Origin of the sequence: Streptomyces sp. NPDC048196 (genome assembly GCF_040652715.1) — a bacterium.
Taxonomy (GTDB): domain Bacteria; phylum Actinomycetota; class Actinomycetes; order Streptomycetales; family Streptomycetaceae; genus Streptomyces; species Streptomyces siderophoricus.
Window position 1 is genome coordinate 1 of the sequence record NZ_JBEZMM010000007.1, and the last position, 112,952, is coordinate 112,952.

Consider the following 112,952-nt stretch of genomic DNA (forward strand, 5'->3'; position numbering starts at 1 on the left):
GGTCGGACGAACTCCCACTCAGCATCGGATAGTTCATGGCGACGTATCACCCGACCATGGTCCACCACCCGAGATCATTTGAAGACACCCCCTAGGGGCAGGCCCGGGGACTGTCCGTGGGACCGGGCCGGTGGTTCGTCCGCGGGACCGGCCATGGGATCGACCGTGGGGTCGGCCGTGGGGTCGGCCGTGGGGTCGGTCATGGGGTCGGCCATGGGATCCGCCCGTGGACTGTCCGCGGGGCCGGGCTATGGGATCGGCCGTGGGACCGGCCGGTGGACTGTCGTGGGACCCGCCGTGGGCCCGGGCGGGGCGCCGGCTCGGTCACGGCTGAGGACCAGCCCGGAGGTCGGTACGCCGGTCCCCGCCGTGACCAGCACGTGGCTGGCGTCCGGGGTCTGGTTGGGGGAGGTGCCGCGGAGTTGGCGGACGGCCTCGGCGATGCCGTTCATGCCGTGCAGGTACGCCTCGCCGAGCTGGCCGCCGTGGGTGTTCAGCGGAAGGGCGTCCGCGGCGACAAAGCCGGCCGCCTCGCCCGGCGCGCAGAAGCCGAACTCCTCCAGCTGCATGAGGACGAAGGGGGTGAAGTGGTCGTAGAGGATGGCGACGTCGATGTCGGCGGGGGTCAGCCGTGCGGTGCGCCAGAGCTGGCGGGCCACCACGTTCATCTCCGGCAAGCCGGTCAGGTCGTCGCGGTAGAAGCTGGTCATCTGCTCCTGGGCGCGGCCGGCGCCCTGGGCCGCGGCCGTGATCAGTGCGGGCGGCCGGCGCAGGTCACGGGCGCGCTCGGGGGTCGTGACGACGAGGGCCTGGCCGCCGTCGGTCTCCTGGCAGCAGTCCAGCAGCCGCAGCGGCTCGGCGATCCAGCGGGAGGCCGCGTGATCGGCGAGGGTGATCGGCTTGCCGTAGAAGTACGCGGCCGGGTTGCGGGCGGCGTGCCGGCGATCCGTGACCGCGACATGACCGAAGGCCTCGGGGGTGAGGCCGTAGGTGTGGAGGTAGCGCTGGGCCGCCATCGCGACCCAGGAGGCGGGGGTGAGCAGACCGAAGGGGAGGTTCCAGCCGAGCGCCGCGCCCTCGGCGGAGGGCTGCCGTTCCTGGACGCCGGAACCGAAGCGGCGGCCCGAGCGCTCGTTGAACGCCCGGTAGCAGACGACGACTTCGGCGATCCCGGTGGCGACGGCGAGGGCCGCCTGCTGGACGGTGGCGCAGGCCGCGCCCCCGCCGTAGTGGACGCGCGAGAAGAAGGACAGCTCCCCGATGCCCGCTGCTTGCGCGAGCGTGATCTCGGGGGTGGTGTCCATGGTGAAGGTGACCAGGCCGTCGACGTCGGCCGGGCCCAGCCCGGCGTCGTCGAGCGCGGCGTGTACCGCCTCGACAGCGAGTTTGAGCTCGCTACGGCCGGAATCCTTGGAGAACTCCGTCGCGCCGATCCCGGCGATGGCGGCGCGCCCGGAGAGCGCGTCGGGGCGGTGCAGGCTCATACGGCGCCCTCCGGAGAACGGCGGGGCGAGGACGCGCAGGACGCCGCGACCCCACCCGGAGGGAGGTGGAGGGTCGCCGTGCCGGTGACGTGGTGACCGAGCGCGTTGGTACCGACGATGCGGACTTGGACGGTGGTCTTGGCGGGGGCGGGGGCGGGGACGGTGGCGGGGGTAGGGGCCGTGGCGGGGGCAGGGGCCGTGGCGGTGGCAGCGGCCGTGGCGGCGTCGACCTCGGTGATGGTTCCCGTCAACGTCATGGTGTCACCCGGGTAGTTGGGAGCGCCGAGCCGTATCGCGAGCTTCTGCAGCACGGCGGTGGGGCCGAAGTGGTCGGTGAGGTAGCGGCCCACCAGCCCGTTGGTGGTGAGGATGTTCATGAAGATGTCGGGGGAGCCCTTCGCCTGGGCGAGCTCGGCGTCATGGTGGACGTCCTGGTAGTCGCGGGAGGCGAGGGCGCCGGCGACGATCAGCGTGCGGGTGATCGGAATCTCCAGGGCGGGCAGTGCGTCACCGGCCCGGATGTCGGGCGTGCGCTGGTCAGACATGCGCTCGTCAGGTGCGCACTGTTGAGGTGTGCACTGTTGAGATCCGCCCTGTGGAGAGGCGCCCTGTTGAGATGCGCACACGTGAGATGCGCACTGTTCAGGCATCGTCATGCTGCTCCTCCTCCGTCACCAGCTCGGTCACCAGCTCGGTCACCGGATCGGTCACCGGCTTGGTCACCGGCTTGGTCACCGGCTTGGTCACCGGCTTGGTCACCGGATCGGTCACCGGCTTGGTCAGCAAGTGGCCGAGTTCTTCCAGGAGTTCGGCGCCACAGCCGAGATGGGCGTCGAGCTGGCGGCCCCAGAGGAAGTGCCGGTGGACGGGGTGGTCGAGGTCCGCGCCGATGCCGCCGTGCAGATGCTGGCCGGTGTGCACCACGCGCCTGCCCGCCTCGGAGGCCCACCAGGCGGCGGTCAGCGCTTGCCCGTCGTACGGCAGCCCCTCGTCGTGGCGCCAGGCCGCCTCGTAGGTGGTGACCCGGATGGCCTCGGTATCCATGTACGCGTCGGCCGTGCGGAGCAGGACCGCCTGGTTGGTGGAGAGCGGGCGGCCGAACTGTTCGCGGGTGGTGGTGTGGGCCACCGTACGCGCCAGCGCGCCGGCACAGACCCCGGCCTGCAGGGCGGCGAAGACGATGCGGGCGCCCGCCAGCACGTCGTCGTACGGCGTCGGGGGCAGGACCGCTGCCCCGTCCCCCCGCGGGCCGCCCAGCCGCCCTGTGCGCGTGCCGACGAGCCGCTCGGCCCGCGTCCCGCCCAGCCGCTCCGCCCGCGTTCCGTCGAGCGTGAGCCGTCCTGCCGCCCAGGGCGCGGTCATCTCCACCGGCTCGACCCGGGCATCCGCGACGCGCACCAGCCAGAGCGCCCGCTCCGCGTCCGGGACCAGTACGTGGGTGGCGTCCCGCAACCACGGCACAACGGGGACGACTCCACTCAGCCACCCGGTACCACCGTCCACGCTCGCCTGCCCGGAGCGGGACGCGGTGACGACGCCCGGAGTAGCTGGGCGTGCGTCCGCAGTCGCTGGGCGGACGCCCGTAGTGGCGGGGACGGCGCCCGTAGTCGCTGGGCGCGCGTCCGTAGTCGCTAGGCGGGCGTCCGCAGTCGCTGGGCGGGCGTCCGTAGACGTGGTGCGGGCGTCCGTAGACGTGGTGCGGGCGCCGGTAGTGGCGGTGACGGCACCCCGTGCCGGGAACGCGCCGGTCGCCACCGCCGTGCCGTCCCGCAGCGCCGGCAGCAGCCGTGCGCGCTGCTCCTCCGTGCCGTGCCGGGCGACGGCCAGCACGCCGTACGCGCAGGTCGCCGCGAGCGGTACCTGCGCGGTGGTGCGGCCCTGCTCCTCCAGGACCAGCGCCAGCCCCAGCAGCCCGATCTCCTCGACGGCCGCCGGCAGCCCGGCCGCGCACAACGCCTTCCAGAGCTCGGTGTCCGAGGCGGTACCGGCCGCCGCGAGCCGGTCATGCGTCGCGAGGTCGCCGAAGATGCGCGCCGCGAGCTGCTGGGCGGCGGACTGCTCCTCGGTGGGCGTGAAGTCCATCAGCCCTCGGCCCTCCCCGACCCCGCGGGAGACCGACCGCCGCACGCCTCGATCCCGCGGAAGACCGGCAGCTCCAACTCCTCGTCCACGGACAGGAATTCCAGCCGCACCGGCATCCCGATCCGCACCTTGTCGCAGGGCACGCCGATCACGTTGCTGACCATCCGCACACCCTCGGCGAGTTCGATGAGCCCCACCGCGTAAGGCGGGTCGAAGGCCGGGAAGGGCGGGTGGTGCATCACCACGTACGAGTAGACGGTGCCGGTGCCGCTCGCCTCGACCGGGTCCCACTCGGGGGAGCCACATGCCTGGCAACCGGGAAGCCAGGGGAAGCGCAGCGTCCGGCATCCGCCGCAGCGCTGTATCAGCAGCGTGTGCCGGCTCACGCCTTCCCAGAACCCCGCGTTGTCCCGGTTGATCACCGGCCGCGGCCGCCGCACCTTCGCCGGTGCCTGCGCTGGTGCCTGCGCCGGTGCCTCCGCCTTCGCCGGTGTCTGCGCCTTCGCCGGTGTCTGCGCCTTCGCCGGTGCCTGCGCCTTCACCAGTACCTGCGCCTTCGCCGGTGCCTGCGCCTTCGCCGGTGCCTGCGCCATGGGTGCCCGCGTCTGCGGTGACGATGGTGGGGCCGATGGTAGGGCGGATGGTGGTGCGGATGGTGGTGCCGCTGGCGGTGGTGCGCCCTTCCGACGTACCGGCGCCGGGGCGTACTTGAGGATCCGGAAGCGGTGCGTCCCCGCCAGTTCCCCCTCCGCCAGGATGTCCATCCGCGTCGTGACGAAGTGGCCGGCCCCCAGCTTGGTGACCTTGCGCTCCGACACGGACTCGATCACCGCGTGGAAGGTGATCCGGTCGCCCGGCCGCAGCGGGCGCAGATACTCCTGCTCGCAGTCGGTCGCCACCACAGCCGTGCAACCGGCGCCGTCGAGCAGCGCGGACAGCTCGTCGTACGCCCCCGAGCGGCCCTGATGGCCGGAGAGCCCGCCCATCGTCCAGGCCTGGAGCATCGTCGGCGGGGCGATCGCGTCGGGCCCCTCGTACGCCGGGTTGGCGTCCCCCATCGCCTCGCACCAGTGCCGGATCATCGCCGCGTTGACCGGGTCCTTACCGACGCCGGCGGTGGCCGCGGGCCGCCCCTCGTACGCCTTCAGCCGCTCGAACAGGTCCCCGGTGGCCGTCATCGCCGCCCCCTCCGCATCCCCAGCCGCATCGTCGCGACGATCTCCCGCTGGACCTCGCTCACACCGCCCCCGAACGTGTTGATCTGCGCCGCACGGTTCATCCGCTCCAGTTCGCCGTCCCCGTACGAGCCCGGCGAACCGGCCCGCACCAGGGCGGCCTCGCCGACCACCTCCTGGCACATCCGGTAGACCTCGACCGCACTCTCCGTCCCGGCGAACTTGACCCCGCTGGCATCGCCGGGGCTGAGCGTCCCGGCGCCCACCTCACCGACCAGCCGCCAGTTCAGCAGCCGGGTCGCGGCCAGCCGGGCGTGCACCTCGGCGAGCCGGGACCGGACCCACGGCCGGTCCGCCGGCCGCTCCCCGGTCCGCGGGTCGGCCGTCCGGGCGTGCTCCAGCGCCGCGCGGTACGCGTCCTCGGCCTGCATGCCGATCGCGGCCAACGCCACGCGCTCGTGGTTGAGTTGGTTGGTGATCAGCTGCCAGCCGGCGTTCTCCGCACCGACGAGGTGGCCGGCCGGGACGCGTACGTCGTCGTAGTACGTGGCGGTGGTCCGCAGCCCGCCGACCGTCTCGATCGGCGTCCAGGAGAAGCCCGGCGCATCGGTCGGCACCAGGATGATCGAGATGCCTTTGTGCTTGGGCGCGTCGGGATCGGTGCGGCAGGCCAGCCAGATCCAGTCGGCCTGATGGGCGTTACTGGTGAAGGTCTTGGCCCCGTTGATCAGCCAGTGCCCGTGGGCCTCACCACCGGCCTCATGATTGCCCTCACCGCCGGCCTCGCCACCCGCCTCATCACAGGCCCCGCCACCGGCCTCACGCCTGCCCTCACTACCGACCTCGCCACCGGTCCCGGAGCCGGCGGGACCACCAGCCTCGCCACCGCCCTCACCACCGGCGGGACCACCGCCCTCGCCACCGGCGGGACCATCCACCTCGCCACCGGCACCGCCCCCGTTTGCGCCTCCGGGAGGCCCCTGCCGCGCCTCCGTATCAGAGGCCGACTCGCGCACCGCACGAGTATGGAGCGCCGCGAGGTCGGTCCCGGCCTCCGGCTCCGTATAGCCGATCGCGAAGACGATCTCGCCCCGGAGGATCCGTGGCAGGAAGAACTCCTTCTGCCGCCGCGTGCCGTATTTCATCAGGGTCGGACCGACGGTGTTGAGGGTGACCATGGAGACCGGCACGCCGGCGCGGTACGCCTCGTCGAAGAAGACGAACTGCTCGTCGGGGCCGCGCCCCTGCCCGCCGTACTCCGTCGGCCAGCCGAGGCCGAGCATGCCGTCGGCACCGATCCGGCGCAGCACCGCACGCTGGGCGGCAGCACCCGCCGGCACTCCGTCCGGCATCACGTCCCTGAAGTACGTGCGGAGTTCGGCGCGCAGGCGTTCCTGGCGCGCGGTGGGGGCGAGGTGCACGTCGACGGCCTCCCCTTCTGTGGCCCGATACCCGGCGATCCCGGACGGCCCGATGTCCCCATGGGCCGATGGCCCCATGGCCCCATGGGCCGATGGCCCGAGGGACCCCTGAGACCCCCTGCCTCCTGGTCCCCTGACCCCTGATCCTCTGGTCCCCTGACCCGGCGGTCCGGTGACCCGTGACGGTCCCACTCCGGCACGCACAAGTGAGCGGATTTCTGACTGTCCGTCAGAAACCCGCTCACTGTCAAGGCCGGCGCGGTGAACCCCGGGCAGCCCATGCCCTCGGTACCGGCCTCGACGTATCACCCCTCGGTCAGCCGCCACTCCCCATACGGCGGCCCCGGGTCAGCCGATGTTGTTCCCGAAGCTGACGGTGGTGTTGGCCTGGTCGATGTCCGTGAAACCGGAGCCGTTGACGCTCGCGGTGTTGTTCTGGTTGGAGGCGCCGGCACCGTTGGCAACCTGCTGGCCGTTGGTCGCATTGCCGTGGTTGTCGTCGCCGATGAGGACGCCCCCCTGGCTCGTCGACGCCGCATTCGACCCGTTGTTCGCAAAGCCGCCGTTGTCAGCCTGCGCCACGCCGGAAAGGACCGCGGCCGCGAAGGGCAGCGCGGCGGCCACAGCGAGGACGCGGGCAGTACGGGTGCTTGCCATGTCAATTCCTCCTACGGAACACAACTTCTGGATCCGACCTGCCGGACCGGGCCCGCGGGGCCTGATCACGCCTGGTCAAGTGCGGTAACTCCGCTGTTCCATCGGGCAGTTGGCCGGCCACCACGATGCTTGCCGCGACGTCGCGAACTCAGGCTTGCCCACGAATCCCCGGCGAACCCGCCGCGAAGGCCCGATTCCCCCGCAAGCATGAGGAACCCCGGGTAAACCCCCGCCGCCTCACGTCGCCCCACCCCCACCCCACGACGCGGACACAGCCCACCGACACCCCCTGCCCCCGCCGCGATGAGCGCCCCCCACCCGCCCCGCCAAGCCACCCGGCGCACGAACCCTCCCCCGCGCGCCCCCTTCCCTTACTCGAACGTTCGTACGAAAATAACGTCATGGCACCCCTGCACCTACGCCATACCGAGCCACCGGCCGACGGACGAAGGCAAGAGTCGCCGGCCGACGGACGGAGGCAAGCACCGCCGGTCGACGGGCGCTGGCAAGCGTCACCGGTCGACAGGCGGTGGCAGGAGACATCGGCCGACGGACGGCGGCAGGAGACACAGACCAACGGGCAGTGGCAGGAGACACCAGCCGACGGGCGCTGGCAGGAGTCACTGACCAACGGACGATGGCAGGAGTCACCGGCCGACGCGCGGCGGCAAGCGTCACCGACCGCTGCCCCGTCGCGCCCACCCGCCGACAAACAGTGGTCACCACCGACCGCGTCCTCCTCGCGCCCACCTACCACCGCGCCCACCCACCCACCGGCCGACCACCCCACCACCGACCACCCCACAGCCGGTGAGCAAACGGCGGGCGATCCGACGGCCGGCGAACCCAGGGCCGGCGATCCGACGCCCAGCGAACCCACGGCCAACGAGCCCACACCCAGCGAGCCGACGACCGACAAGCCCCCGGCCAACGAGCCCCCAGCCAGCAAGCCCACGGCCAACGAGCCGACGACCAGCGAGCAAACGGCCGGCAAGGCCCCGGTCAGCGATCCGCCGCCCGGCGAACCCACGGCCAACGAGCCCACGGCTATCGCCCCGACGGCGAGCGAGTCCACACCCGCCGAGCCGACACCCGGCCACAGCACTCCCATCCACCCCCCGCCCCCCTCCGACAGGAATGACGGGAGAGCCGCCCCCACCCTGGCCCCACCCCCCGACGCCCACACCGCCGCCTTGGCCGAAGCGCTGGCGGCCGCCGAGCGCGGTTATCCCGTCATCCCGCTCACCCGCGCCAAGCTGCCCGCCCTGCGGTCCCCGCACCGTGGCCACCCCGAGGTCCCGCCCTGCCACGGCGGCTGCGGCCGCCTCGGGCACGGTGTGCACGACGCAAGCACCGACCCGTTCACCATCCGCCGCATGTTCGCCGCCGCCCCTTGGGCCACCGGCTATGGCATCGCCTGCGGGCTGCCGCCGCACCACCTCATAGGTCTCGACCTCGACACCAAAAACGGCGCCGACGGCCTGACCGCCCTGCTGTTCCTCGCCGAGGCGCACGACTTCCCGGTCCCGCCAACGATCATGGTCCGCACCCCCAGCGGCGGCCGGCACGTCTGGTTCACCGGCCCGCCGTCCCCGCCCGTCCCGAACTCGGTCGGCCGCCTCGCCCCCGGTATAGACATCCGCGGCGCAGGCGGCTATCTGGTCGGCCCCGGCTCACTCACCGCCCACGGCCGCTACGTCCTCGCACCGAACGCCCCGGCCCGCCCGGCCCCCGTCCCCGGTGCCCTGCTCACGCTGCTCACGGACCCGCCCACACCCACCCGGCGCGCCTCCCCGCAGCACGCCGGTGCCGGAGACGAGCCACCGCCCGGCGTCCCGTCCCAGCCAGCCGCGGCGCTCGTACGCTTCGTGCGCTCCTCCCCGGTCGGTCAGCGCAACGCCCGGCTCTTCTGGGCCGCCTGCCGCGCCTACGAGGACGGCCTCGGCCCGGAGCTCGCCGCCCGCCTGACCGAGGCCGCCTGCCACACCGGCCTCCCCGAACACGAGGCCCGCGCAACCATCACCTCAGCATCCCGCCAGCACTGACAGACCCCTCCCACGCCCCACTCCTCCCCACCAACACACCACCCTCCTCACCAACACACACTGCTCCCCCAACACACCCCCCTCCCCAACAACACACACCCTGCTAAATCCCGCGGTGAATGCCGCGCTGAATCCCGCGCTAAATCCCGCGGTCCGACTTCCTCCCCTCGATCAAAAAGCGCGTCGTATGTGCCACGAAAGGGCCCTCCCGCCGGATCTCCTCATCCAACTCCCGCAGCCGGTCCCGGTATTGCTCCACGCTGAACCCGGGCACCATCCACACCACCTTCCGCAGGAAATAAACAACCGCCCCGATGTCGAAGAACTCGGTCCGCAACGACTCGGCCCGTAGATCGACCACCTCCAGCCCGGCCGCCTCCGCCGCCCGCCGCGCATCCTCGGGATGCCGCGCCCGCCGTACGTCCTCAGGCTGCGGTCCGAGGAAGTACTCCACCAGCTCGAACACACTGGCCGGCCCCACCTGTTGGGAGAAATACATTCCCCCGGGCCGCAGCACCCGGGCGATCTCCTCCCACCACACGGTCACCGGATGACGGCTCGTCACAAGATCGAAGGCCGCATCGGCGAACGGCAGCGGCGGCTCGTCCGCATCGGCCACCACGACCGCACCGAGCGGATGCAGCAGCGCGGTGGCCTTCGCGACGTTCGGCGGCCAGGACTCCGTGGCCGCCATCACCGGCGGCAACTTCGGCACCCCGGCCAGCACCTCCCCACCCCCCGTCTGGATGTCCAGCGCCGCCCCCACCCGCGCCAACCGCTCCCCCATCGCCCGCTGATACCCCCAAGAGGGCCGCTCCTCCGTAGCCCTCCCCTCCAACCACGAAAAATCCCACCCCTCCACCGAAACGACCTCCGCCTCGGCAACCAATTCCTCAAACTCCCGCATACAACTCATAACCCCACACTCACCCGACGCCCCCCACCACGCCACCCATTTATCTCTGGCCCCAGCACATCCCCCTTCCGACTGCTCTCCTACAGCAGCCGGTGCCGCACTCTCCACGGGGCCGCACAGCAGATGACGAGTTAGGGGAACGACTCAACCCCTCAATCCCCCAAGGCAATTGATGCCGCTCGGGGCGTCCGCACGATGGCTAAGGATTGGACCCACGAGCGCAGAGGGAACTGCAGAGGGAACTGGAGCGACAAGGACATCCGGGAAGCGCGCAAGCTGGACGCGCTGCGATCGCAGAACGATGTCTTGCCCCTGTGGTTGCGTGAGCAGCACTCTCGGTTCTCGACACGGGTGCGGGAGGTCAGCGGTCTGTGGGACCTCTCCCCCGAGCCATTGGGTCTCCTGGAGGAGGCAGTGCGAGAGAGGTTCCCTCGGAGGAAGCGTTCCGGGAGCAGGACAGCGAGGCGTTCCTGCAGGTCGCTGCCTGGTATCTCGAAGAGGTGCACAACTCACACCGAGGCACGCACTGGCAGACCCCCTGCCGTAAAAGGCCACTTCCGGTGGAAGTCGTCCCCCTTCGCCATCCCCCGTGGGGCCGGCTTGACGACTACGAGGACGAGGACAGCGTCGAGTACGACGCCCGCCCCACGGTGGCCCCGCTCAGCAGCCTCCGGAAGGTGCTGCTGAAGCCGCACGAGCGGCCGTATCCGAGCCAGACGCTACGCAGCGAACTCGACGCCTACCAGTCAAAGGCAGAGTCAAAGACAAGGCTGACGCCCTTCCGATCCACGTTGGTCCACGCCTCGCCCCCACAAGCTGATCCCCACCGGGACGGACGCGCTGCAGAGCGCGACACCTGAAACCCCGAAGGGGCACCCGATCTACACGGGCACCCCTTCTGACCAGCTAAGACGCTGACCTCGGCGGAGGCTGTGGGATTTGAACCCACGGTGACGTTGCCGCCACGACAGTTTTCAAGACTGTTCCCTTAGGCCGCTCGGGCAAGCCTCCCCGCGGCGCCGGCGCGTGGGAGCGCGGGTGCCGCGGGATCAGATTAGCGCGTCACTTGTCGCCCGTGCGCTGCCCCAGGGTGACTTTGGCCGTGTGCTCCTTGCCGGCGCGCTTGTAGGTCAGGGTGACCTGGTCGCCGGGCTTGTGCTGCCAGATCTCGCTGATGAGGGTGGGGCCGCTGTCGATGACCGTGTCGTCGAGCTTGGTGATCGTGTCGCCGGGCTGCAGGCCGGCCTTGTCGGCCGGGCCGTTCGGGGTGACCGCGTCGGAGCCGTTGTTGCCCGTCTGGGCGATGGTCGCGCCGTCGCCGGTGTCCCGCATGCCGACCTGGACGCCGATCTGCGGATAGACCGGCTTGCCGGTCTTGATCAGGTCCTGGGCCACCCGCTTGGCCTGGTCGATGGGGATCGCGAAGCCCAGCCCGATGCTGCCGGACTGGCCGGACTCGCCGCCCAGGCCGCCGCCGTTGCCGGCCGACTGGATCGCGGAGTTGATGCCGATGACGTTGCCGCCGGCGTCCATCAGGGGGCCGCCGGAGTTACCCGGGTTTATCGACGCGTCCGTCTGGAGGGCGCTCATGTACGACGCCTGGCTGCCGCCGCCGTCGCTGGACGCCACCGGCCGGTCCTTGGCGCTGATGATGCCGGTGGTGACCGTGCCGGACAGGCCGAAGGGCGCACCGATCGCGATCGTGGCATCGCCGACCTGCACGTTGGACGACTTGCCCAGTGGGAGCGGGTTGAGGGTGGCGTCACCCGGGTTCTTGAGCTTGATCACGGCGACGTCGTAGCCCTGGGCGTGGCCGACGACCTCGGCGTCGTACTTCTTGCCGTTGGAGAACGTCGCGGTGAGCTTGCCACCGTCGGCCGCACTGGCGACCACGTGGTTGTTGGTGAGGATGTGGCCCTGCTTGTCGTAGACGAAGCCGGTGCCGGTGCCGCCCTCACCGGTGGCACCCTGCGCCTCGATCGTGACGACGCTCGGCAGCGCGCGCTGCGCTATCCCGGAGACCGAGGTGGGCTTGCGGTTCAGCGCGCCGGCGTCACCGGGCGCGGAGACCGTCGTCGAGGCGGCGTCGTCGCGGCCCGCGGCCCAGTAGCCGATGCCGCCGCCGACTCCGCCGGCGACCAGCGCGGCCACCAGGACCGCGGCGATCAGCCCGCCGGTGCGCCGCTTGGGAGCCGGGGTACCGGTACCGGCCCCTCCCCACGGGTCGCCCCCACCGCCGTACGGGGGCCCGCCCCAGCCGCCGCCGGCGGAACCGTGTCCGGCCGCGGCATACGGGGGGAGCTGCGCGGTGGGCTCGCCACCCGGATATCCGGATCCGGACGCGGTGGGCTCATCACCCGGGTACCCGGGCCCCGCGGGCTCACCACCTGGGTATCCCGACTGGGACGCCTGGTGTGGCTGGGATGCCTGGGGCGACTCGTAGGGCTGCTGCGGGTGGCCGGGGCCGCCCGCAGCGGCGACGGTCGGCGCGAAGTCCGGCGGCGGGGGTGCCGCGGGGGGAGTCGCGGGCGCGGGCGGCGGGGCGTCGGGAGTCTGGGCGCCGGAGGCGGACGCGGCAGCGCTGTCCGGCTGCGCCCCGGTCGGCGGCCTGGCCTCCGACGGGACGGCTCCCTCGTTCTCGGTGCTCACAGCTCTCTCCTCAGCTTCACGGCCTTACGGTCCCGGCCGGGCCCGGCGGCCCGTATGGGGGTCTTACGGTCCGGTCGGGCCTCACGGTCCGACCGGGTGGTGATGAGTCTTGACAGTGACACGAAGTGCGTCCCCGCGGCGCCCGGGAGTGCGTACCGGACGGCGTCTCCGAGTGCGACTGCCACTCCTGCCTGCTCCTGCCTACTACTGCCTCCGGTTGGTGGCTCGGCTACCCACTTCGCGGCTCGCCAGTACGGCCGGCGCGCCGTTCCGTGCTCCAGTACTCCCAGCGCTCCTGGTAGTCCCAGCACTCCCAGTACACCCAGCACTCCCGGTTCTCCGCTGCTCCCGTCCTCCCGGACTCCAGTCCTCAAGTACTTCAGTTCTCGGCTGCTCCAGTGCTCCGGCAGTCCGAGACCCCAGGATTCAGGATCCCGGCGGTCTCGGCGAGTCCCGGGCCGCCGGACCGGGCCGTCGGCCGAGGCCGCGCGGTGGGTCCGCGGGTCCCTGGCCGACGGTACGGGCCGGGCGATACGGGCGAAGCTCCGTCCCAGCCTTTCCCACCGCGCGTCAGAGCGCCGTAAGCCGAGGCTGTGACTGTGCTCTCATCCTTTATGCCGGACAAAACGGGCGCATCCGCTGTTCCGCATGTTGGGGTACGACCGTCCCATGCGCCGGGGCCCGCGGCGGGGCCCACAGCGGGCTCCCGCGACGAAGACGGTAGCGAAGAGCGCGACGAAGGCCATGACGAAGGCCGTGACGAGGACCACAGCAGAGACCGCGGCGAAGGCCCCGAGCAAGGCGCCGGCCAAGGCCCTCACGGAGACCGCGACAAAGACCCCGACAAAGACCGCGACAAAGACCGCCACGATGACCGCGACGAAGACCGATGGGGACCCGGTCCCGCAGCCCCCGGGGTCCGCCCGGTCCGCCCGGCACCGGCGAGTGGCACGATAACGCGGTGAGCTATGCACGCCCCGCCCAGGACCGCCACCCGGATCGCCCCGCCATGTCCGTAGTGGCCCATCGAGGCGCCTCGGAGGACGCCCCGGAGCACACCCTGGCCGCGTACCGCAAGGCGATCGAGGACGGGGCGGACGCCCTGGAGTGCGATGTCCGGCTGACCGCGGACGGCCATCTGGTCTGCGTGCACGACCGGCGGGTGAACCGCACCTCCAACGGGCGCGGCGCGGTCTCCGCCCTCGAACTCGCCGATCTCGCCTCCCTCGACTTCGGCTCCTGGAAGGAGGAGTCGCTCGGCAGTGGGGCGCTCGGCAGTGGGGCGCTCGGCAGCGGAGCGTTCGGGGCCGAGGCGCCGGGCCGCCAGGGCGGGGTGTTCGGGGGCGAGGCGCCGGACCGGCAGAACGAGGATCCCGAGCGGACGTCCGTACTGACGCTGGAGCGGCTGCTGGAGCTGGTGGCCGACGCGGACCGCCGGGTCGAGCTGGCCATCGAGACCAAACATCCGACGCGTTGGGCCGGACAGGTGGAAGAGCGACTGGTCGAGCTGCTGGGCCGGTTCGGCTACACGAAACCGGCCATGAGCGCCGACCAGCCGTCTCCGGTGCGGGTGATGAGTTTCTCCGCCCGTTCGCTGCACCGCGTCCGGACCGCGGCACCCGCCATCCCCGTCGTCTACCTGATGCAATTCCTCACCCCCCGCTACCGCGACGGCCGGTTGCCGGCGGGCGTGGACATCGCGGGGCCCGGTATCCGGATCCTCCGGGCACATCCCGAATACGTCGCGAAGGCGCATCGAGCGGGCAATCAGGTGCATGTGTGGACGGTCAACGAACCCGATGATGTCGTGCTGTGCCAGGAATTGGGAGTCGATGCGGTGATCACAAATCGCCCCAAGCAGGTACGAATGCAACTCGGCCTTGGCTAAAGCCCCTCACAGGGTGTGCACCGGCGCATTCGGCCGGTATCCGATGCCGGTTTGTGCGTCACTGCGTGCCGCGTGGCCGGTTTCCGGTCCAGTCCATTGGGGCATTCATCCCGTGGCGTGGGGCAAAGGAGGTCTCGGGGGTGGCGTTGGTGGTGGCACAAGAGGTGCCGACGTCGTCGATCATGGCCGTACCCCATGGCCCGGTGGGCGTGGGCATGGCCAGGCGGCGCATGCGTGAAGAGCTGTTGGCAAGCGGAGTTCAGGACACGGTCGTCGATGACGCGGTCCTGGTCCTTTCGGAGTTGCTGAGCAATTCCTGCCGGCATGCCCGTCCGATCGACGAACCCGGCCCGGCGGGCCCGGTGACGGCTCGGAACGGCTCGCGAGTGGGGGCCACGGCGTCCGTGCGGGCTTCCTGGCAGATCGACGGGCAGGGCCGGCTGACGGTTGCGGTCACGGACGGCGGCGGGCCGACCCGACCGCGCCCGGCGACCCCTTCCGTCACGGCGCACGGCGGCCGGGGACTGGCGATCATCCGCTCGCTCGCCAAGGACTGGGGCGTACGCGACAGCGCCCCCGGGGAGGTCACGGTCTGGGCAGTGCTCTCTCTTCAGGGCGCGTTCGCTACGCGCGTGGATCTGATGCCCCATCCGACCGGCGCCGCGATGTCCGACCCGGTCGCCGGTCTGCCGTCCTCACTCGCACCCACCGGCCTGCCGCTGAACCCGGCCGCCTTCCTGGACATCGAGGACTTGGCGTAGGGGCCGAGGTCTCGACGTACTCGCACACGGCTTGGCGTCGGGGTCGAGGACTTGGCGTACTCGCACACCGCTTGACGTCGGGGTCGAGATCTCGGCGTACTCGCACACCGCTTGGCGTCGGGGCCAAGGACTTGGCGTACTCGCACACCGCTTGGCATCGGGACCGAGGACATGGCGTAGAGGCACAGGACTCGGCCTGAGGGTCGAGAGCGCAAGACACCCGCGACGGCCCCCCGCTCGGTCAGGGCGCCCCGGTACGCGATGGCCTAGGCTCGCGCCGAAACGCGTACGACCGGGACCGACCAGGAGAAGCCGTCGCATGGCCAAGAAGCGCCGCCCCCAGCCCCAGTCCGCAGCACCGCAGATCAAGGACGGGGAGGTGCCGGTCGTCGGCGCTCGTGAGCCCTGCCCGTGTGGTTCCGGCCGCCGGTACAAGGCGTGTCACGGGCGGCGCGCGGCGCACGCCGTCACCGAGTTGGTGCAGCGCCCCTTCGAGGGCCTGCCCGGCGAGTGCGACTGGGTGGCGATGCGCGAGCTGGTGCCCGCCGCCACCGCCGAGTTGACGCTGAAGGGCGGGCTGCCCGAGGGCGTGCCCTCCGTGACGCTGGCGACGGTGCTGCCGATGGCCTGGCCCGCGCTGCGCCGCGACAACGGGGCGATCCTGCTCGGGCTGCAGAACGACACCGCCTCCGGTGACATCAGCCGCGACCTCGCGGACACCCTGCAGCGCGCACTGGCCGCGGAACCGGGCAATCCGGTCGCCGCCGCACGCTCCTCCGCCGAGGGTCCGCGCCTGCAGGACCTGCTCGACCTGAACGCTCCTTTTGAGCCGACCGTCCACACGGGCTTCGAGTTCTGGGTGGAGAACGCCGAGAACGCCACCGGTGAGGTCGCCGCCTCTCTGGAGCGGGCCAACGCGGCCGCCATCCCGACCGCCCGGATTCCCGGCCTGGAGGGCGCGTACTGGTGCGAGGCGCCCGAGAAGAACCACCTGCGCTGGGTCACCGCCCACCCCGAGGAGCAGCTGCTGGACGCGCTCGCCCGGCTGCACGCGGCGGGCGCGTCCTCGCTCGGCGAGGGCACCCGTCTGGTCGGTTCGTTCCGCGCCCACGGGCTGGTCGTACCGGTGTGGGACCTGCCCTCCGCGATGGGGGCGGACGAGGTCACCAAGCCGGCCGTGGAGTTCGCCGAGCGGCTGACCGAGGCGCTCGCGGCGAAGACCCCGCTGACCGCCGACGAACGCCGGGCGCGCGGCGGCCTCACCAACCGTCAGATCACGCTGAGCTGACCGTTGAACTGACCGTCCCGGCGGCGCTCGTGCGCACCGTACGCATCGGGGGACCCTTGCGTGACGCCAGTCACAACTCCCCCTACCTGACGGTAAATAAGCGTCCGGAATTCCACGATCGAATTTGCGAACCGCCGATCTCTTGTTACGGTTCTAAAAGCCCGGTCGCTGGTGCATCCCCCGTCGCCAGCGACCGGGCGCTTCCATGTCCGGAGCCAGGTATTCCGGAACCAGGCATTCCGATCGGGCCGGACGATCAGCGCGCACGGACGAGCACGCCGGGGCACGAGCACGCGCGGCGATCAGCGCGGACGAGCAGCACGGACGAGCAGTACGAACGGCCGCGCGCGGCGATCAGCCCGAGTCGCTGCCGTCCGCCTCCCGGCCCTCCGCCGCCGGCCCCTCCGCCTCCCGGCCACCCGCCGCCCGGCTTCCTTGGTCCGCCGCCGAGTTGCTGCCGGAGCGCAACAGCAGCCGTTCCCCCGCCGCGTCCGTGAACTCCGCGACCGCCGCGTATCCGGTGCGGTCCCCGCGCACGGTCCGGCCGGCCGGCGTCTCACACACGCCCGGCACATCGGCCGCCGGTACCTCGCAGTTCACCTGGATGCTCCGGCCGTCCGGGCGCAGCAGGGTCAGGACGGCCCGCAGCGCGCCGCCGGTGACATTGCGGTAGTACGTCCGCGCCCAGGTCCGGCCGCGCTCGGTGAGCACACAGGTCTGCGCCTCGGTGCCCCGCCCGGAGGCGAGTTCGGGGCCGCAGTGGGTGATCCGGCCGGAGAGGAGCGGCAGCCCGAGGGCGTCGAGCGGGCCGTCGAGGGCGCCGTCGGGGGATCCGGCCCGGGCCCCGGTGGCCGCCCGCGATCCGGCGGGACGGTGGGAGGCGGCGGCACCGGCACTCTTGCCCGCCCCGGCGCCGCGTCCCCCGGTCTTGGCATCGCGTTCGCCCGCCTTGGCGCCGATTTCCCCCGGCTTGGCGCCGTTTCTCCGTGCCTCGGTGCCGCTTTTCCCCGCCATGTCCCCTGCGAGCAGGGGGTGGTTTTCGGCCGTGCGTGTTCCTTGTCCGGCGCGGGGGGCCGCGGCCCGGCGGTGCGGGAGGAGTGGGGCGGCCGGGCCGGCCGTCGCGGCGCCGAGCGGGACGGCGACGGCGAGCGTCGCCACACCGGCGAGCCCGGTCATGCGGAGTTTCTGCGCACGCTGCATGGGCCCCACCTGCGATTGAGATGCCGTCGTCGACGCCGACGGCTTGACGGTGTGCCGAACCTATCGGCCGCGGGCGGTGCGTCCGGTCGTCCGGACACCCATTTCCCGTAGTGATCGGGCCCGTCACACCCGTACGGGTGAACCGCCCGCGGTTCCTTCGAGGTCGCCCGTGCCGCGCCCGTCAGTACGCGAGCCGGCTGCCGCCGTCCGGAGTGCTGGTGCTGGCCGTCACCAGGGCGTCGACGATGGTGGCCACCTTCGGCAGCCAGGGGGCGGCGGGGGATGGGGGTCCCCCCTGCGCATGGGGGTCCCCCCGCTCGAACGAAGGTGAGAGTGGGGGAGCAGTCGAGGGCTTGGGGGCCGCCGGCGGCCGCTCCCAGCGCACCCGGCCGGCGCCGATCTGGGAGGGCGGGAGCACCACATAGCCGCCCTCGCCGTGGAACCGCAGCGAGCTGGGCACCCAGTCCTGCGAGTGCAGCAGCTCCCCCAACTCCGCGAGGCCGTACGGCGATACGAGCAGTGACCAGCGGGTGGGCGTGGCGACCACGGGGCCGACGCGGACGCCGAAGTGGTCCAGGGCGGCCAGCGCGCGGGCACCGGCGACCGCCGGCAGGCTCACCGCGCAGGGTGCGCGGCCGCCGGTGGCCAGCACGATCGGGGCGGACGGGCGGTTGGTCCACCACCAGCGCACCATTCGGGCGTCGGTGGTCGCCGCGAGCAGACCGGGGTCGAAGGGGTGCGCGCCGGGCACCACACAGTCCGGGTCGGGGCAGCTGCAGCGGCGGGCGGGCCGCTCGCCGAGGCCGAGCCGGGCACCGGCGGGCTGCCGGCCGGCGGGGCCGAGCGCCACGCCGGGAAGTACGGGCCACTGCCACTCGGTGGCGCAGTGAAGCGCCGCACCGAGCAGCGCCGACCTCCCCGTGCGCCGGAACAGGTTCTTGCGTCGCCTTCCGAGGATCTCGCGCATGAGCGCTCGTTCCTTTCCGTTAACGCCAAGGGCTTGCCGAGGGCTTCGTCCATCGCTCTTCATGGCACTTCAAGGCACTGCTTGCCCGGTCCGCATGGTCCCGCACGGGCCGCTCGATGCCGTGGTGGCGTTCTTGCGGCCCGGTCATGCACGCCGGGGTCGATCGCGCGTCGATCACGCCACGTGGATCTCTGGTCACCGCGTGTACAAGGCAGCGCATCACGTCGTACGCCGAGCGGGGAACGTGGCGAGGGGTGGCGCGCGCATGGCGCTTGCGCTTCCGGTGGTTCAGTCCCCGCCACTTGGGAGTGCGTGCGGTCGTCGCCGTATGAGACGCCGGTGCCCGCCGGAGAGTTCCCGGTGCGAGCTCAACTGACCCCGCACCTTTCCGAGTACGTACCCGCCATGGTGGTGATGACGCGCTGTCGATCGGCGCCAGTCGACCTCAAATTGACGCTCGTGGGGCTTTTTTCAGGCCAATCTACAGACCTCACGGACACCACAAACCCCACGGGGACAGTGCTGGACATCCCCTCTCTGGTGCGTGTACATCTGGAGCATTGATAGCGGAGCAGCATGACATGGGGGTTTGCGATGCTATTGAGGAAATTGAGCGCCCGAACGGATCGCACAACGTCACTCAACAAAAAGCCGCACTCCCTCACAAACAGCGGCCTGAACTGGAGCAATGCCTGGCGCGACGATAGCCGCCGGCCATGACTGCCCCTCACGTACCGAAAGTGGCTGGAATCGAACCAGCTCTGCCCGCTCCCACGCACACTGTCGGCCCGCATGTGGCGAAGACCCCCGCGGACCCCGCCTCCGGCAGCCCGTCCGACCCTTCCGACGACGCGTCCGACACCGCCACCGACGGAGCCGGGAACGCCGCTCCCGACCCCCCGCCCGGCTCCGCCCCCGCCACCCCCGACGTCTCCGCCCTCGACCAACTCGCCGCCGTCCAGGACCGGCTGGCCGGCTGGATCTCCGACCTCAGCACCCTGCACGACCTGACCGAACGGCTCGCCCGCACGCGGACGTTGGACGATGCGCTGCACGAGCTGCTGCGCGCCGGCGCCTCGCTGGTCGGCGCCCGCCGCGGTCTGGTCGTCCTGGCGCCGGCCGACGGACTCGGCCCGGAGACCACCGTCGGCCTCGGCCTCGGTCACGCCGAGATCGGTCACATCGAGACCGTGCCGCGCCGCGCCCTGTCGTACGCGCGGATACTGGACGGCCTTCCGGAGCCGGGCATCTGCGGCGCCGGCGACGACCCTCCCGAGGGCAAGGGCGGGCCCGAGGACCGCACGGAGATCAGCGAGCCCGACATCCCCGGGGAGAAGGACCTCGACCCGCGCCTGCGCGAGGTCGCCGCCCGCCTCGGGTACGCCGCCAGCTACGCCGTGCCGCTCACCGCCGATCCCGTCGGCCGGACCGGCGCCGCGGTCTGGCTCTACGACGAACCGGCCGCCCCCACCGAACGCCAGCGCCACCTCGTCGGCCTCTACCGCAGCCACGCCGCCGAACACCTCGCCCGCCTCCTCGAACTCCACCGCAGCCGGCAGGCCGCCGCCACGCTCCGCGACGAGCTGCTGCCGCACCGGCTGCCGCGGGTCCCGGGCGTCCGCCTCGCGGTGCGGCACGCCACCGGCCCGCGCGGCGGCGGCGACTGGTACGACGCGCTGCCGCTGCCGGACGGCGCGCTGGGCCTGGCCGTCGGCTCGGTGACCGGGTCCGGGCCGAGCGCGGTGGCCGCCATGGGACGGCTGCGGGCGTCGCTGCGCGCGTACGCGGTCATGGAGGGAGAGGACCCGGTCGCGGTCCTCTCCGACCTGGAGCTGCTGCTGCGGCTGACCGAGCCGGCGCGCAGCGCGACCGCGCTGTTCGCGTTCACCGAGCCGCCGCCGGGCGCGCCCGGCGGCCCGCCCGCGCCGCCGGTGCCGGGCGTGCTGCCGCGGAAGCTGGTGCTGGCCGGGGCCGGGCACTGCCCGCCGCTGATCCTCGGGGATCTGCGGACGGAGTTCGTGGAGACCACGCTGTCCGCGCCACTGGGCATGCTGGCCTGCTGGGAAGCGCCCAGCGTGGAGATCGAACCGGCCGGCGGCGAGACCCTGCTCCTCTACAGCGACGGGCTGCTGCACCGCACCGGGGAGCCGATGGACCGCGCCTTCGCCCGGTTGCACACCGCCGCCGCGGGCGTCCCCCGGGCGATCCGCCAGGATCCGGAGGCGGTGGCCGACCACGTGCTGCGCACGATGCTGCCGCGGGGGCTGGACGACCCGTCGTCGGAGGAGGACGTGGTGCTGCTGGTGGCGTACTTCGAGGAGTAGGGCCCGCGATTTCGCAGGTCAGACGGGTGAGCGGCGGTGCCCCCGGAAAGGGGCGCGGCCGCTGCCCGACAGGTCACACCTTCTTGCCCCCTGGACCGCATTCCATCGGCACATACGATGGAATGCGGTTCACTCTTAAAAGGAGGCATTGTGACCGACGAGCTCACGCCGGAGACCCCGGACGAGGACGAGCAGCCGATCAAGCAGCGCAAGAACGGCCTTTACCCGGGCGTCTCGGACGAGCTCGCGGAGAACATGAAGAGCGGCTGGGCCGACACCGAGCTGCGCGACCTGCAGCCGATCGAGCAGGCCCCGAACGCCGCCCGCCGCCGCGCCGCGCTGTCCGCGCGCTTCCCCGGTGAGCGCCTGGTGATCCCGGCGGGCAACCTCAAGACCCGCTCCAACGACACCGAGTACTCCTTCCGCGCCTCGACCGAGTACGTCTACCTCACCGGCGACCAGACCGACGACAGCGTCCTGGTCCTGGAGCCCACCAAGGACGGCCACGAGGCGACGCTCTACCGCCTGCCCCGTTCCGACCGTGAGAACGGCGAGTTCTGGCTCAACGGCATGGGCGAGCTGTGGGTGGGCCGCCGCCACAGCCTCACCGAGTCCGAGGCGCTGCTGGGCGTGCCCTGCAAGGACGTACGGGAGCTGGCCGAGGCACTCAAGGAGGCCACCGGCCCGGTCCGCGTCGTCCGCGGGCACGACGCCGGCATCGAGGCGGCGCTGACCGACAAGGTCACCGCCGAGCGCGACGAGGAGCTGCGGGTCCACCTCTCCGAGGCCCGGGTGATCAAGGACGAGTTCGAGATCGGCCAGCTGCAGAAGGCCGTCGACTCCACCGTCCGCGGGTTCGAGGACGTCGTGAAGGTCCTGGACAAGGCCGAGGCGACCTCCGAGCGCTACATCGAAGGAACGTTCTTCCTGCGCGCCCGCGTCGAGGGCAACGACGTCGGCTACGGCTCGATCTGCGCCGCCGGCCCGCACGCCACCACCCTGCACTGGGTCCGCAACGACGGCCCGGTCCGCTCCGGCGACCTGCTGCTGCTGGACGCCGGCGTGGAGACCGACACCCTCTACACCGCGGACGTCACCCGCACCCTGCCGATCAACGGCCGCTTCTCCGAGCTCCAGCGCAAGATCTACGACGCGGTCTTCGAGGCCCAGGAGGCGGGCATCGCGGCGGTCAAGCCGGGCGCCGCCTACCGCGACTTCCACGACGCGGCCCAGCAGGTGCTCGCCGAGAAGCTGGTCGAGTGGGGCCTGGTCGAGGGCCCGGCCGAGCGGGTGCTGGAGCTCGGCCTGCAGCGCCGCTGGACCCTGCACGGCACCGGCCACATGCTCGGCCTGGACGTCCACGACTGCGCCGCGGCCCGCACCGAGACGTACGTCAACGGCACGCTGGAGCCCGGCATGGTCCTCACCGTCGAGCCCGGTCTGTACTTCCAGGCGGACGACCTGACGGTCCCCGAGGAGTACCGCGGCATCGGCGTCCGCATCGAGGACGACATCCTCGTCACGGAGGACGGCAACCGGAACCTCTCGGCCGCGCTGCCGCGCCGGTCCGACGAGGTCGAGGCCTGGATGGCCGGGCTGAAGAAGTAGCCCTGGTTCACGGAGCAGCAGCTTCGGTTCACGGGCCGGTGGTGTCGTCCACCGGCCCGTGGTCTGCCCGCCGGTACGCGCCGGCGCGGGCCGCGGCCCACACGGCGGTGGCCGCGGATTCCGCCAGCGCCGGGTCGACCGGGCGGCGGGCGATCAGGATCCGGTAGTAGAAGGGCGCGCCGAGCGCCGACATCACCTGTTCGGGATCGGTGTCCGCGGGCAGTTCGCCGCGCGCGACGGCCCGCTCCACCATCTGGCCGGCCAGCGCCAGCCGTTCGCCGAAGAACGACCGCAGCACGCCGGCCACCTGCGGATCGCGGGCCGCCGCGGACACCACCGCCTCGATGAGCCGCCGCATCCGCGGCTCGCCGTAGAACGCGCTTATCGAGCGGGCCAGCGCATGCAGGTCGCCCGGGAGCGTGCCGGTGTCCGGCAGCGGCACGTCGGAGCTCAGTTCGGTCAGCAAGTCGCAGACCAGGCCCTCGATGCTGCGCCAGCGCCGGTAGAGCGTCGCGACGTGGATCCCTGAGCGGTGGGCGACCTTCTCCATGGTGAGCGCGGCGAACCCGCCATCGCCCAACTCCTCGAAGACCGCGGCCAGTACGGCCTCGCGGGTACGCGCCGTGCGCCCGCCGGGACGGGTCTCGCCCGGGGCGCCCCGGGGCTGGTGCGCTGTCGTCACGCCGGCTCCGTATTGCAGTGCGGGATCACGCCAAGTATTGTCCGGGAAAGACTAACGCGAGCATCTTCGCGTTAGATTTGGTGTGCGCCGGTCTCGCAGGGACAGGGGACGCCGCGGGGGAGGTCCTCCCACCGCGAGACCGCCGCCACCACCCCTCCCGAGCAGGCACTTTCCGGCCAGCCCGCGGCCTCACGAGGCACTTCCGCCCTTACACTCCGCGCGCCGCTGCGTCCGATCCCCCACGGCCCCCGCCGCACCTCACGACGCCATCGGCAGCGCCGCGCCCTCTCGCCATTTGAGGATCTTGTCGAAGCTGACCACCGCGCCCGGGCGGCCGGTGCGGTTGCGGTAGCGGACGTGGTCGGTGAGGGCCTCGATCAGAAAGAGCCCCCGGCCGGCCTCCGCGAACGCGGGGGCCTGGGCGGGGGCGGGGACGGCGGCCGGCAGGGGGCGGTCCGCGGGGCTATGGGGCGGGGCGGCGGGTGCGCCGCGGAAACCGGGGCCCGAGTCGGTGACTTCGATGCGGCAGGTGTCACCGTCGATGAAGACCGTCACGCGGTAGTCCTCGGGGGCTCCGCCACCGCCGTGCTCGACGGCGTTCGCACATGCCTCGGACAGTGCGACCGACAGGTCGTAACAGATGTCCGGGTCCACGCCTGCTGTTTCCATCGTGCCCAGCAGCAGACGCCGGGCGAGCGGCACGCTCGCAGCCTCGCGCCGCAAATGGAGTGACCACCAGATGCTCATCGCTCCAGCCTCCTGGCCGCGGCTCGACATATCGATACGTATTGCCGTGCCCCAAGGTCCGTAAGCATGTCCGGGACGTGATACCGCTCATTCGGCGGATGCGAAGAGTGAGCGCATCGGTGTAGGCGCAGCGCCGCGCATGCGCCTCCGCGCGCCCTCCCGGACGCCCTGGACGCCCCCGGGAGGCGCCGCCTCGGGCCGCCCTGCCGTAGGACACGGGTGCGGGCAGTGGGATGATGGCGCGGCCATGATTGCCCCGCCCGCCTCCCCAGCGCGCGCGGCCGCGGACCTGCGGCTGCTGAGGGCCGCGGTCTTCACCGCGGTCTGTGTCGCGCTGTCCGCGGCCGGGCACATGATCGCTTCCTGTGCCGCCGTCCCGCTGTGGACGCTGGGCGTCGCCGCCGCCGTGGTGTTCGCGGTCGCGGCGCCGCTGGCCGGCCGGGAGCGGTCGCTGCCGGGCATCGCCGCGGGACTCGCCGTGGGCCAGCTGGCACTGCACTCGCTGTTCGTGTGGGGGCAGGTGTGCGGCCTGACGACCGCCGAGCGGATGGCGCGGCAGCGGATGCCGATGGCGGGGACGGCGGCCGGCTCCGGGGGTCCCGGGCACGGCGCGCTGTCCGACGCGACGGCCGTGGACCTGGCCCGGCACCTGATGTGCGGGCTCGGCACGGGCCGGCTGGACGGTGCGCGGGCGCGGCGGCTCCTCGACGGGGGCGGCTACGACATGGCCTCCGCGGCCGGTCTGAACACGCCCGGCGGACCGGGGGCGGCCGGTGGTGCCGTCACCGACCCGGCGATGACGCACGGTCTGCTGCCGTCGCTGCCCATGCTGCTGGGCCACCTGCTGGCCGCGCTCGCGGTCGGCTGGCTGCTGCGGCGGGGCGAGGTGGCGCTGTGGCGGCTGGTCCGGCTGTCGGCCCCGGCGGCGTACGAGCTGACCGTCCGCGCCCTGCTCGGTGCGGTGCGCGGGGTGCTCGCGCTCGTCGGCGCCCTGCTCGCGGGCCTCGGCGCGGCGCACGAGGCGCTGCTGCGCGCCCTCGTTTCGTACGGGGATGACAAACCCGGCCCGCAGGGCGCCGCGCTCGACCACAGTGTGATCCGGCGAGGGCCGCCTGCCGTGACCGCCCTGGCCCTCGCGGCCTGACATCACGCGACGCACGCTCCCCCAGGACGGGGTACGGGCTCGCGCGGCGTCGCCGTGGGCGTGCCACCGATCACCGTCACCCGTATCTCTCTCCTTCCTGTGGAGTGCTTTCCATGCCGAACGCGTCGACCATGCCCAGCGAGCCCACGTTGTCCGGACTTTCCGGAACTTCCGTTACTTCTCAGTCCTCCGGAAGGGCCGGATTCCTCAAGACCCGACTGCCCCTGGTGGGCGGGATCGCGGCCGGCAGTGTGCTGCTGCTCGCCGGGCCGGCCTTCGCGCACGTCAGCGTGCAGCCCGGCCAGGCCCCCAAGGGCGGCTTCGCCACGGTCAACTTCAAGGTCCCCAACGAGCGGGACAACGCCTCGACGGTGAAGCTCGAAGTGACCCTGCCGACCGACCACCCGCTGGCGTCCGTCATGCCGCAGCCGGTGCCCGGCTGGAAGGTGTCGGTCACCAAGACCAAGCTCGCCAAGCCGATCGAGATGGAGGGCGAGAAGGTCACCGAGGCGCCCTCGAAGGTCACCTGGACCGCCGACGGCAAGGGCGTCGAGCCCGGCCAGTTCCAGCAGTTCCCGCTCTCCATCGGCCAGCTGCCCGAGGACGCCGACCAGCTCGTCTTCAAGGCCCTCCAGACGTACGACAACAAGCAGGTCGTGCGCTGGATCGAGCCGACGAAGGAGGGCGGCCCGGAGCCGGAGAACCCGGCGCCGGTGCTCAAGCTCACCGCGGCCGAGGACGACGCGCACGGCGCGGCCGCCGACGCCAAGGGCGGGGACAAGGGCGGGGGCGCGAAGACCGTCGCGGCCGCCGACACCAGCGACAACACCGCTCGGCTGCTGGGCGCCGCGGGCATCGTCGTCGGCGTCATCGGCGTCGGCTTCGGCGTGTTCGCCGGCCGGCGGCGCAACGCCTGATCGCCACCACGGGCCGGCGGCGCCCCACCGCGCCGCCGGCCCGTCGCCCCGTTCCCCATGAGCGGGGCACCGGACCACACCACACAAACGGGATACATCTGCAATGCACAGCGCAATGCGTAGAAGGGCCCTGCTCGCCTCCGCCGTCGCGGCGGTCACGGCACTCGGCCTGACCGCCTGCGACCAGGGAAGCGACCGCGACCAGCCGGCCGCCCAGGTCTCCGGAGGCACGGCCGCCAAGCCCCTCGTCACGCTCGACACCCCGATGGAGAAGCCGGACCTGGTCCTGACCGACTCCCAGGGCGCCAAGTACGACCTGCTGGAGAAGACCAAGGGCCACCCGACACTGATCTACTTCGGCTACACCCACTGCCCGGACGTCTGCCCGCTGACCATGGCCAACATCGCGGTCGCGGTGAAGCAGCTGCCCAAGGCCGAGCAGAAGGACCTGCGGGTCGTCTTCGTCACCTCCGACCCGGAGCGCGACACCCCCGCCGCCCTCAAGAAGTGGCTCGGCGGCATCAACAAGGACTTCATCGGTCTGACGGGCCGCTTCGACACCATCCAGGCGGGCGCGCGCAGCGTCAACATCGGGATCGAGAAGCCGGTCAAGAAGAAGAACGGCGATGTGGTCTCCACCCACGGCGCGCAGGTCCTGCTGAGCTCCCCCAAGGACGACAAGATCCACTGGCTGGGCATGCAGGAGGCGACCGCCGACAACTACACCACCGCACTTCCGAAGATCATCAAGGGGCAGAACCCGTGAACCGCCGCACCACCCTCGCCGCCGCCCTCGCCCTCACCGCCGGACTCGCCCTCTCGGCCTGCGGCGCCGGGGACGCCGGCCCGCACTTCCAGGTCGACGGCGCCTACATGCCGCAGCCGGTCACCCAGGACATGGCCGGCGCGTTCTTCACGGTCAAGAACAACGGCGCCGCCGACAAGATCGTCTCGGTCACCAGCGACCTGGCCAAGGACGTCTCGATGCACAAGACGGTCGGCAACAAGATGGAGCAGGTCACCTCGCTGCCGATATCCGCGGGCGGGGAGCTCCGGTTCGAACGAGGCGGCATGCACCTGATGTTCATGGGCCTCAAGTACAAGCCGGCCAAGGGGGACTCGATCGGCGTCACGCTGCAGTTCGCCCACGCCGAGCCCGTCAAGGTGGCCGTCCCGGTCCGGGCCGTCAACTACCAGCCGAAGAAGTAGCGGGCGGTCCGGTACGTCACAGCACAGGCACTCACACGGCAGTTGAGGGAGCGATCCATGGTCACCACCGGCCTCCGGCCGCGACGGTCCGCCGCGCTGCGTCTGCTCGTCGTCGCGGTGGCGCTGGCGGGCGCGCTGTTCGGCGGGCTGCTCGGCGGTGCCGCCCCGGCCTCGGCGCACGCCGCGCTGACCGGCAGCACCCCCGCCGAGGGCTCGGTGGTGGACCAGGCGCCCGAGCAGGTGGCGCTCACCTTCTCCGAGGGCGTCGCGATGGGCGACGACTCCATCCGGGTGCTGGACCCGAAGGGCAAGCGGGTGGACCGCGGCAAACTGCGCAACCTGTGCAGCGCCAGCACCGTCAAGTACGGCACGGGCCTGCCGCCGGGCCTGGGCAACGGTACGTACACCGTCGCCTGGCAGGCGGTCTCCGCCGACAGCCACCCGGTCTCCGGCGCCTTCACCTTCTCGATCGGTGCGCCCTCGAAGACCACCGCGCCGGTGGCCCAGCAGGAGGCCGGCGGGGGGCTCGTCGGGGCGCTCTACGGCATCGCCCGTGCGCTGGCGTACGCGGGCTTCGTCCTGCTGGCCGGCGGTGCCGCCTTCGTGGTGGCCTGCCGGCCGGCCGCCGCCCGGGTGCGGTCCGTCCAGCGCCTGGTCGTCCAGGGATGGGCGGTGCTGACCGGCACCACCGTGGCGATGCTGCTGCTGCGCACGCCGTACACCGGCTCCGGCGATCTCTCGGACGTCTTCGACCTCGGCGGGCTGCAGCAGGTACTGGTCACCAAGCCGGGCGCGGCGCTGGTCTCCCGGCTGTTGCTGCTCGCGGCGGCGGCGCTGTTCGTGGCGGTGCTGTTCGGGGCGTACGCGCGGGCGCAGGCACCCCGGGAGGACGCCCCCGAGGGCCCCGACGCCCCCGGGGACCCCGCCGAGGAGGCCCGGCGGCGCAAGGACCTGTCGTTCGGGCTCGGCATCGGTGGGGTGATCGTCGCCACCGGTCTCGCGGCGACCTGGGCGATGGCCGAACACGCCTCGACCGGGCTGCAGCCCGCGATCGCGATGCCGGTCGACGTGCTGCACCTGCTCGCCGTCGCCACCTGGCTCGGCGGGCTGGCCGCGCTGGTGGTGTCCCTGTACTGGGGGCCGCCGGTCGAGCGGACCGCCGTCCGGCGCTTCTCCCGGATCGCGTTCGGCTCCGTCCTGGTGCTGGTGGCCACCGGCCTCTACCAGTCCTGGCGGCAGGTCGGCACCTGGACCGCGCTGACCGGCACCACCTACGGGCGGCTGCTGCTGCTCAAGGTGGGCCTGGTGGCGGTGCTCGTGGGCATCGCCTGGTTCTCACGGCGCTGGACGGCGCGGCTGACGGAGGTACGGACGCCGGAAGCGGCGTACGCGGCGGAAGCGGCGGTCGCGGCCCCCGACGACGAGGAGGCCGACGAGCCCTCCGAGAAGGCCGTGACCGTCCCGGCGGCCGGCACGCCGACCGGGAAGACGGCTCGGAACGACGAGGAACCGGCGGCCGGACCAGCAGCCGGACCAGCGGCCGGACCAGCGGCCGAACCGACGGCGGCACCGGCAACGCACTCGGCGGCCGAACCGGCGACGGAACCGGCGACGGAACCGGCCGCGGCGGCCACGGCAGAACCGGACGACCCCGCCCGCGCCGCCCAACTCGCCCGTCAGCAGGCCGCGTTGCGCACCGCCCGCAGCAAGCGGCTGCGGGACGCCGATCCCGAGCGGCTGGGGCTGCGCCGGTCCGTGCTGGCCGAGGCGTCGGTGGCGGTGGTCCTGCTGGTGGTGACGACGGTGCTCACCGCCACCGAGCCGGCCCGTACCGAGGAGGCGGTCAAGGCCGTGTCGGGCGGGCAGTCGGCCACGGCCAACCAGCCGCAGGTCCTCACCGTCCCGTTCGACACCGGCGGTCCGGGCGGCAAGGGCACCGCCCGCATCGACCTCGACCCCGGCCGCAGCGGCAACGCCAACGAGCTGCGGCTGCGGATCTCCGACCCGAACGGCCGGGCCAAGGACGTCCCCGAGGTGAAGATCGAGTTCACCCTCAAGGCCAAGAAGCTCGGGCCGCTGACGGTGGTGCCCCGGCACACCGGCAAGGGACACTGGCGCGCCAGCGGCGTCCTGCTGCCGGTCCCCGGACGGTGGCAGCTCTCGCTGCTCGTACGGACCTCCGACATCGACCAGGTGACCGAGTTCAGGAACGTGAAGATCGGCTGATGAGCAAGCGAACCGCGCAGGCCCCCGAACCCCGGGCCCCCGAACCGCAGGCCCCGGCACCCGAGCCGGCCGGCCCGCGGACCGCCCTGACGCTCTCCCGCCGCCGGCTGCTCGGCACCGTCGGCGCGGCGGGCGCCGCCGGGCTGGTCGTCGGCGGCGCCGGCGGCGCCCTGAGCACGGCCGCTGCCCATGAGGACGGGCCCGCCGCGGCCCTGAGCTCCGTGGGCTCGACCGAGGTGCCGTTCCGGGACGACCGGGCGAAGCAACAGGCCGGGATCACCACCCCGCTGCAGGCCAGCGGGCACCTCGTCGCCTTCGACCTGGCACCGGGCAGCGACCGCAAGGCCGCCGCCGCGCTGCTGCGCCGCTGGTCGCGGACGGCCGAGCAGCTGATGGCCGGCCGGGCGCCGGACGCCGACACCGGCGTCGCGCTGGACGCCGGCCCGTCCTCGCTGACCGTCACCTTCGGCCTCGGCCACAGCTTCTTCGACCGTACGGGCCTGACGAAGCACCGCCCCGGGCAGCTCGATCCGCTGCCGGACTTCTCCGCCGACGCGCTGGACCCGAAGCGCAGCAACGGCGACCTGTGGATCCAGATCGGCGCCGACGACGCGCTGGTCGCCTTCCACGCGCTGCGGGCGCTGCAGAAGGACGCGGCCGGCACCGCCCGGCTCCGCTGGCAGATGAACGGCTTCAACCGCACCCCGGGCGCCACCGCGCACCCGATGACCGCCCGCAACCTGATGGGCCAGGTCGACGGCACCAACAACCCCAAGCCGGCCGACCCGGACTTCGACGAGCGGATCTTCGTCGGGCGGGACGCCGCACAGGAGTGGATGCGCGGCGGTTCGTACGCCGTGGTCCGCCGGATCCGGATGCTGCTGGACGACTGGGAGAAGCGCTCCCGGCACGAGCAGGAGCGGGTCATCGGGCGCCGCAAGGACAACGGGGCGCCGCTGACCGGCGGTTCCGAGACCACGCCCATGAAGCTGGACGCCACCGGTGCGGACGGGCTGCCGGTCATCCCGGCCAACGCGCACGCCCGGGTCGCGGCGCCGGAGTCCAACCAGGGCGCGGCGATGCTGCGCCGCCCGTTCTCGTACCACGACGGCTTCCGGGAGGACGGCGCGCCGGACGCCGGGCTGCTGTTCGTCTGCTGGCAGGCCGATCCGCTGCGGGCCTTCACCCAGGTCCAGCGGAAGCTGGACCGCGGGGACGCGCTCTCGCCGTTCCTGCGGCACGAGGCGAGCGGCCTGTACGCGGTGCCGCCGGCCGCGGCGCCGGGCGGGTACGTGGGGCAGCCGCTGCTGGAGGGCTGAGGCCCCCGCGGGGCCGTGCCGGCCTGTCCGGCCTGCGGAAGCCCGGTCCGGGGGCCGCGACGGCTCGGTATCGTGGCAGGACAGGGAGACGATCGGCGGGGTGCCCCCGCAGTCACGCGAGGGAGTCCTCAAGGATGTCGGCCAGCCGCTATACGTATCTCGGACCCGCGGGCACGTTCACCGAGGCCGCGCTGCGCAGCCTGCCCGAGGCGGCGACCCGCGAGCTGGTGCCGATGGTGTCGGTGCCGGCCGCCCTGGACGCGGTGCGGGCGGGGGAGGCGGCGGCCGCCCTGGTGCCGATCGAGAACTCCGTCGAGGGCGGGGTGACCACCACCCTCGACGAACTCGCCTCCGGCGAGCCGCTGATGATCTACCGCGAGGTGCTGCTGCCGATCGCCTTCGCGCTGCTGGTGCGCCCCGGTACGACGCTCGACGGGGTCAAGACGGTGACCGGGCACCCGGTCGCCCAGCCGCAGGTCCGCAAGTGGCTGGCGGCCCAACTCCCCGAGGCGGTATGGGAGTCGGCGGCCTCGAACGCGGACGGTGCGCGGCTGGTGCAGGAGGGCCGCTACGACGGTGCGTTCGCCGGTGAGTTCGCGGCGGCGACGTACGGCCTGACGCCGCTGGTCACCGACATCCACGACGCGCAGAACGCGGCCACCCGCTTCGTGCTGGTGGGCCGTCCGGCCCGGCCGGCGGCGCCCACCGGCGCGGACAAGACGTCGGTGGTGCTGTGGCTGGCCGAGGACCACCCGGGTGCGCTGCTCGAACTGCTGCAGGAGTACGCGGTGCGCGGGGTCAGCATGATGCGCATCGAGTCCCGGCCGACCGGCGAGGGCATCGGGCGCTACTGCTTCTCGGTGGACTGCGAGGGGCACATCACCGACCGCCGGGTCAGCGAGGTCCTGATGGGCCTCAAGCGGGTCTGCCGCGAGGTGCGGTTCCTCGGTTCGTATCCGCGCGCGGACGAGACCACGCCGAGCGTGCGGCGGCAGATGACCGACTCGGCGTTCACCGAGGCCGCGGACTGGCTCGCGCGCTGCCTGGACGGCCGGGGCTGACCTCCCGGCGGGTGGCGGACCCGGTGGCGCGGGAGGTACTGCGTCCGGGGGTGCGGGAGACGCGTCGTGGGGTGGCACGGGTGGCGGGCCCGGTGGCTGGAAAGTGCGCCACGACCTGCGGCTTTGAGCGGCCTGTGGGTTGTCCACAAAGTTATCCACAGGCCCGGTTCTCGACCTGTGGGTAAGTCGACATGACAGTCGGACACAGTCGACAAATCGCCCTACCGACCCCAGATCCCTCCACAGCACCCCACCTCGGACCCCGTCAGCATAATTCCTGCAGTCCATCCTTTAGAGCGAGGCAATCCCACACGAAAGAGTGCGTGAACGGGGTTTGGACAGAGAATCCATAGGCGAGCAATTCGGAAACGGAATGATCGCCACCGACTTCCACAGATTCCACGCACAGCCTGTGGATAAAATTCCGGGAACCCCTCCCCCCTGTGGACAACCCCACCACCCGAGGGTCACGAAGGCCGCCCCAACTCCCCGATCCCGCCCAGTGGATCACCGATCGCCGACGCGCGCGAACGCCCGCATACCGGACGGCTCCACAACTACCCCCAGAAGATCACGACGACAGCGAAGGGGTGCGAATGGGCAGGAATTCCCCGGCGGATTTACCGCACTCCACCAACGGAATAAACCTCTCAAACCGGACAAACTGCAATGCCGGGGAATATCGCGTCGAAGCGCGGGGCGTGGCCCCGGTAGCCTGGGGGTGTGATTGACCTTCGCCTGCTCCGTGAGGACCCCGACCGTGTGCGCGCGTCCCAGCGCGCCCGTGGAGAGGACGTCGCGCTCGTCGACGCACTGCTCTCCGCCGACGAGCGGCGCAGGTCGTCCAGCGTCCGCTTCGACGAGCTGCGCGCCGAGCAGAAGTCGCTCGGCAAGCTCATCCCCAAGGCCACCGGCGACGAGAAGGCCGAGCTGCTGAAGAAGGCCGGCGAACTGTCCGCCGCCGTCAAGGCCGCCGACGCCGCGCAGGACGAGGCCAAGGAAGAGACCCAGCAGCTGCTGCTCAAGCTCGGCAACCTCGTCCACCCCGACGTCCCCGTGGGCGGCGAGGAGGACTTCGCGGTCCTGGAGACGCACGGCACCATCCGTGACTTCGCCGCCGAGGGCTTCGAGCCCAAGGACCACCTGGAGATCGGCCAGGCACTCGGCGCCATCGACGTGGAGCGGGCCGCCAAGGTCTCCGGCTCGCGCTTCTACTACCTGACGGGCATCGGCGCGCTCCTGGAACTCGCGCTGGTCAACGCCGCCATCGCGCAGGCCACCGAGGCCGGCTTCATCCCGATGCTGACCCCGGCGCTGGTCCGCCCGCACGCCATGGAGGGCACCGGCTTCCTCGGCCAGGCCGCCGAGAACGTCTACCACCTCGAAAAGGACGACTACTACCTCGTCGGCACCTCCGAGGTCCCGCTCGCCGCCTACCACATGGACGAGATCGTCGACGCCGGCCAGCTGCCGCTGCGCTACGCCGGCTTCTCGCCCTGCTTCCGCCGCGAGGCCGGCACGTACGGCAAGGACACCCGCGGCATCTTCCGGGTCCACCAGTTCGACAAGGTGGAGATGTTCTCCTACGTCGCGCCGGAGGACGCGCAGGCCGAGCACCAGCGCCTGCTGGAGTGGGAGAAGCAGTGGCTGAACGGCCTGGAGCTGCCGTTCCAGGTGATCGACGTCGCCACCGGTGACCTCGGCGCCTCGGCCTCCCGCAAGTTCGACTGCGAGGCGTGGATCCCGACCCAGGGCAAGTACCGCGAGCTGACCTCGGCCTCCAACTGCGACGAGTTCCAGGCCCGCCGGCTCTCCGTCCGCATGCGCGAGAACGCCGACGGCAAGCAGAAGGTCCGCCCGCTGGCCACTCTCAACGGCACGCTCTGCGCCGTCCCGCGCACCATCGTGGCGATCTTCGAGAACCACCAGCAGGCGGACGGCTCGGTGCGCGTCCCCGAGATGCTGCGCCCCTACCTCGGCGGCCGTACCGTGCTGGAGCCCGTCGCCGGTCGCCCGGAGTCCGGCGCCAAGTGAGCGGATCAGCTCCGGCGGACGTCCCGCCGCTGCCTTACACGCTCATCGCGACCGACCTCGACGGGACGCTGCTGCGCCCGGACGAGACCGTCTCGGAGCGCACCCGCCAGGCGCTCGCCGCGGCCACCGCGGCGGGCGCGGCGCACATCGTCGTCACCGGCCGTGCGGTGCCCTGGACCCGGCACATCCTCGACGCCCTGGACTACAACGGGCTCGCGGTGTGCGGCCAGGGCGGGCAGGTCTACCACGCCGGCGAGCACCGGCTGCTGACCTCGGTGACGCTGGACCGCCAGCTGGCCGGACTCGCGCTGTCCAAGATCGAGGCGGAGGTCGGCCCGCTGTATCTGGCGGCGAGCCGGGACGGCCTGGAGGGCGAGGTGCTGGTCGGCCCCGGCTACCGCGTCCAGGCGGGCCCGCTGCCGAACGTCATGCTCGACGACCCCGGCGAGCTCTGGACGGCCCCGATCAACAAGGTCTACCTCCAGCACCCGACGCTGGACGACGACGCACTGGCCGCGGCCGCCCGCCAGGTCGCCGGTGACCTGGTCGGCATCATGGTGGCCGGCCCCGGCGTCGTCGAACTGCTGCCGCTGGGCCTGACCAAGGCCACCGGGCTGTCCCTGGCCGCCCGCCGCCTGGGCCGCACCGCCAAGGAGACGCTGGCGTTCGGCGACATGCCCAACGACATCCCGATGTTCGCCTGGGCCGCCCACGGCGTGGCCATGGCCAACGCCCACCCCGAACTGAAGGCGGTCGCCGACGAGGTGACCACCTCCCACGAGGCCGACGGCATCGCGGTGGTCCTGGAGCGGCTGTACGGGATTTGAGGGGTGGGGTGGGAGCAGGGGAGCAGGGGTGCGAGCGGGGAGCCCCCGGAATACCGCTTCCCACCGTCGCGTTGAGGCCCCGAGGGGGCGCTCGCATCCCCTACGGGATCTGTTCGAACCACCCGTAGGGGTTCCGAAGGCCCCTTGAACCCCTAACGCCCGCCCCCGCCGCCTTCTTCCCCACCGCCGCCCGCTTCCCCCGCATCGGCTGCCTCCCCCGCGTCCGCTCCCGCGTCCCGCGTGTCGGCTCCCGCTTTCCGCGCTGGCCCTGCTTCCCTCGCCTCGGCTTCGGCCCCCGCCTGCCCCGCGTCGGCTTCGGCCCCCGCCTGCCTCGCGTCGGCTCCCTCCCCTTCCCCCGCCACCGCCGCCGGGGTCAACGGCCATGCCGCGAAGCCCATGGTCAGGGCGATGGCGTGGCCGAAGTCGGTGAAGGTGGCGCCGGTCGTCAGGGGGATGGCGAAGAAGGCCAGTACGCCGACGAGATAGCCGTAGCGCCAGGGGGACCGCAGCCGGTACGTCAGCGCGCCGGCGGCGGCCGCCAGGCCGTACGAGACGCCGATGTCGACGACGTGCGTCATCGAGCGCGGCAGCTGGTGTCCCTCGATGGCGAGCAGGACGAGTTCCTGGCTGGCCAGGGTCGCGGCGACGTGTGCCCCGCCGACGATCAGCAGCCAGCGCCAACTGCCCGTCCAGCGCTCGACGTTGGCGTGCACCAGCTCGAACATCACGACGTACAGCAGGAACGATCCGGGGTTCTCGATCCAGAAGCCGCTGATCAGCAGCGACGGCAGCGGATGCTCATTCAGCTCGTGGATGTTGCTGCTGGTGCGGTGGATGAGGAACTGGCCCAGTCCCTCCGAGGCGGAGGCGATCACGAGGCTGGTGACGCCGATGATCAGCAGCCAGATGTGGGTCCCGGGGGACGACCTGACCCAGTCCTTCACCCAGGCCACGGGGTTGCCCGCGCGGCGCGCCCAGGGGTCGCGCGGCGGCTCCAGCAGGATCCTCGCCGGCGCCCTCACCGGCGGCGCCCCCGGGCCGCGGGCGAACCGGCGACCAGCGGGCCCGGCCCCTTGATCTGCCGGATGCGGGGCGCGCTCTCCATCGTCCGTACGCCGGGCAACGCCGCGACCCGGGTCGTCAGGTACGTGTAGAGGGCCCGGACGTCCCGGCAGAGCACCGACGCGAACAGGTTGTTCGGGCCGGTGGTGGCACCGGCGAAGGCGACCTCCGGGTGTTCCGCCAACGCGGCCCCGGCCGCGGCGAGTTCGGCGGGGGCGACGGACATCCAGAGGGCGGCCATCACGCCGTACCCGAACTTCCGCAGGTCGGTCCCAGCGCCTTGAGCGCACCGCTGGTGCGGTGTCGCCCGTGCGAGCTGCAGCGCATGGGCCAGCCGACGGTCGGGGGCGTCGAAACCGCCACCGCCCGCGCCGGGCTTCTCGTCGGCTTTCACCGTCCGAGGCTAGCGCGGGTCGGATTGCGCCGCCGGGAGCGCGGTGGCTGCAAGACCGACGGGTGCGGAACTGACCGCGGGGTCACAATCGAAGCGACGGAGGAAAGAGGAAAAGCAGGCATGGAGGGCTCGGCTGCTACTGGCGGCGCTCGGCGCGGCACCACCGTGGCGGTGACGCATCGCCGGTGGCCGCCCGGCCGGGTGGTGCGGTGCTGGGTCGGCACCCGGAACCGTACGGCCGTACGCGGTTCCGGGTTGCCGCCCGGGGCCCGGGACGATCGTCGCGTCGCCGCAGCTCCAAGTCAATCCTCTGGTTTCCTTCCAAATTCCTTAGCCGAGGCTTGGGTTGGGGGCATGGCGCGGCGTAGCGTACCCGGGTGACTCTCGACGATCTGCGCGCCTTCGTGGCGGTCTGCGAGGCGGGCAATCTCAGCGCCGTCGCCCGTGACCTGGGCTGCACCCAGTCGGCCGTCAGCCAGCGCATCAAGCGCCTGGAACGCGAGACGGGCATCGGGCTCCTGGAACGCCGGCCGCGCGGGGTCGCCCCCACCCAGGCCGGCCGGATCCTCCAGCGCGCCGCGGCGGACGGCCTGAGCGGGCTGGACCTGGCGCTACGGCAACTCGACGATCTGCGGGCGGGCGACGGCGGCACCGTACGCGTCACCACCGGCGCGACGACCGTACGGCACTTCATGTCCGAGGCCGTGGTCGCCTTCCGCGGCCGCCATCCGCACGTCAATCTGGAGTTCCGGACGGAGAGTTCGAGCCGCCGTTGCTTCGAGGCGGTGGCGGACGGCGACTCCGAACTGGCCTGGATCACCATCGGCCCAGCGGTGCGCGGCATCGAGCAGCATGCGGTGATCGGGCTGCCGTGGGTGCTCGCCGTACGCAGCGATGATCCACTCGCCGCCCGGGAGCGGATCGAGCCGGAGGAACTCGCCGGCATCCGGCACATACGGCTGCCGGAGAACTCCACCTCCCGGATGAGGCTCGACGGACACCTCAGCCACCGACTCGACGAGCACCACAGCCATCGGCTCGACGGACACCACAGCCATCGCTCCGCCGGAGGCCTCAGCCATCGCTCCGATGAACACCCCCACCACCAGCTCGATGGAGACCACAACCGTCGCTCCGACGAACAACACAACCATCACTCCGACGAGCACCACGACCGTCGCTCCGACGGGCACCCCAGCCATCGGGAGTCGCCTCACGGGGAGGGCTCCGGTGCCGTGCCGCCGCCGAGCACCACCAGCGTCGCCGACTGGGACACCGCGCTGCTGCTGGCCGAACTCGGCGTCGGCCCCGCGGTCGTCCCCCGGCTCCCGGGCCTCCGGGCCACCGCCCACCCGTCCCTGCGGCTGGTCCCGATCCCCGCGTTGCCACCGCTCGCCACGGGGTGGGCGGTGCGTCAGTGGGACGCCCTGAGCCCGGCGGCGGTGGCGTTCGCGGAGACCGTCACGGCTTCTCTGGGGCGGCCCGCACCACCGGTTCCTGGATCTCCGTGACCCACTTCTCCTGGTCCGGCGGGCACTCCAGGTAGAGCTCGCGGGCGTATCCGGCGGAGCGGTAGCCGTTCGCGTCGATCCAGTGCGCCAGGTTCTGCGCGGTGGGCAGGATGCGGCTCATCGGTCCGCGGTGCACCACCGTGGCGGCGCACTCCAGCCCGGGCAGCGCCACCACGTCGAAGCCGAGGCCGGTCGCGGTGGGGGTGCCGGTGGCCGGCGCGCCCGTCCCGCCGCAACGGGCTCCGGCCCTGGTCAGCGCCTCCGCGGTGACCGTCAGCCCGGCGTGCACGACGACGGCACCGGGCCCCGGCTCGTACCCCGACTCGTACCCAGGCTCGTCCCCCACCGCGGCCGCTACGGCCGCCGCGGCCGCCGCGCTCCCCTGTACGTCCGCGTGGCCTGCCGGTACGTCCGTGCGGCCTGCCGGTACGTCTGTGCGGCCGCCGGGTTCGCCGCCGTGGCCTCCGCTTGCGCCGCGGTCGCCGGGCACGTCCTCGTAGTCGCCCTCGTAGTCGCCCGGTACGGCCTCGTAAACGGCCTCGTAATAGGCGAGACCCGGTCCCGCGGGGGTGACGCCGGCCGCCTCCAGGCGTGCGCACAGCTCCGCGTAGAGCGGCTGGATCACCGGGCCGATGTCCTCGGGCCCGTAACTGGCGGCGATCCCGCTCAGTTCCGCGAGCAGTACCGTCCCGGTCGGCTTGACCACCACATCGTCGGCAGACATGTGTCCCTCACTCTCGATGGAGCGGAGCCTCGCCTCGACCTGCGCCAGCCGTTCGCCGGCCGCGGTCAGCGTCGCCTCCAGCTCCGCCCGGCGCAGCCGCAGCATGCCGCGCAGTTCCGGCACGCTCACCTCCTCGGCCAGGATCGCCCCCACCTGCTGGAGGCTGAATCCGAGGTCCTTGAGGGCGATGATCCGGTTGAGCCGGGCGAGCTGGGCCGCTTCGTAGAAGCGGTAACCGGTGACCGGGTCGGTACGGGCCGGGCACAGCAGCCCGATCGCGTCGTAGTGGCGCAGCATGCGCGCCGATACGCGGCCGTACTGGGCGAAATCTCCGATGCTGAACATGACGCCTTCCAGTGGAGTGCTTTCCACAGTGTCAAGGTCAAGAGCGGGGGTCCACCCGATGGGGGACGGCGGTGACCTGCCTTGCCTTGCCTTGCCGCACGAACGAGCCGGCGCGGCAGGGCGGGGCGTTCCGGTACTCAGCCCGGAACGTGCCGGCAGTCAGCCCGGAAAGAGCGGCGGTTCGGCCGGAACGATCAGCAGTGTGCCCGGAACGATCAGCGGTGCGCCCGGAACGGGCGGGGGTGGGTCCGCAACGGGCGGCGGTGCGCCCGGAACGGGCGGCGGTTGGTCCGGATCCACCGCGTCACTCCCGTCCCACAATCGGCCACCGGGCAGCAGCATCGCGTCAAGTAGGGTCCACAACTCGTCAATGACGCGTCAGCATCCGGCGGAGGGGCCCGTTCCCCGGGCATAGCGTCGGCAGAGCCGAGCCCCGGCATACGCATCGTCATCCACCGGTCCGGGGCCGCCGATGTCCTGTTCGAGGAGCAACGCCGTGTCCCACCATCTCTACGCGGAAGATCCCGAGCCCTCCGATCGCATCCCGGCCGGGCCTCTGTTCGTCCCCGTCCGGTCGGGCCCCGCGGGCTGTACGGCCCGCCTGTTCCGCACCCCGCTCGGCGGGCGTACCGCCGTCGGCTTCACCTCGGCCCAACGCCTCGCCGCGGCCCTCGGCGGCGGCCAGCCGTGGGTCAGGCTCTCCGAGCCGGCCCTGCGGGCGCTGGCCGAGCCCCTCGGGGCGACGGCCCTGACCGTCGATCCCCGTCTCACTCCGGAGGCCTCCCACACCACCCGCGCCCCGGGCGCACCACGCGTGCCCCAGGCGGCCCGGACAGCGGGCGCCTCGCACCTGGCCCAGGCGTCCCGTACGCCGCACCTGCGGGCCGTCTGAGAGGGGCGAACAACACCATGAGCCACAGCACCCTGCCCCGCCCCGCCCAGGAGCCCGGCACCCCAGCACCGCCCGCGGCCCCCGGGCCTCTGACCGCCCCGGCACCGCCTGCGACCGCCGGCCCCCTCACCGCCCCGGCACCAGCGGCCGCACCTGCGCCGGCGCCAGCACCGGCACCGGCACCGGCACCGGCACCGGCATCCACCGACCACCTGAGGGCCCCGCTGCCTGATCCACTGCCCGATGCACTGCCCGACGCGCTGCCCGATCCGCTGCCTGATGCGCTGCCTGATGCGCTGCCCGACCAACTCCCCACCCCGCCGCCCGACCCGCTCTCCGTCTGGCCCGCCTCCACATTGCCGCACGGCCCCGGTGACCTCACCCTCGGCGGCGTCCCGCTGACCGAACTGGCCGACCGCTTCGGTACCCCCGCCTACGTGGTGGACGAGGACGAGGTGCGCCACCGCTGCCGCGCCTACCTCCGGGCCTTCCCCGACGCCGATGTCTTCTACGCGGCCAAGGCGTTCCTCTGCCGCGCCATGGTCCACTGGGTGCACGAAGAGGGCCTCGGCCTGGACGTCTGCTCTGCGGGTGAACTGGAACTCGCCGTCACCACCGGCTTCCCGCCCGAGCGGATCGTGCTGCACGGCAACGCCAAGAGCCCCGCGGACCTGCGGGCCGCGCTCCGGCTCGGCGTCGGGCGGATCGTCATCGACTCCACCTCCGAGATCGCCCGGCTGGCCGCCGCGGTCCCGGCCGGTACGCGCCAGAAGGTGCTGATCCGGGTCGTTCCGGGAATCGCCGCGGGCGGTCACGCCAAGGTCCGCACCGGGACCGACGACCAGAAGTTCGGACTGTCGATCGCGGACGGTTCCGCACAGCACGCCATCACCCGGGTCTTCGGCCAGCCGCGCCTCGAACTCACCGGTCTGCACTGCCACTTGGGCTCCCAGATCACCACCGTCAAGCCGTATCTGTCGGCCGTACGGCGACTGGTCGGCCTGCTGGCACGGATCCGCGAACAGCACGGTGTCACCCTGCCCGAGCTGGACCTCGGCGGCGGGCACGGCGTCGCGTACCGGCCCGGCGAGCCCGCGCTCGACATCGCCGCGCTCGGCGCCCGGATCCGCGCCGAGCTGGCACGCGGCTGTGCGGCGGCCGGCCTGCCGGTGCCCCGGCTCGCCGTCGAACCCGGCCGCGCGATCGCCGGCCCGTCCGGAGTCGTCCTCTACCGGGTGCTGTCCGTCAAGCGCACCGGGACGCACCTCTTCGTGGCGGTGGACGGCGGGATGAGCGACAACCCGCGGCCCGCGCTGTACGGGGTGCGCTACGCGCCCCGACTGGTCGGCCGGTCCTCGTCGGCCGCCCCGGAACGGGTCACCGTCGTCGGCCGGCACTGCGAGGCCGGCGACGTACTGGCCGCCGACGCCCGACTGCCCGGCGACCTCCGCCCCGGCGACCTGCTCGCCGTGCCCGTGGCCGGCGCGTACCACCTCTCCATGGCCTCCGGCTACAACCTCGTCGGCCGCCCTCCGGTCGTCGCGGTCACCTCGGGCACCGCCCGCCTCCTCGTCCGCCGCGAATCCCTGGCGGACATCCAGGAACGCGATATCGGTCTGTGAGGTCTGGGCGGGGTTGGGATCGCTCCCCGAACGCCGCCCATCCTCGGCCCGTTGCCGGCCGCTCTCCGCCTCTGCTCTCTGCTCTCCGCCGTCCGCCTCCGCCGTCCGCTGTTTGCTGTCTGCTGTCTGCTATCTGATCGACGGTCTCTGCTTCTCTGGTCGTCGCTGAGTCGGGCCCCGGGCGAGACTGCCCCGGGGCCCAGGACCGCCCCGGGGCCCAGGAAAGTCAGGCCGTGGCAGCACGCCCGCAGCTTCCGTGTACGATGAACTCATATTTGTAGGATGACTGGGCAACTGGCGACCGACTGAGCGGGGGCGGGCAACCGCGCCTCCGCCAAGCAACAGGAAAAGGCACGGGCAAACGGAGATGGCACTGCAGGCGGCGGGGCGGCAATCCCTCGTGGACACCGTGGTCGACACGCTGCGGGCCCAGCTGACGGCCGGGGAGTGGCCGGTCGGCTCGCGGATCCCCACCGAGCACGCGCTCGCCGAGCAGTTGCAGGTGGGCCGCAACACCGTGCGCGAGGCCGTCCGGGTCCTCGTGCACGCCGGAATGCTGCGCTCGCGGCAGGGCGAGGGAACCTTCGTCGTCTCCACCGCGGACCCGGGCGACATCCTGCGCGGGGTCCGGCGGGCCGGTATCCGCGACGTGCTGGAGCTGCGGATCGCACTGGAGGCGGAGGCCGCCCGGCTGGCCGCGCTCCGGCACCGCCCGGACGACCTGGAGCGGATGCGCGCGGCCCTGGACGCCCAGGCCGAGTTGGCGGACGCGTCCGGGCAGCCCGGCTCCGGCAGCCTGGAGCTGTACGCCGATCACGACATCGCCTTCCACCAGGCCGTCGTCGACGCCGCCCACAACACCGCGCTGACCGCGACCTACGGCTGGTTCAGCAGCTCCGTACGGGAGGCGCTGGTCAGCGCGCTGGACGACCAGGCGATGCCGAAGATCGTGCACGGCGACCACCGCGCCGTTCTGGACGCGATCGCCGCGGGCGACCCGGACGCCGCGGAGCGGGCCACCCGCGACCTGCTGGAGAAACCGAAACGGGCCGTGGAAGCCCTGCTCGGCGAACCACCCGCACCCGCCCCGCACGCCTGAACCCCCAGCTCCGGCTCCCCCTCCCCGGTCGCCCCACGCCCGGTCTCCCCCACTTCCCCCTTTCTCTCCGTTCCCGTAACGCTTGGCGAGGTACGTACGCATGTCAGGACCCCGACCCGCTGCTCCGTCGAGCCCGGACGCTCGGCTGATCGACGCCGAGGAGGATCTCGTCGCGGCACCGGCGGTCGCCGCGGCCCGGCGCCGGCTGCGGACCGTTCATCCGGCGCTCGTGCTGGCCGGGATCGTCCTCGCCGCGCTCAACATGCGGGCGGCGCTCGCCGGGGTGTCGCCGCTGCTCGGGGAGATCGGCACGCACTTCCATCTGCCCGCCACCCTCAGCAGCCTGGTGACCACCATCCCGCTGGTCTTCATGGGACTGGGCTCGGTCGTCGCACCCGCACTGGCCCGGCGCTGGGGCACCGAGACCGTGCTCTGCGGGGCGCTGGTGACGCTGTGCGGCGGCATCGTGCTGCGGATCGCGCCGCCGGTGGTCGCGCTGTTCGCCGGCTGCGCGGTGGTCGGTGCGGCCATCGCCCTGCTGAACGTGCTGATGCCCGGCCTGATCAAGCGGGACTTCCCGGACCGGGCCGCCGGGATGACGGCGCTGTACTCGACCGCGATGATCCTCGGCGCGACGGTCTCCGCCGCCACGGCCGTACCGCTGGAGAGCGCGCTCGGCGGCTGGCAGGGGTCGCTGGTCTCCTGGGCGCTGCTGGCCGCCGTCGCCGCGGTGGTGTGGGTTCCGCAGGCGGTGCTGGCGCGGCGCGGCACCCGGCACGGCGCCGCCGCGGCCACGCCCGCGCACCCGGCCGGGCGCGGCCCGAAGCTCGCCCGCTCGCCGCTCGCCTGGCAGGTCACCCTGTTCATGGGCTCGCAGTCGCTGGTCGCCTACGTGGTCATCGCCTGGATGCCGACGATCTTCACCGACCACGGGATGGGCAAGGGCGAAGCGGGGCTGGTCTTCGCGTTCAGCACGCTGCTGCAGATGGCCGGTTCGTTCGTGGTGCCGGTGCTGGCGGGGCGGATGCGACGGCAGCGGCTGCTGGGAGTGACGGTGTCCGCGCTGATGGCCTGCGGCGTCGTCGGACTGCTCATGGCGCCGGTGGCGGGCGCCTGGTGGTGGGCGGCGCTGCTCGGGGTCGGGCAGGGCGGCGCGCTGGGGCTGGCCCTGACGATGATGGTGCTGCGCTCCGGCGACGCGCATACGGCCGCCCGCCTCTCCGGTATGGCGCAGACCGGTGGCTACCTCCTCGCCGCCGTCGGCCCCCTCGCCCTCGGCGCCGTCCACCAGATGACCAACGGCTGGACCGTCCCCCTCCTCCTCCTGCTCACCGTCTGCGCCGGCCTGGCCCTGCTCGCCATGGGCGCCGGCCGCAACCGCCGCATCGGGGAGCCGGCACCGTACACGCCCTGACGACGTCCACCGACCCGCCCTGCCGACCACGGCGCCGCCCTGGCGGGCGCGCTCCTGGCCTATGGCGTGACGGTCAGACGCGCCCCGCCGCCTGCGGACACCCGCATGCGGCCTGACGGGGGGCGCCCCGCGTACGGCATGACGGGCGGGCGCCCGCGTACGGCCCGACGGCCGGGCGCTCCTGTACCCCGACGGCTCGCGACGGGCCCGCCGGTCAGGGGCCCGCGTACGACAGCAGGCACCCGCGCCCAGCCTGACGGCCAGCGATGGGCACGCCTGGCAGGGGCCCTCGTACGGCTGGCGGGCGCTCGCATCCGGCCCGACGGCATGCGACGGGCATCCCTGACAGGGACCCGCATACGACAGGCAGGCACCCACGTCGGGGCCGCCGGCACACGACGGGTGACGGGCGCCAGGTAGCCACCGAGCCGAGGGCAGGCGGGGAGCGGCGGTGGCGAGCGGAGAGCGACGGCGGCGGCTGGCGACCGGCAATTCACAGGCGGCAGCCAGCGGACGGCACGCAGCCACCGCGCTGACGACAACAGACAGGCAGCGGACGGCACCCACCCACCAAGCCGACGGCAATGGCCAGGCACCGGGCCACCACCACTACGGAACAGCCCGGCGGTGACGCCTCGTGTGGGCGGGGGATGGCGGGCCGGTGAACGATCTCCGTCGTTGGCAACGATCCGGGGGTGGCCGCCCGGGGGCCCGGGGGGCGTGGCTTACCGTGCCCCCATGAGCGATGTTCAGCACATCGATCGCCGGCCGGGCCCGCGGTTCTCCCGCACCGGCCGGCTCATCGTGGTGGCCGTGCTGGCCGTCCTGGTCGTCCTCGCCGTGGTCCTGGTGACCCGGCTGCTGCGGGAACGGGCGAACGAGGAGACCTTGACCGTCCCCGAGGGCCGGCGGGCCGCGCAGATCTACGCCGCCGCGGACAAGGCCCTCCACCTGCCCGGCGGGTCCACGGCGAAGGCCGCCAAGACGGCGCACCTCCCGCTGCCGGCCGAGGCGAAGGGCAACCCGGAGGGCTACCTCTTCCCGGCAACGTATCCGATCCGCTCGGACACCACCCCGGCGTCACTGCTCTCGTACATGGTCAAGACCGGCAACCAGCGGCTCGCCGAGGACCACATCACCTCCTACCGGACGGTGGTGATCGCCAGCATCGTGCAGGCGGAGGCGGACCGGCCCGCCGACATGGGCAAGGTCGCGCGGGTGATCAACAACCGGCTGGCCCGGCACATGCCGCTGCAGATGGACTCGACGATCAATTACGCGCTGGGCCGCAGCACGCTCCGCACCAGCCATGCCGACACCCGCACCGAGAGCCCGTACAACACCTACCGCTACGAGGGCCTGCCGCCCACCCCGATCGACAACCCCGGAGCGGACGCCCTCAAGGCGGCCGGCGCGCCGCCCGCGGGTGACTGGCTGTACTTCGTCACCGTCAAACCGGGCGACACCCGCTTCACCGCCGACTACCAGGAGCACCTGAAGAACGTGCAGGAGTTCAACGACCGGCAGAAGAACGGCGGCGGCGCCTAGGAGGAGCCCGGTAGGAGGAGCCCGGTGGGGCAGCCGGCACCGGATCGGCGTCCTACTCCTCGCCCGCCAGGGTGAGTGCCTTCAGCCGGCGGCCGGCGTACCAGGTCGCGGCGGTAGTGAGGGCAACCAACATCCCTATCGCAAGCGGCAGTTGGACGGCCGAGGTGATCGCTCCTTCGGCGGCGGTCTGCTGGCCGATGGCGAGGGCCCACTGCTGGATGCTGAGGGTCCGCGCACCGGGAACGAGGTTGCCGACCAGCGCCTCCCAGACCAGGGCGTAGACCAGTCCGAAGACCACGGCGTGCCGGGTGATCGTGCCGAAGAGGAGGAAGAGCGCGCTGTAGGCGACCGCGGCGACGGCCGCGGACACTGCGTACCCGACCGCTATCTGCTGGCTGTTGCCGTTCAGCAGGAAGCCGGCGAGCAGCACCGGGAGGGCGGAGAAGGCGACCGTGACGCCGATCGCGACCAGCAGTTTGGTGAAGATGATCGTCGGCCGGGGAACCGGCTTGGACAGGAGATAGACCACCGATCCGTCGTCGATCTCCGGTCCGATCGCGCCGGTGCCGGCGATGACGCCGATCAGCGGCACCATCGTGCCCAGGGCGAAGCCGCCCAGGATGCCGCCGGCGGTGGCGTCATCGGCGCCGGCCAGGACACGGACGGCCACCGCGATGACGATGAGCAGGGCGGGCAGCACGAAGAGGATCAGGGCCCGCCGCCGGCCGAGCAGGGCACGGTAGGTGAGCCGGGCGACGGTCGGGTGGAACAGCGAGGCCCGGGGCGCGGCGGCCGGTGCCGGCGGGGCGGTCGGGGTGGTCGTGCTCGTGGACATGCGTCAGGGCTCCTTTCAGCCTCAGGCCGCTACGAGGTAGGAGAAGACGGATTCCAGCGATTCGTCGGAGGGCGAGACGGTCAGCAGTCGAATGCCGTGGTCGCGGGCGACCCGCGGCAGGAGTTCGGTGAAGCGGCCGAAGTCGACCGCCTGGATGCGCAGTCCGCCCTCGACGAGATCGACCTCGATGCCGGACGTCGAGGGGTCGGTGATCAGCGCGCCCGCCAGCGCCCGGTCGTCGTCGGACCGGACGAGGTAGCGGTGCGGGCGGTCGGTCATCAGCCGGCGGATCTTGCGGAAGTCGCCGGACGCGGCGTGCCGGCCGGCGACCACCACCTCGATGTGCGAGGCGAGTTGCTCGACCTCCTCCAGGATGTGTGAGGAGAACAGGACCGTGCGCCCCTCGTCGCCCATCCGGCGCAGCAGTTCCATCAGCTGCATCCGCTGGCGCGGGTCCATGCCGTTGAAAGGCTCGTCGAGCAGCAGCACGGACGGGTCGTGGACCAGCGCGGAGGCCATCTTCACGCGCTGCCGCATGCCCTTGCTGTACGTGGCGATCTTGCGGTCCTGGGCGTACTCCATCTCCACGGTGGCCAGCGCCCGGGCCGCCTCCCGCCGTCCGAGGCCGTGCAACTCGGCGTTGGCCACGACGAATTCGCGCCCGGTGAGGAAGTCGTACATCGCCTCGCGCTCCGGGACGATGCCGATGTGGCGGTAGATGCCGGCGTTGCGCCAGATCGTGGCCCCGTCGAGGGTGACCGAGCCGTTGGAGGGGGCGAGGAAGCCGCCCATCATGTTGATCAGCGTGGACTTGCCGGCGCCGTTGGGGCCGAGCAGGCCGGTCACGCCGGGGCCGATGGTCATCGTGATGTCGTTGACGGCCACGACATTGCCGAACCAGCGCGAGGCGTGGTCGATGTGGAGGGTGCTCATAGACCGGCCTTCCGGTAGCGGCGCATCAGCAGGGCATAGCAGCCGGCGATGGCGATCAGGGTGACGAGGAGGTAGACGAACCCGGCGCCGGTCGACGGCGCGAGCCCGTTGGGGAAGGAGCTGCTCCCGCCGAGGAACGTGGCCTGCACCCCGTCGATGAGCGTGATGGGGGAGAACAGTCCGAGCCAGCCGACGGCGGCCTCGTTGCCCTGGACGAAGGCGATGCCCTGGACCGCGCTCACCGCGCCGTACGGGATGGTGAGGACGGCGATCACGGCGGCGACGCCGAAGCCGCGGCGCGGGGTGAGTGCGGAGACGACCAGCCCTATCCCGGCGAACAGCAGCGACAGCAGCACCACGGAGACCAGCCCTTGGGCGAAGCCCTTGGTCTGGTCGAGGAAGTCCATCTTCGCCAGCAGTGCGCCGACGTAGAGGACGAGCAGCGGGGCGGCGGTGAGGACGAACAGGGCGCTCGCCATCGCCGCGAACTTCGAGGCCACGTAGTCGCCGCGCTCGATGGGGCGGGAGAAATACAGCGGCACGGTCTTGAAGCGCAGGTCCCGGGAGACCGACTGCGGGGCCTGGGCGGCCAGATAGAGGCCGATGACGGCCTGGAGGTAGATGGCGTAGCGGGTGTAGCCGACCGGGAGGCTGCCGGCCTTGGTGAACACCGCGACCGCGACCATGATCGCGGCGGGCAGGCACATCACCGCGAAGAGCAGCATCGGCAGCACCTTGCTCTTGGCCGAGCGGCCGAGGCCGTAGGCGCCGCGCAGGCTCTGCGAGAAGAGCGACCGGCGGGCATAGGCGCGGCCCAGCCGCGGGCCGTCGTAATGGCGGTAGCCGATGTTGTGGATGGAGGCGCCGGGTGGGGCGGTGGATGCCGGGGTCATGGGCTCAGGCGACATCGTGGGCGCCTCCTTCCTGGGTGGCGTACGGGGCGCCCGGGGCGCCTGCGGGGGTGGGGGTGGATTGGGCCCGGTCCGCGTCGCGGAAGACCTCGGCGATCTGGTGGCGGCGCTGTTCCATCCGGATCAGGCCGAGCCCGAGTCCGGCGACGGTGTCCCGCACCAGGTCGTAGGTCTGCTCACCGGCCGCCTCGACGAACAGGAGGTGCCCGGAGGAGGGGAGGCCGCCGGCACCCTGAGCGCCGGTCGTCACCGCGACGCCGGCGGCGGCCAGGGCCGCGCGCAGCGCCTCGGTGCCGTCCGGGTGGGCCTCGGTGTCCGTGACCTCCACCGCGAGGGAGGTCGTGACCTGCGTGAACTCATCGGTGGCGGAGGACCGCAGCAGCTTGCCGCCGTCGATGACGACGACGTGGTCGCAGGTGCGCTCCAGCTCGCCGAGGAGGTGCGAGGTCACGAGGACGGAGATGCCGAAGTCGGTGTGGACCCGCCGGATCAGGCCGAGCATCTCGTCCCGGCCGGCCGGGTCGAGGCCGTTGGTGGGCTCGTCGAGGAAGACCAGCTGCGGGTCGTGGACCAGCGCCTGGGCTAGCTTCACCCGCTGCTTCATGCCCGTCGAATAGCCGCCGATGGGGCGGTAGCGCTCCTCGTAGAGGCCGACGTGGCGCAGGGTGTCGGCGGTGCGCTCGCGGGCGGCGGTCGGCGGCAGCCCCGACATCCGGGCCATGTGCACGACGAACTCGGTGGCCGAGACGTCCGGCGGCAGGCAGTCGTGCTCGGGCATGTAGCCGACCCGCTCGCGGATGGCGTTGCCGTCCTTGGCCACGTCCAGGCCGAGGACGCGCGCCGATCCCTCGCTGGCCGGGGCCAGGCCGAGCAGGATCTTGATCAGGGTGGACTTTCCGGCGCCGTTGGCACCCACCAGGCCCGTCACGCCGGGGGCGATGTCAACGGAGAGCCGGTCCAAAGCGGTCACCCGCGGGTACCGCTTGCTCAGGCTTTCGGTCACGATCACAGTCACGTCTTCGACGGTAGTGGCGCCCGCCACACCGGTCGTCAACCCACAAGTTGGTATCCGCATCCCCCTGCGGTATTACGAGCCCGTAGGGGTCTCCTGCTTTGAGCGGCCCTCGTCTCAGGGTCGGGGTCGTAGGGGCGGGCCGTCCGGCTTCCGCCCGCCGGGTGCGTCGGACCCCTTGACGCCGCCGCCGGTCATTGTCACATTCATCAGTGTCAAGTTACGGGCGCGTACCGCGATGAACGGCTCACGGACGGACGGTTGGCGATGGCCCCAGTCACCACAGCGACCTCAGCAGCAGCCGGCGAACTCACCGCAGAACTAAGGGGGTTCAGAGAGGTCCAGCGTCTCGCCTACGCCTGCGCGGAGGCCGTGGCCGCCCAGCTCAAGCCCGGGATCACCGAGCGCGCGGCGGCGCGGATGCAGCGCGAGTGGCTGCGCGAGCGCGGGGTGCGGGACTGGTTCCACCTGCCGTTCGCCTGGTTCGGCGACCGCACCGCGTTCGTCAACTTCCGGATACCGCTGCAGTTCTTCCCCACCAACCGCGAGCTGGAACCGGGGATGCCCTTCATCCTCGACATGGCCCCCGTCCACCAGGGCTTCACCGCCGACATCGGCTACTCCGGCTGCCTCGGCCTCAACCCCGTGCACGACAAGCTGCTCGCCGACCTGGAGGCGCACCGCGAACTCATCCTGAGCGAGGTACGCGAACGCCGCCCGCTGCGAGAGATCTACCGGGACGTCGACCGGCTCATGGTGCGGCAGGGCTACGCCAACCGCCATCGCGCCTACCCCTTCGGCGTCATCGCGCACAAGATCGACCGGGTCCGGCAGCGCCGCTGGTCCCCCACCCTCTTCGGGTTCGGCACCCAGTCCCTCAAGGGCCTTGCCTCCGATGCGCTGCACGGCCACCGGGACGGCTGGTCCCCGCTGTGGAGCCCGTACGCCTTCTCCGACCATCCGCCGCAGCCGGGGCTGTGGGCGGTCGAACCCCACCTCGGGTTCCGGGGCACCGGCGCGAAGTTCGAGGAGATCCTGGTCGTGACGGACTCCAAGGACCCCCAGGAAAGCGCCTTTTGGCTGGACGACGATCTGCCGCATGTGCGGCGCTGGCAGGAGGAGAAGGCCGCGTGAAGAGGGGACGTGGACGGGGACGGGACGCGGCTGCGGGCCGCGGCCAGGAGCCGGGCCGGACGCAGGGCGGGGCACCGGGCCGGGCATCGGGCGGGGGTCCGGGGCTCGCCGGGGCGACGGAGCGCTGGGTGCACACCGGCGGCGTGGAGTTGTGCGTCGCCGAGCTGGGCGACCCGGAGCACCCCACGGTGGTGCTGGTGCACGGCTACCCGGACAGCAAGGAGGTGTGGTCCGAGGTGGCCCGGGGGCTGGCCGACCGCTTCCATGTGGTGCTCTACGACGTCCGGGGCTGCGGCCGGTCCACCGCCCCGCGGCCGCTGCGCGGTGGCTTCACCCTGGAGAAGCTGACCGACGACTTCCTGGCCGTCGCCGACGCCGTCAGCCCCGACCGCCCGGTGCACGTCGTGGGCCACGACTGGGGCTCGGTACAGGCCTGGGAGTTCGCCACCGTGCGCCGCACGGAGGGCCGGATCGCCTCCTTCACGTCCATGTCGGGGCCGTCGCTGGACCACTTCGGCCACTGGATCAAGAAGCGGATGGTGCGGCCCACCCCGCGCCGTGCCGCCCAGCTCCTCAACCAGGGCGCCAAGTCCTGGTACGTCTACCTGCTGCACACGCCCGTGCTGCCCGAACTGGCCTGGAAGGGTCCGCTCGGCAAGCGCTGGCCGGGCATCCTGCAGCGGGTGGAGAAGGTGCCTGCCGGGGACTACCCGACCGCCTCGCTGCCGACCGACGCGGCCCACGGCGCCTGGCTCTACCGCGACAACGTCCGCGCCCGGCTCCGCCGCCCGCGCGCGGATGCCTACGCACACTGCCCGGTCCAGCTGATCACCCCCACCGGGGACGCCTTCCTCTCCCAGCGGCTCTACGACGACCTGGAGCAGTGGGCGCCGCAGCTCGTCCGCCGCACCCTCCCGGCCAAGCACTGGGTCCCCCGCACCCGCCCCGACCAACTGGTCTCTTGGATCACCGAGTTCGTCACCGCCAAGGAGGAGGGCGACCCGGCGAAGCAGGGCGCGGCCCGCGGGCCGTACGCCGACCGGTTCGGCGGCCAGCTGGTGCTGGTGACCGGCGCGGCCAGCGGCATCGGCCGAGCCACCGCGTTCGCCTTCGCGGAAGCCGGCGCCCGGATCGTCGCCGTCGACCGGGACGCGGACGGCGCGGCGCGGACCGCCGAGCTGGCCCGTCTGATCGGCGCCCCGCAGGCCTGGCCGGAGGTCGTCGACGTCGCGGACGAGGCCGCCATGGAGAAGCTCGCCGACAAGATCGACGCCGAGTACGGCCCCGTGGACGTGCTGGTGAACAACGCCGGGATCGGCCTGTCCGGCTCCTTCCTGCAGACCACCACCGACGACTGGAAGAAGGTGCTGGACGTCAACCTGTGGGGGGTCATCCACGGCTGCCGGATCTTCGGCAAGCGGATGGCCGACCGCGGTCAGGGCGGCCACATCGTCAACACCGCCTCGGCGGCCGCCTTCCAGCCGTCGAAGGTGCTGCCCGCCTACAGCACCTCCAAGGCCGCGGTCCTGATGCTCAGCGAGTGTCTGCGCGCCGAACTGGCCGGGCAGGGCATCGGCGTCTCGGCCATCTGCCCCGGGCTGGTCAACACCTCCATCACCAGCACCGCCCGCTTCGCCGGGGTGTCGGCCGAGGAGGAGAAGCGCCGCCAGGCCAAGGCCGCGCGGATGTACGGGCTGCGCAACTACCCGCCGGAGAAGGTCGCCGACGCTGTTCTGCGGGCGGTGGTCCGCAACCAGGCGGTGGTGCCCGTCACCCCCGAGGCCCGCGGCGCCCATCTGCTGTCACGCTTCGCCCCGCGGGCCCTGCGCGCCCTCGCCCGGATCGAGCCGCGGCTGTAGTCCGCACCCGACCAGCAGGAGCCCCCAGCGACCGGAGATTGCCGAGAGCCGGACCACTGCGCATGTCAGGAGCCGCGCATGAGTACCTCCTCCCTCCAGGAGCAGCACCACCCGATCACCCCGCGCCGGGTCTCGTTCGACTGGCGTGCGACACCGCTGCTGTGGATACCCGACGAGCCCACCGCGACCCATGTCATCAACGTGCTGCACCTGCTGCTGCCGGCCGGGGAGCGGTGGTTCGTCAAGGTCTTCAAGGAGGCCCTGCCGCTGGTCCGGGACGAGCAGCTCCTCAAGGACGTCAAGGGCTTCATGGGCCAGGAGGCCACCCACAGCGTCCAGCACTCCTACGTCCTCGACCATCTGGCCCACCAGGGCCTGGACACCGGCCCCTACACCCGGCACATCGACTTCCTCTTCGAGCGTCTGCTGGGCGACCGGCCGCCACTCGGCGTCCCCGTCCCGGAACGGGAGTGGCTACGCTTCCGGCTCTCCCTGATCGCCGCCATCGAGCAGTTCACCGCGGTGCTCGGGAACTGGGTACTGGCCGCCGACGGCCTCGACCGGGCCGGGCCCGACCCGGTCATGCTCGACCTGCTGCGCTGGCACGGCGCGGAGGAGGTCGAGCACCGGGCGGTCGCCTTCGACATGTACCAGCACACCGGCGGCGAGGACCCCGGCCGGTACGCCCGCCGGGTGCTGGGCATGGCCGTCACCGCCCCGGTGCTGCTCCACCTCTGGGCCTGGGGCGCGGCCTACCTCCTCCGGCACGACCCGCAGCTCGCCGGCCGCTCCCGCTACTCGCTGCGGGAGCACAACCGGGCCGTCCGCAAGGGTCTGCTCCCCACCTGGCGTGAGCTGGGGACGGCGATACCGCGCTATCTGCGGCGGTCGTACCATCCCTCGCAGGAAGGGTCGCTGCGCGCGGCCGTCGCCTATCTGGCGTCCTCGCCGGCCGCCCGGGCCGCGGCGGGCGCGGTGGGCCGCGCGGCCGTCTCGTAGCGCGCGGCCGACGGAGGAGGAGCACCGCAGTGACCGAGGAGCCGCCGGCGGCCGCAGCCCGCCCGGCCGAGTACCGCATCGACGACCTGGCCCACCTCAGCGGCGCCACGGTCCGGACGATCCGCGCCTATCAGGACCGCGGGCTGCTCCCCCGCCCGGAACGCCGCGGCCGCGCCAACGTCTACGGCAGTGCCCATCTGGCCCGACTGCGCCAGATCGCCGATCTGCTGGACCGCGGCTACACCCTCGCCAGCATCAAGGAACTCCTCCAGGCCTGGGACGCCGGTCTCGACCTCGGCGGGGTGCTGGGGCTGGTCGCCGAGATCGACGGGCCGTGGACCGACGAACAGGCGTCCCGGATCAGCCGCACCGACCTGGACGCGGCCTTCGGGGGCGCCTCCGACGAGGCGGCGGTCGCCGAGGCGGTCGAGCTGGGTGTCCTGGAACGGCTTCCGGGGCGGGACGACGAGTTCCTGGTGCCCAGCCCGCAGGAGCTCGCCGTCGCCGCCGAGCTGCACTCCGCGGGTGTCCCCCTGCCGGCGATCTCCGCCCATCTCCGTGAGCTGCGCGGCCAGGTGGAACACATCGCCTCGCGCTTCCTGGACTTCACCACCGAGCACGTCTTCCGGCAGTTCCTGGACCATCCGCCCACCGACGCCGAGGCGGCCGAGGCCGCCGCCCTCGTCCGCCGGCTGCGGCCACTGGCCCAGCAGACCGTCGATGCCGAACTCGCCCGCGCCATGCGGTCCCTGGCCACCCGCTACCTCCGCCGGCACCTCAGCGAGGCGCTGCCCGCGGAGATCCACGGGCCGAGGGCCACCGCCCCACCGGCAGGCTCCGGGCCGGTCACGGACCCCCGTACCGCGACCGACCCGAGCCCTGCTCCCGGCCCCTCCCCTGAGGCCCCGGCGGGCCCCGGGACGCAGCCCGCCGCGTCGGCCGGGTTCGGGGCCGACGCCGAGGCGGTGGCGCTGCCCGCCGACGCCGTGGCGGCCGTACGGGCCCTGGTGGGCCCCGAGCACACCGCGGCGTTCATCGCGGCCGCCGCCCGGCGCGAGGTGCAGGCCCGCACCATGGACGCCTTGGTCCCGAACGACCCCTATGCCCCGTCCGGGGGCGCCACGGACACCGACCCGTGCGTCGAGCCTCCGCCCGGCGCCTGAGCCGACACCCCGACAGGCGTGCCACTTCGCGCTCTTCAGTTCTCAAGTAGCGTGCGATCGCGGTTATTCCGCCCCGGATGCACAACCTGGCGGGACATCTCGACGACTCGCCGGCTCAACGTGCCGGGTCCGGCAGCCAGTTGCCGTGGAAGCCGTACGGCACCCGCTGCGGCAGAGGGACCGTGGCCACCGGGGCGGCGGATATGTCCTCGGCGTCGAGGACGACCAGATCGCTGGTGTCGGTGGTCGCGTCGTAGACGTAGGTCAGCAGCCAGCCCGGGCCGCCCGGACGGTCGTCCGCCGGGGCGAAGACCGCCTCGCCCGGGGTGCGGCCCGGACCGAAGTCATGGCGGACCACCGCTCCGGTCTCCAGGTCGTAGCGGAGCAGGGCGCCGGGTATGTGGCCCGTACCGGGGGCCTCGGCGACGGTGGCATGGCCGAAGCGGGCCCGCTGCCCCACGAGGCGGTCGTCCACCCGCGGGAACTCGCAGTACTGGTCGTCGAGCTGCTCCTCGGCGACCGTGCCGGAGGTCAGGTCGATCGTCCAGCGCCACAGGCAGGACGGCTTTCTGCCGGTGAAGTCGGGATAGCGGGAGACATGGAGGACGATCCGCCGGTCGCCGTCGTCATGGGCGTTCAGCGCATGGAAGACGTAGCAGGGGTCGATGGGCAGCCAGCGGACCTCGCCGTACGGGTCGTCCCGGCGCAGCACGCCCAGCCGCGCGCCGTACTCCGGATCCCAGCGGTAGGGCATTCCGGGGCGGCGGTGGGCGTCGAAGACCATCGGGAGGTCCATGAAGATGACATGGCGCTCGGTCAGGTGGAAGTCGTGCATCATCGTGTGCGCCGCGACGTCGATGGGGCGGCTGATCGCCAACTCCCCGTCCGCATCGGCCCGGTGGTAGGTCAGATAGGGCGGTCTGGCCCCGCCGTATCCGAAGAAGTGCAGCTCGCCGGTGGTCGGGCAGGTTTTGGGGTGCGCGGTCATCGCGGTGGTGAGCCGTCCGCCGAAGTCATGGACGCCCAGGGTCTCCAGCTCGTGGCCGGGGCGGCAGTCGATTTCGTACGGGAACGACGACTCGACGAGCGCGAGGGTACGGCCCGCGTGCCGGACGACATGGGTGTTGGCCACGCCCGCCGCCAGATTGCGGCGGCCCTGGGCATCGTGGGGCGACGCCCCGTCGGTGAAGGTCGAGGTGCGGACCCAGCGGTTGCGGTAGGAGACGGCCCGGCCGCCCTCCAGGCGGAGCCCGTGGACCATGCCGTCACCGAAGAACCAGTGCGGTGTGGCGGCGTCCCGCGGGTTGGGGCCGTTGCGCAGGAACCAGCCGCTGAGCTCGGGCGGCAGGGTGCCGGTGACCGGGAGATCGTAGGCGGTCAGCTCCTCGGCGACCGGGGCGAAGTTGCCGGCCAGGTGCGGAGCGGGGGCGTCCGAGGCGGACGGGGTGGTCGGGGAAGTGGTGGTCATGACGCCAGACCTTCCTGGATGCCGGCCTGCGCGGCGGCCTGCTGCTCGAAGCGGGCCCGGGCCCGGTCGGGGTAGCTGGAGGTGAAGCGGACGGGGAGGACGAAGCCGGCGACCTGGATGAGGACCGAGTAGACCGTGTCCAGCTCGTAGGCGGAGACCAAGGCCTGGGCGGCCGCGGTAAGGGTGAAGGAAAGCGCCCAGGCGGCCGTGAGCACGACGTTGATACGGCGGAACAGCGGGGTGTGCCAGACCTCCGGCGGAGCCATCCGGCGTGCGATGCCCATCGTGAAGGGCCGCCGGACCGCTATCGACACCCAGGCGATGAGTGCCAGCCAGCCCATCGGGAGCGCGCTGCCGTACAACCGGAGGCCGCTGTCGGGGCGGGCGAAGGCCAGCCCCGACAGGGCGGCGAAGAAGACGATCGTGCCGTACTCCAGCACCCGGTGGTCCAGTGCAAGGCCCGCCGCCCGGTCGGCGACGAGCAGCGCGGCGGCCGCCAGCAGACCGGCGAGAGCACCCCACTGCCAGCCGATCGTGGACACCCCCGCGAAGACCAGCCACGGCACGAAGCCCCGCAGATAGTTCATGTCTCCCCCTCTTCGTCCGCGGCCGCACGACCGGCGCCCTTCGCCGTCCGCACCCCCGCCGCACATTCCAACTTCGACATGTCGAATGTAGAAGGTCTCCCTTTGACATGTCAACAGTGGAAGGTAATGTGCCGGTCATGAGCCTGAGACATGCCGTGCTGGGCCTGCTGTCCGAAGCCCCGGCAAGCGGCTACGACCTGATGAAGCTGTTCAACGCCACGCTCTCGATGGTCTGGCCCGCCACACAGAGCCAGGTGTACGGCGAGCTCGGCAAGCTCACCACCGCCGGCATGGTCGAGGTCACCGCCCACGGCCCCCGCGGCCGCAAGGAATACGCGATCACCGACGAGGGGCTGACGGAGCTGCGCCACTGGCTCACCCAGGTCGAGCCGAGCGGCCCGCAGCGTGATGACGGCCTGCTGCGCGTCTTCTTCCTCGGCATCGTCACGCCGCTCGAAGCCCAGGCCTTCCTCCTCCACCAGGCCGAACTCGCCGCGCGCACCCGTGCCATGTGCGAGCAGGTCGACGAGAACGCCCAGTGGGACGACGAGATGATTTCGGTCTACGGACGGATCGCCCTCGAATACGGGCTGCGGATGTCGGCGGCCCAGGAGGAGTGGGCCCGCTGGGCGGCCGAGCAGGTGACCACCGCCAAGGCACGGCGGGCCAGCGAGCTCGCGCACGCCCAGCACGAAGGACACGGCCGAAGCCACGAAGCACACGGAGAAAACGCCGAGGGCCCGCAGGGGGAGGAGACCGACGGGACGTGAATTCGGATGCCTCCGGGGCGCCCGCCGCGGCACCCTGGAGGCATGAACACCCAGCGCTCCGTGCGTCTCTCGAAGTACCTGTCGAAGCATTTGCGCCATGCACCGGAGCGGATCGGCCTCACCCTCGACGCCCAGGGCTGGGTGCCCGTCGACGACCTCATGGCGGCGGCCGCGGCCCACGGATTCCGGTTCTCGCGGGACGAATTGGCGGCCGTGGTGGCCGGCAACGACAAACAGCGCTTCACCATCGAGGACGGCCGCATACGTGCCAACCAGGGCCATTCCCTACGGGTGGACCTCGGACTGCCGCCGGCCGAACCTCCCGCACATCTCTTCCACGGAACGGTGGCGCGCAATGTGGCCGCCATCCGTGCGGAGGGGCTCCTGCCGATGGGGCGGCACGCGGTCCATCTCTCGCCGGACCGGGACACCGCGACCCGGGTGGGTGCCCGGCGCGGCAAACCGGTGGTTCTGGTCGTGGACGCCGCGGCGATGCACCGGGCCGGGCACGTCTTCCGGGTCAGCGCGAACGGCGTCTGGCTCACCGACCGGGTGCCCGCCCCCTTCCTGCGCTTCCCCGGGTGAGCCGTACCGCCCGGTCGTTCACCACCCCACCCGAGGGATCACAGCCCCGGCGCACCCCACACGGGGAACCACCGCGCCAGGTCCTTCTCGACCGTCAGATCGTCCCCGAGCAGTGCCCTGACCTGCAGTTCGAGCGGATTCTCGCGCTTCTCCCCACCGCCCGGCTTGGGTGCGAAGGGGTAGAACGTGCCCCTCTTGTAGAGGTAGACCAGCGCGAGCGACCGCTGCCGGTCGTCACGGAAGCCGACCAGCGAGCACAGTAGTTGCGGCCCAAAGCCCGCCTCCTCCAGAGACGTGTTGACCGCGTGCAGGTCGTTGACCAGGCCCGCCACGTCCTCCGGCGGATGCCGTACGAGCAGCCAGGTGTAGCCGTACGCGTCCCGGGTGAACTCCACCGGCCCGTCCAACAGGGACCGGGCCTCCTCCTGGATGCGGGAGAACGCGCCGCCCTCCACACTGGCGAAGCACACCGAGCCGAGGCCGGTGGGTGTGAAGCCGGCCGCGGCTTCGAGGGTGACGGCGGCGGACGGCAGCGCGAAGAGCTGGTCCAGATCAGGGCGTACCGGCTTGCTGCGGCCGAGGAGGGCGTCCAGAAATCCCATGCGCGGGGTACTCCTTGCTCCTGAGGGGCCGGCCCGCACCGTCAGGCCGGGCCGGTGATCGTCACCAGCGCCTCACGTCCCGAGCTGCGCCGCGATCCGGCCCAGCTGGTCCAGGCGCTGTTCCAGCGTCGGGTGCGAGGACAGCATCCGGTGGAAGCTTTCCTTGTTGAACGCCGGGGCGAAGAAGAAGGCGTTGTAGGGCTGGGCCTTGCGCAGGTCTTCCGTCGGGATGCGGGCGATCTGCCCGGTGACCTTGGTCAGTGCGGCGGCCAGCGCCGAGGGGCGGCCGGTCAGCAGCGCGGCGGCGCGGTCGGCGGCCAGTTCGCGGTAACGGGACAGCAGCCGGGTCAGCAGGAAGCTGATCGCGTAGACGACCGCGCTGACGGCGGTGACGATCAGCACGGCGATGGCCGCGTTCTGGTCCCGGTTGTTGCGCCCGACGCCGCTCCACAGGGCGGCCCGGGTGATGATCCCCGCCAGGACGCCGAGGAACGACGCGATGGTCATCACCGCGACATCGCGGTGCGCGACATGCGAGAGCTCATGGGCCAGCACGCCCTCCAGCTCCTCCGGCTCCAGCCGTCGGAGCAGGCCCGTGGTGGCGCACACCATCGAGTTCTTCTGGTTGCGGCCGGTGGCGAAGGCGTTCGGCACGTCCGACTCGGCGATCGCGACCCGCGGCTTGGGCATGTCGGCCAGGGCACACAGCCGGTCCACGGCGCCGTGCAGTACGGGCGCCTGTTCCGGTGTGACCTCGTGCGCGCCCATGCTGAAGGCCGCGATCCGGTCGCTGAACCAGAACTGCGCGACGAACAGGGCTCCCGCGATCAGCAGCACCACCACCCAGGCGCCCTTCAGCAGGACCACCAGCACGCCGACGACCACGACGTACAGCAGCCCGATGAAGAACATCGTCGTGACCATCCGCGAGGTCAGCCCGCGGTCCGGGGCGAATCGGGTCTGTGCCATGGCTCCTCCACGAACACCGCACTTCGCGCAGTGCGCCGGCCCGCTCGCATCGCCGGTCCCGCCCGGCGCGCCGCGTCCGCCACACTGCGCCGCTGTCCCGATTCTCCCTCTTCCGGGCTATATACGGGGTAAAGCGGAGGTGAGCGAACAACCGGGGGCGTCGGGGCGGGCCGGGCGGCGTGTTTCACGTGAAACCAGCCGCAGCCCGGCCCCGCCGGAAGCCCGGCCCGCCGAGCCGGCCCGCGCCCGGAAGCCCACCCGGAGGCCACTCTCCGGGCCCTTCCGGAAGCCCGCTCTCCTGCCCCTACGATCCCTACGAGGTGCCGAGCTGCGCCAGCCCCTCCGTGGCGATCCGCTCGAAGACGTCGAGGTCCGCCGCGAAGAGCGAATCGGCGATCGGCCAGTGGACGACCAGCTCGTCGAAGCCCAGCGCGGCGTGGTTCCCGGCGAAGTCCACGAACGCGTCGACGGAGTCCAGCGGCCGGTCCGGGGTGAAGCCGGAGAGCATGATCTTCTCCAGCTCGCCGGCATCGCGGCCGATTTCGGCGCAGGCCTTGCCGAGCCGTTCGCACTGCCCGCGCACCGCCTCCAGGGAGTCGGCCGAGCTACCGCCGCCGTTGGAGACCTTGGGGTCACCGGTCGTCACCCACGCCTGGCCGTACTTGGCCGCGAGCTTCAGACCGCGCGGCCCGGTGGCGGCCACCGCGAACGGCAGCCGCGGCCGCTGCACACAGCCGGGGATGTTGCGGACCTCGTGCGCGGAGTAGTGCTCGCCCTCGTACGAGACCACGTCCTCGGTCAGCAGCCGGTCGAGCAGCGGCACGAACTCGCCGAAGCGGTCCGCCCGCTCCCGCGGCGACCAGGGCTCCTGGCCGAGGGCGGTGGCGTCGAAGCCGTTGCCGCCGGCGCCGATGCCCAGCGTGAACCGGCCGCCGCTGAGGTCGTCGAGGGAGATCAGTTCCTTGGCGAGGGTGACCGGATGCCGGAAGTTCGGTGAGGTCACGAGGGTGCCCAGGCGCAGCCGGGAGGTCGCGGCCGCGGCGGCGGTCAGGGTCGGCAGGGCCCCGAACCAGGTCTGGTCGCGGAAGCTCCGCCAGGACAGGTGGTCGTAGGTGTAGGCGGCGTGGAAGCCCAGCTCCTCGGCGCGCTGCCACACCTCCCGCCCACCTTCGGACCAGCGGCGGACGGGGAGTATCACGGTGCTCAGTCGCATGCCCCCGAGCGTACGGCCGTCCGGGTGCTCCCCACGATCGCCTCCGGCCACCGCACGGAGCCGGCAGTCGTGGGCCCGTACAGCGCCCTGGCCCGTGAGCGGCCTGGCATCCCGCCCGCCGCCCGGCCCCCTCACCGGCTCATCCGCGCGACCCACCGCACGCCTGTGCGCACCGGTGCGGGAAGATGGGCCCGTGACTGATGCCTCCGCCACGCCACCCCGGGCGCCCGAACCGGCCGTTGCCCCCGGGCCGGCCGTGCTGCCCGAACCGGCCGTCGTGCCCCGGCTGATCGCCACCGACCTCGACGGCACGCTGCTGCACGACGACAAGACGGTGTCCGAGCGGACCATCGCCGCGCTCGCCGCCGCCGAGCGGGCCGGCATCGAGGTGTTCTTCGTCACCGGGCGCCCGGCCCGCTGGATGGACGTGGTCAGCGACCATGTGCACGGCCACGGCCTGGCGATCTGCGCGAACGGCGCGGCCGTCGTCGATCTGCACCGCGGCGGCCGGATCGTCGAGGTCAGCCCGCTGGACCAGGCGCTCGCGCGGGAGGTCGTGGACGCGCTGCGCAGCGCCGCGCCCGGCACCTCGTTCGCCGTCGAGCGCACCAGCGGCATCCATTACGAACCGCAGTACCCGCCGCTCCTGCTGGACCCGGCCGCGGTCGTGGCACCGGTCGAGAAGCTGCTGGCCGACGATTTCGTGGCGCCGCTGGGCCCCGACGGCCCGGCAGCCGGCGCGGAGCCGCCCGCCTTCCCCGACCAGCCGGTCATCAAGCTGCTCGCGCACCACCCCGACCTGGAACCGGACACCTTCCTCGCGCTGGCCCGGTCGGCCGCCGGCGATCTGGCGTCCTTCACCCGCTCCAGCCCCACCGCCCTCCTGGAGATCAGCGGCCCGGGCGTCAGCAAGGCCGGCACCCTGGCCCACTGCTGTACCGAACGCGGGATCTCCCGGGAGGAGGTCGTGGCCTTCGGGGACATGCCGAACGACATCGAGATGCTGAGCTGGGCCGGCACCTCGTACGCCATGGCCAACGCCCATCCGGAGGTGCTGGCCGCCACCACCGGCCGTACCGCGTCCAACAACGAGGACGGCGTCGCGCTGGTCATCGAGCAGATTCTGCGGCGGTGTGCCGAGCGGGGTGCCGCGCGCCCCTGAGCGGCAGCAGGTCGGCGCGGCGGCTCACAGCGGCGCCTCCCAGACCACCGTCGTGCCCGCGCCGTCCTCGCCCACCCCGGGCCCGTACGTGCTGGAGCCGCCCAGCGACTCCGCGCGCTTGGTGAGGTTCCTCAGACCGCTGCGGCGGCCGCCGGACGGTATGCCGATGCCGTCGTCGGCGACGGTCAGCCGGACCCCTTCGGTGCCGTCCGGCAGCCGGACCGTCGCATCGACGACGACGTCGATCCGGGAGGCGTGGGCGTGCCGAAAGGCGTTGGACAGCGCCTCGCGCAGCGCGGCGATCAGGTTCTTGCCGGTCAGCTCGCCGATCCGGGAGTCGACCGGGCCGACGAAGTGGGCCGACGGCTGGAAGCCGAGCGGTACGGCGGCGGTGCCGATCTCGCGCAGCACCCGGGTGCGCAGGCCCGACGGCGCCTCCACCGGGCCCTGCTGGAGCGCGAAGATCGCGGTCCGGATCTCCTGGATGGTGACGTCCAGTTCGTCGACGGCCTTGCCGATGCCCGCCGCCACCTCCGGGACGACGGACCTGCGCTGGGCGCCCTCCAGCATCATGCCGGTCGCGAAGAGCCGCTGGATGACGAGGTCGTGCAGGTCACGGGCGATCCGGTCGCGGTCCTCGTAGACCGCCAGCCGCTCCCGGTCGCGCTGGGCGTCGGCCAGTACCAGTGCCAGCGCGGCCTGCGCGGCGAACTGGGTGGCCAGCGTCCGCTCGGCGGCGGAGAACGGCCGGGCGCCCCGGGACCGCGGGGTGGCGAGGGTGCCCAGGACCCGGCCGCCGCTCTTGAGCGGCAGCAGCATGCTGGGCCCGAAGCGGGCCGCGATGTCGGTGACCATCCGGGGGTCGCTGGCCGAGTCGTCGACGAACACCGGCTCGCCGTCGAGGAGTTGGCGGGCCACCGGGCTGTCGGGCGGGATGTGCGTCCCCAGGATGCCGGTGGGGTCGTCGGCCGATACGGCGACGATCTCCAGCCCGCCCTCGTCGTCGGGCAGCAGCACGATGCCCGCCGCCGAATCCGCCAGCTTTCTGGCCTGTTCGGCAACCACGGCGAGCGCGTCGTCGACGTCGCTGCCCGCCAGGAGTTCGGTCGTCACCGCCACCGAACCGTCGATCCACCGTTCCCGCTGGCGGGTCGCCGCGTACATCCGGGCGTTGCCGATCGCGATGCCCGCCTCCGTGGCGAGCACCCGGACCATGTGCAGGTCCCCCTCGCTGAACTCCCCGCCGCCGCGCTTCTCGGTCAGGTAGAGGTTGCCGAAGATCTCGCCCTGGACGCGGATCGGCACCCCCAGGAAGGTGCGCATCGGCGGGTGCTCCGGGGGAAAACCGGCCGAGCGCGGGTCCTGGGTGAGGTCGGCGAGGCGCAGCGGTTGGGGGTCATGGACGAGCGCGCCGAGCAGCCCCTTGTGGCCGTCCGGGAGCGCGCCGAGCAGCCCCTTGTGGCCGTCCGGGAGCGCGCCGATCCGCTCGTGCTCCTGTGCGCCGACTCCGTACGTGACGAAGTCCGAGAGCCCCTCGCGGGCGTCGTCGATGATCCCGATGGCGGCGTAGCGCGCGTCGGCGAGTTCGGCCGCGGTCTGCACGATCCGGTCGAGCGTGATGTGCAGATCGAGCCCCGCGCCGACCGTGCGCATCGCCTCCAGGAGCTGCGGTACCCGGGCGGTCAGCTCGGAGGACAGGCCCTGGAGGCTGCGGGTGGCCTCGGTGGCGGCGTGCATGGGGTCGGGGCTGGGCGGGTCCGTGCGGGCGGCGCGATCCATGCCCCTGAGCCTAACGAGACGCCATATAAGCGGCCATTCACCTGCAAAACCGTCAGAGCGCCGGTGCCATGCCGTAGGCCGCGTCCACCGCCCGTTCGCGCTCCAGCATCCGCCGGAACGGGCCGTCGGCCGCGGCCAGCTCGGCCGGGCCGCCACGCTGCACGACCCGTCCGCCGTCCAGCACCAGCACCTCGTCGACGGCGTCGAGCCCGGTGAGGCGATGGGTGATCAGAAGTGTCGTCCGGCCCTCGGTCGCGGCCAGCAGATCGGCGGTCAGCGCGTCGGCGGTGGCCAGGTCGAGGTGCTCGGCCGGCTCGTCCAGGACGAGTACCGGGAAGTCCGCGAGCAGCGCACGGGCCAGCGCCAGCCGCTGCCGCTGGCCGCCGGAGAGCCGGGCACCGTGCTCGCCGACCATGGTGTCCAGGCCGTCGGGCAGCCCGCGCACCCAGTCGGAGAGCCGGGCCCGGCCGAGTGCGTCCCACAACACCCGGTCCCCGTCCTCGCCCGGAGCGGTGCTCCGGTCGCGGAGCGCCAGCCGGAGGTTCTCCCGCAGCGAGCTGTCGAAGAGGTGCGCGTCCTGCGCGCACAGCCCGACCAGCCGCCGGACCGCATCACCGTCCAGCGCCTGGGCGTCCGTGCCGCCCAGCGTGTACGTGCCCGCCTCTCGGTCCAGGAAGCGCAGCAGCACCTGCGCCAGGGTGGTCTTGCCGGACCCGGACGGGCCGACCACGGCGATCCGCCGCCCGGCCGCCAGCGTGAGGTCCAGCCCGTCCAGGGCGGGCCGGTCCTGCCCGGCGTGGCGGGCGGTCAGACCGCGCACGACCAGCGGGAACGGCGTCCCGGGGGCCGTCGCGGGGGCGGCCGGTTCGCGCACCGGTGCGGGCGCGTCCAGCACCTCGAAGACCCGCTCGGCCGCGCGCCGGGTCCGCTGCCGGTACTGCACGGCGAGCGGCAGCCCGGTCACCGCCTCGAACGCGGCGAGCGGGGTGAGCACGACGACCGCCAGCGCCACCCCGTCCAGCCGCCCGGTGTGCACCGCCTGGACGCCGGCGAGCGCGGCGGCGACGACGGTCAGCCCGCACAGCAGCGCCGAGAGCCCGGCGCCGGTGCCCGCCACGGTCGCCGACCGGGCCGCGATCCGGGTCAGCTCGCGGTCCGCCCGCCGCACCGCTTCCGTACGGGCCGGCAGCGCGCCGGCCACCGTCAACTCGGCGGTCCCGGTGAGCAGATCGACGACGCGGGTGGCGAGCTTGCCGCGGGCCGGGGCCAGCTGCCGCTCCGCCCGCCGGGCCAGCGCGGCCGAGAGCAGCGGCACCCCGGCGCCCGCGAGCAGCAGCCCGGCGGCCAGGATCGCGCCGGCCTCGGGCAGCAGCCAGCCGGTGAAGCCGACCGCGCCCGCGCCGACCAGCGCCGCCGCCCCGGCGGGCAGCAGCCAGCGCAGGAAGTGGTCCTGCACCGCATCGACGTCCGCGACCAGCCGCGACAGCAGGTCGCCGCGCCGGCGCCCGGCGAGCCCGGCCGGCGCCAGCCGCTCCAGCCGGCGGAAGACGGCGACCCGGACGTCCGCGAGCATGCGGAAGACCGCGTCGTGGGAGACCAGCCGCTCGGCGTACCGGAAGACCGCGCGCCCGATGCCGAACGCCCTGGTCGCGGTCACCGCCACCATCAGGTAGAGCACCGGCGGCTGCTGCGCGGCCCGCGAGATCAGCCAGCCGGACGTGGCCATCAGGCCCACCGCGCTGCCCAGGGCGAGGCTGCCGAGCAGCAGCGCCAGCGCGAACCGCGCCCGCCGGGCCCGCGCCATCCGCCGCAGGCGGGCCGGGGCCGAGGCACGGGCGGGGGCGAGGTCGAGCCCATCGCCGGGATCGGCGGTGGGATGGGCGGTGGGGGCGGGACCGGGTTCGGTGGGGGCGTCCGGGGCCGCGCCCCGGCCGGCTCGTACGCCCGCGTCCACAGCCGGTTCCCGCACGTCGGAAGGGGTGTCGGCGCCTGGCAGCCGCACCACCCGGTCGGCCACCGCCAGCAGCGCCGGGCGGTGGACGACGAGCAGCACGGTCCGGCCCGCGGCGAGCCGGCCGACCGCGGCGACGATCGCCTCCTCGGTCTCGCCGTCCAGACTCGCGGTCGGCTCGTCCAGCAGCAGGATCGGGCGGTCGGCGAGGAAGGCCCGGGCCAGCGCCAGCCGCTGCCGCTGGCCGGCGGAGAGCCCGGCACCGGATTCGCCGAGCCGGGTCGCCAGGCCGTCGGGGAGCGCCTCGACGAAGTCCAGCGCGCCGGCGTCCGCGAGCGCGGTGCGTACGGCCGCGTCGTCCGCGTCCGGCCGCGCCAGCCGGACGTTCTCGGCGACGGTCCCGGCGAACAGCTGCGGACGCTGGGGCACCCAGGCGATCCGCTGCCGCCAGCTGTCGGGGGAGAGCTCGGCGATGTCGCGGCCGTCGACCAGGGCCCGGCCACCGGTCGGCGCGGTGAGGCCGAGGAGCACGCCGAGCAGCGTGGACTTGCCCGCGCCCGAGGGGCCGACCAGGGCGACGGTCTCGCCCGGGCGCACCTCGAACGAGGTCGCCGGCAGCGAGTCCGCGGTCCGTCCCGGGTGGCGGACCACGAGGTCCTCGACGGTCAGCGCGGTGCCCTCGGGTGCCGGTGCGGTACCGGGCGTGGGCAGCGGCGCTTCCAGCACGGCGAAGATCTCCTGCGCCGCGGCGAGCCCCTCGGCCGCCGCGTGGTACTGCGCCCCCACCTGCCGCAGCGGCAGATACGCCTCGGGCGCGAGCACCAGCACCATCAGCCCGGTGTACAGATCGAGTTCGCCGTTCACCAGCCGCATGCCGATACCGACCGCGACCAGCGCGACGGAGATCGTGGCGAGCAGTTCCAGGGCGAACGAGGAGAGGAAGGCGATCCGCAGGGTGCGCAGCGTCGCGCGCCGGTATTCGCCGGTGATGGTGCGGATCGCGGCGGCCTGGGCCTTGGCCCGGCCGAAGACCTTGAGGGTGGGCAGGCCCTCGACGACGTCGAGGAAGTGCCCGGACAGCCGGGCCAGCAGCCGCCACTGGCGGTCCATCCGCGACTGGGTGGCCCAGCCGATGAGGATCATGAACAGCGGGATCAGCGGCAGCGTGAGGACGATCGTCAGCGCGGAGATCCAGTCGCCGGTGACGATCCGGGCCAGGACCGCGACCGGGACGACGACCGCCAGCCCCAGCTGCGGCAGATAGCGGGAGAAGTAGTCGTCGAGGGCGTCGATACCGCGGGTGGCGAGCGTGGTCAGCTCACCGGTGGCCCGCTCCGGACGCTGCCGCGCCGCCCGCTCGACCAGCCGCATCCGCAGCTCGGACTTGACCGCCGCGCCCGCGCGGTGCGCGGCCAACTCGGTGAGCCAGGAGACCAGTCCGCGCCCCACCGAAACGGCCGCGAGCAGCGCAAGAGGAGTGGCCAGACCGCCGGGACCGAGGCCGTGCCGGAAGGCACCGACCACGATCTCGGCGATCAGCATCGCCTGGCCGACGACCAAGCCCGCTCCGGCCAGCCCGAGGACCACCACCGCGATGAGGAAGCCGCGGGTGGCGTGGGCGTAACGGAGCAGGCGCGGGTCGACGGGTTTCACGTGAAACATTCCATCCTGCCGGGCCGCCCCGAGGGGCGGCGTATCGGCTAGTGGGATTCGGCGATGTGCTGGGTGCCGATGCGCTTACGGAACACCCAGTACGTCCAGCCCTGGTAGAGCATCACGAGGGGCGCGGCGATCCCCGCACACCAGGTCAAGATCTTCAGGGTGTAGGGGCTGGACGAGGCGTTGCTGACCGTGAGGCTCCAGCTCTCGTTCAGCGTGGACGGCATGACGTTCGGGAAGAGCGTCAGGAACAGCATGGCGACCGCCGCCGCGATGGTGATCCCGGAGAAGGCGAACGCCCATCCCTCGCGCCCGATCCTGTTGGCACCCAGCGCCGCGACCAGCGCGACCACCGCGACGATCATGGCGATCAGGCTGCCGCCGTCGCCCTTGTCCGCCTGGGTCCAGCCCAGGAAGCCGAGCGCGAGCACGGCGGCGATCAGTCCGACGACACCCGCCATCCTGCGCGCCCGTTCCCGGATGTCCCCCACCGTCTTGAGCGAGGCGAACACCGCGCCGTGGAAGGTGAACAGCGTGAGCGTGACCAGGCCGCCCAGGATCGCGTACGGGTTGAGCAGGTCGAACAGGCCGCCGACGTACTCCTTGTGCGCGTCGATCTTCACCCCGTGCACGATGTTGCCGAACGCCACGCCCCAGAGCACCGCGGGCAGCAGCGAGGTCCAGAAGATCGCGTGCTCCCAGTTGCGCTGCCAGCGCTCCTCGGGCCGCTTGGCGCGGTACTCGAAGGCCACACCGCGCACGATCAGGCAGACCAGGATGAGCAGCAGCGGCAGGTAGAAGCCGGAAAAGAGGGTGGCGTACCACTCGGGGAAGGCGGCGAAGGTCGCCCCGCCCGCGCTGAGCAGCCAGACCTCGTTGCCGTCCCAGACCGGGCCGATGGTGTTGATCAGTACCCGCTTCTCGCTGCGATCGCGGGCGAGGAGCTTGGTGAGGACGCCGATCCCGAAGTCGAATCCTTCGAGGAAGAAGTATCCGGTCCACAGGACGGCGATGAGAACGAACCAGACGTCGTGGAGTTGCACGGTCGCCTCCTAGTACGAGAAGGCCATCGGCCGGTCGGCGTCGGCGCTGTCTCCGCCGATCTTGGTGGGCGGGTTGAGGTCGTCGTCGGTGAGCTCCGGGGGGCCGGCCTTGATGTACTTCACCAGCAGCTTGACCTCGACCACGGCGAGGATCGCGTAGAGCGTGGTGAAGACGATCATCGAGGTGAGCACCTCGCCCTGCGAGACGCCGGGGGAGACCGCGTCGGAGGTGCGCAGCACGCCGTAGACGACCCAGGGCTGCCGGCCCGTCTCGGTGAAGATCCAGCCCCACGAGTTCGCGATCAGCGGGAAGCCGAGGGTGACGAAGGCGAGCGACCAGTACCACTTGCTGAGGCGGGCGCCGAGCACTTTGTTCTTGGTGAGCGCGAGCTTCGGTGGTTCCTCGTCGCCGGTGCGCAGTCCGGGCGACAGCCAGAACTTCTTGCGGGTGAGCCAGAGCCCGGCGAGCCCGATGGCGAACGACGACATGCCGAAGCCGATCATCCAGCGGAAGCCCCAGTAGGCGACGGGGATGTTGGGCCGGTAGTCGCCGGGGCCGAACTTCTGCTGCTCGGACCTGTTGACGTCGTTGATGCCGGGGACCGGCGAGGAGAAGTCGTCATGGGCCAGGAACGAGAGCAGTCCGGGTATCTCGATGGCCACCTTGTTGTGGCCCTTCTCCACGTCCCCGTAGGCGAAGACCGAGAACGGCGCCGGCGCCTCCTTGTCCCAGAGCGCCTCGGCGGCGGCCATCTTCATCGGCTGCTGCTTGAACATGACCTTGCCGAGCGTGTCACCGCTGACCGCGGTGAGGATGCCGGCGATGACCAGGGTGATCAGCCCGAGCCGCAGCGAGGTCCGCATGACCTTGATGTGCTTCTTGCGCATCAGGTGGAAGGCGGAGATGCCGACCATGAACGCGGCGCCCGTCAGGAAGGCGGCGGTCAGCGTGTGGAAGACGACGACCAGGGTGGTGTCCTGGGTCAGCACCTTCCAGAAGTCGGTGAGCTCGGCGCGTCGGGTGGTGGCGTTGTACCTGTAGCCGACCGGGTGCTGCATCCAGGAGTTCGCGGCCAGGATGAAGTACGCCGACAGGATCGTGCCTATGGAGACCATCCACATGCAGAAGCAGTGGATCTTCTTGGGCAGCTTGTCCCAGCCGAAGATCCACAGGCCGATGAAGGTCGACTCGAAGAAGAACGCGATGAGCGCCTCGAAGGCCAGCGGGGCACCGAAGACGTCACCGACGAACCGCGAGTAGTCGGACCAGTTCATGCCGAACTGGAACTCCTGCACGATGCCGGTGACGACACCCATCGCGATGTTGATCAGAAACAGCTTGCCCCAGAACTTCGTGGCCTTGAGGTACTGCTGCTTGCCCGTGCGCACCCATGCGGTCTCGAGTCCGGCCACCAGAGCGGCGAGGGAGATCGTCAGGGGGACGAAGAGGAAGTGGTAGACGGTGGTGATGCCGAATTGCCATCGCGCCAGAGTCTCCGGCGCCAAGGCCAGTTCCATGCCGTGCTCCTTACCTCGCCGCTTGCCAGCGGCAATGTCCCTTTTGCGTCACACAAAGCGGTAAATACCGGGACGGGCTTGTGAACGCGTTCACATTCACAAGCAATTATCTCCCATGCCCCCTCGCCCTTGGGTAAGGGGGGTACGTGACTGCGGTCACGCTCGAATCCATGGCGCATGAATACGTCCGCCGAGGTTGCGGGGGCCCTTCTCCGAGTGTGGACGCCCTCTTCCGCACGGCTTCAACACATTGTTGAATTCATCGCCATGAAGATCCGTATCAGCTGGCCCGCCGGGCAATTGACCGCGACCCTCGACGACACCCCGACCGCGGCGGCGCTCATGGCCGCCCTCCCGGTCGACGCCACCGCCCACACCTGGGGCGAGGAGGTCTACTTCGACACCGGGCTCTCGCCCGCCCTGGAACCCGACGCCCGCCAGGTCGTCGAGGCCGGCACCGTCGCTTTCTGGCCACCGGGCAACGCCCTCGCGCTCCCCTACGGCCCCACGCCGATCTCCGAGGGCGACGAACCCCGGCTGGCCTCCCCCTGCAACGTGCTGGGCCGCATCGACGGCGATCCGCGGGTCCTGGCCACCGTCCGCAGCGGCGACCCCATTCACGTACAGCAGGCGTGAGCAGCCCCGCCCACCACGGCAAAGGCCGCGGGTCGACGGACCCGCGGCCTTTGCCGTGCCACTCCTCTGCAACGCCTTGCAGCGCCTTCCGGTGCGCATGCCGGCGCCTTTCGGCGGCTTACAGCGCCTTGCGGAAATCCTCCGCCGCCTGCAGGAACAGATCCATCGCCGCGGTCTCCCCGATCGTGACTCGGACGCCCTCACCGGCGAACGGCCGCACCACCACGCCGGCCCGCTCACAGGCCGCCGCGAAGTCGGTCGTCCGGTCCCCCAGCCGCAGCCAGACGAAGTTGGCCTGGGTCTCCGGCACCGTCCAGCCCTGCCCGAGCAGCCCGTCGACCACCCGCGCCCGCTCGGCCACCAGGGCGTCCACCCGCTCCAGCAGGGCCTGCTCGCTGCGCAGCGACGCCACCGCCGCCTCCTGCGCGAGCTGGCTCACCCCGAACGGCACCGCCGTCTTGCGCAGCGCGGCGGCCACCGGCTCGTGCGCCACCGCGAAGCCCACCCGCAGCCCCGCCAGGCCGTACGCCTTCGAGAAGGTCCGCAGCACGCAGACGTTGGGACGGTCGCGGTAGATCTCGATCCCGTCCGGCACCTCGGCGTCGCGGATGAACTCGCGGTACGCCTCGTCCAGCACCACCAGCACGTCCCCCGGCACCCGGTCCAGGAACGACTCCAGCTCCGCGCGGCGGACGACGGTCCCGGTGGGGTTGTTGGGATTGCAGACGAAGATCAGCCGGGTCCGGTCGGTGATCGCGGCGAGCATCGCGTCGAGGTCGTGCACCTCACCGGAGGTCAGCGGGACCTGCACGGAGGTGGCCCCGGACACCTGGGTGATGATCGGGTACGCCTCGAACGACCGCCAGGCGTAGATCACTTCGTCACCCGGCCCGGCCGTCGACTGGATCAGCTGCTGGGCCACGCCCACCGAGCCGGTGCCGGTCGCCAGATGCTCCACCGGCACCGAGAACCGGTCGGCCAGCTCCGCCATCAGGCCCGTGCAGGCCATGTCCGGGTAACGGTTGAAGGACCCCGCGGCGGTCACCGCGCTCTCCAGGACGCCCGGCAGCGGCGGATAGGGATTCTCGTTGGAGGACAGCTTGTAGGTGACGGGACCGTCGGCCGGCGCCGGCCGCCCCGGCTTGTAGGTGGGGATGCCGTCCAGCGCCGCACGCAGCTTCGGGGTCTTCTCGCTCACCGCAGGTCCTCCTCGACCGTCCCGTCCATCTCCAATACTGCACACCTTAAGAGGATTGACCCGTTCGGCGGCAGCCCCGGCAGGGATCGGGCGCCCGGCACATCCCTCCGCACCCGTGCACCAAGATCACCCGGACGGGGCCAGCGTGAGACCTTCGGGGCGCGCCCCGCTCGCAGTCGCGCGCCGGTGGCCTACGCCGTGGCGCGCATCCCTCGTCAAGGTGACTTGAGACCTCTTCGAGACCTGAACCGATCGACAGGTCGAGCCAGCAATTCTCCCCTCAAATAGCCAGCACAACCCCCAACTTCCCTCGCTTGTACGGCATCTGACGTTAGATCACCTTGCAGAAACGTGCCTTTCCATCGGCGCAGTCAAGGCCCCGCGAATGGCCCTATCGAGCCCTACTATCGGCTCGCCATGACAGCAGCAGGGAAGCACCAGGTGAGCCGGGCGACCGGTCGCCGGCTGGGGCGGGCGGGCATCCGCGATGTGGCCGCCGCAGCCGGTGTGTCGATCACGACCGTCTCCGACGCGCTCAACGGCAAGGGCCGGCTTCCGGATGCCACCCGTAGCCACGTCCGCGAGGTGGCCGACCGGCTGGGCTACCGCCCGTCCGCAGCCGCCCGCACCCTCCGTACCGGCAAGTCGGGGCTCCTCGGCCTGACCGTGACCACGTACGGGGATGAACCTTTCACCTTCACCGAGTTCGCCTACTTCGCCGAGATGGCCAGAGCGGCCACCTCCGCGGCCCTGGCCCGCGGCTACGCGCTGGTCATCCTCCCCGCGACCTCCCGGCACGACGTGTGGTCCAACGTCGCCCTGGACGGCACGGTCGTCATCGACCCCGCCGACGGCGACCCGGTCGTGACCGAGCTCGTCCGGCACGGGATCCCGGTGGTCTCCGACGGCCGCCCCGGCGGGGCCCTGCCGGTCACCGGATGGGTCGACAACGACCACGAGGCCGCCGTCCTCGGCCTGCTCGACCACCTCGCCGACGCCGGCGCCCGCCGCATCGGCCTGCTCACCGGCACCACCACCGACACCTACACCCGCCTTTCGACCACGGCGTACCTGCACTGGTGCGAGCGGGTCGGGCAGGATCCGGTCTACGAGTCGTACCCGGCCCACGACCCGTGTGCGGGCGCGGTGGCCGCCGACCGGCTGCTGGCCCGCCCGGACCGGCCGGACGCCGTCTACGGCCTCTTCGACCCCAACGGCACCGATCTGCTCGCCGCCGCCCGGCGCTACGGCCTGCGCGTCCCGGAGGACCTGCTGCTGGTCTGCTGCAGCGAATCCACCGTCTACGCCACGACCGAACCGCCGATCACCACGCTCTCCCTCAAGCCGCGCCGGATCGGCACCGCCGTCGTGCAGATCCTCATCGACGCCATCGAGGGGCTCGACACCGGACGCCCGATCGAGCAGGTGATACCGACCGATCTGATCGTGCGCACCTCCTCCCAGCGGCGGTCCCCACGCACGACCATCAGCCCGCCACGAGGTCCCGCCGGCGACTGAACGCGCCGCCGAACACGAACGAGCGGGCGCGCCGGACGACGCCGGAGCGCCCGCATTGACGCGAGGGCGCCCGCGTTGACGCAGAAAAAACAGGGCGATCCCGGGAGAAATCAGCCGCGAATGCCAGGCTCCAGCGGATTGACCACCCCCGGGTGCGTCACAACCCGCGACCGGCATTCCTATGATGGGCGCACGACACCGCGGACCGCCGTCGACCAGGCAAGGTCCGAGAGGTGCACGGCGGCGCAACGGTGGAGGGGTCGATGACTCAGGGGGCCAGTCAGGAACCCATGGTGTGGACCATGGGTGGACAAGCTCCGGCGTCCGCTCCGCCGCCCGAAATGTCTGCCGGATCCCCCGTGCCGCCGGCCGGCCCGCCGGTCCATCTGCCCGCCGGTCCCCCGGTCGCACCGCCCACCGCGCCCCCTGCACCCCCCGCGGTGCCGCCGGCCTCGCCGCCGGTCGAGCTGCCCGAGGACTACACCCCTACCGCCCGCGACCTGCCGGTCGTCACCCCGGGCCGGACGGACACGCTCATCGACCGGCCGTCCGTCGCGCCGGTCCCCGACCCGGCCATGAGCTCCGACGCGCCCGAGGGCATGGGCCCCCTCTACGTCGTCGGCGATGTGCACGGCTACTACGACGAGCTGCGCGAGGCGCTGGCCGCCGAAGGCCTGATCGACGCCGACGGCAGCTGGGCGGCCGGCAACGCCCGGCTGTGGTTCCTCGGCGACTTCACCGACCGCGGCCCGGACGGCATCGGCGTGATCGACCTGGTCATGCAGCTGTCCGCGGAGGCCGCGGCGGCCGGCGGCTACTGCAAGGCCCTGATGGGCAATCACGAGCTGCTGCTGCTGGGCGCCAAGCGGTTCGGCGACACCCCTGTGCAGTCCGGCGCCGGCACCGCCTCGTTCCAGGCCGCCTGGCTCCTCAACGGCGGCCAGAAGACCGACATGGACCGCCTGGAGGACCACCACCTGCAGTGGATGGCCCGGCTGGACGCCGTGATGGAGGAGGACGGGCATCTGCTCGTGCACTCCGACACCACCGCCTACCTCGAATACGGCGACTCCATCGAGGCCGTCAACGACACCGTCCACGAGGTCCTCACCCGCAGCGACGCCGACGAAGTCTGGGACCTCTTCCGGAAGTTCACCAAGCGCTTCGCCTTCCGCGACGAGTCCGGCTCGCAGGCCGTACGCGAACTCCTGGACGCCTACGGCGGTGACCGCGTCGTGCACGGCCACAGCCCGATCCCGTACCTCCTGGGCGAGGTCGGCACGGAGGACGGCGAGGGCGACGGCATCGCGGTCGACGGTCCGCACGTCTACGCCGACGGTCTGGCCATCGCCATGGACGGCGGCATCACGATGGCCGGAAAGCTGCTGGTCGTCCAACTCCCCCTGACTGGCTGAGCGTTCCCGGGGCAGGTATCCCCCGGACCGGCGGGACGACCGGTGCGGGCAGGGACGAGGGGAGACACCGGCGGGATCCGGTCGGGCGGTTACTCAATTTCCGCAAACTCTCTGTCACCCCGGACCGGAGTCGCTCTACCATCGGTCTATCCGTAGCAGGCTCTCCTCCGTTTCCGCCCACTGCCCGGCCCACGCCGGCCGTACGGCCCTACGGAGCATCGGGGGATGCACATGAACAGCGCTCCGCACCTGCTGAACGAGGACCGCGCGGAATTCGCGCGGCTCCTTGATGAGGCGCTGCGTACCGCGGAATACCGCCCGGACGACCTCACCGCCGCCACGGGAAAGCATCTGAACAACGAGCAGTTGCGCACGATGGCGCTCAGCGCGACCACCGCCATCGCCGCCTGCGCAACGGCCGAATACCAACGCTATGTCCAGCTCCGTGCCGAGCTGCGGGCACCGGCACCGGCCGTCTCCGGCCCGGCGTCCGGCCCCGTGGTGCCCGCCGGGGAGCACGAGGAGGACGCCGAGGAGGGGCCGGGACCGGCCACCGACCCGGCCGGGGACGAGGCCGGAAACACCGGTGCCGGGCTGGCGGCGGTGGTCACCGTGCTCGCCCCGGTCCTCGCCGGTATCGCCGCCGTGCTCTTTCTCGTCATCGGCTACGTCCTGCGCGCGGTCAGCCCCGACAAGTCGCTGGCGCAGCCACTGATCAGCGTCGGCTGGGTGTTCGCGGCGCTCACCGCGGCCGGCTCCCTGGTCGCGATGACCTGCCTGGTCGTCACCGCACTGCGCAACGGCCCGTCCGCCGAGTCCGCCAGAGTCGACGAGCTGTACGAGTCCCTGGAGCAGGCCCGGGAGGCGTGGCGGCGCGCCCTGCTGGAGCGCGGGCTGCTGCCCTTTCTGCGCGAGGCGCTCGCCGACCCCACGGCCACTCCGGACGACGACCCGGTCCGCTACGTCCCGCGCCGCACCCCGGTCTCCGAGAGCCGCATCCCGACGCTCGGTTACACCCGCCCGGAGTTCTCCAGCCCCGAAACCGGCTCCTCGGCCTCCCGGCCGCGCTACTCCAGCCCGGACTTCACCAGCCCGGATCACGGGGGGCCGGACGAGGGGGCGGACTAGGAGCCGGGCGGCGCGAGGAACCGGGCGGCGCTCGGACCGGGCGGCGCCAGGAACCGGGCGGCGCTCGGACCGGGCGGCGCCAGGAACCCGACGGCGCTCGGGACCAGGCGGCGCCAGGAACCGGATGGGGGAGGCGGCGGTGGAGGCCCTGTTGGGGCCCAGCCCTGTCGGGGCCCCCACACGCCGTCAGCCGATCAGTCCGCCAGCGGCAGGTACACCCGGTTCCCCGCTGCCGCGAACTCCTTCGACTTCTCCAGCATCCCGGCCTCGACCTCCTCGGGCGTGGCGTCCGCGTCGCCGCCGAACTGCTCCGTGATGCTCCTGCTGATCTTCATGGAGCAGAACTTCGGCCCGCACATCGAGCAGAAGTGCGCCGTCTTGGCCGGCTCGGCGGGCAGCGTCTCGTCGTGGAAGGCGCGTGCCGTGTCCGGGTCGAGAGCCAGGTTGAACTGGTCCTCCCAGCGGAACTCGAAGCGCGCGTCGGAGAGCGCGTCGTCCCATTCCTGGGCGCCCGGGTGCCCCTTGGCCAGATCCGCCGCATGGGCCGCGATCTTGTAGGTGATCACGCCGGTCTTGACGTCATCGCGGTCCGGCAGGCCCAGGTGCTCCTTGGGCGTGACGTAGCAGAGCATCGCGGTGCCCCACCAGGCGATCATCGCCGCGCCGATACCGGAGGTGATGTGGTCGTAGGCGGGCGCGATGTCGGTGGTCAGCGGCCCGAGCGTGTAGAACGGGGCCTCCTCGCAGATCTCCTGCTGGAGGTCGATGTTCTCCTTGATCTTGTGCATCGGGACATGTCCCGGGCCCTCGATCATCGTCTGCACGCCGTGCCGCTTGGCGATGGTGTTGAGCTCGCCAAGCGTCTTCAGCTCCGCGAACTGCGCCTCGTCGTTGGCGTCCGCGATGGAGCCGGGGCGCAGGCCGTCACCGAGCGAGTAGGTCACGTCGTAGGAGGCGAGGATCTCGCAGAGCTCCTCGAAGTGCGTGTAGAGGAACGACTCCTTGTGGTGCGCCAGACACCACGCGGCCATGATCGAGCCGCCGCGCGAGACGATGCCGGTCTTGCGGCGGGCGGTGAGCGGGACGTAGCGGAGCAGCACACCGGCGTGCACCGTCATGTAGTCCACGCCCTGTTCGGCCTGCTCGATGACGGTGTCCTTGTAGATCTCCCAGGTCAGCTCCTCCGCCTTGCCGTCGACCTTCTCCAGCGCCTGGTAGAGCGGGACGGTGCCGATCGGGACGGGGGAGTTGCGCAGCACCCACTCGCGGGTGGTGTGGATGTTGCGGCCGGTGGAGAGGTCCATGACCGTGTCCGCGCCCCAGCGCGTCGCCCACGTCATCTTCTCCACCTCCTCCTCGATGGAGGAAGTGACCGCCGAATTACCGATGTTGGCGTTCACCTTCACCAGGAAGTTCTTGCCGATGATCATCGGCTCGATCTCCGGGTGGTTGACGTTGGCCGGCAGCACCGCGCGGCCGGCCGCGATCTCGTCCCGTACGAACTCCGGCGCGACGTTCTCGCGGAGTGCGACGTACTCCATCTCCGCGGTGACCTCGCCGCGCCGGGCGTAGGCGAGCTGGGTGACCGCGGCGCCGTCACGGCCGCGGCGCGGCTGGCGCGGGCGGCCGGGGAAGACCGCGTCGAGGTTCTTGAGGCCGCCGCGCGGCGAGGTGTGCTTGAGGCCGTCGTCCTCCGGGCGCAGAGGCCGGCCCGCGTACTCCTCGGTGTCGCCGCGGCCGATGATCCAGTTCTCCCGCAGCGGCGCCAGGCCACGGCGGACGTCGGTTTCGATGTTCGGGTCGGTATATGGCCCTGACGTGTCGTAGAGCGTCACGTCCTTGCCGTTGGTGAGGTGCACTCGCCGGACCGGTACCCGCAGGTCCGGGCGCGATCCGGAGACATAGCCCTTGTGCCAGCCGATCTCCTTCGGCTCGCCGCTGGCACCGCTTCCGCTTTCGGGCGTGCGTGCATCCTGCAGAGTCATAAGACCCAACTCCCTACGCCGGCATTACCCGGTAACAGGTTCGGCGGTCGACGCAGCGGTACCCGTCCGCCGGTGTTTCACGTGAAACACCGCTGGGACGAAGGTCAGCGCCCTCTCAGCCCGGTGCTCCGAGCTCCCGCGATTGCAAAGGTGGCACCACGGTAGCGGCCGATGCCGCGGAGTGAACAGGGGGCCCGTCGGAACGGAGCACCGACAGCAGCCGCACGTCTTGCGAGGGCAGCCGGACATCTTGCAATGATCGGGCGGTGAGCACTCACGAGCCCCACCTTCCGCCCGGCCGCCCGCAGCCCGGCCGTCCGTATACCGGTCGTCAGCAGTCCGGTCGGCAGCAGTCCGGCGCGCAGGGGGGTCCACCGACGGGTCCGCTGGCTGGTCCGCAGGCCGGCCAACTGGCTGGTCCACTGGCTGGTCAGCAGGCCGGCCCGCAGGGGGGTGGACACGGGGATGGGCACGGGCATGAGCAGGCGCACGCCCACGGCCATGGCTCCGGGCACGGGCACGGGCACAGTCATGGCCACGGGCACAGTCATGGCCACGGACCTGCCGCGCCCGTTTCCCGGCATCTGCGCAAGGTGATCGCGGCGGTCCTGATCCCGTTCGCGGCCGCGGTGGCGGTCGGCCTGGTCGTGCTCTGGCCGGGCGGTGCACCACCGCACAAACCGTCCGGTGTGGGCTTCGACCAGCCCACGGAACGTGCCCGCGTGATCAAGGTCGCGGAGGTCAACTGCGCCGACGTACATGCCGAGCAGCAGCCCCAGCCACCGTCGCCGACCGGGCAACAGCCGACCGGGGGAGCGGCGAAGGGAAAGCCCTGCCAGCAGGCGACGATCAAGGTCACCACGGGCGAGAACACCGGACGCACCTTCCAGACGGTGGTGACGCCGGACGCGCTCCGGCACTACTCCACCGGACAGGACGTCGTGGTGGCGTACTCCCCCAAGGCGCCCAAGGAGCTCCAGTACTCGGTCAGCGATGTCGACCGGTCGGTGCCGATGTGGATCCTGGCGGGAATCTTCGCCCTGGCGGTCGTCGTCGTAGGACGGCTGCGCGGGGTGCTGGCGCTGGTGGCACTGGCGGCCAGCTTCGTCGTCCTGACGCTGTTCATCCTGCCGGCGATCCTCCAGGGCTCCGATCCGCTGGTGGTGGCCGTGGTCGGAGGCAGCGCGATCATGCTGATCGCCCTGTACATGTGCCACGGCCTGACGGCGCGCACCTCGGTCGCGGTGCTCGGCACCCTCGCGTCGCTGCTGCTGATCGGGCTGCTGGGGTCCGTGTTCATCAACTGGGCGCTGCTGACCGGCAATACGGACGACACCACGGGTCTGGTGCACGGCCTCTATCCGAACATCGAGATCCGCGGTCTGCTGCTGGCCGGGATCATCATCGGGTCCCTGGGCGTGCTCGACGATGTGACGGTCACCCAGACCGCGGCGATCTGGGAGCTACGGGAGGCGGACCCGTCGGCCGGCTGGCGCAAGCTGTACGGCGCGGCAATGCGGATCGGCCGGGATCACATCGCCTCCGTCGTCAACACCCTCGTACTGGCCTACGCGGGCGCCGCCCTGCCGTTGCTTTTGCTGTTCTCCATCGCACAGAGCAGCGTCGGCACGGTCGCCACGAGCGAGGTGGTGGCCGAGGAAATCGTCCGCACCCTGGTGGGCAGCATCGGCCTGGTGGCCTCGGTACCCCTGACGACGCTACTGGCAGCCCTGGTCGTCGCAGCAGACCGCAAAAAGCCCAGCCCCCGAGGCAGAGGCACCCGCCCAAATATCTCCGAGGCCGAGAGCGCCACGTCCCCACCGGACACCCTCGGCACGCGCGGCGCAGCCGCCCCATCGGACATCCCCGGCACACGGAGTGCAGTGGCCCCGCCGGGTAACTACGGCACGCAGGGTGCGACCGCCCCACCGGACACCCACGGGACGCAGCAGACGGCCGGGTCATCAGAGCAATCAGCAGCCACCCCCCGCCCGAGCTCCAGCCACCGCGGAGGCCGCGGCAGGCGCCGTCGGCGGTGAGGAGGGGAAGCAGGGGGCTAGGGAGCGGTTCGGTTCGGAGATCGCATCGTGCGAGGTCTATGGCTCGACACCGGCTGGAGGCGCGGAGGCCAGGCCCACGCGAGCCGTAGGCGCGGGGCACCCGGAACGCGAGGACGCGACACCCTGGGACGCGGGGACGGGGGCCGCGCGAACGCGGGGACACGGGGCGCCACCCCCGGGACGCGGAACGCGAGGACACGGGACGCGGTCACGATGGGGTGGCCGGCCGGGCGCGGACGCGCGAGCGCGGATCGAGGTTCTCCCCGCAGACGGGCACGCACCCGGGCGACACCAGAAGGCCACGAACCGGGCCGCAGCCAGACCGGCACGGACGTCGCAACCAGGCCGGCACGACCCCGGCCGCAAGAGATAGGCGCGGCCGCGGGTCGCAGCCAGGTGGGCGACGCGGCCAGGGGACAGGGTCGAGTGGGCTGGGCCGGTGGGGCGCGGGCGGGTCAGCCGGCGGGGGCCTCCGTGAGGATCTGGTCCAGGACCGCTTCCAGGGTGTCGCAGACCTCTTCCTTGCCAAGCGGGACGAGCCGGTCCGTACGGTCCAGGAAGGCGACCAGAGGCGCCGCGCTGACCCGGAACAGGGCGCGCTCGATGCCCACTTGAAGGCTGATGAAGACGTCGCTGAGGTGCGCGGTCGAGGCCGGTTCGATCCGCACATCACCCTCACCGGACGGCCGACTCAGCCCGTCCAGCAGCAGCTCACGACCGAACGCCCAGGTCACGGGCGCATCGCCGGGCAGGTCGAAGGTGAGACGGACGGCATACGGATCGGCGCTGTCGAAGTCGAGATCCACCGGGATCCGGAACGAAAGCTCCTCGGAGACGACGAAGCTCATGATCACTTCTGCCTGAACTGTGTCGGTCATCAACCACTGCCCCGCACTTGATCGGAGATAGCCGGGAAACATCCCCCATAGCCCTATTGACGCCATCGTCGGCCAGGTGCAGGCAGATCACAAGGAGTGAGTTTTCAGATACTGATAGAGAAGGCGAGTGTCGTTAGTGTCGCCTCCGCCATTTTTCGTAGTCGATCCGTAACGGACCGCAATCGATGCAGTTCTTCCGCGGGCAGCGAGACCGCCAAGGCCGCCGCGGCCGCACCGACCTGGATGGGAATGGCCGCACAGACCGTGCCGAGGGCATATTCGTGGCGTTCGTAGGCGGCCTGACCGCGACGCACCGTATCCAGACGGCGCAGCAGATCGTCCTCGGTGTCCAGGGAGAACGGGGTTATGGACTGCACGGGATAGCGGGCCAGATGCTCCTTCCTTGTCGCGTCGTCAAGCTGAGCGAGCAGACATTGCCCGATCGCGTGGGCGTGGGCGGTGCTTCGGAAGTCGACCCACTCCTCCACCGGCGGCCGTTCCGGGTCGTCGGTCACCGCCACGACCTCCACTTCACCCTCGCGGTAGACGGCGAAGTAGACGGCGGCTCCCAACTCCCGGCCCGCGAGCGCCAGCGCCTCCGAGATCTGGGACCGCTGCCGGCGCCTGGCCCCGGCCCGGCCGATGGCTTCGGCCGCCTCCCCGAAGACGAACACGCCGTTCTCCCGGCGCAGATAGCCCTCGTGGGTCAGGGTCCGCAGCAGGTGGTACGTCGTCGGCAGCGGCAGTCCGGTCTCTCTGGCGAGTTGTTTGGCGGGCGCCCCGTCCTCGTGCGCCCCCACCGCCTCCAGCAACCGGAGCGCCCGCTGCACCGATCCGATCAGGGTGGGGTGAGAGCCGGATTCGCCATTCGCCGTTGCCAACGCCAACCCCCAGGTTCCGCTCGCCGCGGGGCCCGGGCACCCCGGTCGCGGGAACCGCTCCCGCGCCCGCGCGTCGCCCGTCCCCCGGCGGTGACACCCGTCCCGGCCTCGCCTCATGCAGCGCCTCCCAAACGTCACCACCCGCACTGCGACATCCGCACGCCGCCATCCGAACGCCACCGCCCGGGCGTCATGTCCAGGCGGCACCGTGAGAACGTCAACATGCGTAACGTCACCATCCGGAAGACGTCTGCGGTCCGCACTCTAGCTCCGCACATCGCGCCGGTAGGCCGAAAGCCGAGGGAGTTAACCCGCCTGGCCCAGCGGCAATTTCAAGGGAAATTGATGCGGCGGGGGCGCTGTTGGGTTCGGTCCTTGCCGGGCACCGTTCGCTCCTTGCCGGGGCACCGTCATCCGGGAACACCAGCGTCCCGGCCCGACCTGCCTCTGGACCACATTCGTCCAGGCGCCGCCGTCGCCGGGCACCCACCTCCGCCCGAAGCAACGCCCATTGGAAGCGATGCCCGTTCCAAGCAATGTCCGTTGCAAGCGATGTCCGTTGCAAGCGACGTCCATCCTGGGTCGGATCCGCCCAGGGTCGCGACCGTCGGGGTCACGTCAGTCGGGGTCGCGTCGGTCGGGGTTGTTTCCGCCGAGGTCGTATCCGTCCGAGGTCGCGCTCGGGCCCGAAGGCACCTTCCCCTTCGGCGGGCCACATCCCGGGCCCGCCGGGGCGGGTGATCGCCCGCCCCGGGGAAGCGGGTGCCCGGGCGCGGACCACTGCGGAGAAGTGGGTGCCCGGGCGGGCGACCACTGAGAGGAGAAGCCGCTGCCCGCGCGTGGGCGCCGGGGCGGAGCAACCACACGCAGGTGGACCGCCGCGGTGGGCGGTCCCCGGCGCGGCCCCGTGGCTTACCAGTCGGTCTTCGACGAGGACGACGAGGAGCCGGTGAACCGGCGGACCAGGTAAAGGACACCCGCGATCAGAGCCGCCGCTATGAGGACCTTGAACAGCAGGCCGATCAGGAAGTGGAGCGCGGAGGCGATCAGGCCGCCGAAGACCACGATCAGGATGACGGGCACCACAACCCAGGTGACCCACCACGGAAGTCCTGTGAATATCCCCTTACCAGCCACTGCTCTGCCCTGCTTTCTGTCGGTCGCGCTGTCTGTACCGTTGTCCGTACCGCGCTATCTGTCCGGTGCGCTGCGTCTCAGCGCCGATGGCACCGTCCGCGGGCTGTGGACCTGCCGCCTCGCCGCCTCCGGCTCTTCCATCACCCCCGATGCTAGGGCGCCGGACACCGCCGCGGGGGCCTCGCAGCCCTGGCTCAACCCTGACTTGTCCCCTACGGGTTTCGGGGTCCCGACCCTTAGCTCTCAGGAGGAGAGAAGACCACCATCACCCGCAGATCCTCGCTGATGTGATGGAACTTGTGCGGTACCCCGGCCGGCACGTAGACGACGCTGCCGCGCGCCACCGGCTCCGTCTCCGCCCCGACGGTGATCAATCCCCGGCCGCTGACGACGAGGTAGACCTCGTCCTGGGCGTGCGGCTGCTGCGGATCGATGCTGCCGGCATCCAGCGCGTACAGCCCGACCGACATGTTGCGCTCCCGGATGAACTGCAGATAAGCGCCGTCGTTCGCGACCCTCTCTGCTTCCAGTTCCTCCAGCCTGAAAGCCTTCATGCCGTTCGCACCCCTCTGATGATTCACACTCGTCTGCGACGATCTCACCATGAAGCATTTTCTGGTCAAGACGATCGCCAACGCCGCGGCGCTTGCCGTGGCCATCTGGCTGCTCAAGGACATCACGCTGACCGGCGAGAACACCGGCCGCAAGATACTCACCCTGATCCTCGTGGCGCTGATCTTCGGGTTGGTCAACTTCATCGTGAAGCCCGTCGTGAAGCTGCTGTCCCTGCCCTTGTTCATCCTCACCCTCGGCCTGATCACGCTGGTCGTGAACGCGCTGATGTTGCTGCTGACCTCCTGGCTCGCGGGCAAGGCCGACCTCGCCTTCCATGTGAACGGTTTCTGGACGGCTGTGCTCGGTGGCGTGATCGTCTCGGTCGTCTCCTGGGCGATGCACGTGATCCTTCCCGACGAGGACTGACCATTGACCGTTCCGTACCGCGTCTGCTTCGTCTGCACCGGCAACATCTGCCGGTCGCCGATGGCGGAGTCCGTCTTCCGCGCCCGGGTCGCGGAGGACGGGCTCGACGGCCTGGTGGAGGTGGACAGCGCGGGCACCGGCGGCTGGCACGAGGGTGACGGCGCCGATCCGCGCACGGTCGCCGTTCTGCGCGCGGCCGGCTACCCGACCGCCCACACCGCCCGGCAGTTCCGCGCCTCCTGGTTCGCCCGCCTCGACCTCGTGATCGCCCTCGACTCCGGCCATCTGCGCGAGCTCCGCAGGCTGGCTCGCACGCCGCAGGACGCCGCCAAGGTGCGGCTGCTGCGTTCGTACGCGGGGCAGGCCGCTGCCGACCTCGACGTCCCGGACCCTTACTACGGCGGTTTCGAGGGCTTCGAGGAGTGCCTGGAGATGATCGAGACGGCGAGCGACGGCCTGCTGGCCGAGGTCCGCACCGCGCTCACCGCGCGCACGCTGCTCCCGGCACGCGCGCCCGAGCCGGACGACCGGCACCCCGCGCGGGTCCCTCACCACCCGCGGGGGGCCACGTACCACCCGCAGGAGAAGGAGAACGCATGACGGGTGACGGCACCCGCGCCGTACGAGCCGGGCTCCCGGAGCCGGAAGCCTTCGAACCGGCGCTGCCCGGACCGGTCTTCGCGGCCCACTACCACCTCCCCGGCGACGCCGTCGGCCCGTACACCTACGGCCGCGACACCAACCCGACATGGACCCGTCTGGAACGTGCCATCGGGGAGTTGGAGTCCCCGGGCAGCACCGCGCACACCGTCGCGTTCGCCTCGGGGATGGCGGCGATCAGTGCCGTGCTCTTCTCCCAGTTGCGCTCCGGCGATGCGGTCGTGCTGCCCAGCGACGGTTACCAGCTGCTGCCCGCCGTCCGCACCCGGCTGGAGAGCTACGGCATCGAGGTGCGTACGGCCCCGACCGCACAGGACGCCCAACTCGACGTGCTGAACGGCGCCCGGCTGCTGTGGATCGAGACGCCCTCCAACCCCGGCCTCGATGTGTGTGACGTCCGCCGGCTCGCCGACGAGGCTCATCGGCGCGGTGCCCTGGTCGCGGTCGACAACACCCTCGCCACGCCGCTCGGCCAGCGCCCGCTGGACCTCGGGGCGGACTTCTCGGTCGCCAGCGGCACCAAGGCACTGACCGGCCACGGCGATGTCCTGCTCGGCTACGTCACCGCCCGCGACGCCGCGCTGGCAGACGCCGTACGGCAGTGGCGCAAGACCGTGGGCGCGATCCCCGGCCCCATGGAGAGCTGGCTGGCGCACCGCTCGCTGGCCACCCTCGCCCTGCGCGTCCGCCAGCAGTCGGCCGGCGCCCTGGCGCTCGCCACCGCACTGGCCGACCGTCCGGAGGTCACCGGCCTGCGCCACCCCGGCCTGCCGGCCGACCCGGCCCACCCGCTCGCCGTTCGCCAGATGCGCCCCGGCCACTTCGGCTCCGTGGTGTCCTTCACCCTCCCGGACAAGGCCCACGCGGAACGCTTCCTGGCCGCCCTCACCCTGGTCGACGACGCCACGAGCTTCGGCGGCGTGCGCTCCACCGCCGAACGCCGCGCCCGCTGGGGCGGCGACGCCGTACCCGAGGGCTTCATCCGCTTCTCGGTCGGCATCGAGGACCCGGACGATCTGATCGCGGATGTCCTCCGCGCGCTGGACACGGCCAACACGGGCAAAGCAGCCTGATCTGCCACCGGCTGCCGACCGAACGGCCAGCTCCAAGGCGCCACATGCGAGGGGCTGGGCATAAGAAGGGCCGGACATAAGAAGGGGCCGGCAGGGTATCCCCCCTCGTCACCCTGCCGGCCGCGGTTGTGTGGTGCGCGCCGCCACGTGTTTCACGTGAAACCGAATGTTCCACGTGAAACCAACCGCTCGAACAAGGCTAGTTGACTGAGCGTCAGTGTCCAATCACGCTATAGACACAGCCCTATCCGCAATTTTATGACTGGCCCGCGACCAGGCTTCCGAGAGGCGCAGGAGGTACGGGATGGATCTGGCTCTGCTGCGCACCTTCGTCACGGTGCACCGAGCCGGTTCCTTCACCCGCGCCGCGGCGTTACTCGGGCTGTCCCAACCCGCCGTGACCAGCCAGATCCGGGCGCTGGAACGCCAGTTGGGCCGTCCGCTCTTCCTCCGGTATGCCCGTGGTGTCACGCCTACCACCGTCGGCGATGAGCTCGCCCACAAAGTGGCACCCCACCTCGACGCGCTCACCGAGATCACCGAGGCCGGGCTAGACCGGGAGTCCGTCACCCGCACCCTGCATCTCGCCGGGCCACCGGAGTTCATGGCCCAACGCGCCCTTCCCGCACTGGCTCCGCTCATCACCCGGGGCCTCTCCCTCCGCACCACCTTCGGCTCCGCGGACGAGCTGCTGACCGGGCTGGCGGCCGGCCACCACGATCTGACCGTCACCACCACCCGGCCGCGCGGCGGGCTGTTGACCGCCACCGCGCTGTGCGACGAGGAACATGTGCTGATCGCCGCGCCCTCCTGGTCGGCGCAGTTCGGCGGCCCGGCCGTGCTACAGGCGGGCGGGGTCCGCGTACTGGATTCCGTACCGCTCGTCGAGGTCCACGAAAGCCTGCCGATGATCGCCCGCTACTGGACCGAGGTCTTCGACGCCAAGCCCGCGGCGTCCGCCGCCGTCATCGCCGCCGATCTGCGGGCGGTACTGGCGTGCGTGACGGCCGGGGCTGGGCTGGCCGTGCTGCCGCGCTATCTGTGCGCCGAGGCGCTCGCGTGCGGCGAGGTCGTGGCGCTCCTCGATCCTCCGGTGCCCCCGCTGCGCACCTACTTCCTCGCCGTACGGACCGGGACGCTGGGCCTGCCGCATATCGCCCGGGCTCACGAGTGGCTGCTGCGGTCCGCGGTCGACTGGTGACGAGCCGCGGACAGGGGACGGCCGGCGGCGAACTGTGGACCTCGGTCGCCTGGCGGCGCAATGCGAACCTCGGTCGCCTGGCAGCGAGCCGCGGACGTCGGTCGGCCGACAGTGAGCCGCGGTGGCCAGTGGACCGGGGGGCCGGGGGACCGGGGGGGCCGGTGAGGAGCTGCGGTGCCCGGGCGGCTGGTGACGGAGGGGCGGGGGTTTCACCAGGGCGTGGTTGCGGCATCTGTCGACTATGACCGTACGGCCAGTCGTCAAACGCACCGCCCGCGCGATTCTGCTCGACGGCGAGGACCTGATTCTGATCAAACGCACCAAGCCGGGACGGGCCCCGTACTGGATCACCCCTGGTGGCGGCGTTGAGGCGGAGGACGCCACGGTCGTCGACGCGCTCCATCGCGAGCTGGACGAGGAGCTGGGGGCCAAGATCAAGGACGTGGTCCCGGTCTTCGTCGACACCGTCGAGCACTTCAGCGACGGCGGGGTGGACGGCGTGAAGGTCCAGCACTTCTTCGTCTGCCGGCTCGACTCCATGGACCCCACCCGCCGGCACGGCCCCGAGGTCGACGAGCCGTGCGGCGACTACGAGATCGTGCGGGTGCCGTTCACCCGCGTCGGCATCGCCTCCGTCGAGGTCGTCCCGCTGTCGTTGCGGCACTATCTCGACGGCAACATCGAGGGCGTACGGGCGATGCACGCGCCGGACCTGGGGTGAGCCGGGAGCCCGCGGGCCTGCGCTGAGCCTGCGCAGGCGGTGAGCCCACGGTGCCGGGGCCATGGTGCAGCAGGGGTCGCGGTGCAGGGGCCGAGGTGCAGGGTTCGCGGCCGGGCTGACGCCTCAGGCGTCGCGTCGGTCGAACCAGCCGCGGAACTCCGGCTCGTCCTCCGCCGCCCGACGCGGCTGGGCACGCGCCAGCACCCGCTCGACCCGGTCGAGGAACTCCGCGTTCAGCTCCCCCACGAAGCCGTCCCCACCCGGGACAGCGGCCGCCCGGGCACTGGACGAGGGTCCGGTCAGCGAGGGCCGGAAGGGGAGAGAAGGGAACGAGGAGGGGGATGAGGGGGGAGAGGCGGTTCGGCTTCCGTTCCCGGCACCGTGCGGCGCTGCCGCCTCCCCCTCCGTGTCCTCATGCAGGCCACCGCGGAGGTGTTCGTTCTTGCGCTCCGGGCGGCGGAACGGCGCTCGGTCGCTCGCCTCGGCCGCCGCGCCGAAGAAGTCACCGCCCTTCCGCTTGACGTCGTCGGTGCCCCAGGCCCGCGCCCCGCGCTGCTGCGGCGGGACCTTCTGGAGATGCGGTATGTGCTTGGCGCAGTGGATGTACGCCTCCTCGACCTCGACCATGACCCACAACTGGGCCCGCCGACCGGGGATCGGATCGACCGGCAGGCCGGGATGGCCGGCCCGCATCTCCTCGTCCATCACCACCCGGGCCCGGCCGTTGACGTGCAGGCCGATGCGGTCCCGGGTGAAGTCGACCATCAGGATGCCGAGACGGGGGTTCTCCGAGATGTTGCCGATGGACGCCATGACGCCATTTCCCCGGTATTCCGGGTACGTCAGCGTGCGGGCGTCGAGCACCTGCACAAATCCGGGCGGTCCGGCGCGGAACGTCGCATCGCATTCGCCGTGCCGGTCGGCCGTGGAGAGGAAGAACATCTCCTGTCGGGCGACGAACTCCTGCATTCGGGCATTGAGGTGGTCCAGCACCTGGTCCCGGTAGAACCGGTCGGCCCGCTGGGTCGTACCGAGTCTCTGCTGCACCAGGTGCTCGCCGTCGCTCCCGGGGCGCTCTCCTTGCGGCATATCCCGCATAACCCGCGCCTCTCGTGTCGGCCCGTATTCGCCGTGCTCTGCCAAGACCTCAATCCCCTACCGAGACCAGCTCTTCCACCGAGTCGTGCCGTATGCGGTCGGACGGAATGCCGACCCCCACCAAAGCGTCCACACCGCTGCGGATCAAGCCCGGCGGCCCGGAAAGATAGGCGTCGTATTCCCGGAACGGTCCGTATTGCCGTACTGCATCGGGGAGTTGCCCGGTCTCGCTGCTCGTTCCGCCGCGGACCGCGGGCCCAGTGGCGACGACCGGGCGGACCGAGAGCCACTGGTGGGTCTGTTCCAGATGCAGCATGGTGTCGAGGTCGTAGAGGTCGTGATCGCTGCGGGCACCGTAGAACACCTCGACCGGACGCCGGATGCCGTGGTCGGCGACGTCCTCGATCAGGGCCTTGATGGGCGCGATGCCGGTGCCGCCGCCGACGCACAGCAGGCCGTTGCGGGTGGTGTGGTCGACGGTCATCGAACCGGCCGGTGCGCCGAGCCGGAGGACGTCCCCGGGGCGGGCGCGGTGGACCATGGCGTTCGAGACCCAGCCTGCCGGAACCGCCTTCACGTGGAAGGAGAGCAGACCGTCGGAACGCGGCGCCGACGCGAAGGAGTAGTGCCGCCAGACCCGCGGCCACCAGGGCGTTTCGATGCTGGTGTACTGCCCCGCGAGGAACGGGTACGGCTGGTCGGGACGGACCGTGACCACCGCGATCTCGGGCGTGCGCAGCTCGTGCGAGACGACCTCGGCCTGCCACCAGGCGGGCGCCACGGCCTCGTTCTCGGCAGCCGCGTCGATCATGATCTGGGAGATTGCGGTGTACGCGCGCACCCACGCGGCTTCGGTTTCCGGGCCCCAACTGGTCGTGGCATAACGGGAGAGCGCGCTGAGCAGGCACTCGCCGACCGCGGGGTAGTGGTCGGGCTGGGTGCCGTATTTGCGGTGACCGCGGCCGAGGTTGGAGAGGTAGCCGGTGAGCACCTCGGTGTCGTCGACGTGTGTGGCCGCGGTGAGCAGCGCCTTGAACAGCCGGTCGCGCTGGGTGTCCATCGAGGCCGGGAAGAGGGCCCGCAGATCCGGGTGCTGGACGAAGAGCAGTGCGTAGAAGTACGAGGTGACCTTGTCGGCCACGGGCCCGATCTCGGCCATGGTGCGACGAATGAGGATCGCATCGGGCGAAGCGGACCCCTCGGACACGGTGGCCCCGAGCGCGGCGAGGGAGTGCTGGGGGGCGGAGGAGTGATGGGGGGCAGAGGGGTGCTGAGGGGCGGTGGGAGCGGCGGGGGTATCGGTGGTGGGGTTACCGGTGTGGGGGGTGTTCGTGGTGGGGCGGTTCGCGGTGGGGGTGCTGGGGCCGGTGATGCCGGGGCTGGCCGTGTCGCGGTGGGGATTACCGGGGCTGGGGGTGTGGGTGGGGGCGGCGCTGGGGGCGGGCGCCGCTGTTGTACGGCGTGCCGCTTCGTGGACGGGCTCGGGCTCATGGCCACGGGCGGCGCCGCGCTCCCATACGGACGGGCGGGGCGACGACTCCACGGGCCGACGGAGAGCGGCCTCCGGGGCCGGCTGGCGGGTGAGGTCGGCAGCCGCCTGACCGGTGGGCTCTGGGGCCGGCCGACGGGTGGACTCTGGGGCCGGCTGGGCTATGGACTCCGGGACCGGCTGGCCGATGGGCTCTTGGGTCGGCCGGTGAACCGGCTCGCCGTAGGGGCGGGACAGGTCCCGGTATGCCGGGGCGGGGTCGCCGTACGGGCGGGTGGGGTCCCCGTACTCGCCGTCGGGCTCGCCGAACGGGTTGGGGGGCTCGCGGTGCGGCTGGGGAGCCTGCGGCGGCTCCGTCCCACGATCGGCGGCGGTTCCTACCGGCCGGATCGGGTTGACCGGCCGACTGGGTATCCGCTCCCGGTCGCTTGGAGGGTTCGGGATGTTCGACGCATTACGGGCGTCTTGCGTGCCGCGGTGGTCGCTTTCGTCGCGATGGGGGAGTTCGCCGTGTCCGCTTCGTTCGCCGCGATAGGCGCGTTCATCCTGATAGGCGCGGTCGTCCTGATAGGCGCGTTCGTCCCGATAGGAGCGTTCGTCAAGATTGTTGGGCCCACCCCGGCCGTTGGGCTCGTGCCAGTCACCGGACTCGGCCCCGCCGCTTCCGTAGGGAGCGTTCCGATCCTGGCCTTCCTGGTGCTGGCCATCCCGGTCCTGGCCACCCTGGGGCCGACTGTCCTGACTGCCCGGATCCTGGCGGTCCTGGGCATTCTGTCGCTCCTGCTGTTCCCCGGAGGACTTCTTCGCCGGCGGAGTGAACCAACCCCAATCGCCGCTGCTGCCGCCAGAAGAGCCGCTATCGGCCGATGTGGTGGTCGGAGCGTCCATGGTCTGCCTCGCCTCGAACGTCTTTCGGTCGTCTTCGCACTTCCGTAGACCGGAACTGCCCGGAATTCCCCCGCCCTGACCGGAATTCTTAGTCGACTCAAGCGATTCCGGCAACACCCTCTAAAGCGGACAAATCTCACTTCCCTGCGGCAATGTGGAGCAGATGCCGCGTCAGCAGCATGCCACTCCGTCCAGCACAACGGACAAACAGTCGGAAGTCCGGGCGTCACGGGCCCCTTCACCGCTAGGCTGACGAGCTTTGCCGCATCCTGGTGTGCCCGCGGAAGCCCTCACCACCGCCAAGCCGGACTCGACCATACCGGCAGTAGTTGAAACCACAAGCCCGGATCTTGGAACAGTCCGCACACCCCTCCGATATCCACGATCCTCAGCACAGAGCGCATTTTCCGCGCACACACGGGTGAATCCGCCGCAGAAAGCGAGGAATTACTCGCCGGTACGGACCAATGCGTATGCCTCCCGCAGATCACGTCCTGCGTAGGCAAATGAGGCCAGGTCACTGACGTGGTGGTCGGCATTCACCGCCACGGACCGGGGCACCGCCGCGAACAGCGCGGTGTCCGACATGGAGTCGCCGTACGCCACGCAGTCGTCACGGGTCAGCCCGTAACGCACGCAGAGTTCATCTGCGATCCGCACCTTCGCCGCCGACGAGAGGATGCCGTCCGGATTCACCGGCCGCCGGATCGGCACGGCGGGCCAGCGGGAACCGTGCGCCGTGTCGGCTCCCCAGTCCAGCAGCCGCTCGACGAAGAAGCAGGGCGAGAGGGAAATCACCGCGCACCGTTCGCCGCGTGACCGGATATCTGCCCAGACATCCCGAATTCCGGCGAGCCATGGGGCACCGTCGAACGCGGCGGCCACTTGAAGTTCGGTCAGCTCGGCGGCCCACAGCTCGCAGGCCAACTGCGCGAACTGCACCGGCGTCAGCTCCGCCGCGGAGAACCGGCGCTCCAACTCGGCGATCTCCCGATCGAGACCGAGCTGCCGGGATATCTCCACAGCGGCCGCGGACCCGTACAGCAAGGTCCCGTCCATATCGAACAGATGCAGCGTCCCCATGCCGGGGAGCGTAACCACTCCACGATTACGGGGGCAGGAGGTAGGGGGTAGGAGGCAGGGACAGGTGGAGGCCGGGCGAGGGGGGACGGACCGAAGCGAGCGGAGTGGACCGAAGTGGGGGTGGCGGGCCGAGGTAAGGGCGGCAGGTGGGGTGCCGAGCGGCGGGCTGGGGTGCCAGGCGGCGGGCCCGGGAAATGAGAGGGCGGACGTCGAGGCGACTCGGGCATCGAGCGGCAGCGGGGTTACCGCGACCACGAACCGCCGCCCCGCGGGCCGTACTCAAGGGCGCGTATACGGGGATACTCCCGGCGGCAGATGTACGACAGGGGCCCGGCCAGGACCGTGGAACGTATGCAGCAGCTCAACCGGCCCGCCCGCCGGGCCCTCCTCGTCCTCCATGTCGCCGTATCCGTCAGCTGGCTCGGTGTCACGCTCGGGCTGCTGGCGCTCGGCATCACGGGCTGGACCACCGACTCCCCCGAGATGACAGCCGTCGCCTACCGCGCGATGAAGATCTTCGGTGACTGGCTGATCCTCCCCCTCGCCTTGAGTGCGCTGGGCACCGGTCTGGTGCTGTCGCTGGGTACCCCCTGGGGACTGGCCCGGCACCACTGGGTCTACCTCAAGTTCTGGCTGACACTGGTCGCGTTGCTGCTGTCGGTCTTCTCACTCCGTCCGGGGATCGACCATCTCGCCGCCGAGGCCGCCACCGGTAACCCGGCCCCCGACCTCGCCCTCGCCCTCGTCATTGCACCCTCGGTCGCCTCGACCCTCTACTTCTTCCTCACCGCGATCTCCGTCCTCAAGCCCTGGGGACTCACCCGCCGCGGCCGCCGGCTGCGCGAGGACCGGACCGCCAAAGCCCGCGCCCGCCGGGTGCCGGGGCACGGCAGGGCGGGCGCGGGGGTCAGCTGACGGGCGGCTGGTCGACCGGTCGGCCGATTCGTTCCCGCTCAGGCCAGCTCACTCCAGGCCCGCCTCCGCTATCGCGCTGAGGACGATCCGGTGGTCCTGATCGGGGGCGCCGCCGCCGAAGCCGATCGCGCCGATCAGCCGGCCGTCCCGGTGGAGCGGCAACCCGCCTGCGAGGAAGAGCAGCGGCCGGTCCAGCGCGGTGGGCAGCGTGTGGAAGAGCCCGTCGGGCCGTACCAACTCGACGAGGTCGGCGGTCGGCGTGTCCAACTGGAGGGCAGTGAACGCCTTGCGGGTGCTGGTCTCCCCCGAGATCAGCACGGCCGCATCGTCCCTACGGAAGCCGAGCAGATGCCCGCCCGCATCCAGAACGCTGACGCTGCCCCGCACCTCGATGCCCTCGGCCGCCCGCACGGCGGCCTTGATGAGGCTCTCCGCATCGCGGGTGGTGAGCGGGCGGACGACGGGAGCGCCGCTGTCGGCGACGGAGGCGGAAGTGGGGCCAGCGGTGGAAGGCGAGGTCGTGGTGGAGGGGGAGGTCGTGGCGGCGGGGGAGGTGCTCATGAGGGGTTCCTTGCGGGATTTCTTGTGGAGTTTCTTGCGGGTTTTCTTGCGGAGTTCTTGTTGGGGGGAGGGCCGGCCGGGTCTCACCTGTGGTCCTGCTTGAGGCCGGACGCGTGATGCTTGCGTGCGGGCGGCGTCAGGGCGGTGGAGAGGCCGGCGGCAGCTCGTACGAGGGGGCCTGCGGCGCTGCCCGTCCGGTGCGGTCGGCGTACATCAAGCCGTATGGGGCCGCCACGGCCCTTCTGGCGCCGCTCCAGTGCGGAGGCGAATATCGCCACACCGAGCGCGGCGGCGGTCATCAGTGCACCGACCCAGTTGGGTGCGGTGTAGCCAAGGCCGGCCGAGATGACCAGCCCACCGAGCCAAGCGGCCAGCGCATTGCCGAAGTTGAAGGCCGCGATGTTGCCGGCCGAGGCGAGCGTGGGTGCGGCGGCCGCCTGGTCCATGACCCGCTTCTGCAGCGGCGGCACGGTCGCGAAGCCGAAGATGCCGATCAGCGCGATGGTGACCACCGCAGCGATCTTGTTGTGCGCGGTGAAGTTGAACGCGGCCAGCGAGAGTGCCAGGCCGGTCATCGACACGTACAGCATCGGCATCATGGCGCGGTCGGTGAAACGGCCGGAGACCAGGTTTCCGCCGACCATGCCGAGGCCGAAGATGGCCGTCAGCCAGATGACGGAGGACGGGGCGAAGCCGGTGACCTCGGTCATCATCGAGGCGAGGTACGTGACCGCGGCGAAGACACCGCCGAAGCCGAGGACGGTCATCAACATTGCCAGCCCGACCTGCGGGTTCCGGAAGACCGCGAGCTCGCTGCCGAGGGGCGAGGCGGCCTTCGCCCGCTGCGCCGGGATCAGCTTGATGATGCCCAGCAGGCCGATCACGCCGAGCGCGGTGATGGCGTAGAAGGTGGTCCGCCAGCCGAACTGCTGGCTGAGCATCGTGCCGGCCGGCACGCCCACGACGTTGGCGACGGTCAGGCCGCTGAACATCAGCGAGATGGCGGTGGCGCGCTTCTGGGGGGCAACGAGGTCGGCGGCAACGAGGGCGCCGATGCCGAAGAACGCGCCGTGTGTGAAGGCGGAGACGATCCGGCCGACGAGCATGATCCAGAAGCTGGGTGCGACGGCCGTGAGCAGGTTGCCCACGATGAACAGGCCCATCAACAGCATCAGCATCTGCTTGCGCGTGAAGCGCGTGCCGAGCGCCGTCATCAGCGGGGCGCCGATGACCACGCCGAGGGCATAGAGGGTGGTCGCGTAGCCGGCGAGAGGGATGGAGACATCGAAGCCGGCCGCCATGTCGGGCAGCAGGCCCATGACCGCGAACTCGGTCGTTCCGATCCCGAAAGCACCGATGGCAAGAGCCAGGAGTGCGAGAGGCATGACGGATCCCTTCGGATGATTGCGTCCGTCCCTTACGAGCGTCCACAATAATTGCAGACGCGGGTTAATTGCAAGCGCCGGATATTTCGCCGGTGTCCTATCCTGGATCGTGCGCCCCATGAGGAGGTCTTCGATGACGCAGCAGACGCGCGAGAAGCAGGCAGCTCGACCGCAGACGGAGGCCGCGAGGGCAGGCGCCCCGCAGGTGGAGGCCGCGGGACCGGACACCCTGGACCCCGCAGCGAGCCCGGACACCGGGTCCGGCTGCCCGCCGGCGGCCACCCCCGCCCTGGCCCAGGGCTGGTGCGCGCTCTCGGCGCTGCACGGCCGCATCGAGACGCACATCGAGCGTGCGCTGCAGGCGCAGCACGACCTCAGCGTCCGCGAGTTCTCGGTCCTCAACGTGCTCAGCGAGCAGCACGACGGGCCGGGCGGCCATCTGCGGATGAACCAGGTCGCGGACTCGGTCGTGCTCAGCCAGAGCGCCACCACCCGCCTCGTGACCCGCCTGGAGGACCGCGGCCTGCTGTCCCGCTATCTGTGCCCTGACGACCGGCGTGGCATCTACACGAACGTCACGGCTGAGGGGCTGGCCCTTCTGGTGGAGGCCCGGCCGACGCATGACGGGGCCCTCTACGAAGCCCTCAAGGAGGCGGCACAGCGGCCTGAGCTGGCACCGCTGGTCACAGCGGTCCAGACGCTCGCCCCGTCGCAGGCCTGAGCAGCGGTCAGGTCGGCGCGGCGGAGACGCCGAGGCATAAGGTCGCGCCCATGAGCGACATCGAGATACGCCGCGCCACCGAGGCCGATCTGCCCGCCATCGTCGCGATGCTTGCCGACGACCCGTTGGGCGCCGCCCGCGAATCGCCGGACGACCTGACTCCGTACGTCGCCGCCTACACGGCACTGGCCGCCGACCCGAACCAGCACCTGATCGTCGCGACGCGCGAAGGACGGACGATCGGGACACTGCAGCTCACGGTCATCCCCGGCCTGTCCCGGCGCGGCGCCACCCGCTCGATCATCGAGGGCGTACGCGTCCACCGCGAGGAACGCAGCAGCGGCCTCGGCACCCAGCTCATCGAGTGGGCGATCGCCGAATCGCGCACGCTGGGCTGCCGGATGGTGCAGCTGACCTCCGACGCCACCCGCGTCGATGCCCACCGCTTCTACGAGCGCCTCGGTTTCGAGGCCTCCCACCTGGGCTTCAAGCTGATGCTGTGAACGAGGGACGGCGTCACCCGCGCCGGGTACGGCCCCGCGCCCGGTGTGCCCGCTGCCGGCAGGCCCCGCCGCAGTAGCGAGCGGGCCGGCCGGTACGCGCGGCTTCGATCACCGTCCCGCACTCCGCACAGCACGTTTCGTTACGATTTCCGGACGAACCAGGCAGTTTCGTTACGGTGCCATGAGAACGCAGCGCATCACACATCAGCGCCGCCATCCGGCCCGGCGCCCCGCCGTCCCCATCCGGTCCGGACCGGGCCTGCTCCATCGAGAGGCAACCCACCAGCAGCGCCTTGAGGTCGGCCAGCCCGACGTCCAGCCGTACTGCGCCGGCGAGTTGGGCTCTCGTGAGCAAGGATTCCAGCGCCTCGTCGAAGTCCCGCCCGACCTCCGGCGAGGGCGCGAAGTGTCCCGTTCCGGCCGCCTCCAGGGCGTCACACAACGCCTTGTTCCGTGACGCGAGCCGCACCACCGAGGACAAGTAGCGGAAGAAGACCTCCCCGGGGTCGTCGACATCCACCAAGTCCCGTGCGGTGTCGGTGAAGAGCTCGATCCGCTCCACGACCGCCGCCCTGAACAGGGCTTCCTTGGAAGGAAAATGGCGGTAGACGGTGCCCGCACCGACCCCGGCCCGGCGGGCGATCTCCCCAAGGGGCACCCCCAACCCCTGTTCCTCAAAGGCCGATCGGGCCGCCTGGAGCACCAGCGCCCTGTTACGCCGCGCATCGGCACGCGCGGGCGCATGGCCGTGCCGGGCACCACCCTCCGCCCTCACCGGACCTCCTGAAGTCCCTGCCCAACCGGTTCGCGCACCCCGCACTTCCAACCGGGTGGCACATTCCGATTCTATGAGAGCGTGTGGACATGATCGTTAAGGGACTCGCGGCGAGGTAGCGGAGGGGGAGACGCGGTCGAGCCCACGAGCCGGGGCCAGGGCTCGAGTGAGAGCCGCCAGACGCGGCGGAGGGAACCTCCAGCGCGCCGGGGATCTTCAACATTCACCCTGCGGCCGGAGCACCTTGCGCGCCACCGGAGTACACCCCATCGGGCCGGACTCCACGTCCGCGCGCTGCAGCAAGCAGCGCTCAACTTCGCGACTACGCAGGCTACTTGGTGAACAAAAAGGGACCCTTGAGGAGCACTTCGGCAACCTCGGGCCCGAGCGAATGAGATGGTTTCACGTGAAACGGCGGTGCATGGCGCATCGGCGTCGGGTCGTGTTTCACGTGAAACACGACCCGACCTCCGGCCTTCCTCAGCCGGCGGACACCTCGTCCCACGCCTCGCCCGCTGCAATGGCTGCGCCCTCGGCATCCACCGAGACGCCCAGTGCACGAAGCCCTCCAGCCAGCGCCACCAGCGAGGCCCTGACCACGGCGAGGTCGGCGGCACGACCGTAGTGGTTCACCCGGATCATCTCCTTGGCCAGCGTGCCCGCCGCGGCCTGCACGGGTACCGCTCCATCCACGGCGAGTGTGGCGGCCACGATCTCCCGCGCGTCGACTCCCTCGGGCGCGCGCAGCGTTGTCGCTGCCGGCGCCGCGTCTTCGTCACGCACGACGTACGGAGTCAGCTTCCCCAGGGCCCGTACACCGGCCCTGGTCGCCGCTGCCGCTGCCCGGTGCCGAATGATGACCGCGTCCAGCCCCTCCGCGTCGATCCGGTCCGCCGCCTGCTCCAGAGCGAGCATCTCCAGCTGGGCCGGCGCGTGCGGCAGAGCCGTACGACCGCCGTCGAGCCAGCGTTCCTTCCAGTCCAGCAGCGACAGATACGAACGCCGCGGGGCCTGCTCGTTGGCGGCGATCCGCTCCCACGCCCGGGCGCTGACCGAGGCCACGGACACTCCGGCGGGCCCGGCCAGTGCCTTCTGGCCGCCGATGACGCACAGGTCCACACCCCACTCATCGGTCAACAGGGGCTCGGCACCGACGGAAGCGACCGCGTCCAGCATCAGCAGCGCCCCGTGTTCCCGCACCACGGCGCCGATCTCGGCGACGGGGTTGGTGTTGCCGGTAGCAGCCTCGGCGTGCACCAGGCTCACAAAGTCGATCTCGGGGCGCTCGCGCAGGGCCTCGGCCACCTGGCGCGGGTCGACCGCCCCGGTGAACGGTGCGGAGAGGGTGACCACCTCGGCCCCGCAGGAACGCAGCCAGCCGCCGAAGGTTTCGCCGTAAGGGCCGGTGATGATGTTGAGGGCGGTGCTGCCGGGCCGTACCGCGGACCGGATGCAGGCCTCCAGCGGCAGCAGCGCCTCACCCTGCATCGTCACGATGTCGCAGCGGGTGCGCATCAGCGCGGCGACCTTGTCCTCGATGCGCGCGAAGTGGGCCGCGGTGAGGGGCGGCAGGTCGAGCAGGTCGGGGGCGGCGGTGTTCGCGGTCGGATCAGACACGGCAGTCATGGGGCCTTCCAGCGGTAGCGAGCCGCCTCGGCGCGGCTCCTGACATCAGATTCGACTGTACGTCCGGAGTCCGCGCCGCCGCCTGACGGGCTTCAGACCCGCCAACCCTCCGGGTCCACCCCGCCGGGCACCGGTCCCGACGGCTCGTAGGGGCCACGGGTGAAGACGAAGGTGCCGAGGTCGAGATGGCTGACCGCGCCCTGTTCGTTCCGCACCGCCTTCAGCGTCTCGCCCGCGTAGTAGCCGTCCAGGCCGGTCCAGGTGCCGTCGTCCTCGGCCCGGAATCGCGAGGCTCGTCCCGCCCCGGACAGTGGGGCGAGTTCCAGCTCGCGGTCGGCCCGCAGCCGCAGCGCATGGGGGTTCGCTCCCCAGTACCAGGGCCCGGTCAGCGCCAGCAGTTCCGGATCCAGCGGTCCGGACAGCGGGCGCCAGGGCTCGGGGATCCGGGGCTCGTATGTGGTCACGATCCCGGCGAGCTCGGCCGCGATGGTGGAGACCGCAGGGCCTGAGGTGCAGTTCGCCAGCACGATCGCCGCCACGTCCTCCTCCGGGTCGGTCCACAGTGCCGCCAGGAACCCGGGCATCGAGCCGGTGTGGCCGGCCAGCCGGCGCCCTTCCCGGCGTACGAGCTGGATCCCCAGCCCGAACCCGGCGTCCCAGCCGTTCTCCTCCGGCGGCACCGCGGGCGTACGCATCTCGGCCACGGTCGACGCGCTCAGCACCCGGTCGTCGCCGCGCAGCAGGAAGGCCGCCCAGCGGCACAGGTCGTCCGCTGTCGACCACAACTGCCCGGCCGGAGCCATCAGTCCGGTGTCGTGGGCAGGTTCCGGCAGCAGCGCATCCGCCCACGGATGCACCGCCCAGCCGTTCGCGTGGGGTGCCTGCGGGCTCAGCGTCGTACGGGCCATGCCCAGGGGCTGGAGGACCTCGCCCCGCAGCACCTCGTACCAGGGCGTACCGCCCCGAAGCCGTTCGACCACTGCGCCGAGCAGGGCGTATCCCGGGTTGGAGTAGTGGTGCCGGCGGCCCGCCGCGAGCCGTTGCGGGCGTTCATCGAACAGATCGGCCGGCTCGGGGCGCAGCTCGCCCGCGGTCCGCTCCCACCACGGGCCACGCGGCTCGGCCGTCAACCCCGAGGAATGGGAAAGGAGTTGGGCGATCGTCGCCTCCGGCACCGGCGTGCCCTTGAGGTGCTGGCCCACGGGATCATCCAGGCCAAGCAGTCCTTCGTCACGCAGCCTCAGCACCAGGACGGCGACCAGCGTTTTGGTGAGCGAGCCGATCCGGTACTGCACATCGCCGTGCGACGCCTCCCCCTCGACCGAGCCCCTGCTCCCCCGCCAGACCGGTCGTCCCTCGCGCACCACCGCGCCCACCATCGAAGGCGCCCGCCCCTCGGCCTGCCCGACGGCCAGTCGGCGCAGCAGCGCCCGCCGCGTCTCGGGCAACAGCTCCGTGCCCGCTTCAGAGGCCTCGACCCCCACCGGCCTCCTGCCCACCCGCCGGGGGCCGTCCGCCACGGGCTCATGCGACTCCGCGGACTGGGGGATGGTCATGGCGCGCTCCTCAACGACGGGTCCGACTCGACCGGCAACCATCCTCACCCCTCATCACAGCGCCGTCGCCCCGATAACCGCGCCCAGTTCGGTCTGCTCGTCCGTCGGCAGCCAACGCGCCGCATGCACCATGTGCAGCGCGGACCGGAGCCGTACACGGTCCGCTTCCGTTCCGAGGTAGCCGAGATACGCCGGGAGCGTCAGCCCCAGCGCCTTGAGGTCGGCCCGCACACACCAAGACGCCACCAGCTCCCGGATACGTCCGTCCACCTCGGCATCGAGGGGCTGGGGCCGCGCGGCACCGGGCAGCTTGGGGGCGTCGGACACGTCGGCAGGCACCGCGTCGACCGTCGCCCGCAGCCCCTCCGCGATCGCAAAACGGTTCCAGTCGCCGTACTGGCCCTGGTGGGCGCAGTGATCACGTGGGTCGTGTGCTGCATCGTGCCGGTCGTGCCGGCCTCCGGGTGCCTCGCACACCCGCTCCGCTGCCCGCTGGAAGTAGTGGTGAGCGAGTGCGGGGCGGCCGAGCCGGCGGTAGGCGTGGGCCATGTTCAGATACAGCGACGGATAGAACTCCCGAACGCGCTCATCCGCGACGCGATCGGCGCGGTCAAGGCACTCCTGGTTCCACCGCAGCGTCTCCTCCGTCGACGTCTGGTGCCGCGCCAGGTAGTGCGCGGCGATGCACGCCTCATAGTCGTCCGCGGCGATGTCCCAAGCCTGCTGGAAGAGTTCGCGCGCGGCTTCCGCCCGCCCCTCCGCCTCGGCCTGCATCCCTTCCCCGCACAACCGCACCACGGGCAGTTCTGGATCCATCCTCCCGCTCCCCTCCTCCGTCATCGCCGCCGCCCGGCGCCGCGTACAGGCATCACCAGCGTCGTGAAACTTCCCTGGTCGGCGGAACGGACCACGACCGGCCGGTCCGCCGAGGCGATCTCCATCAGCACATCCGGCCCCACTCCGGCCTCCAGCGCGGGCACAAGAACCGCCGGGTCAAAGGCAATGCGGAGTGCGCTTCCCATGAGCACGGCCCTCAGCCGGACGGGTCCCCGAGCCCCGCCCGTCACCACCAGCGTCTGAACGGTCTCTGGGTCGGCCGCCGCCGTTTCACGTGAAACATCGAGCAATCCATCGCATGTTTCACGTGAAACCGCCCGCTGTAGCCCCTCGGTCTCGGCCGGCCCGCTGCCCTCGCGCTCGCCCCTGGAAGGGACCGACAACGACACCGCCCCCGACCGCCCCGCCACGGCGTCCCGCAGCGCCACCCGGTCCACGATCAGTCGATGCCGCTCCGCTTCCAGACCCTGCAGCACCATCCGGTAGTCCGGAAAGCTCGCCAGGTCCTTTGCTTGTGGCCCTTCATCGGACCCACCGCGCGCGATGTCGACGGGCTCCGGCACCTCGCGCCAGTCCGCTCGGGTCGCTCCGCTCCGCAGGCGTACGCCCGCCGTCTCCCCGTCACATTCCACGTCCACCCACGCCTGCCGTACGGCCCACTCCGCCAGGCTCCGGGCAGTGTCCGCCCCGATGAGGACCTGTCGTGGTCCCCCCGCGAACTCCTCCGTCCGCAGCACCCGCACCGCCAGCCGATAGCGATCGGTGGCGACCAACCGCACCTCACCGTCGGCGAGTTCGAGCGCCACACAGCCCAGTACGGGAAATTCTTGAGCGGCCCCGCCCCGCGCGGCCGCCGGTGCCACCTGCCGTACGGCGCTGGCGAGCTCGGCACCGCCCACCCGCGCCCGGGCCCAGCCGTTGCCGTACGCCGCCTCGCCGGACGCCTCGCCCAGGAATCCCGCCACGACCGCATGCGCCTCATCGGCGGTCCGCCGCAGCCGTTCCAGATGCTCACGGAGTACGTCCCGTGCCGCGTCCTGCGGACCGTCCAGGACGACCGCGACATCGACCAGCGACAGCCCCGCCTCCCGCAGGCGGCGCAGCCGCACCGCCCGCACCGCCTGGTCCGCGGCGTAACGCCGATAGCCCGTCGCACCGTCCACCTGGGCCGGCCGCAGCACCCCGCTGTCGTCGTAGAACCGCAGGGCGCTCGGCGCCAGGCCCACCTGCCGCGCGAACGCGCCGATGCTCAACAGCTCGCCGGTGTCGTCCATGCACGCGATTCTGGAGCTTCAACCAACCTGAAGGTCAAAGCCCGGGATCGGTCCCGCGGCTCGTGGCCGTCGACCGGCGCCGCCCGCCCCCCTCAGCGCTCCTGGGGCCGTCTCATGCCGCCGAGGCGGCGGTCGCCAGCCGGGTGAGGGCGACCGCCGCACCGCTGCCCTCCTCGGCGCTGAACACGTGCACCACGAGGCCCGTCTCGCCCGGTGCGGCCGGCACATGGAGCGTCTCGTAGTCCAGGGTGAGCAGGCCGGCCACCGGGTGCCGCAGTCGCTTGCGTCCGGCACCGCACATCACGACCTCGCCGCTGTCCCAGATCCGCCGGAACTCGGCACTGTGCGTGGACAGTTCGCTGAGGAGCGCGGCGAGTTCCATGTCCTCGGGGTAACGGCCTGCGGCGACCCGCAACTGGCCCACGGCCTCCGCTGCCCGGTCCTGCCACTCGGGATGGAGCTCCTGGGAGGCCGGGTCGCGGAAGAGGTACCGGGCGTTGTTCCGGTCGCGGCGTGCCGGATCGGCCAGGCCACCGATCAGCTCGGCACCCAGGTCGTTCCACGCCACCACGTCGAGACGGTGGTTCGTCGCGAAGGCCGGAAGGGCGCCCATGGCGTCCAGCATCCGCTGCAGCCCAGGACTGACCCGGACCGTGGGTGCGGGACCCCGCCGGGCATCGGCCAGCGTGACGAGGTGCCTGCGTTCCGCCGCGTCGAGGCCGAGCGCGTCGGCGAGGGCGTCGAGGACCTCGGGGGACGGCTGGGTGTTGCGGCCCTGTTCGAGGCGCACGTAATAGTCCACGCTGATCCCGGCGAGCTGGGCCAACTCCTCACGGCGCAGCCCCCGCACCCGGCGTCGCCGTCCGCCGGCGAGCCCGACGTCCTCCGGCGCCACCCGCCCCCGGCGGGCCCGCAGAAAGCTGCCGAGCGCCCGCCGGGAGTCGCCGACTCCGCCCACCGCCCCGATCCCGGTTGCGTTGCCGGTCCTCTGGCCCCCGCCGCCTGTCTGCTCGTTGTGGTCCGCACCGTCCATGCGGTCAAGTATGGGTGGCTCTCGCATTACCAGGATCGCCGTTCCGGCGGTTGAAGCGGGTTCTGGTTACCCGGTCGCGCTCAGGAGAACGTGGCCGCATGACCGAAGCCACGCCGCAGCAGCCGAAGAAGATCCTCGTCGTCAGCGCCCATCCGGAACCCCGCTCGCTCAATGCCGTTCTGACCTCCTTCGCGGTCGAGCACCTGCGTGCGGCCGGGCATGAGGTGCGGGTGTCCGACCTCTACGCCATGAAGTGGAAGGCGACGGTGGACGCCGATGACTTCCCCGACCACGCCGCGGACGAGCGGCTGCAGGTGATGGCCGCCTCCGAGCGGGCCACACTGGCGGGACGGCTGGCGCCCGACATCGCGGCGGAGCAGGAGAAGGTGCGCTGGGCGGACGCGGTGATCCTGCAGTTCCCGCTGTGGTGGTTCTCGGTGCCCGCGATCCTCAAGGGCTGGATGGACCGGGTGTTCACCAGCGGATTCGGGTACGGCCCGGCAGTGCCGCCGCCCTACAGCGAGGGTGCCCTGGCGGGGCGCCGGGCTCTTGTGTCGGTGACGGTCGGCGCCCGGGAGTCCGCGTTCTCCGACCGGGGCATCCACGGGCGGCTGACGGACGTCCTCCACCCGGTCCAGCACGGTCTGTTCTGGTTCACCGGCATGACACCGCTCGAACCGTTCGCGATGTACGGCGCGAACGACCTGCCGGAGGACCGACTCGCGGTGGCGAAGCGGGAGTTCGGGCGACGCCTCGACGGGCTCTTCACCGACGAACCGGTCCCGTTCCGGTCGCTCGACGGCGGTGACTACGGGCGGGACATGCGACTGCTGCCGGGCGTGGAAGCGCCGGGAACGGGCGGGCTCGACATCCACCTCCGCGCAGCCGCGGACGCCCGCGCGGACGTTCCCACCACCCGCCCTCGTCGATCGCCACGCTGAGGTGCGTCGTCAGGTCTGCGCCATGTCCACGAAGCGCGAGTAGTGGCCCTGGAAGGCCACCGTGATCGTGGCCGTCGGGCCGTTACGGTGCTTGGCCACGATCAGGTCGGCCTCGCCCGCGCGCGGGGACTCCTTCTCGTAGGCGTCCTCGCGGTGCAGCAGGATGACCATGTCGGCGTCCTGCTCGATCGAGCCGGATTCACGGAGGTCCGACACCATCGGCTTCTTGTCCGTGCGCTGCTCGGGACCACGGTTCAGCTGGGAGAGCGCGATCACCGGGAGCTCCAGCTCCTTGGCCAGCAGCTTGAGGTTACGGGACATGTCCGAAACCTCCTGCTGGCGGCTCTCGGCGCGCTTGGAGCCGCCGGACTGCATCAGCTGGAGGTAGTCGATGACCACCAGCTTGAGATCGTTGCGCTGCTTGAGCCGGCGGCACTTGGCGCGGATCTCCATCATCGACAGGTTGGGCGAGTCGTCGATGTAGAGCGGCGCCGCGGAGACGTCCGGCATCCGGCGGGCCAGCCGCGTCCAGTCGTCGTCCGTCATGCTGCCGGAGCGCATGTGGTGCAGCGCCACCCGGGCCTCGGCGGACAGCAGACGCATCGCGATCTCGTTGCGCCCCATTTCCAGCGAGAAGATCACGCTGGGGAGATTGCTCTTGATGGAGGCGGCCCGGGCGAAGTCCAGCGCGAGGGTGGACTTACCCATGGCGGGACGCGCGGCGATCACGATCATCTGGCCCGGGTGCAGGCCGTTCGTGAGGGAATCGAGGTCGGTGAAGCCGGTCGGCACGCCGGTCATCTGGCCCTGGCGGGAGCCGATCGCCTCGATCTCGTCGAGGGCGCCTTCCATGATGTCGCCGAGCGGGAGGTAGTCCTCGCTGGTGCGCTGCTCGGTGACGGCGTAGATCTCCGCCTGGGCGCTGTTGACGATCTCGTCGACGTCGCCGTCCGCGGCGTATCCCATCTGGGTGATGCGGGTGCCGGCCTCGACCAGGCGGCGCAGCACGGCGCGCTCGTGGACGATCTCGGCGTAGTACTCGGCGTTCGCGGCCGTCGGGACGGACTGGACGAGGGTGTGCAGGTAGGAGGCACCGCCGACCCGGCCGATCTCACCGCGCTTGGTGAGCTCGGCGGCGATGGTGATGGGGTCGGCCGGCTCGCCCTTGGCGTAGAGGTCGAGGATCGCCTGGAAGACCAGCTCATGGGCGGGGCGGTAGAAGTCCTCGCCCTTGAGGACCTCGACGACGTCCGCGATGGCGTCCTTGGACAGCAGCATGCCGCCGAGCACGGACTGCTCGGCGTCCAGGTCCTGCGGCGGGACCCGCTCGAAGCCGCCGGGCCAGGAACCGCCGTCGTCCTCGCGGTCCGGCCGGTCACCGCGGCCGCGGCCCTTGCCGTCGGGCCGCCGGGACCGGGCGGCCGGCAGCAGGTCGCTGGGGCCGGAGCCCGCCCAGGGGTCCTCCATGGGCTCGGGAATGCTCACCCCGGCACCTCCTCCCGTCCGCGGCGCGGACCTTGCTGTGCGCTTCCTTCTTACGGCACAGCTCTGACAATCGAGACGCCCGACTCCGGTTACGGCGCGTCGAGTTCGGACGTGGTCTCAGGCCGGAACGGGCGGCGGGCGCCGGACCACGGTAGGCCCGTGGGCACCGTCCGCCAATCTGGTTATCCACAGGCCGTGTGGATGACTGGCCCCCAGCTGTGGAGAACTCCCCGGATCCTGTGCACGGGGCGGGGGAAACTTCTGTGGACAAGCACACAATCACCCCGTCCGCACCGCTCTGACCTGCGGTTTCCTCATCCATAGGCTGTGGGGGAGAAAAACTTCCACCACCTGTTCAAGATCGCGGCAAATGGCACGGAGAAGACGGCGCCGGACCACGCAAAGTAAGGAGTGCAAATGGTTTGCATCTCTTACCTGTGGAAGATTAGATTGAGTGCATGACACAGGCTCCCGCGACCCCGCGGCGCATCGCCCGCCGCCACGACCGCGAGATCATCGCCCTTGCCGTGCCCGCCTTCGGCTCCCTGGTCGCGGAACCCCTCTTCGTCATGGTCGACAGCGCCGTCATCGGCCACCTCGGCACCTCCCAGCTGGCCGGCCTCGGCATCGCCGCCGGGCTGCTCACCACCGCCGTCTCCGTCTTCGTCTTCCTCGCCTACGCCACCACCGCCGCAGTCGCCCGCCGGGTCGGCGCCGGCGACCTGCCCGCCGCCATCCGCCAGGGCATGGACGGCATCTGGCTCGCCCTGCTGCTCGGCGCCGCGGTCATCGCCGCCGTGCTGCCCACCGCCCCCTGGCTGGTGGAGGCCTTCGGCGCCTCCGGCACCGCCGCGCCGTATGCCACGACCTACCTGCGCATCAGCGCGCTCGGCATCCCCGCGATGCTCATGGTGCTGGCCGCCACCGGCCTGCTCCGCGGCCTCCAGGACACCCGGACCCCGCTCTACGTCGCCATCGGCGGCTTCTCCGCCAACGCCGCCCTCAACGTCGGACTGGTCTACGGCGCCGGCCTCGGCATCGCCGGCTCCGCCTGGGGCACCGTCATCGCCCAGTGCGGCATGGCCGCCGTCTACCTCACCGTCGTCGTCCGCGGCGCGCGCCGGCACGGCGCCTCGCTGCGCCCCGACACGGCGGGCATCCGCGCCTCCGCCCAGGCCGGCGTCCCGCTGCTGGTCCGTACGCTGTCACTGCGCGCGGTGCTGATGATCGCCACCGCCATCGCCGCCCGGCTGGGCGACGCCGAAGTTGCCGCCCACCAGATCGTGATCACGCTGTGGAACCTGCTGGCCTTCGCGCTGGACGCGATAGCCATCGCCGGGCAGGCCATCATAGGCCGCCACCTCGGCGCCGGGGACCGGGCCGGCGCCCGGGCCGCCTGCCGCCGCATGGTGCAGTGGGGCATCGCCGCCGGCCTGGTCCTCGGGCTCATGGTCGTGCTCTCCCGCCCCCTGTTCATCCCGCTGTTCACCTCCGACCCCGCCGTACGGGACCCGCTGCTGACCACGCTCCTGGTGGTGGCCGTGACCCAGCCGGTCTCCGGCGTCGTGTTCATCCTCGACGGCGTCCTGATGGGCGCGGGGGACGGTCCGTATCTCGCCTGGGCGATGGTCCTGACGCTGGCCCTGTTCGCTCCGGCCGCGCTCGCCGTGCCCGCCTTCGGCGGCGGTCTGGTCACCTTGTGGTGGACCATGGCCCTGATGATGACCGTGCGCATGGTCACGCTCTTGCTGCGTACCCGGTCCGGCCGATGGATTGTGACCGGAGCCTCTCGCTGAAGCATCTCCCGCAACACTGCGCGCTTGTCGATAATGGCGGGGTGCGCTCGCTTGCCAGGAAGTCCTTGCTGCCCATGACGCTCGTCCTCGTCATGGCAGCCGCCGTGGCGGGATACGCCTCGGACGAGTCGGACACCAGCACCAGAGCCGGCGGGCGGAGCAGCTTCGGCAAGTCCGGCGAGTCCAGCCAGGACCCGCAGGACCAGGACCCCGCCGCGACCGCACCGGCCGATGACGGCAATGCCTACACCCCCCGCCGGACCGAGCAGAACGCCCGGGTCGGTGTGGTCTTCGAGAAGAACGACTCCGGCGACCACTTCTGCACCGCGAGCGTGGTGCAGAGCCCGGGCCGGAACATGCTGATCACGGCCGCGCACTGTGCCTTCGACGCCGACGCCGGAAGCACGGTCGACGACCTCTTCTTCGCCCCCGACTACCGCGACGGCGAGGAGCCCACCGGCCTGTGGAAGGTCAACAAGGTGATCGTCGACGACCGCTGGGCCAAGTCGCAGGACGAGGACCTCGACGTCGCCTTCCTCATCCTGGACAAGAAGGACGGCAAGAACATCCAGGACGTGCTGGGCGGCAACACCCTCGGCATCGACCGTGGCTTCGACAACGAAGTCAAGATCACCGGCTATCCGACCAGCCGTAACAGCCCCATCTCCTGCCAGAACCGCACCACGAAGTACAGCGACACCCAGATGCGCATCCAGTGCACCGACTTCGAGGGCGGTACGAGCGGCAGCCCCTGGCTGGCCGACTACGACCCCAAGAGCCACACCGGCACGGTCATCGGTGTCCTCGGCGGCCACGAGGGCGGCGGCGACGAGGACGACGTCTCGTACGCGGCGTACTTCGACGACGACATCGCCGCGCTGTACAAGCGGGCCCAGGACGACGACTGATCCCGCCGTCGTCGGCCAAGGCGACCGCGGACCGGCACGGCGAAGGGCCGCACCCCAGGATGGGGTGCGGCCCTTCGGCTCGGTGCTGCGATTACGCGGCGACGACCTCGACGCCCAGCTTCGCGACGACCTCGGCGTGCAGACGCACGGAGACCTGGTGCGCGCCCAGGGTCTTGATCGGCGAGCCCAGCTCGACGCGGCGCTTGTCGACGTCCGGACCACCGGCAGCCTTGATCGCCGCAGCGACGTCGGCCGGGGTGACGGAACCGAACAGGCGGCCCGCGTCGCCGGCACGCACGGCCAGCTTCACGTTGACGCCCTCGAGCCGGCCCTTGACCTCGTTGGCCTGCTCGATCGTCGCGATCTCGCGGATCTTGCGGCCGCGGCGGATCTGCGCGACGTCCTTCTCGCCACCCTTGGTCCAGCGGATCGCGAAACCACGCGGAACCAGGTAGTTACGGGCGTACCCGTCCTTGACGTCAACGACGTCACCGGCGGTGCCGAGGCCGGAGACCTCGTGGGTGAGGATGATCTTCATTTGTCGGTCACCCTTCCCTTATCGCGCGGTGGACGTGTAGGGCAGCAGCGCCATCTCACGGCTGTTCTTCACGGCCGTGGCGACGTCACGCTGGTGCTGCGTGCAGTTGCCGGTCACTCGACGGGCACGGATCTTGCCGCGGTCGGAGATGAACTTCCGCAGCAGGTTCGTGTCCTTGTAGTCGACGTAGGAGATCTTCTCCTTGCAGAACACGCAAACCTTCTTCTTAGGCTTGCGAGCAGGCGGCTTCGCCATTGTCTCTCTCCAGTGAGTTCAAGAAGTTTGTGCTGACGCCCTCAAGGCCGCCGCCCGTTTCACGGCGCTGTTTCACGTGAAACAACGCAGTGCCGAGCCGATACGGACTTAGAAGGGCGGCTCGTCCGAGTAGCCACCGCCGGAGCCGCCGCCCCAGCCACCGCCGCCGCCACCCTGCTGGCCACCGCCAGAAGGTCCGCCGGTCGCCCACGGGTCGTCGGCGGGAGCGCCGCCGCCCTGCTGGCCGCCGCCGGAGCCACCGCCCCAGCCGCCGCCACCCTGGCCACCGCCCTGACCGCCACCGAAGCCGCCGCCCTGGCCACCGCGACCGCTGGTCTTGGTGATCTTGGCCGTGGCGTTCTTGAGGCTCGCGCCCACTTCCTCGACGTCGAGCTCGTAGACCGTGCGCTTCACGCCCTCGCGGTCCTCGTACGACCGCTGCTTGAGGCGGCCCTGGACGACCACGCGGGTACCCCGCGTAAGGGACTCGGCGACGTTCTCGGCCGCCTGGCGCCACACCGAGCAGGTCAGGAACAGGCTCTCGCCGTCCTTCCACTCATTGGTCTGACGGTCGAAGGTGCGGGGAGTGGACGCGACGCGGAACTTCGCGACCGCCGCACCGGACGGGGTGAAGCGCAGCTCGGGGTCGTCGACAAGATTGCCGACAACCGTGATGACGGTCTCGCCTGCCATTAGGGGAACCTCTCGGCGGGTGTGCTGCTGGCTGCTGGTGTTGCTGCTACTCGGACCCGGTTACCGCTGGACGCTGACGCGTTCAGTGGGTCTCGGGACGGAGAACCTTGGTCCGGAGGACCGACTCGTTCAGGTTCATCTGACGGTCGAGCTCCTTGACGACCGCAGGCTCGGCCTGCAGGTCGATGACCGAGTAGATGCCCTCGGGCTTCTTCTTGATCTCGTACGAGAGACGACGACGGCCCCAGGTGTCGACCTTCTCGACCTTTCCGTTGCCCTCACGGACGACGGAGAGGAAGTTCTCGATCAGCGGGGAGACAGCGCGCTCCTCGAGATCGGGGTCGAGGATGACCATCACCTCGTAGTGACGCATGGTGAACCCACCTCCTTTGGACTCAGCGGCCACGGTCGTTCCGTGGCAGGAGGGTCATATGCGTTCCGCGCCGAGCCGGACCGGTCACCGGACAGACATGGGCGCAGACGGTACACAGTACCTGCCTGAAGTCTTCCGGTTGAAATCCGCCCGGTACACCCCCCAATCTGGAACACAACGGGTGTGAGCGGCGTTACAGTGCGCCGCCCCTGTCATCGGAGGTGCCGCATGGCACAGGCAGCCAGGATCCAGCACAGTCTGCTCTCGCTCCTCAACAGCGACGGCAAGGACCATCCCGTAGAGAACACCTTCGCCCTTGTCACCGTGGTGCTCGGCGCGATCGCCGCCTTCACCACTCTCTCTCCCAGTCTGTATCTGGTCAGTTCCTGGGTTGGCCTGGTCGGAATCGGCACCGGCCTGTGGGGTCAGTTCATCTCGTCGACGACGGGTGAGCGCTTCCTGTTGATCATCGGTCTCGGAGCCTCGGGCTTCGGCTTCTACCTCGGCATGGCGCACGGCGGCCTCTTCGGGGGCCTCATCGGATAGCCGCCCGGTCCCGGTGCCACTGCGGCATACGGGGCCCCGGCGCGTATGGCCCAGACGGGGCGCTCCCCGGCCACAGTAGGCTTCGGCGCGAGAGCCGGAGCCCCGAACAAGGGGACACACCTGCCGAGGAGCGCCCCGCATGAGCCTGACCCTGAGGACCATCAGTCGAGAGCAGCATCTGGCATACATCCAGAGCCTGCCCGCGGCGAGCCACATGCAGGTTCCGGCCTGGGCGGATGTGAAGGCCGAATGGCGTTCGGAGAGCCTGGGCTGGTTCGACGCGAGCGGTGAGCTGGTCGGCGCCGGCCTGGTGCTCTACCGCCAGCTGCCCAAGATCAAGCGCTACCTCGCGTACCTGCCCGAGGGGCCGGTCATCAACTGGTACGCGCCGAATCTGGAGGACTGGCTGCAGCCCATGCTCAGCCACCTCAAGCAGCAGGGCGCCTTCTCCGTGAAGATGGGCCCGCCGGTGATCATCCGCCGCTGGGACTCCGCCGCGATCAAGTCGGGCATCCAGAACCCGGACGTCAAGCGGCTCCGCGACGTTGAGGCGACACACATCGAGCCGCGCGCCTTCGAGGTGGCCGACCGGCTGCGGCGCATGGGCTGGCAGCAGGGCGAGGACGGCGGCGCCGGCTTCGGTGACGTCCAGCCCCGCTACGTCTTCCAGGTGCCGCTGGCCGACCGCTCGCTGGAGGAGGTCCACAAGGGCTTCAACCAGCTGTGGCGCCGCAACATCAAGAAGGCCGAGAAGGCCGGCGTCGAGGTCGTCCAGGGCGGCTACGACGACCTGGCTGAATGGCAGCGCCTCTACGAGATCACCGCGGAGCGCGACCGCTTCCGCCCGCGGCCGCTCGGCTACTTCCAGCGCATGTGGACGGCCCTCAACTCCGAGGACCCCAACCGCATGAAGCTGTACTTCGCCCGGCACAACGGTGTGAACCTCTCCGCGGCGACCATGCTCGTCGTCGGCGGGCACGTCTGGTACTCCTACGGCGCCTCGGACAACATCGGCCGCGAGGTCCGGCCCTCCAACGCCATGCAGTGGAAGATGCTGCAGGACTCCTACGCGCTCGGCGCCACGGTCTACGACCTGCGCGGCATCAGCGACTCGCTGGACGAGAACGACCACCTCTTCGGCCTGATCCAGTTCAAGGTCGGCACGGGCGGGCAGGCAGCTGAGTACCTCGGTGAGTGGGACTTCCCGCTCAACAAACTGCTGCACAAGGCGCTCGACATCTACATGTCGCGCCGCTGACCGCTCCACCGCACCGTCCGTACTCCTGACACACCCCAGCCACGAGAAAGGTTCCGGGCTCGGCCATGGCGCTCACCCTCTACGTCGACACCGCGCGCTGGCGGGCGCATCAGCAGAGCGTTCTCCAGCAGTTCCCCGGGCTGGTCCCGGTCTGCAAAGGCAACGGTTACGGCTTCGGCCATGAGCGGCTCGCCGATGAGGCCACCCGCCTGGGTTCCGACATTCTCGCGGTCGGGACGACCTACGAAGCGGCCCACATCAAGGACTACTTCAGTGGGGACCTGCTCGTCCTGACGCCGTTCCGGCACGGCGAGGAGCCGGTGCCGCTGCCCGACCGGGCGATCCGCTCGGTCTCCTCGGTCGAGGGCGTGGGCGGGCTGGTCGGCGCCCGGGTCGTGATCGAGGTCATGAGCAGCATGAAGCGGCACGGCGTCAGGCCGGAGGACCTCCCGAAGCTGGCCACGGCCATCGAGGACGTCCGGCTCGAAGGCTTCGCGATCCACCTGCCGCTGGACCGCGCCGACGGGTCCGACGCCGTCGAGGAGGTCATCGGCTGGATGGACCGGCTGCGGGCCGCCCGCCTCCCGCTGCACACCATGTTCGTCAGCCACCTCAAGGCCGATGAACTCGCCCGTCTCCAGCAGCAGTTCCCGCAGACCCGGTTCCGCGCCCGGATCGGGACCCGGCTCTGGCTCGGCGACCACGAGGCCACCGAGTACCGCGGCTCGGTGCTGGACGTCACCCGGGTCGCCAAGGGCGAGCGCTTCGGCTACCGCCAGCAGAAGGCGGCCTCCGACGGCTACCTGGTAGTGGTGGCCGGCGGCACCTCGCACGGTGTCGGACTGGAGGCGCCCAAGGCACTGCACGGCGTGATGCCGCGCGCCAAGGGAGTCGCCCGGGCCGGCCTGGCGACCGTCAACCGCAACCTCGCGCCGTATCTCTGGGCCGGCAAGCAGCGGTGGTTCGCCGAGCCGCCGCACATGCAGGTTTCGATCCTGTTCGTACCGGCCGACGCGCCGCAGCCGCAGGTCGGCGAGGAGCTGGTGGCCCATCTGCGGCACACCACCACGCAGTACGACCGCCTCGTGGACCGCTGAGCCGCACGCGGACTCCTCGAACGAAGAGAACGGGCCCGGGGCCGCAGATCACCTCTGCGGCCCCGAGCCCGTCGCATGGAGCCGGCCGGTTCAGTCGCGGGCCACACCCCAGCGCACCGGTGGCACCTTCTCGAAGTGCACCGCATGGCGCGGCGGGTGGTACGCCCGCCCGAGCACGAACACATCGGGACTGCGGTCCAGGACACCGCCCGACGGGTCGTCGTCACCATCCCTGCGGACCACGTCGCGCTCCGGCATCAGGATGTCCCGGACGACCAGGGCGCACAGGTAGAGGGTGCCCAGGAGGTGCAGCGCGATGGCCAGCTGGTAGCCCTCAGGCGGCAGCCCCTGGTGCTTGTCGCCGTTGCCGGTGTACGCGAGGTACATCCAGATCCCGAGGAAGTACATGACCTCGCAGGCCTGCCAGACCAGGAAGTCCCGCCAGCGCGGCC

At 71.5% G+C, this 112,952-nt stretch carries 98 protein-coding genes, 1 tRNA gene, 1 pseudogene and 1 riboswitch (1 of these 101 running past the window's edge); of the genes and pseudogenes, 47 read left to right on the forward strand and 53 right to left on the reverse strand.

What is annotated here, in order from left to right; all coding sequences use genetic code 11:
- Window positions 1-248 precede the first annotated feature (248 nt).
- From AB0E02_RS10595 to AB0E02_RS10625, 7 genes are all read right to left on the reverse strand, one after another.
- Window positions 249-1,484, reverse strand: coding sequence for a lipid-transfer protein (locus AB0E02_RS10595; RefSeq protein ID WP_362137641.1), 1,236 nt, complete (start codon window positions 1,482-1,484; stop codon window positions 249-251).
- Window positions 1,481-2,029, reverse strand: coding sequence for a MaoC family dehydratase (locus AB0E02_RS10600; protein WP_362137642.1), 549 nt, complete (start codon window positions 2,027-2,029; stop codon window positions 1,481-1,483). Before AB0E02_RS10600 ends, AB0E02_RS10595 begins: the two co-directional genes overlap by 4 nt.
- Window positions 1,951-2,130: a pentapeptide repeat-containing protein gene (locus AB0E02_RS10605; RefSeq protein WP_362137819.1), complete on the reverse strand. Its 180-nt coding sequence runs from the start codon at window positions 2,128-2,130 to the stop codon at window positions 1,951-1,953. The genes AB0E02_RS10600 and AB0E02_RS10605 overlap by 79 nt, the downstream gene beginning before the upstream one ends.
- On the reverse strand, window positions 2,127-3,566 hold the full coding sequence (locus AB0E02_RS10610) for an acyl-CoA dehydrogenase family protein (protein ID WP_362137643.1): 1,440 nt from the start codon (window positions 3,564-3,566) through the stop codon (window positions 2,127-2,129). Before AB0E02_RS10610 ends, AB0E02_RS10605 begins: the two co-directional genes overlap by 4 nt.
- Entirely contained in the window at window positions 3,566-4,744 is a 1,179-nt protein-coding gene (locus AB0E02_RS10615; protein ID WP_362137644.1) for an OB-fold domain-containing protein, read from the reverse strand. The genes AB0E02_RS10610 and AB0E02_RS10615 overlap by 1 nt, the downstream gene beginning before the upstream one ends.
- Window positions 4,741-6,162 (reverse strand): acyl-CoA dehydrogenase family protein, encoded by a 1,422-nt coding sequence (locus AB0E02_RS10620; RefSeq protein WP_362137645.1) that lies wholly within the window; start codon window positions 6,160-6,162, stop codon window positions 4,741-4,743. Before AB0E02_RS10620 ends, AB0E02_RS10615 begins: the two co-directional genes overlap by 4 nt.
- 348 nt (window positions 6,163-6,510) lie before the next feature.
- Window positions 6,511-6,819, reverse strand: coding sequence for a hypothetical protein (locus tag AB0E02_RS10625; protein WP_362137646.1), 309 nt, complete (start codon window positions 6,817-6,819; stop codon window positions 6,511-6,513).
- 1,160 nt (window positions 6,820-7,979) lie between these two features.
- Here AB0E02_RS10625 and AB0E02_RS10630 point away from each other — a divergent pair.
- A complete protein-coding gene (locus tag AB0E02_RS10630; RefSeq protein ID WP_362137820.1) occupies window positions 7,980-8,864 on the forward strand; it encodes a bifunctional DNA primase/polymerase in 885 nt (294 codons plus the stop codon).
- 139 nt (window positions 8,865-9,003) lie between these two features.
- On the opposite strand, the gene AB0E02_RS10635 is transcribed toward AB0E02_RS10630, so the two are convergent.
- From AB0E02_RS10635 to AB0E02_RS10645, 3 genes are all read right to left on the reverse strand, one after another.
- Window positions 9,004-9,771 (reverse strand): class I SAM-dependent methyltransferase, encoded by a 768-nt coding sequence (locus AB0E02_RS10635; protein WP_362137648.1) that lies wholly within the window; start codon window positions 9,769-9,771, stop codon window positions 9,004-9,006.
- Window positions 9,772-10,704: 933 nt separating this feature from the next.
- Window positions 10,705-10,791 (reverse strand) — tRNA-Ser (locus AB0E02_RS10640).
- Between the two features lie 51 nt (window positions 10,792-10,842).
- Window positions 10,843-12,429: a trypsin-like peptidase domain-containing protein gene (locus AB0E02_RS10645; protein WP_362137649.1), complete on the reverse strand. Its 1,587-nt coding sequence runs from the start codon at window positions 12,427-12,429 to the stop codon at window positions 10,843-10,845.
- A gap of 1,009 nt (window positions 12,430-13,438) precedes the next feature.
- Between AB0E02_RS10645 and AB0E02_RS10650 the strand changes: the two genes are divergently transcribed.
- From AB0E02_RS10650 to AB0E02_RS10660, 3 genes are all read left to right on the forward strand, one after another.
- A complete protein-coding gene (locus AB0E02_RS10650; RefSeq protein WP_362137821.1) occupies window positions 13,439-14,317 on the forward strand; it encodes a glycerophosphodiester phosphodiesterase in 879 nt (292 codons plus the stop codon).
- A gap of 140 nt (window positions 14,318-14,457) precedes the next feature.
- On the forward strand, window positions 14,458-15,078 hold the full coding sequence (locus AB0E02_RS10655) for an ATP-binding protein (protein ID WP_362137650.1): 621 nt from the start codon (window positions 14,458-14,460) through the stop codon (window positions 15,076-15,078).
- Window positions 15,079-15,397: 319 nt separating this feature from the next.
- Window positions 15,398-16,366, forward strand: coding sequence for a DUF5926 family protein (locus AB0E02_RS10660; protein WP_362137651.1), 969 nt, complete (start codon window positions 15,398-15,400; stop codon window positions 16,364-16,366).
- Window positions 16,367-16,720: 354 nt separating this feature from the next.
- Here the strand turns inward: AB0E02_RS10660 and AB0E02_RS10665 are convergent, their stop codons facing one another.
- On the reverse strand, window positions 16,721-17,566 hold the full coding sequence (locus tag AB0E02_RS10665) for a hypothetical protein (RefSeq protein ID WP_362137652.1): 846 nt from the start codon (window positions 17,564-17,566) through the stop codon (window positions 16,721-16,723).
- Between the two features lie 181 nt (window positions 17,567-17,747).
- Window positions 17,748-18,533 carry a bifunctional DNA primase/polymerase gene (locus tag AB0E02_RS10670; RefSeq protein ID WP_362137653.1) on the reverse strand — a complete coding sequence of 262 codons (786 nt, stop codon included), beginning with the start codon at window positions 18,531-18,533 and terminating at the stop codon, window positions 17,748-17,750.
- Window positions 18,534-19,249: 716 nt separating this feature from the next.
- Between AB0E02_RS10670 and AB0E02_RS10675 the strand changes: the two genes are divergently transcribed.
- Both AB0E02_RS10675 and AB0E02_RS10680 read left to right on the forward strand, forming a co-directional pair.
- On the forward strand, window positions 19,250-20,857 hold the full coding sequence (locus AB0E02_RS10675; protein WP_362137654.1) for a PP2C family protein-serine/threonine phosphatase: 1,608 nt from the start codon (window positions 19,250-19,252) through the stop codon (window positions 20,855-20,857).
- A 150-nt stretch (window positions 20,858-21,007) separates the two neighbouring features.
- The gene (locus AB0E02_RS10680) at window positions 21,008-22,465 is read left to right on the forward strand and encodes an aminopeptidase P family protein (RefSeq protein WP_362137655.1); all 1,458 of its coding nucleotides are present in this window, start codon (window positions 21,008-21,010) and stop codon (window positions 22,463-22,465) included.
- A gap of 28 nt (window positions 22,466-22,493) precedes the next feature.
- Here AB0E02_RS10680 and AB0E02_RS10685 read toward each other — a convergent pair whose 3' ends face one another.
- A complete protein-coding gene (locus AB0E02_RS10685) occupies window positions 22,494-23,147 on the reverse strand; it encodes a TetR/AcrR family transcriptional regulator (protein WP_362137656.1) in 654 nt (217 codons plus the stop codon).
- Window positions 23,148-23,405: 258 nt separating this feature from the next.
- On the reverse strand, window positions 23,406-23,894 hold the full coding sequence (locus AB0E02_RS10690) for an ATP-binding protein (protein WP_362137657.1): 489 nt from the start codon (window positions 23,892-23,894) through the stop codon (window positions 23,406-23,408).
- A 247-nt stretch (window positions 23,895-24,141) separates the two neighbouring features.
- On the opposite strand from AB0E02_RS10690, the gene AB0E02_RS10695 reads away from it, so the two are divergent.
- The 9 genes from AB0E02_RS10695 to AB0E02_RS10735 all read left to right on the forward strand — a co-directional run bounded on the left by AB0E02_RS10695 (window position 24,142) and on the right by AB0E02_RS10735 (window position 34,631).
- Window positions 24,142-25,038, forward strand: a complete 897-nt coding sequence (locus tag AB0E02_RS10695) for a hypothetical protein (RefSeq protein ID WP_362137658.1) — start codon at window positions 24,142-24,144, stop codon at window positions 25,036-25,038.
- A gap of 113 nt (window positions 25,039-25,151) precedes the next feature.
- The gene (locus AB0E02_RS10700; protein ID WP_362137659.1) at window positions 25,152-25,955 is read left to right on the forward strand and encodes a YcnI family protein; all 804 of its coding nucleotides are present in this window, start codon (window positions 25,152-25,154) and stop codon (window positions 25,953-25,955) included.
- A 115-nt stretch (window positions 25,956-26,070) separates the two neighbouring features.
- Complete coding sequence (locus tag AB0E02_RS10705) at window positions 26,071-26,721, forward strand: SCO family protein (RefSeq protein WP_362137822.1); 651 nt, start codon at window positions 26,071-26,073, stop codon at window positions 26,719-26,721.
- The gene (locus AB0E02_RS10710; RefSeq protein WP_362137660.1) at window positions 26,718-27,164 is read left to right on the forward strand and encodes a copper chaperone PCu(A)C; all 447 of its coding nucleotides are present in this window, start codon (window positions 26,718-26,720) and stop codon (window positions 27,162-27,164) included. The genes AB0E02_RS10705 and AB0E02_RS10710 overlap by 4 nt, the downstream gene beginning before the upstream one ends.
- Before the next feature lie 57 nt (window positions 27,165-27,221).
- Complete coding sequence (locus tag AB0E02_RS10715) at window positions 27,222-29,390, forward strand: copper resistance protein CopC (protein ID WP_362137661.1); 2,169 nt, start codon at window positions 27,222-27,224, stop codon at window positions 29,388-29,390.
- Complete coding sequence (gene efeB / locus AB0E02_RS10720; RefSeq protein WP_362137662.1) at window positions 29,390-30,709, forward strand: iron uptake transporter deferrochelatase/peroxidase subunit; 1,320 nt, start codon at window positions 29,390-29,392, stop codon at window positions 30,707-30,709. Before AB0E02_RS10715 ends, efeB begins: the two co-directional genes overlap by 1 nt.
- A 134-nt stretch (window positions 30,710-30,843) precedes the next feature.
- Window positions 30,844-31,770, forward strand: a complete 927-nt coding sequence (pheA, locus tag AB0E02_RS10725) for a prephenate dehydratase (protein WP_030411952.1) — start codon at window positions 30,844-30,846, stop codon at window positions 31,768-31,770.
- A 723-nt stretch (window positions 31,771-32,493) separates the two neighbouring features.
- A complete protein-coding gene (serS, locus tag AB0E02_RS10730; RefSeq protein ID WP_362137663.1) occupies window positions 32,494-33,804 on the forward strand; it encodes a serine--tRNA ligase in 1,311 nt (436 codons plus the stop codon).
- Window positions 33,801-34,631 carry an HAD family hydrolase gene (locus AB0E02_RS10735; RefSeq protein WP_362137664.1) on the forward strand — a complete coding sequence of 277 codons (831 nt, stop codon included), beginning with the start codon at window positions 33,801-33,803 and terminating at the stop codon, window positions 34,629-34,631. Before serS ends, AB0E02_RS10735 begins: the two co-directional genes overlap by 4 nt.
- Before the next feature lie 152 nt (window positions 34,632-34,783).
- On the opposite strand, the gene AB0E02_RS10740 is transcribed toward AB0E02_RS10735, so the two are convergent.
- Window positions 34,784-35,584 (reverse strand): rhomboid-like protein, encoded by an 801-nt coding sequence (locus tag AB0E02_RS10740; protein ID WP_362137823.1) that lies wholly within the window; start codon window positions 35,582-35,584, stop codon window positions 34,784-34,786.
- Between the two features lie 65 nt (window positions 35,585-35,649).
- Window positions 35,650-35,961, reverse strand: a pseudogene (locus AB0E02_RS10745) (Lrp/AsnC ligand binding domain-containing protein); the annotation flags it as partial.
- 503 nt (window positions 35,962-36,464) lie between these two features.
- Between AB0E02_RS10745 and AB0E02_RS10750 the strand changes: the two are divergent.
- Window positions 36,465-37,598, forward strand: coding sequence for a LysR substrate-binding domain-containing protein (locus AB0E02_RS10750; protein WP_362137665.1), 1,134 nt, complete (start codon window positions 36,465-36,467; stop codon window positions 37,596-37,598).
- On the opposite strand, the gene AB0E02_RS10755 is transcribed toward AB0E02_RS10750, so the two are convergent.
- Window positions 37,549-38,667, reverse strand: a complete 1,119-nt coding sequence (locus tag AB0E02_RS10755) for a MerR family transcriptional regulator (RefSeq protein ID WP_362137666.1) — start codon at window positions 38,665-38,667, stop codon at window positions 37,549-37,551. The two genes, AB0E02_RS10750 and AB0E02_RS10755, sit on opposite strands and share 50 nt — an antisense overlap.
- Window positions 38,668-39,163: 496 nt before the next feature.
- Between AB0E02_RS10755 and AB0E02_RS10760 the strand changes: the two genes are divergently transcribed.
- The 5 genes from AB0E02_RS10760 (at window position 39,164) to mltG (ending at window position 45,242) form a co-directional block, all read left to right on the forward strand.
- Window positions 39,164-39,559, forward strand: a complete 396-nt coding sequence (locus tag AB0E02_RS10760; RefSeq protein ID WP_362137667.1) for an SAV_915 family protein — start codon at window positions 39,164-39,166, stop codon at window positions 39,557-39,559.
- Between the two features lie 17 nt (window positions 39,560-39,576).
- On the forward strand, window positions 39,577-41,181 hold the full coding sequence (gene lysA, locus AB0E02_RS10765; protein ID WP_362137668.1) for a diaminopimelate decarboxylase: 1,605 nt from the start codon (window positions 39,577-39,579) through the stop codon (window positions 41,179-41,181).
- A gap of 367 nt (window positions 41,182-41,548) precedes the next feature.
- Window positions 41,549-42,280: a FadR/GntR family transcriptional regulator gene (locus AB0E02_RS10770; protein WP_362137669.1), complete on the forward strand. Its 732-nt coding sequence runs from the start codon at window positions 41,549-41,551 to the stop codon at window positions 42,278-42,280.
- 100 nt (window positions 42,281-42,380) lie between these two features.
- On the forward strand, window positions 42,381-43,694 hold the full coding sequence (locus tag AB0E02_RS10775) for an MFS transporter (protein WP_362137671.1): 1,314 nt from the start codon (window positions 42,381-42,383) through the stop codon (window positions 43,692-43,694).
- A 738-nt stretch (window positions 43,695-44,432) separates the two neighbouring features.
- The gene (gene mltG, locus AB0E02_RS10780; protein WP_362137672.1) at window positions 44,433-45,242 is read left to right on the forward strand and encodes an endolytic transglycosylase MltG; all 810 of its coding nucleotides are present in this window, start codon (window positions 44,433-44,435) and stop codon (window positions 45,240-45,242) included.
- Between the two features lie 52 nt (window positions 45,243-45,294).
- Here mltG and AB0E02_RS10785 read toward each other — a convergent pair whose 3' ends face one another.
- The 4 genes from AB0E02_RS10785 to AB0E02_RS10800 all read right to left on the reverse strand — a co-directional run bounded on the left by AB0E02_RS10785 (window position 45,295) and on the right by AB0E02_RS10800 (window position 48,963).
- Window positions 45,295-46,014 (reverse strand): ABC transporter permease subunit, encoded by a 720-nt coding sequence (locus tag AB0E02_RS10785; protein ID WP_362137824.1) that lies wholly within the window; start codon window positions 46,012-46,014, stop codon window positions 45,295-45,297.
- Window positions 46,015-46,098: 84 nt separating this feature from the next.
- Window positions 46,099-47,010, reverse strand: a complete 912-nt coding sequence (locus AB0E02_RS10790; protein ID WP_362137673.1) for an ABC transporter ATP-binding protein — start codon at window positions 47,008-47,010, stop codon at window positions 46,099-46,101.
- The gene (locus AB0E02_RS10795; RefSeq protein WP_362137674.1) at window positions 47,007-47,903 is read right to left on the reverse strand and encodes an ABC transporter permease subunit; all 897 of its coding nucleotides are present in this window, start codon (window positions 47,901-47,903) and stop codon (window positions 47,007-47,009) included. The genes AB0E02_RS10790 and AB0E02_RS10795 overlap by 4 nt, the downstream gene beginning before the upstream one ends.
- A 4-nt stretch (window positions 47,904-47,907) precedes the next feature.
- Window positions 47,908-48,963: an ABC transporter ATP-binding protein gene (locus AB0E02_RS10800; protein WP_362137825.1), complete on the reverse strand. Its 1,056-nt coding sequence runs from the start codon at window positions 48,961-48,963 to the stop codon at window positions 47,908-47,910.
- A gap of 237 nt (window positions 48,964-49,200) precedes the next feature.
- Here AB0E02_RS10800 and AB0E02_RS10805 point away from each other — a divergent pair, with 237 nt between their 5' ends.
- From AB0E02_RS10805 to AB0E02_RS10820, 4 genes are all read left to right on the forward strand, one after another.
- Window positions 49,201-50,067 carry a M24 family metallopeptidase gene (locus AB0E02_RS10805; protein ID WP_362137675.1) on the forward strand — a complete coding sequence of 289 codons (867 nt, stop codon included), beginning with the start codon at window positions 49,201-49,203 and terminating at the stop codon, window positions 50,065-50,067.
- 128 nt (window positions 50,068-50,195) lie between these two features.
- Window positions 50,196-51,926 carry an SDR family oxidoreductase gene (locus tag AB0E02_RS10810; RefSeq protein WP_362137827.1) on the forward strand — a complete coding sequence of 577 codons (1,731 nt, stop codon included), beginning with the start codon at window positions 50,196-50,198 and terminating at the stop codon, window positions 51,924-51,926.
- A 78-nt stretch (window positions 51,927-52,004) separates the two neighbouring features.
- The gene (locus tag AB0E02_RS10815; RefSeq protein ID WP_362137676.1) at window positions 52,005-52,925 is read left to right on the forward strand and encodes a metal-dependent hydrolase; all 921 of its coding nucleotides are present in this window, start codon (window positions 52,005-52,007) and stop codon (window positions 52,923-52,925) included.
- A 29-nt stretch (window positions 52,926-52,954) separates the two neighbouring features.
- Window positions 52,955-54,088, forward strand: a complete 1,134-nt coding sequence (locus AB0E02_RS10820; RefSeq protein WP_362137677.1) for a MerR family transcriptional regulator — start codon at window positions 52,955-52,957, stop codon at window positions 54,086-54,088.
- Window positions 54,089-54,203: 115 nt separating this feature from the next.
- Here AB0E02_RS10820 and AB0E02_RS10825 read toward each other — a convergent pair whose 3' ends face one another.
- Both AB0E02_RS10825 and AB0E02_RS10830 read right to left on the reverse strand, forming a co-directional pair.
- Window positions 54,204-55,556: a carotenoid oxygenase family protein gene (locus tag AB0E02_RS10825; RefSeq protein ID WP_362137678.1), complete on the reverse strand. Its 1,353-nt coding sequence runs from the start codon at window positions 55,554-55,556 to the stop codon at window positions 54,204-54,206.
- Window positions 55,553-56,143: a hypothetical protein gene (locus tag AB0E02_RS10830; protein ID WP_362137679.1), complete on the reverse strand. Its 591-nt coding sequence runs from the start codon at window positions 56,141-56,143 to the stop codon at window positions 55,553-55,555. Before AB0E02_RS10830 ends, AB0E02_RS10825 begins: the two co-directional genes overlap by 4 nt.
- A gap of 137 nt (window positions 56,144-56,280) precedes the next feature.
- Here AB0E02_RS10830 and AB0E02_RS10835 point away from each other — a divergent pair, with 137 nt between their 5' ends.
- Together AB0E02_RS10835 and AB0E02_RS10840 are read left to right on the forward strand one after the other, a co-directional pair.
- Window positions 56,281-56,913, forward strand: a complete 633-nt coding sequence (locus tag AB0E02_RS10835) for a PadR family transcriptional regulator (RefSeq protein ID WP_362137680.1) — start codon at window positions 56,281-56,283, stop codon at window positions 56,911-56,913.
- A gap of 42 nt (window positions 56,914-56,955) precedes the next feature.
- A complete protein-coding gene (locus AB0E02_RS10840) occupies window positions 56,956-57,498 on the forward strand; it encodes an RNA 2'-phosphotransferase (RefSeq protein ID WP_362137681.1) in 543 nt (180 codons plus the stop codon).
- Window positions 57,499-57,536: 38 nt separating this feature from the next.
- Here AB0E02_RS10840 and AB0E02_RS10845 read toward each other — a convergent pair whose 3' ends face one another.
- From AB0E02_RS10845 to AB0E02_RS10855, 3 genes are all read right to left on the reverse strand, one after another.
- Window positions 57,537-58,100, reverse strand: coding sequence for a hypothetical protein (locus tag AB0E02_RS10845; protein WP_362137683.1), 564 nt, complete (start codon window positions 58,098-58,100; stop codon window positions 57,537-57,539).
- 72 nt (window positions 58,101-58,172) lie between these two features.
- Entirely contained in the window at window positions 58,173-59,069 is an 897-nt protein-coding gene (gene htpX / locus AB0E02_RS10850) for a zinc metalloprotease HtpX (protein ID WP_362137685.1), read from the reverse strand.
- A 313-nt stretch (window positions 59,070-59,382) separates the two neighbouring features.
- Window positions 59,383-60,282: an LLM class flavin-dependent oxidoreductase gene (locus AB0E02_RS10855; RefSeq protein ID WP_362137687.1), complete on the reverse strand. Its 900-nt coding sequence runs from the start codon at window positions 60,280-60,282 to the stop codon at window positions 59,383-59,385.
- Between the two features lie 193 nt (window positions 60,283-60,475).
- On the opposite strand from AB0E02_RS10855, the gene AB0E02_RS10860 reads away from it, so the two are divergent.
- Complete coding sequence (locus AB0E02_RS10860; RefSeq protein WP_030411979.1) at window positions 60,476-61,444, forward strand: Cof-type HAD-IIB family hydrolase; 969 nt, start codon at window positions 60,476-60,478, stop codon at window positions 61,442-61,444.
- Window positions 61,445-61,468: 24 nt separating this feature from the next.
- Here the strand turns inward: AB0E02_RS10860 and AB0E02_RS10865 are convergent, their stop codons facing one another.
- The 4 genes from AB0E02_RS10865 to AB0E02_RS10880 all read right to left on the reverse strand — a co-directional run bounded on the left by AB0E02_RS10865 (window position 61,469) and on the right by AB0E02_RS10880 (window position 69,394).
- Entirely contained in the window at window positions 61,469-63,181 is a 1,713-nt protein-coding gene (locus AB0E02_RS10865; protein WP_362137828.1) for a GAF domain-containing protein, read from the reverse strand.
- A 94-nt stretch (window positions 63,182-63,275) separates the two neighbouring features.
- Window positions 63,276-66,836 (reverse strand): thiol reductant ABC exporter subunit CydD, encoded by a 3,561-nt coding sequence (cydD, locus tag AB0E02_RS10870; RefSeq protein WP_362137688.1) that lies wholly within the window; start codon window positions 66,834-66,836, stop codon window positions 63,276-63,278.
- 38 nt (window positions 66,837-66,874) lie between these two features.
- Complete coding sequence (cydB, locus tag AB0E02_RS10875; protein WP_362137689.1) at window positions 66,875-67,876, reverse strand: cytochrome d ubiquinol oxidase subunit II; 1,002 nt, start codon at window positions 67,874-67,876, stop codon at window positions 66,875-66,877.
- A gap of 9 nt (window positions 67,877-67,885) precedes the next feature.
- Window positions 67,886-69,394, reverse strand: a complete 1,509-nt coding sequence (locus tag AB0E02_RS10880; protein WP_362137690.1) for a cytochrome ubiquinol oxidase subunit I — start codon at window positions 69,392-69,394, stop codon at window positions 67,886-67,888.
- A 267-nt stretch (window positions 69,395-69,661) separates the two neighbouring features.
- On the opposite strand from AB0E02_RS10880, the gene AB0E02_RS10885 reads away from it, so the two are divergent.
- Window positions 69,662-70,030, forward strand: coding sequence for a cyclophilin-like fold protein (locus AB0E02_RS10885; protein ID WP_362137691.1), 369 nt, complete (start codon window positions 69,662-69,664; stop codon window positions 70,028-70,030).
- Between the two features lie 118 nt (window positions 70,031-70,148).
- Here AB0E02_RS10885 and hisC read toward each other — a convergent pair whose 3' ends face one another.
- Window positions 70,149-71,228 (reverse strand): histidinol-phosphate transaminase, encoded by a 1,080-nt coding sequence (gene hisC, locus AB0E02_RS10890; protein WP_362137692.1) that lies wholly within the window; start codon window positions 71,226-71,228, stop codon window positions 70,149-70,151.
- A 417-nt stretch (window positions 71,229-71,645) separates the two neighbouring features.
- On the opposite strand from hisC, the gene AB0E02_RS10895 reads away from it, so the two are divergent.
- From AB0E02_RS10895 to AB0E02_RS10905, 3 genes are all read left to right on the forward strand, one after another.
- Window positions 71,646-72,746, forward strand: a complete 1,101-nt coding sequence (locus tag AB0E02_RS10895) for a LacI family DNA-binding transcriptional regulator (RefSeq protein WP_362137693.1) — start codon at window positions 71,646-71,648, stop codon at window positions 72,744-72,746.
- Window positions 72,747-73,087: 341 nt separating this feature from the next.
- Window positions 73,088-74,161 (forward strand): metallophosphoesterase, encoded by a 1,074-nt coding sequence (locus AB0E02_RS10900; RefSeq protein ID WP_362137694.1) that lies wholly within the window; start codon window positions 73,088-73,090, stop codon window positions 74,159-74,161.
- 225 nt (window positions 74,162-74,386) lie between these two features.
- On the forward strand, window positions 74,387-75,289 hold the full coding sequence (locus tag AB0E02_RS10905; protein WP_362137695.1) for a hypothetical protein: 903 nt from the start codon (window positions 74,387-74,389) through the stop codon (window positions 75,287-75,289).
- A gap of 194 nt (window positions 75,290-75,483) precedes the next feature.
- Here AB0E02_RS10905 and thiC read toward each other — a convergent pair whose 3' ends face one another.
- Entirely contained in the window at window positions 75,484-77,274 is a 1,791-nt protein-coding gene (thiC, locus tag AB0E02_RS10910; protein WP_362137696.1) for a phosphomethylpyrimidine synthase ThiC, read from the reverse strand.
- Window positions 77,268-77,424, reverse strand: a riboswitch (TPP riboswitch). It overlaps the preceding gene by 7 nt.
- A 260-nt stretch (window positions 77,425-77,684) precedes the next feature.
- Here thiC and AB0E02_RS10915 point away from each other — a divergent pair.
- Window positions 77,685-79,313, forward strand: a complete 1,629-nt coding sequence (locus AB0E02_RS10915; protein ID WP_362137829.1) for a YibE/F family protein — start codon at window positions 77,685-77,687, stop codon at window positions 79,311-79,313.
- Between the two features lie 476 nt (window positions 79,314-79,789).
- Here the strand turns inward: AB0E02_RS10915 and AB0E02_RS10920 are convergent, their stop codons facing one another.
- The 4 genes from AB0E02_RS10920 to AB0E02_RS10935 form a co-directional block, all read right to left on the reverse strand.
- On the reverse strand, window positions 79,790-80,212 hold the full coding sequence (locus AB0E02_RS10920) for an SsgA family sporulation/cell division regulator (protein ID WP_030411991.1): 423 nt from the start codon (window positions 80,210-80,212) through the stop codon (window positions 79,790-79,792).
- 104 nt (window positions 80,213-80,316) lie between these two features.
- The gene (locus AB0E02_RS10925) at window positions 80,317-81,051 is read right to left on the reverse strand and encodes an IclR family transcriptional regulator C-terminal domain-containing protein (RefSeq protein WP_362137830.1); all 735 of its coding nucleotides are present in this window, start codon (window positions 81,049-81,051) and stop codon (window positions 80,317-80,319) included.
- Window positions 81,052-82,005: 954 nt separating this feature from the next.
- Window positions 82,006-82,230: a DUF5326 family protein gene (locus AB0E02_RS10930; RefSeq protein ID WP_362137697.1), complete on the reverse strand. Its 225-nt coding sequence runs from the start codon at window positions 82,228-82,230 to the stop codon at window positions 82,006-82,008.
- 236 nt (window positions 82,231-82,466) lie between these two features.
- The gene (locus AB0E02_RS10935) at window positions 82,467-82,784 is read right to left on the reverse strand and encodes a cupin domain-containing protein (RefSeq protein ID WP_362137698.1); all 318 of its coding nucleotides are present in this window, start codon (window positions 82,782-82,784) and stop codon (window positions 82,467-82,469) included.
- 49 nt (window positions 82,785-82,833) lie between these two features.
- Between AB0E02_RS10935 and AB0E02_RS10940 the strand changes: the two genes are divergently transcribed.
- From AB0E02_RS10940 to AB0E02_RS10960, 5 genes are all read left to right on the forward strand, one after another.
- Window positions 82,834-83,211 (forward strand): phage holin family protein, encoded by a 378-nt coding sequence (locus AB0E02_RS10940; protein ID WP_261956660.1) that lies wholly within the window; start codon window positions 82,834-82,836, stop codon window positions 83,209-83,211.
- Window positions 83,212-83,214: 3 nt separating this feature from the next.
- Entirely contained in the window at window positions 83,215-83,811 is a 597-nt protein-coding gene (locus AB0E02_RS10945) for a low molecular weight protein-tyrosine-phosphatase (protein ID WP_362137699.1), read from the forward strand.
- Entirely contained in the window at window positions 83,808-84,944 is a 1,137-nt protein-coding gene (locus AB0E02_RS10950; RefSeq protein ID WP_362137700.1) for a cystathionine gamma-lyase, read from the forward strand. The genes AB0E02_RS10945 and AB0E02_RS10950 overlap by 4 nt, the downstream gene beginning before the upstream one ends.
- 304 nt (window positions 84,945-85,248) lie before the next feature.
- Entirely contained in the window at window positions 85,249-86,145 is an 897-nt protein-coding gene (locus AB0E02_RS10955; protein ID WP_362137701.1) for a LysR family transcriptional regulator, read from the forward strand.
- A 241-nt stretch (window positions 86,146-86,386) separates the two neighbouring features.
- On the forward strand, window positions 86,387-86,866 hold the full coding sequence (locus AB0E02_RS10960; RefSeq protein ID WP_362137702.1) for an NUDIX hydrolase: 480 nt from the start codon (window positions 86,387-86,389) through the stop codon (window positions 86,864-86,866).
- Between the two features lie 123 nt (window positions 86,867-86,989).
- Here the strand turns inward: AB0E02_RS10960 and AB0E02_RS10965 are convergent, their stop codons facing one another.
- The 3 genes from AB0E02_RS10965 to AB0E02_RS10975 all read right to left on the reverse strand — a co-directional run bounded on the left by AB0E02_RS10965 (window position 86,990) and on the right by AB0E02_RS10975 (window position 91,424).
- Window positions 86,990-87,955: a pyridoxamine 5'-phosphate oxidase family protein gene (locus AB0E02_RS10965; protein WP_362137831.1), complete on the reverse strand. Its 966-nt coding sequence runs from the start codon at window positions 87,953-87,955 to the stop codon at window positions 86,990-86,992.
- 58 nt (window positions 87,956-88,013) lie between these two features.
- Window positions 88,014-90,341: a globin domain-containing protein gene (locus AB0E02_RS10970; RefSeq protein ID WP_362137703.1), complete on the reverse strand. Its 2,328-nt coding sequence runs from the start codon at window positions 90,339-90,341 to the stop codon at window positions 88,014-88,016.
- A 447-nt stretch (window positions 90,342-90,788) separates the two neighbouring features.
- Entirely contained in the window at window positions 90,789-91,424 is a 636-nt protein-coding gene (locus AB0E02_RS10975) for an HAD-IB family phosphatase (RefSeq protein WP_362137704.1), read from the reverse strand.
- A 351-nt stretch (window positions 91,425-91,775) separates the two neighbouring features.
- Between AB0E02_RS10975 and AB0E02_RS10980 the strand changes: the two genes are divergently transcribed.
- The gene (locus tag AB0E02_RS10980; protein WP_362137705.1) at window positions 91,776-92,339 is read left to right on the forward strand and encodes a DUF2269 domain-containing protein; all 564 of its coding nucleotides are present in this window, start codon (window positions 91,776-91,778) and stop codon (window positions 92,337-92,339) included.
- Window positions 92,340-92,387: 48 nt separating this feature from the next.
- Here AB0E02_RS10980 and AB0E02_RS10985 read toward each other — a convergent pair whose 3' ends face one another.
- Both AB0E02_RS10985 and AB0E02_RS10990 read right to left on the reverse strand, forming a co-directional pair.
- A complete protein-coding gene (locus tag AB0E02_RS10985) occupies window positions 92,388-92,900 on the reverse strand; it encodes a heme-binding protein (RefSeq protein WP_362137706.1) in 513 nt (170 codons plus the stop codon).
- An 83-nt stretch (window positions 92,901-92,983) separates the two neighbouring features.
- On the reverse strand, window positions 92,984-94,285 hold the full coding sequence (locus tag AB0E02_RS10990; protein WP_362137832.1) for an MFS transporter: 1,302 nt from the start codon (window positions 94,283-94,285) through the stop codon (window positions 92,984-92,986).
- A 229-nt stretch (window positions 94,286-94,514) separates the two neighbouring features.
- On the opposite strand from AB0E02_RS10990, the gene AB0E02_RS10995 reads away from it, so the two are divergent.
- Entirely contained in the window at window positions 94,515-95,006 is a 492-nt protein-coding gene (locus tag AB0E02_RS10995; RefSeq protein ID WP_362137833.1) for a MarR family transcriptional regulator, read from the forward strand.
- A gap of 50 nt (window positions 95,007-95,056) precedes the next feature.
- The gene (locus AB0E02_RS11000; RefSeq protein ID WP_362137707.1) at window positions 95,057-95,509 is read left to right on the forward strand and encodes a GNAT family N-acetyltransferase; all 453 of its coding nucleotides are present in this window, start codon (window positions 95,057-95,059) and stop codon (window positions 95,507-95,509) included.
- A 13-nt stretch (window positions 95,510-95,522) separates the two neighbouring features.
- On the opposite strand, the gene AB0E02_RS11005 is transcribed toward AB0E02_RS11000, so the two are convergent.
- From AB0E02_RS11005 to AB0E02_RS11030, 6 genes are all read right to left on the reverse strand, one after another.
- On the reverse strand, window positions 95,523-96,284 hold the full coding sequence (locus AB0E02_RS11005; protein WP_362137708.1) for a helix-turn-helix domain-containing protein: 762 nt from the start codon (window positions 96,282-96,284) through the stop codon (window positions 95,523-95,525).
- Window positions 96,285-96,764: 480 nt separating this feature from the next.
- Window positions 96,765-97,910: an aminotransferase class V-fold PLP-dependent enzyme gene (locus AB0E02_RS11010; protein ID WP_362137709.1), complete on the reverse strand. Its 1,146-nt coding sequence runs from the start codon at window positions 97,908-97,910 to the stop codon at window positions 96,765-96,767.
- 92 nt (window positions 97,911-98,002) lie between these two features.
- Window positions 98,003-99,466, reverse strand: a complete 1,464-nt coding sequence (locus AB0E02_RS11015) for a serine hydrolase domain-containing protein (protein ID WP_362137710.1) — start codon at window positions 99,464-99,466, stop codon at window positions 98,003-98,005.
- Window positions 99,467-99,520: 54 nt separating this feature from the next.
- Window positions 99,521-100,282 carry a hypothetical protein gene (locus AB0E02_RS11020; RefSeq protein WP_362137711.1) on the reverse strand — a complete coding sequence of 254 codons (762 nt, stop codon included), beginning with the start codon at window positions 100,280-100,282 and terminating at the stop codon, window positions 99,521-99,523.
- A 20-nt stretch (window positions 100,283-100,302) separates the two neighbouring features.
- Window positions 100,303-101,577 carry a MerR family transcriptional regulator gene (locus tag AB0E02_RS11025; RefSeq protein WP_362137713.1) on the reverse strand — a complete coding sequence of 425 codons (1,275 nt, stop codon included), beginning with the start codon at window positions 101,575-101,577 and terminating at the stop codon, window positions 100,303-100,305.
- A gap of 112 nt (window positions 101,578-101,689) precedes the next feature.
- Window positions 101,690-102,610: a helix-turn-helix transcriptional regulator gene (locus tag AB0E02_RS11030; protein ID WP_362137714.1), complete on the reverse strand. Its 921-nt coding sequence runs from the start codon at window positions 102,608-102,610 to the stop codon at window positions 101,690-101,692.
- Window positions 102,611-102,708: 98 nt separating this feature from the next.
- On the opposite strand from AB0E02_RS11030, the gene AB0E02_RS11035 reads away from it, so the two are divergent.
- Window positions 102,709-103,551, forward strand: coding sequence for an NAD(P)H-dependent oxidoreductase (locus AB0E02_RS11035; RefSeq protein WP_362137715.1), 843 nt, complete (start codon window positions 102,709-102,711; stop codon window positions 103,549-103,551).
- Window positions 103,552-103,560: 9 nt separating this feature from the next.
- Here AB0E02_RS11035 and dnaB read toward each other — a convergent pair whose 3' ends face one another.
- Complete coding sequence (gene dnaB, locus AB0E02_RS11040; RefSeq protein WP_362137834.1) at window positions 103,561-105,018, reverse strand: replicative DNA helicase; 1,458 nt, start codon at window positions 105,016-105,018, stop codon at window positions 103,561-103,563.
- Window positions 105,019-105,494: 476 nt separating this feature from the next.
- Here dnaB and AB0E02_RS11045 point away from each other — a divergent pair, with 476 nt between their 5' ends.
- Together AB0E02_RS11045 and AB0E02_RS11050 are read left to right on the forward strand one after the other, a co-directional pair.
- Window positions 105,495-106,832: an MATE family efflux transporter gene (locus AB0E02_RS11045; protein ID WP_362137716.1), complete on the forward strand. Its 1,338-nt coding sequence runs from the start codon at window positions 105,495-105,497 to the stop codon at window positions 106,830-106,832.
- A gap of 41 nt (window positions 106,833-106,873) precedes the next feature.
- Window positions 106,874-107,740, forward strand: coding sequence for a trypsin-like serine protease (locus AB0E02_RS11050; RefSeq protein ID WP_362137717.1), 867 nt, complete (start codon window positions 106,874-106,876; stop codon window positions 107,738-107,740).
- 91 nt (window positions 107,741-107,831) lie between these two features.
- On the opposite strand, the gene rplI is transcribed toward AB0E02_RS11050, so the two are convergent.
- The 4 genes from rplI to rpsF all read right to left on the reverse strand — a co-directional run bounded on the left by rplI (window position 107,832) and on the right by rpsF (window position 109,599).
- Window positions 107,832-108,278, reverse strand: a complete 447-nt coding sequence (rplI, locus tag AB0E02_RS11055; RefSeq protein ID WP_362137718.1) for a 50S ribosomal protein L9 — start codon at window positions 108,276-108,278, stop codon at window positions 107,832-107,834.
- An 18-nt stretch (window positions 108,279-108,296) separates the two neighbouring features.
- Window positions 108,297-108,533 (reverse strand): 30S ribosomal protein S18, encoded by a 237-nt coding sequence (gene rpsR / locus AB0E02_RS11060; RefSeq protein ID WP_003978893.1) that lies wholly within the window; start codon window positions 108,531-108,533, stop codon window positions 108,297-108,299.
- Between the two features lie 108 nt (window positions 108,534-108,641).
- The gene (locus tag AB0E02_RS11065) at window positions 108,642-109,226 is read right to left on the reverse strand and encodes a single-stranded DNA-binding protein (RefSeq protein ID WP_201805678.1); all 585 of its coding nucleotides are present in this window, start codon (window positions 109,224-109,226) and stop codon (window positions 108,642-108,644) included.
- Between the two features lie 82 nt (window positions 109,227-109,308).
- Entirely contained in the window at window positions 109,309-109,599 is a 291-nt protein-coding gene (gene rpsF, locus AB0E02_RS11070) for a 30S ribosomal protein S6 (protein ID WP_006604399.1), read from the reverse strand.
- A gap of 228 nt (window positions 109,600-109,827) precedes the next feature.
- On the opposite strand from rpsF, the gene AB0E02_RS11075 reads away from it, so the two are divergent.
- From AB0E02_RS11075 to AB0E02_RS11085, 3 genes are all read left to right on the forward strand, one after another.
- Complete coding sequence (locus AB0E02_RS11075) at window positions 109,828-110,145, forward strand: hypothetical protein (protein ID WP_362137719.1); 318 nt, start codon at window positions 109,828-109,830, stop codon at window positions 110,143-110,145.
- A gap of 139 nt (window positions 110,146-110,284) precedes the next feature.
- Window positions 110,285-111,403: a peptidoglycan bridge formation glycyltransferase FemA/FemB family protein gene (locus tag AB0E02_RS11080; protein WP_362137720.1), complete on the forward strand. Its 1,119-nt coding sequence runs from the start codon at window positions 110,285-110,287 to the stop codon at window positions 111,401-111,403.
- A 65-nt stretch (window positions 111,404-111,468) separates the two neighbouring features.
- Window positions 111,469-112,500 (forward strand): alanine racemase, encoded by a 1,032-nt coding sequence (locus AB0E02_RS11085; RefSeq protein ID WP_362137721.1) that lies wholly within the window; start codon window positions 111,469-111,471, stop codon window positions 112,498-112,500.
- 90 nt (window positions 112,501-112,590) lie between these two features.
- Here the strand turns inward: AB0E02_RS11085 and AB0E02_RS11090 are convergent, their stop codons facing one another.
- Window positions 112,591-112,952, reverse strand: the end of a protein-coding gene (locus tag AB0E02_RS11090; RefSeq protein WP_362137722.1) for a glycosyltransferase 87 family protein. Its footprint extends 1,120 nt past the window's final position; the window shows 362 of its 1,482 coding nt (coding positions 1,121-1,482); its start codon lies beyond the right edge, outside the window — the gene reads right to left on this strand; its stop codon occupies window positions 112,591-112,593.

Excerpts from the sequence above, each read along its gene's own strand:
- AB0E02_RS11065 (WP_201805678.1), bottom strand. The coding sequence starts at position 109,226 with ATGGCAGGCGAGACCGTCATCACGGTTGTCGGCAATCTTGTCGACGAC.
- thiC (WP_362137696.1), bottom strand. The coding sequence starts at position 77,274 with ATGACTCTGCAGGATGCACGCACGCCCGAAAGCGGAAGCGGTGCCAGC.
- AB0E02_RS10610 (WP_362137643.1), bottom strand. The coding sequence starts at position 3,566 with ATGGACTTCACGCCCACCGAGGAGCAGTCCGCCGCCCAGCAGCTCGCG.
- pheA (WP_030411952.1), top strand. The coding sequence starts at position 30,844 with ATGTCGGCCAGCCGCTATACGTATCTCGGACCCGCGGGCACGTTCACC.
- AB0E02_RS10855 (WP_362137687.1), bottom strand. The coding sequence starts at position 60,282 with ATGCGACTGAGCACCGTGATACTCCCCGTCCGCCGCTGGTCCGAAGGT.
- AB0E02_RS10700 (WP_362137659.1), top strand. The coding sequence starts at position 25,152 with ATGCCGAACGCGTCGACCATGCCCAGCGAGCCCACGTTGTCCGGACTT.
- AB0E02_RS10650 (WP_362137821.1), top strand. The coding sequence starts at position 13,439 with ATGTCCGTAGTGGCCCATCGAGGCGCCTCGGAGGACGCCCCGGAGCAC.
- mltG (WP_362137672.1), top strand. The coding sequence starts at position 44,433 with ATGAGCGATGTTCAGCACATCGATCGCCGGCCGGGCCCGCGGTTCTCC.
- AB0E02_RS10675 (WP_362137654.1), top strand. The coding sequence starts at position 19,250 with ATGACTGCCCCTCACGTACCGAAAGTGGCTGGAATCGAACCAGCTCTG.
- AB0E02_RS10955 (WP_362137701.1), top strand. The coding sequence starts at position 85,249 with ATGGATCTGGCTCTGCTGCGCACCTTCGTCACGGTGCACCGAGCCGGT.
- AB0E02_RS10770 (WP_362137669.1), top strand. The coding sequence starts at position 41,549 with ATGGCACTGCAGGCGGCGGGGCGGCAATCCCTCGTGGACACCGTGGTC.
- AB0E02_RS10845 (WP_362137683.1), bottom strand. The coding sequence starts at position 58,100 with ATGGGATTTCTGGACGCCCTCCTCGGCCGCAGCAAGCCGGTACGCCCT.
- AB0E02_RS11075 (WP_362137719.1), top strand. The coding sequence starts at position 109,828 with ATGGCACAGGCAGCCAGGATCCAGCACAGTCTGCTCTCGCTCCTCAAC.
- AB0E02_RS10665 (WP_362137652.1), bottom strand. The coding sequence starts at position 17,566 with ATGCAGCGTGCGCAGAAACTCCGCATGACCGGGCTCGCCGGTGTGGCG.
- AB0E02_RS11035 (WP_362137715.1), top strand. The coding sequence starts at position 102,709 with ATGACCGAAGCCACGCCGCAGCAGCCGAAGAAGATCCTCGTCGTCAGC.
- efeB (WP_362137662.1), top strand. The coding sequence starts at position 29,390 with ATGAGCAAGCGAACCGCGCAGGCCCCCGAACCCCGGGCCCCCGAACCG.
- AB0E02_RS10705 (WP_362137822.1), top strand. The coding sequence starts at position 26,071 with ATGCGTAGAAGGGCCCTGCTCGCCTCCGCCGTCGCGGCGGTCACGGCA.
- AB0E02_RS10635 (WP_362137648.1), bottom strand. The coding sequence starts at position 9,771 with ATGCGGGAGTTTGAGGAATTGGTTGCCGAGGCGGAGGTCGTTTCGGTG.
- AB0E02_RS10920 (WP_030411991.1), bottom strand. The coding sequence starts at position 80,212 with ATGACCGACACAGTTCAGGCAGAAGTGATCATGAGCTTCGTCGTCTCC.
- AB0E02_RS10600 (WP_362137642.1), bottom strand. The coding sequence starts at position 2,029 with ATGTCTGACCAGCGCACGCCCGACATCCGGGCCGGTGACGCACTGCCC.
- AB0E02_RS10805 (WP_362137675.1), top strand. The coding sequence starts at position 49,201 with ATGGCCCCAGTCACCACAGCGACCTCAGCAGCAGCCGGCGAACTCACC.
- AB0E02_RS11020 (WP_362137711.1), bottom strand. The coding sequence starts at position 100,282 with ATGGATCCAGAACTGCCCGTGGTGCGGTTGTGCGGGGAAGGGATGCAG.
- AB0E02_RS10985 (WP_362137706.1), bottom strand. The coding sequence starts at position 92,900 with ATGAGCACCTCCCCCGCCGCCACGACCTCCCCCTCCACCACGACCTCG.
- AB0E02_RS10790 (WP_362137673.1), bottom strand. The coding sequence starts at position 47,010 with ATGAGCACCCTCCACATCGACCACGCCTCGCGCTGGTTCGGCAATGTC.
- AB0E02_RS11015 (WP_362137710.1), bottom strand. The coding sequence starts at position 99,466 with ATGACCATCCCCCAGTCCGCGGAGTCGCATGAGCCCGTGGCGGACGGC.
- AB0E02_RS10775 (WP_362137671.1), top strand. The coding sequence starts at position 42,381 with ATGTCAGGACCCCGACCCGCTGCTCCGTCGAGCCCGGACGCTCGGCTG.
- AB0E02_RS10695 (WP_362137658.1), top strand. The coding sequence starts at position 24,142 with ATGATTGCCCCGCCCGCCTCCCCAGCGCGCGCGGCCGCGGACCTGCGG.
- AB0E02_RS10670 (WP_362137653.1), bottom strand. The coding sequence starts at position 18,533 with ATGCGCGAGATCCTCGGAAGGCGACGCAAGAACCTGTTCCGGCGCACG.
- AB0E02_RS10795 (WP_362137674.1), bottom strand. The coding sequence starts at position 47,903 with ATGACCCCGGCATCCACCGCCCCACCCGGCGCCTCCATCCACAACATC.
- AB0E02_RS10950 (WP_362137700.1), top strand. The coding sequence starts at position 83,808 with ATGACGGGTGACGGCACCCGCGCCGTACGAGCCGGGCTCCCGGAGCCG.
- AB0E02_RS11025 (WP_362137713.1), bottom strand. The coding sequence starts at position 101,577 with ATGGACGACACCGGCGAGCTGTTGAGCATCGGCGCGTTCGCGCGGCAG.
- rpsF (WP_006604399.1), bottom strand. The coding sequence starts at position 109,599 with ATGCGTCACTACGAGGTGATGGTCATCCTCGACCCCGATCTCGAGGAG.
- AB0E02_RS10595 (WP_362137641.1), bottom strand. The coding sequence starts at position 1,484 with ATGAGCCTGCACCGCCCCGACGCGCTCTCCGGGCGCGCCGCCATCGCC.
- AB0E02_RS10690 (WP_362137657.1), bottom strand. The coding sequence starts at position 23,894 with ATGAGCATCTGGTGGTCACTCCATTTGCGGCGCGAGGCTGCGAGCGTG.
- AB0E02_RS10840 (WP_362137681.1), top strand. The coding sequence starts at position 56,956 with ATGAACACCCAGCGCTCCGTGCGTCTCTCGAAGTACCTGTCGAAGCAT.
- lysA (WP_362137668.1), top strand. The coding sequence starts at position 39,577 with ATGAGCCACAGCACCCTGCCCCGCCCCGCCCAGGAGCCCGGCACCCCA.
- AB0E02_RS10865 (WP_362137828.1), bottom strand. The coding sequence starts at position 63,181 with ATGCACGCCGCCACCGAGGCCACCCGCAGCCTCCAGGGCCTGTCCTCC.
- dnaB (WP_362137834.1), bottom strand. The coding sequence starts at position 105,018 with ATGGAGGACCCCTGGGCGGGCTCCGGCCCCAGCGACCTGCTGCCGGCC.
- AB0E02_RS10615 (WP_362137644.1), bottom strand. The coding sequence starts at position 4,744 with ATGACGGCCACCGGGGACCTGTTCGAGCGGCTGAAGGCGTACGAGGGG.
- AB0E02_RS10965 (WP_362137831.1), bottom strand. The coding sequence starts at position 87,955 with ATGCCGCAAGGAGAGCGCCCCGGGAGCGACGGCGAGCACCTGGTGCAG.
- AB0E02_RS10755 (WP_362137666.1), bottom strand. The coding sequence starts at position 38,667 with ATGTTCAGCATCGGAGATTTCGCCCAGTACGGCCGCGTATCGGCGCGC.
- AB0E02_RS11045 (WP_362137716.1), top strand. The coding sequence starts at position 105,495 with ATGACACAGGCTCCCGCGACCCCGCGGCGCATCGCCCGCCGCCACGAC.
- AB0E02_RS11000 (WP_362137707.1), top strand. The coding sequence starts at position 95,057 with ATGAGCGACATCGAGATACGCCGCGCCACCGAGGCCGATCTGCCCGCC.
- AB0E02_RS10970 (WP_362137703.1), bottom strand. The coding sequence starts at position 90,341 with ATGGACGCTCCGACCACCACATCGGCCGATAGCGGCTCTTCTGGCGGC.
- AB0E02_RS10980 (WP_362137705.1), top strand. The coding sequence starts at position 91,776 with ATGCAGCAGCTCAACCGGCCCGCCCGCCGGGCCCTCCTCGTCCTCCAT.
- AB0E02_RS10880 (WP_362137690.1), bottom strand. The coding sequence starts at position 69,394 with ATGGAACTGGCCTTGGCGCCGGAGACTCTGGCGCGATGGCAATTCGGC.
- AB0E02_RS10960 (WP_362137702.1), top strand. The coding sequence starts at position 86,387 with ATGACCGTACGGCCAGTCGTCAAACGCACCGCCCGCGCGATTCTGCTC.
- AB0E02_RS11080 (WP_362137720.1), top strand. The coding sequence starts at position 110,285 with ATGAGCCTGACCCTGAGGACCATCAGTCGAGAGCAGCATCTGGCATAC.
- AB0E02_RS10715 (WP_362137661.1), top strand. The coding sequence starts at position 27,222 with ATGGTCACCACCGGCCTCCGGCCGCGACGGTCCGCCGCGCTGCGTCTG.
- cydD (WP_362137688.1), bottom strand. The coding sequence starts at position 66,836 with ATGTTTCACGTGAAACCCGTCGACCCGCGCCTGCTCCGTTACGCCCAC.
- AB0E02_RS10815 (WP_362137676.1), top strand. The coding sequence starts at position 52,005 with ATGAGTACCTCCTCCCTCCAGGAGCAGCACCACCCGATCACCCCGCGC.
- AB0E02_RS10975 (WP_362137704.1), bottom strand. The coding sequence starts at position 91,424 with ATGGGGACGCTGCATCTGTTCGATATGGACGGGACCTTGCTGTACGGG.
- AB0E02_RS10940 (WP_261956660.1), top strand. The coding sequence starts at position 82,834 with ATGAAGCATTTTCTGGTCAAGACGATCGCCAACGCCGCGGCGCTTGCC.
- AB0E02_RS10885 (WP_362137691.1), top strand. The coding sequence starts at position 69,662 with ATGAAGATCCGTATCAGCTGGCCCGCCGGGCAATTGACCGCGACCCTC.
- AB0E02_RS10830 (WP_362137679.1), bottom strand. The coding sequence starts at position 56,143 with ATGAACTATCTGCGGGGCTTCGTGCCGTGGCTGGTCTTCGCGGGGGTG.
- AB0E02_RS10935 (WP_362137698.1), bottom strand. The coding sequence starts at position 82,784 with ATGAAGGCTTTCAGGCTGGAGGAACTGGAAGCAGAGAGGGTCGCGAAC.
- AB0E02_RS10825 (WP_362137678.1), bottom strand. The coding sequence starts at position 55,556 with ATGACCACCACTTCCCCGACCACCCCGTCCGCCTCGGACGCCCCCGCT.
- AB0E02_RS11085 (WP_362137721.1), top strand. The coding sequence starts at position 111,469 with ATGGCGCTCACCCTCTACGTCGACACCGCGCGCTGGCGGGCGCATCAG.
- AB0E02_RS10625 (WP_362137646.1), bottom strand. The coding sequence starts at position 6,819 with ATGGCAAGCACCCGTACTGCCCGCGTCCTCGCTGTGGCCGCCGCGCTG.
- AB0E02_RS10990 (WP_362137832.1), bottom strand. The coding sequence starts at position 94,285 with ATGCCTCTCGCACTCCTGGCTCTTGCCATCGGTGCTTTCGGGATCGGA.
- AB0E02_RS10660 (WP_362137651.1), top strand. The coding sequence starts at position 15,398 with ATGGCCAAGAAGCGCCGCCCCCAGCCCCAGTCCGCAGCACCGCAGATC.
- AB0E02_RS10900 (WP_362137694.1), top strand. The coding sequence starts at position 73,088 with ATGTCTGCCGGATCCCCCGTGCCGCCGGCCGGCCCGCCGGTCCATCTG.
- rplI (WP_362137718.1), bottom strand. The coding sequence starts at position 108,278 with ATGAAGATCATCCTCACCCACGAGGTCTCCGGCCTCGGCACCGCCGGT.
- AB0E02_RS11030 (WP_362137714.1), bottom strand. The coding sequence starts at position 102,610 with ATGGACGGTGCGGACCACAACGAGCAGACAGGCGGCGGGGGCCAGAGG.
- AB0E02_RS11010 (WP_362137709.1), bottom strand. The coding sequence starts at position 97,910 with ATGACTGCCGTGTCTGATCCGACCGCGAACACCGCCGCCCCCGACCTG.
- rpsR (WP_003978893.1), bottom strand. The coding sequence starts at position 108,533 with ATGGCGAAGCCGCCTGCTCGCAAGCCTAAGAAGAAGGTTTGCGTGTTC.
- AB0E02_RS10895 (WP_362137693.1), top strand. The coding sequence starts at position 71,646 with ATGACAGCAGCAGGGAAGCACCAGGTGAGCCGGGCGACCGGTCGCCGG.
- AB0E02_RS10835 (WP_362137680.1), top strand. The coding sequence starts at position 56,281 with ATGAGCCTGAGACATGCCGTGCTGGGCCTGCTGTCCGAAGCCCCGGCA.
- htpX (WP_362137685.1), bottom strand. The coding sequence starts at position 59,069 with ATGGCACAGACCCGATTCGCCCCGGACCGCGGGCTGACCTCGCGGATG.
- AB0E02_RS10905 (WP_362137695.1), top strand. The coding sequence starts at position 74,387 with ATGCACATGAACAGCGCTCCGCACCTGCTGAACGAGGACCGCGCGGAA.